At 61.4% G+C, this 108,514-nt stretch carries 123 protein-coding genes, 1 tRNA gene, 1 other RNA gene and 2 pseudogenes (1 of these 127 cut by a window edge); 84 read left to right on the top strand and 43 right to left on the bottom strand.

Annotated features, from left to right (window positions below; all coding sequences use genetic code 11):
* A protein-coding gene (locus JJJ17_RS07340; protein ID WP_200685043.1) for an SRPBCC family protein crosses the window boundary here: on the top strand, positions 1–10 show its final stretch. It extends 956 nt beyond the left edge of the window; only the last 10 of its 966 coding nucleotides appear in the window; its start codon lies beyond the left edge, outside the window; it ends in the stop codon at positions 8–10.
* Positions 11–271: 261 nt separating this feature from the next.
* Here JJJ17_RS07340 and JJJ17_RS07335 read toward each other — a convergent pair whose 3' ends face one another.
* A complete protein-coding gene (locus JJJ17_RS07335) occupies positions 272–958 on the bottom strand; it encodes an alpha/beta hydrolase (RefSeq protein ID WP_200685042.1) in 687 nt (228 codons plus the stop codon).
* Here JJJ17_RS07335 and JJJ17_RS07330 point away from each other — a divergent pair.
* Positions 863–1,936, top strand: coding sequence for an AraC family transcriptional regulator (locus JJJ17_RS07330; RefSeq protein ID WP_325168783.1), 1,074 nt, complete (start codon positions 863–865; stop codon positions 1,934–1,936). The genes JJJ17_RS07335 and JJJ17_RS07330 overlap by 96 nt on opposite strands.
* A gap of 173 nt (positions 1,937–2,109) precedes the next feature.
* On the opposite strand, the gene JJJ17_RS07325 is transcribed toward JJJ17_RS07330, so the two are convergent.
* Positions 2,110–3,066, bottom strand: coding sequence for an L-malyl-CoA/beta-methylmalyl-CoA lyase (locus tag JJJ17_RS07325; protein ID WP_200685040.1), 957 nt, complete (start codon positions 3,064–3,066; stop codon positions 2,110–2,112).
* A 166-nt stretch (positions 3,067–3,232) separates the two neighbouring features.
* Here JJJ17_RS07325 and JJJ17_RS07320 point away from each other — a divergent pair, with 166 nt between their 5' ends.
* The gene (locus JJJ17_RS07320; protein WP_200685039.1) at positions 3,233–4,093 is read left to right on the top strand and encodes a D-amino-acid transaminase; all 861 of its coding nucleotides are present in this window, start codon (positions 3,233–3,235) and stop codon (positions 4,091–4,093) included.
* A gap of 331 nt (positions 4,094–4,424) precedes the next feature.
* Here JJJ17_RS07320 and JJJ17_RS07315 read toward each other — a convergent pair whose 3' ends face one another.
* Together JJJ17_RS07315 and JJJ17_RS07310 are read right to left on the bottom strand one after the other, a co-directional pair.
* Positions 4,425–5,045 (bottom strand): RNA ligase family protein, encoded by a 621-nt coding sequence (locus tag JJJ17_RS07315; RefSeq protein WP_200685038.1) that lies wholly within the window; start codon positions 5,043–5,045, stop codon positions 4,425–4,427.
* Between the two features lie 355 nt (positions 5,046–5,400).
* Positions 5,401–6,141 (bottom strand): N-formylglutamate amidohydrolase, encoded by a 741-nt coding sequence (locus JJJ17_RS07310; RefSeq protein WP_200685037.1) that lies wholly within the window; start codon positions 6,139–6,141, stop codon positions 5,401–5,403.
* A gap of 114 nt (positions 6,142–6,255) precedes the next feature.
* Here JJJ17_RS07310 and pyk point away from each other — a divergent pair, with 114 nt between their 5' ends.
* The 8 genes from pyk (at position 6,256) to JJJ17_RS07270 (ending at position 13,160) form a co-directional block, all read left to right on the top strand.
* Complete coding sequence (pyk, locus tag JJJ17_RS07305) at positions 6,256–7,701, top strand: pyruvate kinase (protein ID WP_200685036.1); 1,446 nt, start codon at positions 6,256–6,258, stop codon at positions 7,699–7,701.
* Between the two features lie 30 nt (positions 7,702–7,731).
* Positions 7,732–8,007: a hypothetical protein gene (locus JJJ17_RS07300; protein WP_200685034.1), complete on the top strand. Its 276-nt coding sequence runs from the start codon at positions 7,732–7,734 to the stop codon at positions 8,005–8,007.
* Positions 8,008–8,117: 110 nt separating this feature from the next.
* Positions 8,118–8,318: a 50S ribosomal protein L35 gene (gene rpmI, locus JJJ17_RS07295; RefSeq protein WP_187793478.1), complete on the top strand. Its 201-nt coding sequence runs from the start codon at positions 8,118–8,120 to the stop codon at positions 8,316–8,318.
* A gap of 17 nt (positions 8,319–8,335) precedes the next feature.
* Positions 8,336–8,695, top strand: a complete 360-nt coding sequence (gene rplT, locus JJJ17_RS07290; protein WP_200685032.1) for a 50S ribosomal protein L20 — start codon at positions 8,336–8,338, stop codon at positions 8,693–8,695.
* Between the two features lie 117 nt (positions 8,696–8,812).
* Complete coding sequence (locus JJJ17_RS07285) at positions 8,813–9,814, top strand: acyltransferase family protein (RefSeq protein ID WP_200685030.1); 1,002 nt, start codon at positions 8,813–8,815, stop codon at positions 9,812–9,814.
* A 59-nt stretch (positions 9,815–9,873) separates the two neighbouring features.
* A complete protein-coding gene (locus JJJ17_RS07280) occupies positions 9,874–11,229 on the top strand; it encodes a cytochrome P450 (RefSeq protein WP_200685028.1) in 1,356 nt (451 codons plus the stop codon).
* A 128-nt stretch (positions 11,230–11,357) separates the two neighbouring features.
* Positions 11,358–12,437, top strand: coding sequence for a phenylalanine--tRNA ligase subunit alpha (gene pheS, locus JJJ17_RS07275; RefSeq protein ID WP_200685022.1), 1,080 nt, complete (start codon positions 11,358–11,360; stop codon positions 12,435–12,437).
* A 153-nt stretch (positions 12,438–12,590) separates the two neighbouring features.
* Entirely contained in the window at positions 12,591–13,160 is a 570-nt protein-coding gene (locus JJJ17_RS07270; protein WP_200685021.1) for a DUF4760 domain-containing protein, read from the top strand.
* Between the two features lie 106 nt (positions 13,161–13,266).
* On the opposite strand, the gene JJJ17_RS07265 is transcribed toward JJJ17_RS07270, so the two are convergent.
* The 5 genes from JJJ17_RS07265 to radA all read right to left on the bottom strand — a co-directional run bounded on the left by JJJ17_RS07265 (position 13,267) and on the right by radA (position 17,839).
* Positions 13,267–13,779 carry an AmiS/UreI family transporter gene (locus JJJ17_RS07265; RefSeq protein WP_200685020.1) on the bottom strand — a complete coding sequence of 171 codons (513 nt, stop codon included), beginning with the start codon at positions 13,777–13,779 and terminating at the stop codon, positions 13,267–13,269.
* 126 nt (positions 13,780–13,905) lie between these two features.
* The gene (locus JJJ17_RS07260; protein WP_200685019.1) at positions 13,906–14,163 is read right to left on the bottom strand and encodes a hypothetical protein; all 258 of its coding nucleotides are present in this window, start codon (positions 14,161–14,163) and stop codon (positions 13,906–13,908) included.
* 18 nt (positions 14,164–14,181) lie between these two features.
* Entirely contained in the window at positions 14,182–15,672 is a 1,491-nt protein-coding gene (gene purF, locus JJJ17_RS07255) for an amidophosphoribosyltransferase (protein WP_200685018.1), read from the bottom strand.
* Between the two features lie 132 nt (positions 15,673–15,804).
* Positions 15,805–16,434: a CvpA family protein gene (locus JJJ17_RS07250; protein ID WP_200685017.1), complete on the bottom strand. Its 630-nt coding sequence runs from the start codon at positions 16,432–16,434 to the stop codon at positions 15,805–15,807.
* 40 nt (positions 16,435–16,474) lie between these two features.
* On the bottom strand, positions 16,475–17,839 hold the full coding sequence (gene radA, locus JJJ17_RS07245; RefSeq protein WP_200685015.1) for a DNA repair protein RadA: 1,365 nt from the start codon (positions 17,837–17,839) through the stop codon (positions 16,475–16,477).
* A 133-nt stretch (positions 17,840–17,972) separates the two neighbouring features.
* Here radA and JJJ17_RS07240 point away from each other — a divergent pair, with 133 nt between their 5' ends.
* The 8 genes and pseudogenes from JJJ17_RS07240 (at position 17,973) to JJJ17_RS07210 (ending at position 24,357) form a co-directional block, all read left to right on the top strand.
* A complete protein-coding gene (locus tag JJJ17_RS07240) occupies positions 17,973–19,274 on the top strand; it encodes a lipoprotein-releasing ABC transporter permease subunit (RefSeq protein ID WP_200685750.1) in 1,302 nt (433 codons plus the stop codon).
* A complete protein-coding gene (locus JJJ17_RS07235) occupies positions 19,267–19,932 on the top strand; it encodes an ABC transporter ATP-binding protein (protein WP_200685013.1) in 666 nt (221 codons plus the stop codon). The genes JJJ17_RS07240 and JJJ17_RS07235 overlap by 8 nt, the downstream gene beginning before the upstream one ends.
* A gap of 131 nt (positions 19,933–20,063) precedes the next feature.
* Entirely contained in the window at positions 20,064–20,567 is a 504-nt protein-coding gene (locus tag JJJ17_RS07230) for a phosphatase PAP2 family protein (protein WP_200685011.1), read from the top strand.
* 353 nt (positions 20,568–20,920) lie between these two features.
* Positions 20,921–21,166: pseudogene (locus JJJ17_RS20345) on the top strand (Arm DNA-binding domain-containing protein); the annotation flags it as partial.
* 52 nt (positions 21,167–21,218) lie between these two features.
* Complete coding sequence (locus tag JJJ17_RS20340; RefSeq protein WP_234463972.1) at positions 21,219–21,314, top strand: hypothetical protein; 96 nt, start codon at positions 21,219–21,221, stop codon at positions 21,312–21,314.
* Positions 21,315–21,637: 323 nt separating this feature from the next.
* The gene (locus JJJ17_RS07220; protein ID WP_200685007.1) at positions 21,638–22,084 is read left to right on the top strand and encodes a hypothetical protein; all 447 of its coding nucleotides are present in this window, start codon (positions 21,638–21,640) and stop codon (positions 22,082–22,084) included.
* A complete protein-coding gene (locus JJJ17_RS07215) occupies positions 22,085–22,249 on the top strand; it encodes a hypothetical protein (RefSeq protein ID WP_200685006.1) in 165 nt (54 codons plus the stop codon).
* A 122-nt stretch (positions 22,250–22,371) separates the two neighbouring features.
* A complete protein-coding gene (locus JJJ17_RS07210) occupies positions 22,372–24,357 on the top strand; it encodes a calcium-binding protein (protein WP_200685004.1) in 1,986 nt (661 codons plus the stop codon).
* Positions 24,358–24,571: 214 nt separating this feature from the next.
* Here JJJ17_RS07210 and JJJ17_RS07205 read toward each other — a convergent pair whose 3' ends face one another.
* A complete protein-coding gene (locus JJJ17_RS07205) occupies positions 24,572–24,730 on the bottom strand; it encodes a hypothetical protein (RefSeq protein ID WP_200685002.1) in 159 nt (52 codons plus the stop codon).
* Positions 24,731–25,044: 314 nt separating this feature from the next.
* A complete protein-coding gene (locus JJJ17_RS07200) occupies positions 25,045–25,251 on the bottom strand; it encodes a cold-shock protein (protein WP_200685000.1) in 207 nt (68 codons plus the stop codon).
* Positions 25,252–25,510: 259 nt separating this feature from the next.
* On the opposite strand from JJJ17_RS07200, the gene JJJ17_RS07195 reads away from it, so the two are divergent.
* On the top strand, positions 25,511–25,732 hold the full coding sequence (locus JJJ17_RS07195; RefSeq protein ID WP_200684998.1) for a hypothetical protein: 222 nt from the start codon (positions 25,511–25,513) through the stop codon (positions 25,730–25,732).
* 9 nt (positions 25,733–25,741) lie between these two features.
* Complete coding sequence (locus tag JJJ17_RS07190; RefSeq protein ID WP_200684996.1) at positions 25,742–25,954, top strand: hypothetical protein; 213 nt, start codon at positions 25,742–25,744, stop codon at positions 25,952–25,954.
* 68 nt (positions 25,955–26,022) lie between these two features.
* On the opposite strand, the gene JJJ17_RS07185 is transcribed toward JJJ17_RS07190, so the two are convergent.
* From JJJ17_RS07185 to JJJ17_RS20335, 3 genes are all read right to left on the bottom strand, one after another.
* Entirely contained in the window at positions 26,023–26,220 is a 198-nt protein-coding gene (locus tag JJJ17_RS07185; protein ID WP_200684994.1) for a hypothetical protein, read from the bottom strand.
* 237 nt (positions 26,221–26,457) lie between these two features.
* On the bottom strand, positions 26,458–26,673 hold the full coding sequence (locus JJJ17_RS07180) for a hypothetical protein (RefSeq protein WP_200684992.1): 216 nt from the start codon (positions 26,671–26,673) through the stop codon (positions 26,458–26,460).
* Positions 26,670–26,816, bottom strand: a complete 147-nt coding sequence (locus JJJ17_RS20335) for a putative hemolysin (RefSeq protein ID WP_234463998.1) — start codon at positions 26,814–26,816, stop codon at positions 26,670–26,672. Before JJJ17_RS20335 ends, JJJ17_RS07180 begins: the two co-directional genes overlap by 4 nt.
* 732 nt (positions 26,817–27,548) lie before the next feature.
* Between JJJ17_RS20335 and JJJ17_RS07170 the strand changes: the two genes are divergently transcribed.
* From JJJ17_RS07170 to JJJ17_RS07150, 5 genes are read left to right on the top strand one after another with little or no spacing between them, the layout of a single operon-like run.
* Positions 27,549–27,761 (top strand): hypothetical protein, encoded by a 213-nt coding sequence (locus JJJ17_RS07170; RefSeq protein ID WP_200684988.1) that lies wholly within the window; start codon positions 27,549–27,551, stop codon positions 27,759–27,761.
* On the top strand, positions 27,758–27,994 hold the full coding sequence (locus JJJ17_RS07165) for a hypothetical protein (protein ID WP_200684986.1): 237 nt from the start codon (positions 27,758–27,760) through the stop codon (positions 27,992–27,994). The genes JJJ17_RS07170 and JJJ17_RS07165 overlap by 4 nt, the downstream gene beginning before the upstream one ends.
* On the top strand, positions 27,991–28,206 hold the full coding sequence (locus JJJ17_RS07160) for a hypothetical protein (protein ID WP_200684984.1): 216 nt from the start codon (positions 27,991–27,993) through the stop codon (positions 28,204–28,206). Before JJJ17_RS07165 ends, JJJ17_RS07160 begins: the two co-directional genes overlap by 4 nt.
* A complete protein-coding gene (locus JJJ17_RS07155; protein WP_200684982.1) occupies positions 28,203–28,745 on the top strand; it encodes a hypothetical protein in 543 nt (180 codons plus the stop codon). The genes JJJ17_RS07160 and JJJ17_RS07155 overlap by 4 nt, the downstream gene beginning before the upstream one ends.
* Before the next feature lie 50 nt (positions 28,746–28,795).
* On the top strand, positions 28,796–29,104 hold the full coding sequence (locus tag JJJ17_RS07150; protein WP_200684981.1) for a hypothetical protein: 309 nt from the start codon (positions 28,796–28,798) through the stop codon (positions 29,102–29,104).
* Positions 29,105–29,171: 67 nt separating this feature from the next.
* Here the strand turns inward: JJJ17_RS07150 and JJJ17_RS07145 are convergent.
* Positions 29,172–29,261: transfer RNA gene (locus tag JJJ17_RS07145), tRNA-Ser, on the bottom strand.
* 130 nt (positions 29,262–29,391) lie between these two features.
* Between JJJ17_RS07145 and JJJ17_RS07140 the strand changes: the two genes are divergently transcribed.
* From JJJ17_RS07140 to JJJ17_RS07100, 9 genes are all read left to right on the top strand, one after another.
* A complete protein-coding gene (locus tag JJJ17_RS07140; RefSeq protein ID WP_200684980.1) occupies positions 29,392–30,231 on the top strand; it encodes a DUF2059 domain-containing protein in 840 nt (279 codons plus the stop codon).
* Entirely contained in the window at positions 30,231–31,313 is a 1,083-nt protein-coding gene (locus tag JJJ17_RS07135; protein WP_200684979.1) for an NUDIX domain-containing protein, read from the top strand. The genes JJJ17_RS07140 and JJJ17_RS07135 overlap by 1 nt, the downstream gene beginning before the upstream one ends.
* Before the next feature lie 244 nt (positions 31,314–31,557).
* Complete coding sequence (rpsA, locus tag JJJ17_RS07130; protein ID WP_200684978.1) at positions 31,558–33,237, top strand: 30S ribosomal protein S1; 1,680 nt, start codon at positions 31,558–31,560, stop codon at positions 33,235–33,237.
* A gap of 217 nt (positions 33,238–33,454) precedes the next feature.
* Complete coding sequence (ihfB, locus tag JJJ17_RS07125; protein WP_200684977.1) at positions 33,455–33,739, top strand: integration host factor subunit beta; 285 nt, start codon at positions 33,455–33,457, stop codon at positions 33,737–33,739.
* 63 nt (positions 33,740–33,802) lie between these two features.
* Positions 33,803–34,222 (top strand): lipopolysaccharide assembly protein LapA domain-containing protein, encoded by a 420-nt coding sequence (locus tag JJJ17_RS07120; RefSeq protein ID WP_200684976.1) that lies wholly within the window; start codon positions 33,803–33,805, stop codon positions 34,220–34,222.
* Positions 34,222–34,857: a phosphoribosylanthranilate isomerase gene (locus tag JJJ17_RS07115; protein ID WP_200684974.1), complete on the top strand. Its 636-nt coding sequence runs from the start codon at positions 34,222–34,224 to the stop codon at positions 34,855–34,857. The genes JJJ17_RS07120 and JJJ17_RS07115 overlap by 1 nt, the downstream gene beginning before the upstream one ends.
* On the top strand, positions 34,850–35,299 hold the full coding sequence (locus JJJ17_RS07110) for a GNAT family N-acetyltransferase (protein ID WP_200684972.1): 450 nt from the start codon (positions 34,850–34,852) through the stop codon (positions 35,297–35,299). Before JJJ17_RS07115 ends, JJJ17_RS07110 begins: the two co-directional genes overlap by 8 nt.
* A 46-nt stretch (positions 35,300–35,345) precedes the next feature.
* Complete coding sequence (gene trpB / locus JJJ17_RS07105; RefSeq protein ID WP_200684970.1) at positions 35,346–36,572, top strand: tryptophan synthase subunit beta; 1,227 nt, start codon at positions 35,346–35,348, stop codon at positions 36,570–36,572.
* 106 nt (positions 36,573–36,678) lie between these two features.
* Positions 36,679–37,434 (top strand): hypothetical protein, encoded by a 756-nt coding sequence (locus JJJ17_RS07100; protein ID WP_200684968.1) that lies wholly within the window; start codon positions 36,679–36,681, stop codon positions 37,432–37,434.
* A gap of 67 nt (positions 37,435–37,501) precedes the next feature.
* Here JJJ17_RS07100 and JJJ17_RS07095 read toward each other — a convergent pair whose 3' ends face one another.
* Genes JJJ17_RS07095 through pth form a run of 4 tightly spaced genes read right to left on the bottom strand, consistent with a single transcriptional unit; the run spans position 37,502 to position 40,276 of the window.
* Positions 37,502–38,095 carry a DUF4893 domain-containing protein gene (locus JJJ17_RS07095; protein ID WP_200684966.1) on the bottom strand — a complete coding sequence of 198 codons (594 nt, stop codon included), beginning with the start codon at positions 38,093–38,095 and terminating at the stop codon, positions 37,502–37,504.
* Positions 38,082–38,456, bottom strand: a complete 375-nt coding sequence (locus JJJ17_RS07090; protein ID WP_200684964.1) for a DUF2237 family protein — start codon at positions 38,454–38,456, stop codon at positions 38,082–38,084. Before JJJ17_RS07090 ends, JJJ17_RS07095 begins: the two co-directional genes overlap by 14 nt.
* A gap of 24 nt (positions 38,457–38,480) precedes the next feature.
* Positions 38,481–39,563, bottom strand: a complete 1,083-nt coding sequence (locus tag JJJ17_RS07085) for a DUF2332 domain-containing protein (RefSeq protein WP_200684961.1) — start codon at positions 39,561–39,563, stop codon at positions 38,481–38,483.
* Positions 39,560–40,276: an aminoacyl-tRNA hydrolase gene (pth, locus tag JJJ17_RS07080; protein WP_200684960.1), complete on the bottom strand. Its 717-nt coding sequence runs from the start codon at positions 40,274–40,276 to the stop codon at positions 39,560–39,562. The genes JJJ17_RS07085 and pth overlap by 4 nt, the downstream gene beginning before the upstream one ends.
* Before the next feature lie 189 nt (positions 40,277–40,465).
* Here pth and JJJ17_RS07075 point away from each other — a divergent pair, with 189 nt between their 5' ends.
* The 5 genes from JJJ17_RS07075 (at position 40,466) to JJJ17_RS07055 (ending at position 43,977) form a co-directional block, all read left to right on the top strand.
* Positions 40,466–41,098: an ATP-dependent Clp protease proteolytic subunit gene (locus tag JJJ17_RS07075; protein ID WP_200684958.1), complete on the top strand. Its 633-nt coding sequence runs from the start codon at positions 40,466–40,468 to the stop codon at positions 41,096–41,098.
* A gap of 156 nt (positions 41,099–41,254) precedes the next feature.
* The gene (gene clpX / locus JJJ17_RS07070) at positions 41,255–42,520 is read left to right on the top strand and encodes an ATP-dependent Clp protease ATP-binding subunit ClpX (protein WP_200684956.1); all 1,266 of its coding nucleotides are present in this window, start codon (positions 41,255–41,257) and stop codon (positions 42,518–42,520) included.
* Between the two features lie 168 nt (positions 42,521–42,688).
* Complete coding sequence (locus JJJ17_RS07065; RefSeq protein ID WP_200685748.1) at positions 42,689–43,066, top strand: NADH:ubiquinone oxidoreductase subunit NDUFA12; 378 nt, start codon at positions 42,689–42,691, stop codon at positions 43,064–43,066.
* Complete coding sequence (mlaD, locus tag JJJ17_RS07060; protein ID WP_200684954.1) at positions 43,067–43,549, top strand: outer membrane lipid asymmetry maintenance protein MlaD; 483 nt, start codon at positions 43,067–43,069, stop codon at positions 43,547–43,549.
* Positions 43,546–43,977, top strand: a complete 432-nt coding sequence (locus JJJ17_RS07055) for a DUF2155 domain-containing protein (protein WP_200684952.1) — start codon at positions 43,546–43,548, stop codon at positions 43,975–43,977. The genes mlaD and JJJ17_RS07055 overlap by 4 nt, the downstream gene beginning before the upstream one ends.
* On the opposite strand, the gene aat is transcribed toward JJJ17_RS07055, so the two are convergent.
* The 7 genes from aat to JJJ17_RS07020 all read right to left on the bottom strand — a co-directional run bounded on the left by aat (position 43,944) and on the right by JJJ17_RS07020 (position 49,337).
* A complete protein-coding gene (gene aat / locus JJJ17_RS07050; RefSeq protein ID WP_200685816.1) occupies positions 43,944–44,573 on the bottom strand; it encodes a leucyl/phenylalanyl-tRNA--protein transferase in 630 nt (209 codons plus the stop codon). The genes JJJ17_RS07055 and aat overlap by 34 nt on opposite strands.
* Positions 44,574–44,580: 7 nt before the next feature.
* Positions 44,581–45,936, bottom strand: coding sequence for an acetyl-CoA carboxylase biotin carboxylase subunit (gene accC / locus JJJ17_RS07045; RefSeq protein ID WP_200684950.1), 1,356 nt, complete (start codon positions 45,934–45,936; stop codon positions 44,581–44,583).
* A 7-nt stretch (positions 45,937–45,943) separates the two neighbouring features.
* Entirely contained in the window at positions 45,944–46,456 is a 513-nt protein-coding gene (gene accB, locus JJJ17_RS07040) for an acetyl-CoA carboxylase biotin carboxyl carrier protein (protein ID WP_200684948.1), read from the bottom strand.
* A 93-nt stretch (positions 46,457–46,549) separates the two neighbouring features.
* Positions 46,550–47,452, bottom strand: a complete 903-nt coding sequence (locus tag JJJ17_RS07035) for an ADP-ribosylglycohydrolase family protein (RefSeq protein WP_267911109.1) — start codon at positions 47,450–47,452, stop codon at positions 46,550–46,552.
* A 28-nt stretch (positions 47,453–47,480) separates the two neighbouring features.
* Positions 47,481–47,795, bottom strand: coding sequence for a phosphoribosyl-ATP diphosphatase (locus JJJ17_RS07030; protein WP_200684944.1), 315 nt, complete (start codon positions 47,793–47,795; stop codon positions 47,481–47,483).
* 279 nt (positions 47,796–48,074) lie between these two features.
* On the bottom strand, positions 48,075–48,836 hold the full coding sequence (hisF, locus tag JJJ17_RS07025; RefSeq protein ID WP_200684942.1) for an imidazole glycerol phosphate synthase subunit HisF: 762 nt from the start codon (positions 48,834–48,836) through the stop codon (positions 48,075–48,077).
* Positions 48,837–49,016: 180 nt separating this feature from the next.
* Positions 49,017–49,337 (bottom strand): DUF1476 domain-containing protein, encoded by a 321-nt coding sequence (locus tag JJJ17_RS07020; RefSeq protein WP_200684940.1) that lies wholly within the window; start codon positions 49,335–49,337, stop codon positions 49,017–49,019.
* Between the two features lie 135 nt (positions 49,338–49,472).
* Here JJJ17_RS07020 and purC point away from each other — a divergent pair, with 135 nt between their 5' ends.
* The 10 genes from purC (at position 49,473) to JJJ17_RS06970 (ending at position 57,760) form a co-directional block, all read left to right on the top strand.
* Positions 49,473–50,234, top strand: coding sequence for a phosphoribosylaminoimidazolesuccinocarboxamide synthase (gene purC, locus JJJ17_RS07015; protein ID WP_200684938.1), 762 nt, complete (start codon positions 49,473–49,475; stop codon positions 50,232–50,234).
* A 10-nt stretch (positions 50,235–50,244) separates the two neighbouring features.
* Positions 50,245–50,484, top strand: coding sequence for a phosphoribosylformylglycinamidine synthase subunit PurS (gene purS / locus JJJ17_RS07010; protein WP_200684936.1), 240 nt, complete (start codon positions 50,245–50,247; stop codon positions 50,482–50,484).
* Between the two features lie 83 nt (positions 50,485–50,567).
* Entirely contained in the window at positions 50,568–51,362 is a 795-nt protein-coding gene (locus tag JJJ17_RS07005; protein WP_200684934.1) for an ABC transporter ATP-binding protein, read from the top strand.
* Between the two features lie 61 nt (positions 51,363–51,423).
* Positions 51,424–52,155: a transporter substrate-binding domain-containing protein gene (locus tag JJJ17_RS07000; RefSeq protein ID WP_200684933.1), complete on the top strand. Its 732-nt coding sequence runs from the start codon at positions 51,424–51,426 to the stop codon at positions 52,153–52,155.
* A 105-nt stretch (positions 52,156–52,260) separates the two neighbouring features.
* The gene (locus JJJ17_RS06995) at positions 52,261–52,986 is read left to right on the top strand and encodes a transporter substrate-binding domain-containing protein (protein WP_200684932.1); all 726 of its coding nucleotides are present in this window, start codon (positions 52,261–52,263) and stop codon (positions 52,984–52,986) included.
* A gap of 49 nt (positions 52,987–53,035) precedes the next feature.
* Positions 53,036–53,917: an ABC transporter permease gene (locus tag JJJ17_RS06990; protein WP_200684931.1), complete on the top strand. Its 882-nt coding sequence runs from the start codon at positions 53,036–53,038 to the stop codon at positions 53,915–53,917.
* Positions 53,914–54,738, top strand: a complete 825-nt coding sequence (locus JJJ17_RS06985; protein ID WP_200684930.1) for an ABC transporter permease — start codon at positions 53,914–53,916, stop codon at positions 54,736–54,738. Before JJJ17_RS06990 ends, JJJ17_RS06985 begins: the two co-directional genes overlap by 4 nt.
* Positions 54,739–54,741: 3 nt before the next feature.
* Positions 54,742–56,073, top strand: coding sequence for a glutamine synthetase family protein (locus JJJ17_RS06980; protein ID WP_200684929.1), 1,332 nt, complete (start codon positions 54,742–54,744; stop codon positions 56,071–56,073).
* A 44-nt stretch (positions 56,074–56,117) separates the two neighbouring features.
* Complete coding sequence (locus tag JJJ17_RS06975; RefSeq protein ID WP_200684928.1) at positions 56,118–57,107, top strand: Dyp-type peroxidase; 990 nt, start codon at positions 56,118–56,120, stop codon at positions 57,105–57,107.
* Positions 57,108–57,244: 137 nt separating this feature from the next.
* Positions 57,245–57,760 (top strand): L,D-transpeptidase family protein, encoded by a 516-nt coding sequence (locus JJJ17_RS06970; RefSeq protein ID WP_200684925.1) that lies wholly within the window; start codon positions 57,245–57,247, stop codon positions 57,758–57,760.
* Positions 57,761–57,789: 29 nt separating this feature from the next.
* On the opposite strand, the gene ffs is transcribed toward JJJ17_RS06970, so the two are convergent.
* An RNA gene (gene ffs, locus JJJ17_RS06965) (signal recognition particle sRNA small type) lies at positions 57,790–57,886 on the bottom strand.
* Between the two features lie 57 nt (positions 57,887–57,943).
* Positions 57,944–59,812: a bifunctional 2',3'-cyclic-nucleotide 2'-phosphodiesterase/3'-nucleotidase gene (locus tag JJJ17_RS06960; RefSeq protein WP_325168782.1), complete on the bottom strand. Its 1,869-nt coding sequence runs from the start codon at positions 59,810–59,812 to the stop codon at positions 57,944–57,946.
* A 360-nt stretch (positions 59,813–60,172) separates the two neighbouring features.
* On the opposite strand from JJJ17_RS06960, the gene JJJ17_RS06955 reads away from it, so the two are divergent.
* Positions 60,173–60,625, top strand: coding sequence for a hypothetical protein (locus JJJ17_RS06955; RefSeq protein ID WP_200684921.1), 453 nt, complete (start codon positions 60,173–60,175; stop codon positions 60,623–60,625).
* Between the two features lie 18 nt (positions 60,626–60,643).
* On the opposite strand, the gene JJJ17_RS06950 is transcribed toward JJJ17_RS06955, so the two are convergent.
* Complete coding sequence (locus JJJ17_RS06950) at positions 60,644–61,492, bottom strand: prephenate dehydratase (RefSeq protein WP_200684919.1); 849 nt, start codon at positions 61,490–61,492, stop codon at positions 60,644–60,646.
* Positions 61,493–61,614: 122 nt separating this feature from the next.
* On the opposite strand from JJJ17_RS06950, the gene JJJ17_RS06945 reads away from it, so the two are divergent.
* The 11 genes from JJJ17_RS06945 (at position 61,615) to JJJ17_RS06895 (ending at position 74,890) form a co-directional block, all read left to right on the top strand.
* A complete protein-coding gene (locus JJJ17_RS06945) occupies positions 61,615–62,151 on the top strand; it encodes a c-type cytochrome (RefSeq protein WP_200684917.1) in 537 nt (178 codons plus the stop codon).
* A 171-nt stretch (positions 62,152–62,322) separates the two neighbouring features.
* Entirely contained in the window at positions 62,323–64,179 is a 1,857-nt protein-coding gene (locus JJJ17_RS06940; RefSeq protein WP_200684915.1) for an extracellular solute-binding protein, read from the top strand.
* Between the two features lie 106 nt (positions 64,180–64,285).
* Positions 64,286–65,425: a microcin C ABC transporter permease YejB gene (locus JJJ17_RS06935; protein ID WP_200684913.1), complete on the top strand. Its 1,140-nt coding sequence runs from the start codon at positions 64,286–64,288 to the stop codon at positions 65,423–65,425.
* The gene (locus JJJ17_RS06930; protein ID WP_200684911.1) at positions 65,425–66,528 is read left to right on the top strand and encodes an ABC transporter permease; all 1,104 of its coding nucleotides are present in this window, start codon (positions 65,425–65,427) and stop codon (positions 66,526–66,528) included. Before JJJ17_RS06935 ends, JJJ17_RS06930 begins: the two co-directional genes overlap by 1 nt.
* Positions 66,529–66,605: 77 nt before the next feature.
* Entirely contained in the window at positions 66,606–68,246 is a 1,641-nt protein-coding gene (locus tag JJJ17_RS06925) for an ABC transporter ATP-binding protein (RefSeq protein ID WP_200685746.1), read from the top strand.
* Entirely contained in the window at positions 68,243–69,463 is a 1,221-nt protein-coding gene (locus JJJ17_RS06920) for a glycosyltransferase (protein WP_200684910.1), read from the top strand. Before JJJ17_RS06925 ends, JJJ17_RS06920 begins: the two co-directional genes overlap by 4 nt.
* A 169-nt stretch (positions 69,464–69,632) precedes the next feature.
* Entirely contained in the window at positions 69,633–71,051 is a 1,419-nt protein-coding gene (gene cysS, locus JJJ17_RS06915) for a cysteine--tRNA ligase (RefSeq protein ID WP_200684909.1), read from the top strand.
* Positions 71,048–71,818 (top strand): squalene/phytoene synthase family protein, encoded by a 771-nt coding sequence (locus JJJ17_RS06910; RefSeq protein ID WP_200684908.1) that lies wholly within the window; start codon positions 71,048–71,050, stop codon positions 71,816–71,818. Before cysS ends, JJJ17_RS06910 begins: the two co-directional genes overlap by 4 nt.
* A 278-nt stretch (positions 71,819–72,096) precedes the next feature.
* Positions 72,097–72,972, top strand: coding sequence for an ABC transporter permease (locus JJJ17_RS06905; RefSeq protein WP_200684907.1), 876 nt, complete (start codon positions 72,097–72,099; stop codon positions 72,970–72,972).
* Positions 72,969–73,778, top strand: a complete 810-nt coding sequence (locus JJJ17_RS06900) for an ABC transporter permease (RefSeq protein ID WP_200684906.1) — start codon at positions 72,969–72,971, stop codon at positions 73,776–73,778. Before JJJ17_RS06905 ends, JJJ17_RS06900 begins: the two co-directional genes overlap by 4 nt.
* Positions 73,775–74,890 (top strand): ABC transporter ATP-binding protein, encoded by a 1,116-nt coding sequence (locus JJJ17_RS06895; protein WP_200684905.1) that lies wholly within the window; start codon positions 73,775–73,777, stop codon positions 74,888–74,890. The genes JJJ17_RS06900 and JJJ17_RS06895 overlap by 4 nt, the downstream gene beginning before the upstream one ends.
* A gap of 45 nt (positions 74,891–74,935) precedes the next feature.
* Here JJJ17_RS06895 and JJJ17_RS06890 read toward each other — a convergent pair whose 3' ends face one another.
* The 4 genes from JJJ17_RS06890 to JJJ17_RS06875 all read right to left on the bottom strand — a co-directional run bounded on the left by JJJ17_RS06890 (position 74,936) and on the right by JJJ17_RS06875 (position 79,157).
* Positions 74,936–76,348, bottom strand: coding sequence for an amidase (locus JJJ17_RS06890; protein WP_200684904.1), 1,413 nt, complete (start codon positions 76,346–76,348; stop codon positions 74,936–74,938).
* A 61-nt stretch (positions 76,349–76,409) separates the two neighbouring features.
* The gene (locus JJJ17_RS06885; protein ID WP_200684903.1) at positions 76,410–77,375 is read right to left on the bottom strand and encodes a site-specific tyrosine recombinase XerD; all 966 of its coding nucleotides are present in this window, start codon (positions 77,373–77,375) and stop codon (positions 76,410–76,412) included.
* Positions 77,375–78,868, bottom strand: a complete 1,494-nt coding sequence (locus JJJ17_RS06880) for a hypothetical protein (RefSeq protein ID WP_200684901.1) — start codon at positions 78,866–78,868, stop codon at positions 77,375–77,377. Before JJJ17_RS06880 ends, JJJ17_RS06885 begins: the two co-directional genes overlap by 1 nt.
* The gene (locus JJJ17_RS06875) at positions 78,861–79,157 is read right to left on the bottom strand and encodes a hypothetical protein (RefSeq protein WP_200684899.1); all 297 of its coding nucleotides are present in this window, start codon (positions 79,155–79,157) and stop codon (positions 78,861–78,863) included. Before JJJ17_RS06875 ends, JJJ17_RS06880 begins: the two co-directional genes overlap by 8 nt.
* A 104-nt stretch (positions 79,158–79,261) precedes the next feature.
* On the opposite strand from JJJ17_RS06875, the gene JJJ17_RS06870 reads away from it, so the two are divergent.
* The 4 genes from JJJ17_RS06870 (at position 79,262) to fdhA (ending at position 83,259) form a co-directional block, all read left to right on the top strand.
* Positions 79,262–79,810 (top strand): shikimate kinase, encoded by a 549-nt coding sequence (locus tag JJJ17_RS06870; RefSeq protein ID WP_200684898.1) that lies wholly within the window; start codon positions 79,262–79,264, stop codon positions 79,808–79,810.
* The gene (gene aroB, locus JJJ17_RS06865; RefSeq protein ID WP_200685744.1) at positions 79,807–80,916 is read left to right on the top strand and encodes a 3-dehydroquinate synthase; all 1,110 of its coding nucleotides are present in this window, start codon (positions 79,807–79,809) and stop codon (positions 80,914–80,916) included. Before JJJ17_RS06870 ends, aroB begins: the two co-directional genes overlap by 4 nt.
* Before the next feature lie 70 nt (positions 80,917–80,986).
* Complete coding sequence (locus tag JJJ17_RS06860; RefSeq protein ID WP_200684897.1) at positions 80,987–81,625, top strand: TerC family protein; 639 nt, start codon at positions 80,987–80,989, stop codon at positions 81,623–81,625.
* Positions 81,626–82,074: 449 nt separating this feature from the next.
* Complete coding sequence (gene fdhA, locus JJJ17_RS06855) at positions 82,075–83,259, top strand: formaldehyde dehydrogenase, glutathione-independent (RefSeq protein ID WP_200684896.1); 1,185 nt, start codon at positions 82,075–82,077, stop codon at positions 83,257–83,259.
* Positions 83,260–83,325: 66 nt separating this feature from the next.
* On the opposite strand, the gene JJJ17_RS06850 is transcribed toward fdhA, so the two are convergent.
* From JJJ17_RS06850 to JJJ17_RS06830, 5 genes are all read right to left on the bottom strand, one after another.
* Positions 83,326–84,423 (bottom strand): type 2 periplasmic-binding domain-containing protein, encoded by a 1,098-nt coding sequence (locus JJJ17_RS06850; RefSeq protein WP_200684895.1) that lies wholly within the window; start codon positions 84,421–84,423, stop codon positions 83,326–83,328.
* Positions 84,424–84,425: 2 nt separating this feature from the next.
* The gene (locus JJJ17_RS06845) at positions 84,426–85,232 is read right to left on the bottom strand and encodes a hypothetical protein (protein ID WP_200684894.1); all 807 of its coding nucleotides are present in this window, start codon (positions 85,230–85,232) and stop codon (positions 84,426–84,428) included.
* Complete coding sequence (locus JJJ17_RS06840; protein ID WP_200684893.1) at positions 85,192–86,601, bottom strand: hypothetical protein; 1,410 nt, start codon at positions 86,599–86,601, stop codon at positions 85,192–85,194. Before JJJ17_RS06840 ends, JJJ17_RS06845 begins: the two co-directional genes overlap by 41 nt.
* Positions 86,602–86,965: 364 nt before the next feature.
* Complete coding sequence (gene metH / locus JJJ17_RS06835; protein WP_200684891.1) at positions 86,966–89,686, bottom strand: methionine synthase; 2,721 nt, start codon at positions 89,684–89,686, stop codon at positions 86,966–86,968.
* Positions 89,679–90,719, bottom strand: a complete 1,041-nt coding sequence (locus tag JJJ17_RS06830; protein ID WP_200684889.1) for a homocysteine S-methyltransferase family protein — start codon at positions 90,717–90,719, stop codon at positions 89,679–89,681. Before JJJ17_RS06830 ends, metH begins: the two co-directional genes overlap by 8 nt.
* Positions 90,720–91,025: 306 nt before the next feature.
* On the opposite strand from JJJ17_RS06830, the gene JJJ17_RS06825 reads away from it, so the two are divergent.
* The 3 genes from JJJ17_RS06825 to JJJ17_RS06815 are packed head-to-tail and all read left to right on the top strand — an operon-like array spanning position 91,026 to position 93,524.
* Positions 91,026–92,102, top strand: a complete 1,077-nt coding sequence (locus JJJ17_RS06825) for a PhoH family protein (protein WP_200684887.1) — start codon at positions 91,026–91,028, stop codon at positions 92,100–92,102.
* Positions 92,095–92,589 carry an rRNA maturation RNase YbeY gene (gene ybeY / locus JJJ17_RS06820; RefSeq protein WP_200684885.1) on the top strand — a complete coding sequence of 165 codons (495 nt, stop codon included), beginning with the start codon at positions 92,095–92,097 and terminating at the stop codon, positions 92,587–92,589. Before JJJ17_RS06825 ends, ybeY begins: the two co-directional genes overlap by 8 nt.
* Positions 92,589–93,524: a hemolysin family protein gene (locus JJJ17_RS06815; RefSeq protein WP_200684883.1), complete on the top strand. Its 936-nt coding sequence runs from the start codon at positions 92,589–92,591 to the stop codon at positions 93,522–93,524. Before ybeY ends, JJJ17_RS06815 begins: the two co-directional genes overlap by 1 nt.
* A 31-nt stretch (positions 93,525–93,555) precedes the next feature.
* On the opposite strand, the gene JJJ17_RS06810 is transcribed toward JJJ17_RS06815, so the two are convergent.
* Positions 93,556–94,116: an alpha/beta hydrolase gene (locus JJJ17_RS06810; protein ID WP_200684881.1), complete on the bottom strand. Its 561-nt coding sequence runs from the start codon at positions 94,114–94,116 to the stop codon at positions 93,556–93,558.
* A 75-nt stretch (positions 94,117–94,191) separates the two neighbouring features.
* Here JJJ17_RS06810 and JJJ17_RS06805 point away from each other — a divergent pair, with 75 nt between their 5' ends.
* Positions 94,192–94,674, top strand: coding sequence for a winged helix-turn-helix transcriptional regulator (locus tag JJJ17_RS06805; RefSeq protein WP_200684880.1), 483 nt, complete (start codon positions 94,192–94,194; stop codon positions 94,672–94,674).
* A 6-nt stretch (positions 94,675–94,680) separates the two neighbouring features.
* Here JJJ17_RS06805 and JJJ17_RS06800 read toward each other — a convergent pair whose 3' ends face one another.
* From JJJ17_RS06800 to JJJ17_RS06790, 3 genes are all read right to left on the bottom strand, one after another.
* Entirely contained in the window at positions 94,681–95,067 is a 387-nt protein-coding gene (locus tag JJJ17_RS06800) for a hypothetical protein (RefSeq protein ID WP_200684879.1), read from the bottom strand.
* 111 nt (positions 95,068–95,178) lie between these two features.
* Positions 95,179–96,120, bottom strand: coding sequence for an alpha/beta fold hydrolase (locus JJJ17_RS06795; protein ID WP_200684878.1), 942 nt, complete (start codon positions 96,118–96,120; stop codon positions 95,179–95,181).
* 20 nt (positions 96,121–96,140) lie between these two features.
* On the bottom strand, positions 96,141–96,425 hold the full coding sequence (locus tag JJJ17_RS06790; RefSeq protein ID WP_200684877.1) for an SCP2 sterol-binding domain-containing protein: 285 nt from the start codon (positions 96,423–96,425) through the stop codon (positions 96,141–96,143).
* A 195-nt stretch (positions 96,426–96,620) separates the two neighbouring features.
* On the opposite strand from JJJ17_RS06790, the gene JJJ17_RS06785 reads away from it, so the two are divergent.
* From JJJ17_RS06785 to JJJ17_RS06725, 13 genes are all read left to right on the top strand, one after another.
* On the top strand, positions 96,621–97,088 hold the full coding sequence (locus JJJ17_RS06785; protein WP_200684876.1) for a tetratricopeptide repeat protein: 468 nt from the start codon (positions 96,621–96,623) through the stop codon (positions 97,086–97,088).
* A 4-nt stretch (positions 97,089–97,092) separates the two neighbouring features.
* Positions 97,093–100,053 carry a helicase-related protein gene (locus tag JJJ17_RS06780; RefSeq protein WP_234463970.1) on the top strand — a complete coding sequence of 987 codons (2,961 nt, stop codon included), beginning with the start codon at positions 97,093–97,095 and terminating at the stop codon, positions 100,051–100,053.
* A gap of 55 nt (positions 100,054–100,108) precedes the next feature.
* Positions 100,109–100,528, top strand: a complete 420-nt coding sequence (locus JJJ17_RS06775) for an NUDIX hydrolase (RefSeq protein WP_200684875.1) — start codon at positions 100,109–100,111, stop codon at positions 100,526–100,528.
* Positions 100,525–100,809: an RNA-binding S4 domain-containing protein gene (locus JJJ17_RS06770; RefSeq protein WP_200684873.1), complete on the top strand. Its 285-nt coding sequence runs from the start codon at positions 100,525–100,527 to the stop codon at positions 100,807–100,809. The genes JJJ17_RS06775 and JJJ17_RS06770 overlap by 4 nt, the downstream gene beginning before the upstream one ends.
* Positions 100,810–101,060: 251 nt before the next feature.
* Positions 101,061–101,399: a ferredoxin FdxA gene (fdxA, locus tag JJJ17_RS06765; protein ID WP_200684871.1), complete on the top strand. Its 339-nt coding sequence runs from the start codon at positions 101,061–101,063 to the stop codon at positions 101,397–101,399.
* A 373-nt stretch (positions 101,400–101,772) separates the two neighbouring features.
* Entirely contained in the window at positions 101,773–102,282 is a 510-nt protein-coding gene (locus JJJ17_RS06760; protein WP_200684870.1) for a CarD family transcriptional regulator, read from the top strand.
* 174 nt (positions 102,283–102,456) lie between these two features.
* Positions 102,457–103,095, top strand: coding sequence for a VOC family protein (locus JJJ17_RS06755; RefSeq protein WP_200684869.1), 639 nt, complete (start codon positions 102,457–102,459; stop codon positions 103,093–103,095).
* A 235-nt stretch (positions 103,096–103,330) separates the two neighbouring features.
* On the top strand, positions 103,331–103,843 hold the full coding sequence (locus JJJ17_RS06750; RefSeq protein ID WP_200684868.1) for a DUF2478 domain-containing protein: 513 nt from the start codon (positions 103,331–103,333) through the stop codon (positions 103,841–103,843).
* Positions 103,844–103,856: 13 nt separating this feature from the next.
* The gene (locus JJJ17_RS06745; RefSeq protein ID WP_200684867.1) at positions 103,857–104,066 is read left to right on the top strand and encodes a TOBE domain-containing protein; all 210 of its coding nucleotides are present in this window, start codon (positions 103,857–103,859) and stop codon (positions 104,064–104,066) included.
* Positions 104,059–104,520, top strand: a complete 462-nt coding sequence (gene tsaA, locus JJJ17_RS06740) for a tRNA (N6-threonylcarbamoyladenosine(37)-N6)-methyltransferase TrmO (protein ID WP_200684866.1) — start codon at positions 104,059–104,061, stop codon at positions 104,518–104,520. The genes JJJ17_RS06745 and tsaA overlap by 8 nt, the downstream gene beginning before the upstream one ends.
* On the top strand, positions 104,517–105,545 hold the full coding sequence (locus JJJ17_RS06735; protein ID WP_200684865.1) for an iron ABC transporter substrate-binding protein: 1,029 nt from the start codon (positions 104,517–104,519) through the stop codon (positions 105,543–105,545). Before tsaA ends, JJJ17_RS06735 begins: the two co-directional genes overlap by 4 nt.
* On the top strand, positions 105,538–106,530 hold the full coding sequence (locus JJJ17_RS06730) for a FecCD family ABC transporter permease (RefSeq protein ID WP_325168781.1): 993 nt from the start codon (positions 105,538–105,540) through the stop codon (positions 106,528–106,530). Before JJJ17_RS06735 ends, JJJ17_RS06730 begins: the two co-directional genes overlap by 8 nt.
* Positions 106,527–107,291 (top strand): ABC transporter ATP-binding protein, encoded by a 765-nt coding sequence (locus JJJ17_RS06725; RefSeq protein ID WP_234463969.1) that lies wholly within the window; start codon positions 106,527–106,529, stop codon positions 107,289–107,291. The genes JJJ17_RS06730 and JJJ17_RS06725 overlap by 4 nt, the downstream gene beginning before the upstream one ends.
* A gap of 763 nt (positions 107,292–108,054) precedes the next feature.
* Here the strand turns inward: JJJ17_RS06725 and JJJ17_RS06720 are convergent.
* The gene (locus JJJ17_RS06720) at positions 108,055–108,264 is read right to left on the bottom strand and encodes a helix-turn-helix domain-containing protein (protein ID WP_325168780.1); all 210 of its coding nucleotides are present in this window, start codon (positions 108,262–108,264) and stop codon (positions 108,055–108,057) included.
* Positions 108,265–108,392: 128 nt separating this feature from the next.
* On the opposite strand from JJJ17_RS06720, the pseudogene JJJ17_RS06715 reads away from it, so the two are divergent.
* Positions 108,393–108,514, top strand: a pseudogene (locus JJJ17_RS06715) (IS5/IS1182 family transposase); the annotation flags it as partial.

The following is a 108,514-nucleotide window of genomic DNA, read 5'->3' as shown; positions in this document are numbered from 1 at the left end:
GGCGTCCTAGGGGCTTGTTCGGCCTGCCGCGATTTGATCTTCGAGCGGAAGATGCACGATCCTGAAGATGTTGTGATACCCAGTTGGTAGTGTTTGCGGCACGATCAGATGCCATCGACCAAAGTTTGCGGCTTCTTGAGACGAACTGCATCAATGCGGCGGGTTTCTATGCGGCCGATCTGAATAAACTGGCGGTGGCGATAGACGCGATGGCCTGACGCGGTTGAGCAAGGTGGCGACCCTGTCGGGCCACCACCCTCTCGCGACTTGGTCAGGCTTTTGCAGCTTCGAGGATCAGCGCCGTGACCTCGGCAGGTTGCGATGCAAGCGAGGCATGACCCGCATCCAGCGTGATGGTTTTTTGCGGGGCCATCCTTTCGGCCATGCGTCTTTGGTTCTCGGGGTTGATCATCCGGTCGGCGCTGGAGATCTGATACCAACTGGGTTTCTTCCGCCATGCCGGTGCGGTGATGTTGTCGCCGAAGGTCGAGCCTAAAGGCGCCTTCTGCGTGACCGACATGATCCACGCCTCTTCCGCGTCCAGATCCTGACAGAAGCTTTCGTGGTATTTCTCGTAGTCGATCCAAAGATAGCCATCGCTGTCGGGAACGACGCTGGCAATCGCTTCCGGCGGATTCTGCTCGGTGATCGCGCCGGGGCTTTCGCCTGCATCGGGTGCAAAGGCCGCGATATAGACAAGCCCGGTCACATTCGGCAGATCGCCCGCCTCGGTGATCACCGCGCCGCCATAGGAGTGACCGACAAGCACCACATTGCCAGCCTGCTGGGCCACCATTTTGCGCAGTCGTCCGGCATCATCGGCAAGCGAAGTCAGCGGCAGTTCGACCGCGCGGACATTGCGATGCCCTTGCCGGTCAAGTTCGGCGATGACCTTGCTCCAATGTGCGGCACCACCCCAGAAACCGTGAACGAGAATGATGGTCGTATCTTCAGTCATAAACTACCTCCATGGGAACGCGTGAATTGCAGTGGAAGAATAGAGAAGATAGAACGAGAAACTATGACGGTTACTCGCGAAAACATTGCACAAACACCTGATTTGCCCGATGCATTGTCAGATGTTCTGACATCGATACGCTTCATCGGTGGCAATATGGAAGCATATTCGTCTGATTTGTCTGCTATGACTGTTTTCGACAGCGCCGAGCGGTCATTGCTGATCGTCAGAAGCGGATCGGTGCTTCTTCATTGCGACGCATTCGGGCAGCAGCCCGCCAAGCTGGAACGGGGCGATGTCGCGCTTCTGGCCTCGGGTTCGGCTTTCGCGGTGTCTTATCCGCCCCTGTCGCCTGAAGCGGGGACCTCGAAGGCGAAACCCGCATTCGGCGACTGCGTATGGTTGCGCGGGACATTCCATATCGATGAGCGGCTGTCTTACCGTTTGTTGGCCTGCCTGCCCAAGGTCATCATCCTGCGCCAGATCACCGACGGCGCGATGGATTGGCTGGAGACCGCCTCGCGCTTTGCCTTGCAAGAGATCGAGACGCGCGAACCGGGTGGCGCGATCATGATTTCGCGGATCGTCGAGCTGTTGCTGATCAGGGTGTTGCGGTTGTGGGCGCAAGAGCCTGACGCACGGGCAAGCTGGCTTTCCGGTGCCTCCGATCCCGCGATCAGCCGCGCACTGAGCGCGATGCATGCCCAGCCCGCACGCGCATGGACGGTCTCTGAACTGGCGCGGGCTGCAGGGATGTCACGCTCGGTCTTTGCGGGTCGATTTGCGACGCTGGTGGGCGAGCCGCCGCTGCGCTATCTGATCGGCCTGCGTCTGGATAAGGCGGCCGAGATGTTGCAGCGGACAACGCGACGGATCAGCGAAGTCGCGGAAGCCGCCGGTTATAACTCGGAAGCGGCGTTCAGCCGGGCGTTCAAGCTGAGATACGGGACCAGCCCTTCCCAATGGCGGCGGCAATAGGGGCACTTTGCCCGCAATGCGTTCCGACATGCCGATGAAGGTTTGCCGCTGGTTCAGCGTGCTGCCCACCAAGCTCATCTTCAAAATGCAACGGGCCCCGCATCTTTCAGCGAGGCCCGTCTCCCCCCACATTCGGCTTGGACCCCTCCACTGATCCTCGCCGGTGGTAGCTCTTATCCCGCGATCAGTTCCGCCTGACGGACGATCACCTCGGCCTGCTTGATCGAGGCGATATCAACCAGACGACCTTTGTAAACTGTGGCTCCCGCGCCGGAACGCTTGGCCTCATCCATTGCTGCCAGAATCTCGCGCGCTTCGCCGATGGCGGCTTCGCTGGGCGAAAAGACTTCGTTGGCCAGCGCTACCTGACTGGGATGGATCGCCCATTTGCCGACCATGCCCAACGTGGCCGAGCGGCGGGCCTGCGCGACGAAACCGTCGGTATCACTGAAATCGCCGAAGGGGCCATCGACCGGCAGCAGCCCATGCGTGCGGCAGGCGGCGACGATTGCGGTCTGCGCCCAGTGCCACGGATCGGGCCAGTATTTCTGCCCTTCCCTGATCATGTAGTAATTCTCTTGCGTGCCGCCAATTCCGGTCGTGGCCATGCCCATCGAGGCCGCGAAATCCGCCGCACCCAGACTGACCGCCTCCATCCGTGGCGACGAGGCGGCGATTTCCTCGACATGGCAGATACCGGCGGCGCTTTCGATGATAACCTCGAAGCGGATCGGTTTGCTGCGGCCCTTGGCGCGCTCTACCGCGGTGACCAGCGCATCGACGGCATAGATATCGGCGGCGTTCCCGACTTTCGGGATCATGATCTGGTCCAGCCGTTCGCCCGCCTGTTCCAGAAGATCGACGACATCGCGATACCAGAAGGGCGTGTCCAGCCCGTTGATCCTGACCGACAGGGTTTTCTGCCCCCAGTCGATGTCGCCGATTGCCTGAATGATGTTCTTGCGCGCCTGTTCCTTGTCATCCGGCGCGACCGAATCCTCAAGGTCCAGATTGATCACATCGGCATCGGATTTCGCCATCTTTTCAAACAGGCTCACGCGCGAACCCGGCCCAAAAAGCTGACACCTGTTCAGGCGTGCCGGGGGCAGGGGCTGCGTGCGGAAACTCATTATCGGATCCTGTTTGAAAACATTCGACGCGAATCCAGCAATAATGTTTCGCACTGGATGATGCAACAGGGGAAAGATCATTTCCTGCGCGGTTGGTCCGGGATGGGTTGACGGCGGCGGGCATTTGGGCGCACGACCGTGCCGCGTGCCGCTACGGAGGATCTCGATGACACGGACAGTCTATGTGAACGGTGAATATCTGCCCGAGGACCGGGCGACGGTCTCGATCTTCGACCGTGGCTTCCTGATGGCCGATGGCGTCTATGAAGTGGTCAGCGTGCTGGACGGCAAGCTGTTGGACTTCGACGGCCATATCGAGCGGCTGAAGCGGTCGCTGTCCGAGCTTTCCATGGGCAACCCGCTGACGGATGAGGAATATCTAAACGTCCAGCGCACGTTGATCGAGAATAACGGCATCACCGACGGGATGATCTATTTGCAGGTGACGCGCGGCAATCCGGGCGATCGCGACTTCGCCTATCCGCCCGAAGATACCGTGCCGACCGTGGTGATGTTCACGCAGGCAAAGCCGGGCCTCGCCGACAATCCGGCGGCCAAGACCGGCTGGAAGGTGATCAGTGTCGAGGATCTGCGCTGGTCGCGGCGCGACATCAAGACGGTGCAGCTGCTTTACCCGTCGATGGCCAAGATGGAGGCCAAGGCGCGCGGCGTCGATGATGCATGGCTGGTCGAGGATGGCCAAGTGACCGAGGGCACTTCGAACAACGCCTATATCGTCAAGGGCAACACGATCATCACCCGCGCGCTGTCGCATGACATTCTGCACGGGATCACCCGCGCGGCCGTGTTGCGCTTTGCCAGCGAGGCGCAGATGAAGGTGGAAGAGCGCAGCTTTACCATCGCCGAGGCGCAGGCGGCGGATGAGGCTTTCATTACCTCGGCCTCGGCCTTCGTGATGCCGGTGGTCGAGATCGACGGCGCGGCTGTCGGCGCAGGGCAGGTGGGTCCGGTCGCGACACGTCTGCGCGAGATCTATCTGGAAGAGATGCGCAAGGCTGCGGTCTGAAGCCGTTCGACTGTGAAGCGCCCGCCCGGAATCAAGTCGCCCTCGGGCGACGCCGGGCAGCGCACAGCCGTCCCGCGGCTGGGCACTTTGGCGAGGCTGCGCGCCACGGGAATGTTCGACGGGGCGGCACCATAAAGTGTCAGGCACAAGTGTTGCAGGTGCCCATCCCCGGCTGTGCCCCGCTGTCTGATTCCACAGATATTTGACTCACAGGGCGATGAATTCATGTGCTTGTCGGCTGGTCCCGTCAGGCACTTCCACCCCAACCGTCAAGCAAAGCTGACCCACTTCACCGGATCCACGGCGTCTGCTATGCGGACAAAGCTGCCGGTCAGTCAGCAAGCTTGTTGGGTATGAGTTCGGCCTTCATCCAATGTATCTCTGACTGGACGTGCCCTTCCCGCACATACTTGCCTACGCGTTCTGGCATCGCACTTTCCATGAACCCCTCTGCCGTGCGCACCACGAAACCCTCCTGCCTCGTCAAATCGAGGGACTTTGCAAGGCGATCAAAAATGCCATTCTGATAGGGGCCGCGATAGAGCGTTGGCACCGCTTGAACGCGTAACTCCTCAAACCGCGCCAAGGTCAGATCCCACGGCTGCACCTCCTCATGCACGATCCAGGCGAAACCCAGGAAATATGAAGGCAGCGCATCATATGCTACAGAATGGCGTGCGTAGAGGTTCTCACCAACGATGCGCTCACCTTCCATCAGATAGGGCGAAATACCTGCGGCAAACGCTTTGAGCCAATCGCGGGAGGGGTGGTAGCGGCTGTCCGGGCTGCGCGCGTGGGAGCCGCCTGAATGAATGGTCGTATTCTCGCCATCCATTTTTTCTGTGACAACGAGGTCTTCGACTTTAAGCCCATCCAGTGACGACATGATCTTGTCGTCGCTGGTGGCGCCGGGTGAAATTGGCAGGTGAAATGTGCGGCCGTATTTTTTCATGGACAGGTGTTAGCACAAAGTGCTGATCGGCAGCTATGGGCTCTTAACGTCGATTGCCTGATCCCGGATTGGAGGCCTCTTGGGTCAGAAATTTGACTGAAAGACAGAAATATCTGACAGACGACACCAGCCCTCAGCTCTTCAACGATGGCGGTGTGGCTCAAGCGCTCGCCCGGAATCAAGGTGCCGCAGGCACCGCCGGGCCGTGCCCGACCGCCCCCACCGGGTGGGCACTTTGGTGATGTCTCGCGCAAGGTGAGGTCCGACCGGGCGGCACCATAAAGTGTCCGGCACAAGCGTTGCCGTGCCCACCCGACGGTCGGGCACGGCCCTCAGCTCTCAGTCGGCACGGGAGCTAAAGCCCGCTCTCTTCAAGAACGCGGGCGATCACCGGGGCGAGGCGAACCGCCCATTCGGCTTGTCCGTCAGGCGTGGCGATCAGATCGTTCCTGATCTCGATCAGCATGTTCGGGCGGCCATGGCGCAGCGCGTGCCGGTCAATGGAATCACCTTGCAGATGTCCGTCATAGGGCTGGTTCTCGCCCGTCACCCAACCCTCTTCCCGGCAGGCGCGCACCATGGCCGCGCCCAGTCGCGAATCCTCGTGCGAATAGAGGATGCCGACATGCCACGGGCGTGGCGGGCGGCCTCGCAGTTGCGGGGTGAAGCTGTGGATCGCACAGATGCAGCGTTGGGCATGGCGTGCGGCCAGAGCCTCCAGCGCGGCATGATAGGGGCGGTGCAGCAGGTTCAGCCGCCGTTCACGCTCGGCCAGATCGGCGGTTTTGTTCGCCGGGATCACCGTGCCGTCGTAAAGCCGCATCAGCAGCGTCGGGTCATCCTCGCCCCGGTTCGGATCGATCACGAGGCGCGAGAAATCGGTCAGGATCGCCGGCGCATCCATCCGCTCGGCCAGTGCAAGCGTCAGTCCCGCCGCGCCAACGTCATAGGCGATATGGCGGGCCATATCCTCGGGCGCGATGCCCAGAGAGCCGCCGTTGAGCCAGTCCGGCACCCGGTTCGTTGCGTGGTCACAAGTGATCAGCCAGCGGGAAGGGCGATCCTCGCCGACGGTCCGGAAGGCATGTTCTGTCATTGGCTTGTCGTCTTTCATGGTGAACCATGTCTATGTCGGACGAAGGCCAGACGCCAGTTGCCGTGAGGTCCGCTTTACGGCATAGATAGCGCTAAACGTGGAAGGGCGGGACGTATGAGAAGACATCGCAACGTAAAGATCGTAGCTACTTTGGGACCGGCGTCATCTACCAAGGAGATGATCAGGGCACTGTTTGACGCCGGAGCAGACGTATTCCGCCTGAACATGAGCCACGGCAACCATGAGGACCACCGCGAACGCTACAATGCGATCCGCGCGGTCGAGACCGAAACCGGGCGTCCGATTGCCATTCTGGCCGATCTTCAGGGGCCGAAGCTGCGCGTTGGTCAGTTTGCCGCCGGTCCGCATGAACTGGGCGTTGGCGACCGCTTTCGCTTCGATCTAAACTCTGCGCCCGGCGATGCGACGCGGGTGCAGCTGCCGCATCCCGAGATTTTTCAGGCGCTGGTGCCGAATAGCGAACTGCTGGTCAATGACGGCAAGATCCGCCTCAGCGTGAACGAATGCGGCCCGGATTTCGCCGAATGCACGGTGACGGTCGCGGGCACGATTTCGGACCGCAAGGGCGTGAACGTGCCCGATGTGGTGCTGCCGCTGGCGGCGCTGTCCGACAAGGACCGGGCCGATCTGGAATTTGCCTGCGAACTGGGCGTGGACTGGCTGGCTTTGTCCTTCGTGCAACGCGCACAGGACGTGCTGGAGGCGAAGGAACTGGCGCGCGGTCGCGCCGCCGTCATTTCCAAGATCGAAAAACCTGCTGCGGTAAATGCGTTCGAAGAGATTCTGACCGCTTCGGACGGGATCATGGTGGCGCGGGGCGATCTGGGCGTCGAACTGCCGGTGCATTCGGTGCCGCCGATCCAGAAGCGGCTGGTCCGCAAGTGCCGCGCGGCGGCGAAGCCGGTGATCGTCGCCACGCAGATGTTGGAATCGATGATCGAAAGCCCGGTGCCGACGCGGGCCGAGGTCAGCGATGTCGCCAACGCAATCTATGAAGGCACCGATGCCGTCATGCTGTCCGCCGAAAGCGCCGCCGGTTCCTTCCCGATCCAGGCCGTGCAGACGATGGACAACGTCGCCCGCTCGGTCGAGGCCGATCCGAACTATCGCAATATCATCGAAGCCGCCCGTCAGGCCGAGCTGCACAGCGTCGCCGACGCCATCGTCACCGCCTCGCGCGAGATTGCCGAGACGACCGACGTGGCCGCGATCTGCGCCTTCAGCCAATCGGGCAAGACCCTGCGGCTGATCGCCCGTGAACGCCCGCGCGTCCCGATCATCGCGCTGAGCCCGATCGAGACGGTGCTGCGTCAGATGACCCTTCTCTGGGGCACCCATTGCGTGATGACGCCGCGCCTTTACCGCTTCAAGGAAGCGGTGGTGAACGCCACCCGCGCCGCCCGCGACTTCGGTTTCGCCGATGAGACGCGTCAGGTGGTGGTGATCGCCGGTGTGCCCTTCAACGTGCCCGGCACCACCAATATCGTGCGGATCGCCCCCTGTGATGAGCGCTTGATCTACGCCTCGGACCCAGAGTAATCGACGGACCGACCCAAAGAAGGCGAGCCTATGTCTGACTATCTTCTTCTGGCCGGGGTGGCGCTTTGTGCGATCTCGGTCATTGCCGCTGTGGTGCAGCTTTTGCAGACGCAACCGCCGCGCGCCGCCGCGATCATGCTGATCCTTGGCATCGTGGCGATCTTCGCCGCGGCCTATACCAGCGATGAGCCGTTGCAGCCCGAATCCGTGTTTGCGGCATGGGACCGGCTGACCGGGGGCGAGGGCGCAGCGGCACCCGTTGCCGAAGAACCCGTCGCGGAACCCGAGGGTGCGGTAACGAACTGACCCTCTTGCCAAATCCGCGGGGCGCGCTTATACGGCGCGCTTCCTACCCGTGCGTCCGGCCAATATGGCATTGCCGAGTCGCGCGTTCACTCTGATCCAAGGAGATGAAAATGCCGAAGATGAAGACCAAATCTGCCGCCAAGAAGCGGTTCTCGTTCACGGCTTCGGGCAAGGTGAAATCCGCCCAGGCTGGTAAGCGCCACGGCATGATCAAGCGTACCACGAAATTCATTCGTGACGCGCGCGGCACCACCGTCCTGTCGGACGCGGATGCCAAGATCGTCAAGAAATACATGCCCTATAACCGCTGATCGAGGGGAACTGAACAATGGCACGAGTTAAATCCGGCAAGGTTACCCACGCCCGTCACAAGAAGGTTCTTGATGCGGCCAAAGGGTATTATGGCGCCCGTTCGCGCAACTTCCGCACCGCCACGCAAGCCGTGGACAAGGCAAACCAATACGCGACCCGCGACCGCAAGAACCGCAAGCGCAACTTCCGCGCGCTGTGGATTCAGCGGATCAATGCTGCCGTCCGTCTGGTCGATGCCGAAATGACCTATTCGCGTTTCATCAACCTGCTGGCGAAAGCCGGGATCGAGGTTGACCGCAAGGTTCTGGCCGATCTGGCCATCAACGAGCCCGAAGCATTCGGCGCTATCGTTGAAAAGGCGAAAGCCGCAGCCTGATCGCAGAGGGTTGAGCGGTGACCTGCCGGTCGCGCTTGACTTGGACCTGATCGCAAGTTCTGAAACCATGCCGGACGCAATTCCGGCATGGTTTCTTTTTGGTCAGAGCCTATTGTGATGCAGCGCGTTCCCGACCCCCAAGTGCTGAAGGTCCGCCCAAGGCTGGACTGGATCGATCAGGCGCGCGGGATCGGCATCATTCTGGTGGTGGTGGGCCACGCGCTGCGCGGGCTGGTCGATGCCGACATCCTGCCCGCGACCCCGCTGGTCATGGCGATTGATCGTGGCATCTATGCCTTCCACATGCCGCTGTTCTTCGTGCTGGCGGGGCTGATTTTTCTTCCCGCTGCTCGCCGAAAGCCGCTTCCGGTCTTCATCGCCGGCCGGGCTGAGCGGTTGATCTGGCCACTTTTCCTGTGGACATGGATTTTCTTCGCCCTGCGGCTGTTTGCCGGGGCCTATGCCAATTCGCCGCTGGGCTGGTCCGAATTTCCGTTCCTGCCGCTGCCGCCACGCGCGCATTTCTGGTTTCTCTGGGCGCTGTTCCTGATCCTTGTGATCGGCGCGGTCGGCATCCGGCGGCCCGTCTTGGCAACCCTGCTGCTCATCGGCCTTTTTGCCGCGAACGCCAATCTGCAGGCGAGCGTCTGGACCGAGCAGGCGCTGCGGCATCTTCCCTATTTCATCGCGGGTATCGCCATTGCCCGGCTTTCGCTGATCCAGCGCGCACGGCGTCTTGGGCCGTTTCCCGCGATTATGGGGTGCGTGGCGTTCCTGCTGTCCGTCGGTATCGCCGCGATGTCGGCTTCACCGCAGGGCTATCCGTTCTCATTGGCGATTGGGCTGGCGGCGGTGTCGGGCCTGTTGCTGATGATTTCTTATCAGCCGCTGCGGGGCAGTATGGGCGCCCTGCTGCGCCGTTGCGGGGTCGCCTCGATGGCGATCTTTCTGGCGCATACGATTTTCTCGGGCGGGATCAGAGCGGCGCTGGAGGTGGCCGGGATCACCGGAATCGCCATTCATGTCCTGCTGGGGGGAAGCCTCGGCGTGATCGGTCCGCTGCTGCTGGATCGGCTTGCCGGGCGGATCGGATGGCGCAGGATTCTGGGCTTCTCGTAACGCAGGATCAAAAGACGGCGCGATTGAACGCGACGCCCTGCCATGTCTATGTTGTCCCCATGGAAGCGACAGCGAACGCCACCCGCGAACCCGTCAAGGTCCGGCTTAACCGGCAGATCCTTGGCGTCGTCGGCACCGCGATGACCGCCCGGCGCAATGTGCTGGAGCTGATCCCGGATATCGCCACCCGTCAACCGATCCTGTCGGGCAAGACCGGCATTCGCTTTCACATGGTGATGGACCCCGAAAGCCTGCGCGTGATCCTGAAAGAGCGGGTGGACGACTATCCGAAATCCGTCACCACCAAGCTGCTGTTGAACCCGGCCATCGGCGACAGTCTTTTCGTGGCCGAGGGCGCGCATTGGCGCTGGCAGCGCCGCGCCGTCGCCCCGGCATTCGCCCATCGCCACGTCACCGCGCTTGCCCCGGTGATGACCGCCGCCGCCGAAGCCGCTTGCCGCAGGCTGGAGACCGCAAAAGGCCCGGTCGATATCTTTGCCGAAACCATCGCCGCCACGTTCGAGGTGATCTCAGACGTTACACTGTCCGGCGATTCCGACTTTGACCGGGATGCCGTGCATCACGCAATCGAAGGCTATCTGTCGCAGGCTGCAAAGCTGTCGGTGCTGGACATCCTTGGCGTGCCCGGTTGGGTGCCGCGTCCGGGGCGGCTTTTTTCACGCGGCAGTCTGGGGCAGATGAAGCGTATCGCCGACAAGGCCATCGCCGACCGCGCCAAGGTGGCGGCCAAGGATGGTCCGCCCGATCTTCTGGATTTGCTGCTGGACGCCTCGGACCCCGAAACCGACCGCGCCATGACCCGCGATGAGCTTCGCGACAATCTGCTGACCTTCATCGTCGCCGGGCATGAAACGACCGCGCTGACCCTTGCCTGGGCGCTGTATCTCTGCGCCTTCGATCCCAAGGTGCAAGAGGCCGCGGCGACCGAGGCCCGCGCCTTGGACGGCCCCGCCACCGCCGATGATCTGGGCCGTCTGCCGCTCATCACCCGCATCGTGAATGAAACCTTGCGTCTTTATCCGCCCGCCGCGCTGATCTCGCGCACGGCACAAAAGCCCGACCGGCTGTGCGGGCGCGAGATCCTGCCCGGCGATACGGTGATGCTGCCGATCTATGCGCTGCATCGCCACCATCTGTTGTGGGATCAGCCTGACAGCTTCGATCCCGACCGTTTCCTGACCACGCCGGACCGCTATGCCTTTCTGCCCTTCGGCTCTGGCCCGCGCATCTGCGTTGGCGCAAGTTTTGCCTTGCAGGAAGCGGTAATCATCCTCGCCACGCTACTGGCCCGGTTCCGCTTCACCGCTATTCCGCGTCGCAACCCCGAGCCGCGCATGATCCTGACGCTGCGCCCGCATGGCGGGGTGTGGCTGAAGGTCGAGGCCCGGCCTTAGCAGGAAGGTTAAGTGGCCGCCCAGCCGCGGTTCTCTGCTTTCCAGAGGACAGGTCCGGCCCGCAAAGCCTTCCCCATCCCGGCCACAAATGCTAACGCCTGTCGCAACACCGACGCGAAGGCATGACGATGGACGACCTGACCCCCCTCCGCCAGCAATGGCTTGACCGTATCAAGGACGCAGCCGATCCCACCGCCATCGAGGATGTGCGCCTTGCCGCACTTGGCAAGAAGGGTGAGATCAGCCTGAAGATGCGCGAACTGGGCCGGATGACGCCCGAGGAACGCCAGACCACCGGCCGGGTGCTGAACGAAATCCGCGATGAGATTGATGCCGCCCTGCGCGCCCGCAAAGCCTCGCTTGACGATGCCGCGCTTGAGGCGCGATTGGCGGGTGAATGGCTGGATGTAACCTTGCCGGGCCGTCCGCGCCCGCAGGGTACCATCCACCCGATCAGCCAGGTCACCGAAGAAATCACCGCGATCTTTGCCGATATGGGCTTCGCCGTCGCCGAAGGGCCGCAGGTCGAAACCGACTGGTATAATTTCGATGCACTGAACATCGCGCCCGAACATCCTGCGCGGCAGGAACATGACACATTCTTCATGCACCGTGCGCCGGGCGACAACCGCCCGCCACATGTGTTGCGCACCCATACCTCTCCGGTGCAGATCCGGGCGATGCAGGCACAGGGCGCACCGATCCGCGTGATCGCGCCGGGCCGGGTTTACCGCATGGACATGGACCAGACCCACACCCCGATGTTCCACCAGATCGAGGGTCTGGCCATCGACCGCGACATCTCGATGGCGCAGTTGAAATGGGTGCTGGAAGAGTTCTTCTCGGCCTTCTTCGGCACCCGCGTCAAAACCCGCTTCCGCGCCTCGCATTTCCCCTTCACCGAGCCGTCGGCTGAGGTGGATATCCAATGCTCGTGGGAAAACGGCCGTCTGGTCGTGGGCGAGGGCGATAGCTGGCTGGAGGTTCTGGGCTCGGGGATGGTCCATCCGAACGTGCTGCGCGCGGGCGGGATCGATCCGGCGGAATGGCAGGGCTTTGCCTTCGGCATGGGCATCGACCGGATGGCGATGCTGAAATACGGCATCCCCGATCTGCGTGCCTTCTTCGAAAGCGATCTGCGTTGGCTGAAGCATTATGGCTTTGTGCCGGGTGATGTGCCCAGCGTCAGCGGCGGGTTGAACAGATGAGTTGCGGCGTACTCGCAGATTGCTGCGGGTGGCGCCTTGACACTTCTTTAATTTGACTCGGTTATGAGGAAGCCCCATATTGGGGATAAGTTCGTTAGCAGGAGGCTGGCCATATGATTAAAAAAACCGTGAACATGCCCCGCGAAGGGTGGGGTGGCGCGCCTGAGTGCTGATCGCGTTTATTATGTGATTTCGAGTTCGCAGTCGTGGATATCGGCTTATGCGCCCCTCATTTCCATGGGGGGCGTTCTTGTTTCTGCACTCGTTGCTTGGCTGGTTGCGCATCTTCATATCAAGAATGCCCGCCGTATTGCCGAACAAAATGTGGCTGAACAGCGGCGTATCGCGCGAAGAAGAACCACCTTGGAATTTATCTCTAAACGCGAATGGGACAGTGACTATCTGCACAACAGGATGGAATTCAACCGCCTCAAGAACGACGTTGAAACAGGGCTGGAGTTCTGGGTTCGGGACAACCAGAAGAACTCGCCGCAACTCAATGTAATCAGAACTATTCTCAACGACTACGAGTTGGTTGCAATCGGTGTACTTGAAGAGGATTTGGATGATGACTTGTATCGCAGTTGGTATAAAAGCACTTTGATCAACGACTTTGATAAATGTCGAAATGCAATCGAGACACTGCGAGCCAGACTACAAAATGAACAAATTTTCTGTCGTTTTGAGGCATTGGCAGCACGGTGGAAACAACATTCGGACTGACGTCTGTCTGACCTTGCTTGATCTAATACCAAATTCTTGCTGATCCATTCCGCTTCGCAAAACCGTGCGGAGCGGGCGAGATACGCAGAATTCCGTTACCTCTACTCTACAGCACCCCTTCGATCATCAGAAATCCCGGCACCCAGCCTGTGGTGATGCCGGTGATCAGCGTGACCCACGCCACCTGCCGCTTGATTGGCAACTGCGCCGCCAGCAGCAGGAAATACGAGAACCATAGCACCGCCCAGAACAGCCAGTTCGCCGCCATCCAATGTTCGGCCACGCTTCCGGCCTGCCAGAAACCGCGCGCCGCGACGGGCAGGGCGGTGATTGCCACGAACAGGCTGAACCAGCCGAGACCGCGCCCATCGACCTTGATCAGCCGGTTATACGCCACCCAAAGATAGGTGGTGCAGAACAGCAGCGACAGCGTGGCATTGCGGATCGAGGTGGCATCCGCGCCGCTCCCGAAAGCGTCATGGATCACCACCGCGCCCGACACGCAGGCGGTGACAAGGTTGATGACGACGATCTCGCGATCCTCGATCCGGCCCAGCATCCATAGCCCGTTCAGCACCAGAACGGCCCCGACATAGAACAGCACGAACCCTGTCAGCATGAGGCCCCCTTTGACGATGCCCAGCGCGGGCAAGCGATAAGAGGTGCCTATCTTTTCAGCAGGGCGGGGAACAGAAAGGCGCGCGGTGCAACTGTATCTTCGTTTCGTTGAAGATCTGCGGGTGGGTCACAGCCACCACGGCCAGCGGCGCGATGACACCAGCAAAAGCCAGAGGAAAAGCAGCAGCATCACCGTGGCTGCGCCCATGATGATCACATAGAGCCCGCCAAGAATGACGCTCATCGCAAGGCCGATCAGCCAAAGGATAAGGATGATTGCCCGTGCCTGAAATGAGTGGCGGGCAAGATACCAAAGCCAGATTGCGGTGCCGCACAGCAATGCAACGCCTATGACGACCAGAAACGCCTGACTGTCATAGGGCATATGTCAGGCCCTGCCGGATTATTCGGCAGCTTCCTTCATCGCTGTTTCCGACCCCGGCTGCATGCGGAAACCCCGTTCAAGCTGATCGAACGGCGCCACCGGATAATCACCCGAGAAGCAGGCATCGCAATATTGCGGGCAGGCATTGTTGCGGCCCTTGGCTTCGCCAACTGCGCGGTAAAGGCCGTCCAGCGTCACGAAGGCCAGTGAATCGACGCCGATCCATTCGCGCATCTCTTCAGTGGACATATTCGCGGCCAGCAGCTTGCCCCGGTCGGGCGTATCGACGCCGTAGAAGCAGGGCCAGGCGGTCGGCGGCGAGGCGATGCGGAAATGCACCTCGGCCGCGCCCGCATCAAGGATCATGTCCTTGATCTTGCGGCTGGTGGTGCCGCGCACCACGGAATCGTCAACCAGCACCACCCGCTTGCCCGCGATCAGCGAACGGTTCACGTTCAGCTTCAGCCGGACGCCCATATTACGGATCTGCTCGGTCGGTTCGATGAAGGTCCGGCCCATATACTGGTTGCGGATGATCCCCATCCCATAAGGAATACCCGATTCCTGTGCATAGCCGATGGCCGCCGGGGTGCCGCTGTCGGGGACGGGGCAGACCAGATCAGCCTCGATCGGGGCTTCGCGGGCCAGTTCCACGCCGATCTGACGGCGAGTTTCATAGACCGAACGCCCGCCGATGATCGAATCGGGGCGCGAGAAGTAAACATGCTCGAAGATGCAGAAACGGCCGGTCGAGGGGCCGAAGGGGCGCGAGCTTTCAACCTCGCCGCGCGAGATGACGACCATCTCGCCCGGTTCGATCTCACGCAAGAAATCGGCGCCGATGATGTCCAGCGCGCAGGTTTCCGAGGCCAGAACGAAGCCGTCATCGCCAACCTTGCCCAGAACCAGCGGGCGCACGCCCAAGGGGTCGCGGACACCGATCAGCTTGGTGCGGGTCATGGCGATGACGCTGAACGCACCCTCGACGCGACGCAGGGCGTCCTTCATCCGCTCGGGGATGTTGCGCTGGATCGAGCGGGCCATCAGGTGAATGATGCATTCGCTGTCCGACGAGGACTGGAAGATCGAGCCACGCTCGATCAGCTCGCGGCGCAGGGCGGCGGCGTTGGTGATATTGCCGTTATGGGCGACGGCGCAGCCGCCCATGTGAAATTCGCCGAAGAAGGGCTGCACGTCGCGGATCGCGGTGGCGGCCTTGGTGCCGGCGGTGGAATAGCGCACATGGCCGATGGCCAGCGGCCCCGGCAGGGTCGCCATCACGTCGGCCTTCGTGAAATTGTCACGGACATAGCCGAAACGGTGGGCGCTGTTGAAACCCTGTTCAGGGTCGTGGGAGATGATCCCCCCGGCCTCCTGACCGCGATGCTGCAAGGCATGCAGTCCAAGGGCGACGAAATTGGAGGCGTCGACCACGCCGATCGCCCCGAATATGCCGCATTCTTCGTGCAGGCGGTCCGAATCGAAAGGGTGGGCCAGGAATGGTTGCATCTCAGCATCCTGAATGGCTTTGGGCTGCCCGCTATGTAGTGTGGGTAGCACAGAAAGTCACGCCCTCGCAGTGATGCGAGGGAAGTTTTTCGTCATGAAATCGACATGAGGTACGATTTCACCCTGATCGGCTCAGTTCGCGGGGGCGGATTCCGGGGTGGTTTCCGGCGTCGCGGCGGGCGGCGTGTCGTTCAGATCGATGGTTTCGGTGGCGGTGCAGCCACGGACCATCTGCTCGTAACGGCTGACGATCCAGCCCGGCGCATCATCGGGGATCTGCTCGTCCATCTGGCCGCGAAGCCGCTCGAACACCTGCGCAGAGCGCGAGTTTTCGACCATCGGCACCGGCTGGCTGGTCGCGACGCGGTCATAGACGATGAAGGCGATGGCGACCAGAAGGATTCCGCGCGCCACCCCGAACAGGAAGCCCATGCCCTGATCGATCCCGCCAAGGGCCGAGCGCTGGACCACCGATGAGAACAGCGGCGTGATGATCGAGAAGATGACCAGCGCCAGCGCAAAGACCACGGCGAAGGCCGCAATCGTCGCCAATTCGCAACTATCGCCAAGGAAACGGTCCAGAACCGGGATTTGCGCAATCATCGGGCGCACGGTTCCGGCGAAGATGAAGGCCAGAACGGCTGCGCCGATCCAGCCAAGGATCGCCAGCGATTCGCGCACGAACCCCCGTGACCATGCCAGAATGGCCGAGAGGATGATGACCACTGCCACCACTGCGTCGATGATCGTGAAGCCGTCCATTTGAATGCCCCGTGCCGGTTATCATTTCATTTCAGGTGGTTCAGCCGGCGCCGAATACATCACCCACAAAGCCCGTCAGATCGGCGATGCGCCTGATGCCCATGCCGCCCGCGCCCTCGACCTTTTGGGCCTCGGGCAAAATCGCTTGTGAAAAACCAAGTTTCTGCGCTTCTTTCAACCTGTTTTCCGCCTGAGCGACAGGGCGAAGCGCACCAGAGAGGCTGATTTCGCCAAAAAGCACCGCTTCCGGCGGTAATGCGCTGTCCTCTCGCGCAGAAAGCAGCGCACCGGCGATGGCCAGATCGGCGGCAGGTTCATTGACACGCATGCCGCCTGCGACGTTCAGGAACACGTCCAGCCCGGCAAAGGGGATGCCGCAGCGCGCCTCCAACACCGCCAGAATGGTCGAGACGCGACCGGAATCGAGACCGACAACCGTGCGGCGCGGCGAAGCCAGCGTCGAGGGCGCCACAAGTGCCTGAATTTCGGTCAGGACCGGGCGGGTGCCCTCGATCCCGGCAAAGACGGCGCTGCCCGCGATGGGCTGGCCGCGTTCGCTGAGAAACAGTGCCGAAGGATTGGGAACTTCGGCCAGACCGGCGCCGGTCATCTCGAACACGCCGATCTCATCTGCGGGGCCGAAACGGTTCTTGACGCTGCGCAGGATGCGGAACTGGTGGCCGCGTTCTCCCTCGAAATACAAGACGGTATCGACCATATGCTCGACAACGCGGGGACCTGCGATCTGGCCGTCTTTGGTGACATGGCCGACAATGACGATGGCCACGCCGCGCCGTTTGGCGAAGGTCACCAGCTCATGCGCGGCGGCACGGACCTGCGCCACGCTGCCCGGCGCCGCCTCGACCTGATCGGACCAGAGCGTCTGGACCGAGTCGATGATCGCAAGATCGGGGCGTTCGGTATCCAGTGTGGTCAGGATGTCGCGCAGGTTCGTTTCGGCCCCAAGGCGGACGGGTGCATCCGCAAGGCCCAGTCGCTGCGCGCGCATGCGAACCTGCGCGCTGGCCTCTTCACCGCTGATATAGACGGCATCCAGCCCGATACGGGCGAAGGCGGCGGCTCCTTGCAGCAGCAGCGTTGATTTGCCGATGCCGGGATCGCCGCCGACCAGAATGGCCGAACCCGGCACCAATCCGCCGCCCAGCACCCGGTCAAGCTCGGCCATGCCAGATTGACGGCGTGGGGGCGGGGGCTCGTTGGTCTCCAGCCCGGTCAGCGCGACCGTCCGGCCCTTGGCGGCACCAAGACCGCGACCGGGGCCTTGGGACAGCGGGGCTTCCTCGACGATGGTGTTCCATGCACCACAGGCCTCGCAGCGCCCGGCCCATTTCTTGTGGGCAGCGCCGCAGGCTGTGCAGGTGAAGGCGGTAACGGATTTTGCCATGCCACATCTTGTGGCATTGCGCGGCCAGCATCGCAATATCGGTATTTCGGCAACGAAGATGCTTCACGCCATTGTCGGGTTGATCTTTGGGCATGGCGCGGTAAGTGTCAGCGCAAAATCAGAGGCTTCACGCATGGCCAGCCCCGCGCCCTTTTCCCGTTATGAATTCCTGATCGCCTGGCGCTATCTGCGCGCCCGCCGTGCCGAAGGCGGGGTCAGCGTCATGACCTGGATCAGCATGATCGGGATTGCGCTTGGGGTGATGGCGCTGATCGCGACGCTTGCCGTCAGGACCGGGTTCCGCACCGAACTGGTTGATGCGACGCTGGGCGCGAATGCCCATACGACCGTCTATACCGGCCCGCAATTCATCGAGAACGACCTGACGGGCGAGACCTATGTGGTCCAGAACGGCATCAAAGATTACCTCGAGATGGCCGAACGTCTGGCGGCGGTGCAGGGTGTCACTCATGTCACGCCAGTCGTCAGCGGGCAGGGGATGTTGTCGGCGAATGACAATTCCAATGTCGCGCAGATCTTTGGAATCACACTGGAAGATCTGAAGGCGATGCCGCGGATCGTGGACCCGCAGAACGCCGTGGGCGATGTCGAAAACCTGGGGAACGGGATCGCCATCGGCTCGGGGATCGCACGCGATCTGGCGCTTGGGGTTGGGGATACCGTGCAACTGATGGCCGCGAAGGGCGCGCAGACCGCATTCGGCACCGCGCCGCGCGTGAAATCCTATGAGGTAGTCTTCATCTTCCAAAGCGGGCGTCCCGACGTGGACCGCGCCCGTGCCTATCTGCCGATGGAAGAGGCGCAAAGCTATTTCAACCGCGAAGGCGCTGCCGACGAGATACAGGTCTATGTGGACGACCCGGAACGCGTCGCCGACTGGACCCTGCCGCTGATGCAGGCGGCGGGCGAGGGCGCGCAGGTCTGGAGCTGGCTTGACGCTTCGGGCGGGTATCTGCAGGCGCTGGACATGGAGGATGACGTGATGTTCGTCATCATGTCGGTGCTGGTGCTGATCGCCTCGATGAACATCACCTCGGGGCTGATCATGCTGGTCAAGAACAAGGGCCGCGATATCGGCATTCTGCGCACGATGGGTCTGACGGAAGGCGCTGTTTTGCGGGTGTTTTTCCTCTGCGGCGCCTTTACCGGGATCATCGGGACGATTGTGGGCGTGGTGCTTGGGGTGCTGCTGGCGCTGAACGTGGACAGCATCATGGCGGCGATCAACTTCATCACGGATGGCGGGGCGTGGCAGCCCGAAGTGCGCGGCATCTACCGTCTGCCAGCCGAGTTGCGGCTTTACGACATCCTGCGCGCCGTCGGCCTGTCGCTGACCCTGTCCTTCATCGTCACCATCTTCCCCGCGCGCCGCGCCGCGCGCATGAACCCGGTCGAGGCCCTGCGTTATGAGTGAAGTTCTGCATCTTCAGGGCGTTACCAAGACCTATGGCAAGGACACGACCAGCCCGGTCCCGGTTCTGCGCGGCATCGATCTTGCCGTTGGCAGGGGCGAAGTGGTGGCGCTGGTCGCGCCATCGGGGGCGGGAAAATCGACGCTGTTGCATATCGCGGGACTGCTGGATACGCCCGATGCCGGGCAGGTGGTCCTGAACGGTCGCGACATGACCGGCTTGTCCGACAAGGTGCGGACAGAAGCGCGCCGGGCCGAGCTTGGATTTGTCTATCAATTCCACCACTTGCTGCCGGAATTTAGTGCCGCGGAGAATATCGTCCTGCCGCAGCTTGCCACTGGCGTCTCGCAGCGCGAAGCTGCCGAACGTGCCGCCGATCTCTTGGGCCGGGTCGGTCTGTCGCATCGCGCCGATCACCGCCCGGCAGAGCTTTCGGGCGGCGAACAGCAACGGGTGGCGTTCTGCCGCGCGCTGGCCAATTCTCCGGCATTGCTGTTGGCGGATGAGCCGACGGGAAACCTTGACCCCGCGACCTCGGATCGGGTGTTCGACGTGTTGATGAGCCTTGTCCGCGAAACGGGGCTTGCCGCGCTGATCGCCACGCATAATCTGGAACTGGCTGAACGGATGGACCGGGTGATCCGGTTAAGCGTCGATTAACGGGGCGGATGCCGTTTCACGCTGTCTTGGTGATTTATGTCAGCAAATGCTGGGATTTTGCCTGTGATCCGCGTACACAGATCAGGCACGGGGCATACACAGCCCGTACACCGACAACGCACGGTCGCTTCATGATTGATAAACTTTCGGCCTTTCTTCTGGTGGCCTCGATAGCTGCCCCCGCCAGCGCCGATCCCTTCGAGAGTTTCGGCACGGCGATGAAATACGGCCTGCCGCTTGCCGCCGCCGTCTGTGCCGAGCGTGACGGCAGGCTCGAAGATTTCGCCGTCCGCGGGATTCTACAGGCGGCGGTGGTCTGGGGGATGAAGGAATATTTCGACGGCAGCCCGATTTCTGCGCGCCCTTCCGGCGAGGGGAAAGGCTTCCCGTCGGGTCACACGGCAGCTGCGTTCTTTGGCGCTTCCGATCTGGCGGGCAAATGCTTCGCCGATGACCGCGCAGCCGGTGCCGCCCTTTATGGCGCTGCGGGCGCGACCGGCTGGAGCAGGGTCCATGCCGGCGAGCATACGGTGCCGCAGGTGATGACCGGCGCGCTGATCGGCTTCAGCTTCGGCGCAGCAAGCTTTGGCATCGGCAGCGAAGAGGTCAGCTTCAGCGTCGGCATGCGATTTTAGGGCGCCATGCATCTATGGGAGGTGGATCGAACCTTAAAGGGCGGGCTTGGCAGATTCGACCATGCACCAAATGTAGCTAAAATTCGCCATTAAGCAGCGCAACTTAGGATATACTGTAAGATGTACTGAATGGCTGATTGGACGTGAATCTGGCACCAAAAACAGCGATATAACCGTCTCAATCGGTTAACCGGTGTGGATTTGAAGAAAATGGCGGAGAGGGTGGCAGCCTTCGCCAATTCCACCATGTTCTTGTAAGTGCTCGATAGCCCTTATTTTGCTGGTGATTTTTAACTTGCGTGATTCCTGCGTGTTCCGCTATTGTTCCTGTGGTTCCCGTTCCGTCTGGGGGAATGTTTGGCGGAAAGAAAGGTTTATATCCCTTGCGCAAACCAGCAAAGGCTCTGACAGCCCGTATGGTGCAGACAGTCACCGAACCGGGCAAGTATTTTGACGGCCACGGTCTTTTCCTTCGAGTGGATAAGACGGGCGGTCGGTTCTGGGTCCAGCGCATCGTGATAAACGGAAAGCGCACTGAACTGGGGCTTGGAAGTCCCGATTTCGTGACGCTGGCTGAAGCACGCGCCGTCGCCTTCGATAATCGCAAGCTTGGCCGGAACTGGCGCCGGGAAGACGCTGACATCAGCGCACTTGCTACGAGAGGCCGACCGCAAGGGCAGCTATGCGCTGTTCATCGTGGACCGCGTGGCATTGGTGGATCAGACCAGCGCGGTGTTCGACGAATAGCCGTCGATGACATCTGCATCTTGAGCCTGTGCGAAAACAGGCGCGCCAACGCACATCATCGAAAGAACAACGGATAAACTCAATAGTTTCATATCGCTACCTCCTGCATTCGTTTTATCAGGATGGGTCAAAGCGAACACCGGGCGTTTGACCGGTCGGCAAATATGCGCTGGCCGGGGCGCTCAGGCGGGCAGGGGCGGTTTGACCCCCGCCGACAATTTCGAACCACCCTCGGCTTTGAACCGGGGGCGGGCCACTGAAGGTAATCTTTGAAGGACTGGCGTTCCTAAGGGGACAACATTAGAAACTCTGCGGAAATGCGCATGGCTTCTAAATTTCCCTTCGCGACTGGAGCGACGATGACGAGAAACCTCACCGGGTCGAACCTAACACGATTTGCCGCTCTCGGCCTTCTCATCGTGACGAACACGCCGGTTTTAGCGGAAACCTCGATAATTCGCACGCCACCGGTCGCAGCGCTCGCTCCAATTTCGACCGAGGCAACGTTACATGAACTCGTGCTGGCTAATCTCGTAGCGACCAATTGTAAGCTTTCGGATGTGACACACGGTGATGCCGCGCTTATCGCAGGAACTGCCCAAACTGTGGCTGAGCAACTGGGGGTCAGCACGGAAATTTATTTTTCCATGTACGTGAATCCAGCAATGTTAGAGATTGCCGGTCCAGAAGGCTGTGCTCAACACGCGGGTGCCGCCCGTGCTATGGTCGGGCATCTCAAGGAACTCGGAGGGGAAGTTCTTGAGGAGTGAGTGACTGAAAATGGCTCGAAGCCATTCCTGCGAACCGCCAGTGCGTTGCCGACCAACAAGATCGTCGTTGCCGCGCCGGTGCAGGCGCTGATCACGACAGCTTGGACCGGGGTGATATCCGGAGCTCAGAGCGGCCCAGCGGTGGATGCGCTGGCCGGTCTTTAAACCCGATCACGCCGTAGCGTTGATTAGGCTAGCGGATCAACGCCGTCGGAAAACTCCATAATTGCCAAATTTGCCGATCTCGGCCCTAATAGCGCGTCGCCTGTCGAACGAGAGAATTACCGATGCCAAGCTATATCCTGTCCGCCAATCGTAAAAGTGCCCAGTGGGATCCGTACATTTTTACTATGAGGGATGGGAATATTCTTGGCCTTTGGGAGGATCTTTATCCCGATCCCGGCGCTTCAGGCACCTTCGGTGTCTATGGCCGTGTCTGGGCGAGCGATCTCAGCGGTGCGTCGGATACCGACTCGCGTATTCCCAACCTGACGGATGATGTGCAGAGTTCTCCCGCAGGGACTACGTTTTCTAACGGGAACTTTGCAGTGATCTTCCAGAGCAAAGGTCCGTCTGCAATCGATGGCACCGACGATGGAAACTACGACAGCTACATCAAATTTTTCAGGGCCAATGGCACGGAAATCGGACCGGCCAAGCAGTTGACGCCGAACACGACGAATGATCACCACACAGTTGATATCGTCACCCTGAAGAATGGACAGTCGATCACGCTGGTTGCGCGCTATGAAAGCCCTGGTGATTATGATATCCTCGCCTATCGCCACAACGCCAATGGCGAGCAGATCGGGAGGGCGGTTCGGCTGGTCGATGATGCAGAGGTCGGTATCAGCCCGCTAACTGGCCCCGGATTTATTTCCCCTTCAATCGCGGCTTCTGCCGGTGGTGGCTATGCGGTCAGTTGGCACCAGAAAACGAAGCAGGGTGATCTGCAAGGCTATGCGGTTTGGACGCAGGCCTTCACCGCAGACGGTCGCGCTGTTGGCGCTGCAAAGGCGGTGGCACCACTGATCCGCGATGCAGATTCGCGTTTCGGGCTTGAACAAAGCGGCAGCGAAATTGCCGGTCGCTCAATCGGCGGCTATGCGTTGGCGTGGAACCGGGAAGAGGAAGACACCGGCAGTAATACCGATGTCTATTTCCGCCTGCTTGACCGGACCGGATCGGGCGCAACCTCGGCCGTGATGGTGAATTCTGACCGCCGCAGTGGCGAACAGCACTTACAAGATGTAGTCGATCTTGGCGCGGGCCGGACGTTGGTAACCTATTTTCACCAGATTCCCGATGCGATTGATGACAGATACGACGGTGGGGTTCTTTATGGCCGGGTATTCGGAACCAACGGGCGGGCGCTGACCGGATCGTTCAAGATCAGCGAGGGCGACCCCTATGAAAGCATGGGATCGGGCAACACGCTGATCAACCATCAGGGCCGGATCGTCTCCACGTTTCAGGCCGAACTGGCCTATGCGCACGATGATGATGTCGTTATCACTTCTCGCGCACTGATGCTGCCCGTCTTTGAAGGCAGCGCGGCTGGCAACGCAATCAAGGGAACTTATGTCGATGATCGCATAAAGGGTAATGGCGGCAACGATACCATTTTTGGCGATAGAGGAGATGATCGCCTATGGGGCGGGAATGGGCATGACGTTGTGTCCGGCGGCGATGGCAATGACCTGATCGGGGGCGACAATGGACATGACAGCCTGCGCGGCGGCGCAGGAGATGACACTATCTATGGCGGTGCAGGTGATGACAGGATCGTAGGCGGCACCGGCAACGATCGTTTGGAAGGAGGGGTAGGCAGAGACTACCTTGCCGGTGACGCTGGCCGCGACCACATTCGCGGTGACGCTGGTAATGACACACTTTATGGCGGATCAGGCAACGACTCTCTCTCAGGTGGAGCGGGGCATGATCGTTTGTTCGGAGACGCGGGACATGATCGGCTCTTTGGCAATCAGGGCAACGACATGCTTCGTGGCGGCACCGGCAATGATACGCTTTCTGGCGGTGGCGGTGCGGATACATTTGTCTTCACCAAGGGTTTTGATCGCGACGTGATCACCGATTTTGAAGACAACGTTGATACGATCGCACTCTCCAACGGCATTCGTAATTTTGGGCAAGCGCGGACCCACGCGGAACAGGTCGGCAAGGATGTCGTGTTTGATTTCGGCGGCGGCGACATCCTGACAGTCAAGAATATCACGATTGCGGCCTTGGCCGATGATATGACGTTTGGCTGACGAGGGTATGTTGAAGTACATTAAGCACCCATGCGGCGTCATCTAGCCGTTCGGATCAATGGCTTAAGGGCTGCTCGGCGGTTTGCAACTGCGCGATGCGCCATTTCCTGTGCCTTGGTCATCTCGACGCCCATTGCCGAGCAGTTATCGAGAATTGTGAGGTAGACTTCCTCATCCGATAAAGCCCGCGCTTTCGTCATATCTCTCGGCGCTTTCATCGTCTTCCGCGCGCTTGCAGGATCTCGAGAGTTCGCACCGCTATGGTGATCGCACCTGGCTCATCTATGCCAAGCTCTTTGCTGGCTTCGATGATCGCCTCGTAAATCGTCCCGTAGGCTTTACGAGCTTCGAGATCGATGATTTCAACCATCATGCTGTCTCCCAATTGACGATGAGGCAAGATTACCCAAGGAATCGGAAAGCTGACGCCAATTTATTTTTTCTTCTTAGTCACTGCAGGGGCGATGACAGACTGAGCGGCCCGAAGTTCACGCAATCGGCGGACATTTGCGTCGCGAAGGCTCACCTCGTCGGAGATAATCTGTCTCGCAGTGTCATTCGTCCGGTCCCAAGGAGTATCCGGTTTGGTCGTTTTAAATAGCGCTTCGGCAGCTGCTTTTGATACCAAGATCTTGCTCCTTCAGTTACAGTCCGACCCAGACAGGGCCGGACCCGTGGCGCCAAATTCTAGGCAAACGCCAGATTAATCGCCGACTCTCTGCCATCGCGTCCGCGCTCGACTTCGAACGAGACCGCCTGACCATCAGAAATTTGTTGAATTCCAGCGCGATCAAGAGCTGAGACGTGCAGGAAGACGTCCTTTGATCCGCTTTCTGGTGCGATAAAACCAAAACCTTTTGTTGCGTTGAACCATTTCACGGTGCCATTGGCCATCGTGAGGTCTCCTTAAGTTAGGGCCGCTCGCAGGATGCAGCGGTTCGGCAGGTCAGTTCGAGTAGCAAACTGAAGCCAAGATCAAGGAGACAGGGTGCGGTTGGAAACAACGTAGCCGAACTTATATGGGGACGATTTCTGAATTTTCAACCTGACCGACGTGGGATAGAACCTAAGCTCTCGAACCCGTCCGATAGCGATTGCCCCGATGCTTCGATGTGCCTACCGTAGCCGCTTCCACTGATACGGGAGACGGCGCGTGGCTTTCATGATTCTTCATCTCAATGAACCCGGTCGCGAGCCGAGCCGAATAGCCTTGGCGGTCGAGCACATCGTGTCGGTTCGCGAGGTGGCTGATGATGCAGGTACCGAAATCAAACTTTCCGACGGCACAATCGTCAACGTGACCGAGCCATACATGGTTATCGTCAATGACCTCGGTCATCTCGGCGTCAGGTTCGCTTCCCCCAACCCCACATAAGGACGATATATGTTCATCGAACTCACCCGGCTGACGTTCAATATGCCAGGCCAAAAAGTCACCGTCAGCGTCGAGCATATCATCTACCTAGAGCAAAAAGGCGAAGGGGCGGAGATACTGCTAGATAACCCGTATCAGCACGGCACGCATTTACTGGCCGTCACCGAGAGTTACATTGAAGTTCAGCAACGGATCGGGGCATCCGGTGCAAAGTTTGGATAGCGTTCAGAGGTGCGGGTTGCTCAACCCTTTACTGTCACGAACTCCCGTCGCACCACTAGTCGGCTTGGTTAGACTTTCAGGTCGTGCAATATTTCTCGCGCGATCTGCGCGGCTGCCTCGTCCATGTCAGGAAGCAACTCTTCCAAAAAGGCGATGATCCTCGAACGCTCAGCCGGGTTTCGCGAAACGTACTCCGATACGAGGAAAAGAACGGTCCGCTGCCTGATCTGAAGCTCTTGCTCTAGGCGGGAAACGGCATCTGGCATCGCAATTCCTAGCTTGGCTATCCGTCCCACGCCTTGGCCGGATATCTCATACTAAAACTTTCGGAAGTCGTAGCCGGAGTCAACATGCTGTTCTCGCTCAAAAACTAACGCGGTTGCTGGTGAGCGATACGCTGCCGCTCCAAAAAAAGCCCCGCCGAAGATGAGGCGGGGCGAGCAAGATATGCGTAGATGCCTTTTATAGAGGTTGGGGCATTAAAGCGTGTCAAGCATGAAGCGTCAGTCCGGCTGGGGAAGATCGTTATCTCTCACCCGCCGTGCCGCTTGTTTAAGCAAATCCGCCACCGCGGGATGGGACTTAGCTGCCTTCGCCTCATACCCGGCGGCGATTTCCTCCCGGTCTGCCGCGGTCCGCATGAAGTCGCTGGGCACGTCTAGCAACAAATCGAGATAGGCGCGCTCAACTGCTGTGATACTTCGCGACTTCCGGGTCATTTTGCTCCCGTCCGAAACAACTCCCATTCCTCGACCACGTTGCCATCCGGCAGATGGCAGTATCCGGTCTGGCCGCCTGCGCTGTTACGGATTTCGAGGCGGCCGCCGATCCTTTCACAGTTGACCGACGCGGGGTTGGCCATGCTAGCAGACGCGGACTGCTGTGACGAAGGTTCGCATGCCGCTACGGCGAGCGCTGATAAGATGAGGAAAGGGCGATACATAGGTATTCCTTTGGTTTTCTGGCAACGTACTGCATTAGGCATGCCCAGACTGGTGAAGATTTAACCATTGGTGCAACCTCACTTTGTTTCTGGAATCTTCTTCGCCGAGCGCTTTGATGGAGGGCGGCTCCAGTCTACGAAGTCAACCGGGTTAAATGCGCTTTCAGGCTCTCCAAAAACAATCGTAATCCTATCGCCCTCGATCTCGGCAGATCGCACCGAAAACCCAGCCTCACGACTGGCCTGAAGTAGGGATTTTAGTCGAGCTGTGATTCTGGACACCGCGCAGCCCCCGATTGAGATGCCGATGATTGCGCCATGGGCATCACAAAGCAAGCATTCGCCCCGAAGGGAAGTGCTTGATCTAGTAGGCCTGATGAGTGTAGCGTGGTCCGTGGGCTTAGCAACCCGGACCGTGATAGCCGCAACACCTTTGGCGAGGTTCCTTCCTTTGGCGAGGAAGGGCGGCGAAATGATGAACGCGCTTGGCGGCGCGGTTCATAACCCTGCCTATATAGGCCGGGGGAGAACGTGCTGTCCAGAGGGAAACCTTAAAAGCGTTCTGCTCGTCTCACGGCGAGTTGCTAACCCCCGGCTGCCGGGCCGAACCCGGCGTGGGCCTTAGCAAGCCATCAACCGTGAGAAGACAAAATGACTCATATTGCACAGACGCAAACGGCTCTGGCGGCATTTCTGCCGTGTGTCGTTGCACAGGCACGCCTTGCCGACATCCACGACAGCCTGACACTAGCGCTGGATGCGACCGAGAACCGGCATGGCTATACCCAAACCGAACGGGAAGCCCGGTCCTATATCCGCAGCGCGATCCGCCAGACCCAACGCTTGATGGGGGATGAGGCATGATCACCAGAGATAAACTAGAGGCGATCTATCTTCAGCTAGGCATGGCCGATAACCTCATCGCCGCCTTGGCCATTTGCGTTGACCATGCAGATGGATGCACGGAGCAGATGCGCCGCAAGAGCTTTGATGCACTCATTGGATGCGCCGATGCGCTGGAAGCCCAGATGAAAGCCGCACATGCGTCGGTTGATGACGTGTGGAATCGTCTCGTTGAAGCGGAGGGCGAGGCATGAGCAAGGCACCCCTAGAGCAATACCTGCAAACCTGCCAGAACGATGCCGCTGCATTGCAAAGGCTGGCCGATACCCTCTGCCACTTCGTTGAACGCCCGGCAGATTGGGAACGTGCGCTGGTGATCGAACTGGCGCAGGCCGCGTTCATGCTCGCATCCGGCCTGAACGAGGCGCTGGACAGCATCAATCTGCCGGAGGGGGTGTTGAAATGACCTATCCCCTGACGATGGACAAACTGATGCGGACAGATCGTCCGAAGGATTGGGCCTTTGAGTGCATCAGCACCGCGAACGGCCTGATCAAGACGGCGCATCTCGCGCTGGAGAACATGAACGCGGGCCGGTTCGATCACGAGGACGCCCGACACGCTGTCACCTATTCTCTTGAAGCCGCACTAGGGCTGATGGCTGTGGCCGAGGAAGGCGTCCAGTTGCTTCAAGTCGAAGCTGGCACGGGGGAATGGCCGGTCAGCGAAAGCCCGATCACGCGGATGCACAAAGAAATCACCCGCCTGAACAAGGACGCCGATGCTTTCTACAGGGCGGATGACACCGGCTCTGGTGATACGGCGCAGGAAGCGGCGGCTGCGCTCATGAGCAGGATACTGGAACTGCCTGCCACGACCGCACACGACGCCTTGCGCAAGCTGATGGGTGCAACGCTGAACGGCGTTCATGAGATCAGCGACGGCCCGCCAGAGGGCAAGGTCATTTGGGACGAGATCAAGGCCATCCTCGGTGTTGACGAATGATAACCGCGCCCCCGGCTTCGGTCGGGGGCCGCAACCCGAGAGGAAGCGAAATGAGCCAGCCGTTGATGTTGATAGCCGTGGAGGCGGAAAAGCTTGATCGACTACTTGCCGAGGTTTCAGAGCTTCGGGCGGAAATCCGCGCCGTCCGCTTGTCTCCGCGCCCGGAGTGGGTGACGGCCCACGAATACGCCGAACAGATCGGCAGGACCACCAAGACAGTCAGCAATCTGGTCAAGGCCGGGAAGCTGGAAAGCAAGCGTCAAGGCCGAACTCTTCTGATCCGGAGCACTCGAGGGGATCAGATTATTTCACAATCGTCCGCGAAGTTCCCCCGAGTTCCAAACCCGGGTGGGGGATAAAATGGAGGAATTCGCCTGCCTCTGTGCCGAAAAACCACATAATTATCAACCAGTTAGCTGAAATTATTGGCGGAGAGGGTGGGATTCGAACCCACGGAACCCGTGAAGGCTCAACGGTTTTCGAGACCGCCCCGTTCGACCACTCCGGCACCTCTCCGCGCTTTTGGGTGGTGAGGCGGGGATTTAGAGGGGCGGGGGTTGAAGTGCAAGAGGGTTTCGCCGAAAAAACGGACTAATCCGAAAATGGGTCGCATCGGGCGCCCGATATCGCCAGCGCGGGGCCTGACATGTTGCGAAATTTCTGCCTTTGCGTGGCTCTGTTGATCGCGACCCCCATCTCGGCCCAGCCCGTTTCATCCGAAGATCTCGCCGCTCGGGTCTGGCAGGTGATGGAGATGGAGCAGATGATGCCGGTTCTGCGCGATGAGGCGCTGGACGAGGCGGATGATATGGCCGAAATGCTGTTCCAGCGTGGTGGAACCGGGGCTTGGCTTGATCAGGTTGGGGCGATTCATGATCCGGCGCGGATGCAGGATCTGTTTGTGACCGGGATGCAGGAGGCGATTCCGACTATGGACGCGGCCCTGATCGGCGAGGCGCTGGATTTCTATGAGACCGCGCTTGGCAAGCGGATCATGGCGCTGGAAGTTTCCGCCCGGATTGCCTTCATGGATGAGGCGGTCGAGGCGGATGCGCGCGCGACCTATCAGCTTGCCGCGACGGTGGATGCGCCGCGCGTGGCACAGATCGACCGGCTGATCGACGGGGCCGATCTGATCGACCCGAATGTTGCGGGCGGGCTGAATGCCGCGATTGCCTTTTCGAATGGCTTCAACGATGGCGGCGGATATCCGATGCCGATGACGGAAGATCAGATCCTGTCGGATGCCTGGGCGCAGGAAGCTCAGGTAAGACAGGATACGATCGACTGGCTGAACAGCTATCTGCTGATGACCTATGCGCCGTTAAGCGATGCCGAGCTTGATGAATTCGTGAGTTTCGCCGAGACCGGGGCGTCTCAGGCTTTGGCCGGGCTGTTGTTTGCCGGTTTCGATCATGCTTACCGACAGACATCTTATGAACTTGGCCTTGCCGCGGCGGGGCAGCTTGGCGGACGGGATTTGTAATGCAGGATATCTATCTGGTCGGGCTGCTGGCGCAGCGTCTGATGCTGGCGGCCTTTGGACTGACGGGCGCGCAGGTTGAGGTGAAGGGCCGGTTGCTTGGCGGCGAGCGGGCAGGGATCGAGCGTGACGGTTGGCCGGTGCTGAAGGACGAAGACGGCGCGATCAATGCCGTGCGAGTGCAGTCGAATGATGCGCTTCAACGCTATATCGCCGTGATGGGGCTGCAGCCGCTGTCGCGACCCGAGGGGCCGGTGTTTGGGGCGGTCGGTCAGGGTGAGGCCGTGCGGCCGTGGCATCCCGTGCTGACCGATCTGGCGGCGGAAATCGCTACGCTGATCGTCGAAGCGCCTGCCGATCAGGATGTGAAGCTGTTGTCGCGGCGCCTGCCGATGCTTGGCGTCTTGGCCGCCAGCCGGTTGCGGGGCAGGGCCAGTGCGCCCTCGGGCGGGGAGGTGGTCGCGCCGCATGGTTCCGAGGATCTGCGGGTTGTCGCGAAACGACAGCCTTATGCGGGCTTCTTCGCGGTCGAGGCCTGGGATCTGGCGCATAGAAAGCATGATGGTGGTTTCACGCCGGTGATTACGCGGGAAGCGCTGGTCTCGGGCGATGCGGTGATCGTGCTGCCGTGGGATCCGGTCCGTGACCGGGTCATGGTGATCGAGCAGTTCCGGCTGATCCCCGCTTTGCGCCACGATCCGCAACCATGGCTGCTGGAGCCGATTGCCGGGCGTGTCGATGCCGGGGAAAGCGTCGAGGATGCGATCCGTCGCGAGGCGCTGGAAGAGGCCGATCTGAACTTGGGCAGGCTCTATCCGGCGGTGAACTATTACCCCAGTCCGGGCACGCTGGGCGAGTTTCTTTATACCTTTGCGGCAATTGCCGATCTGCCTGACGGGATTACCGGCGTGCATGGGCTGGATGGCGAGGCCGAGGATATTCGCGGCCATGTCCTGCCGCGCGAGACATTGGTGCGGATGGTGACCGGGGGGCAGGTGACCAATGGCCCGCTGGCGATGATCGTGCTGTGGCTGGAGACGCAGAAAGACCGGATCAGGGCGGAACTGGCGCAAGCATCGGGCTGAGTGCCGGGTCGATCCCCCGATTTCCGCCGTTTTCGGTGCCAAATGGCACGTTTTGCGTTGAATCCCCCGTCTTCCCTGCGTATATCCCCCACAGTCTTAATGGGCGACATGGTCACAACAGACCACTGAATTACGGGTCGGGCGACAAGCCGCGACCCTTTGTCGTTCCTGAAGGGCAGCCATAAAGACCGGCGGAGCCAACCGTCAGGCCAGTGAAATCGACCATAAAGGAAACCGATTATATATGTGCGCTAAAGCCACGATGGAGGAATTCGAAGCCCTCCTGAACGAAAGCTTCGAAATCGACACCCCGGACGAAGGTTCGGTTGTCAAAGGCCGCGTCATCGCCATCGAGGCGGGTCAGGCCATCATCGATGTCGGCTACAAGATGGAAGGCCGCGTCGATCTGAAAGAATTCGCAAATCCCGGTGAAGAAGCCAAGCTGGCAGTCGGCGACGAAGTCGAGGTCTATCTGGACCGCGTCGAAAACGCCCGCGGCGAAGCCTCGATCTCGCGCGAGAAAGCTCGCCGCGAAGAAGCCTGGGATCGTCTGGAAAAAGCCTATGCCGATGAAGAGCGCGTCGATGGCGCCATCTTCGGTCGCGTCAAAGGCGGCTTCACCGTTGATCTGGGCGGCGCTGTTGCGTTCCTGCCCGGCAGCCAAGTCGACGTTCGCCCGGTTCGCGACGCCGGCCCGCTGATGGGTCTGAAGCAACCGTTCCAGATCCTGAAAATGGACCGCCGCCGTGGCAACATCGTCGTGTCGCGCCGCGCCATTTTGGAAGAAAGCCGCGCCGAGCAGCGCGCCGAGGTCATCGCCAACCTGACCGAAGGCCAGACCGTGAACGGTGTCGTCAAGAACATCACCGAATACGGCGCCTTCGTCGATCTGGGCGGTGTTGACGGCCTGCTGCACGTCACCGACATGGCATGGCGCCGGGTCAACCACCCGTCGGAAATCCTGTCGATCGGCGAGACCGTCAAGGTTCAGGTCATCAAGATCAACAAAGACAGCCACCGCATCAGCCTGGGCATGAAGCAGCTTCAGGCCGATCCATGGGATACCGTCGGCGACAAGTTCCCGATCGGCTCGGTCCATCAGGGCCGCGTGACCAACATCACCGATTACGGCGCCTTCGTGGAGCTGGAAGCCGGTGTCGAAGGTCTGGTCCATGTCAGCGAAATGAGCTGGACCAAGAAGAACGTTCATCCGGGCAAGATCGTCTCGACCTCGCAAGAGGTTGACGTGATGGTTCTGGAAATCGACGAAGCCAAACGCCGCGTTTCGCTGGGCCTGAAACAGACCCAACGCAACCCGTGGGAAGTCTTTGCCGAAACCCATCCGTCGGGCACCGTCATCGAAGGCGAAGTCAAGAACATCACCGAATTCGGTCTGTTCATCGGCCTCGACGGCGATATCGACGGCATGGTCCACCTGTCGGACATCTCGTGGGATGCCCGTGGCGAAGACGCCATTCAGGACTTCCGCAAGGGCGACGTGGTCAAAGCCGTTGTTCAGGACGTGGATGTCGAGAAAGAGCGTATCTCGCTGTCGATCAAGGCTCTGGAAAACGAGCACATGGCTGAAGCCGTTGACGGCGTGAAGCGTGGCACGATCGTCACCGTCGAAGTGACCGCGATCGAAGAAGGCGGGATCGAAGTGGAATATAACGGCGTCAAGTCGTTCATCCGCCGCAGCGATCTGGCCCGCGACCGTCAGGACCAGCGCCCCGAGCGTTTCGGCGTTGGCGACAAGGTCGATGCCCGCGTGACCAACGTGGACACCAAGACCCGCCGTCTGGGTCTGTCGATCAAGGCACGCGAGATCGCCGAAGAGAAAGAAGCGATCGACCAGTATGGCAGCTCGGATTCGGGCGCATCGCTGGGCGACATCCTTGGCGCGGCTCTGAACCGCAACAACTGATCCAAGATCAGGCAGAGAAGTTAATATCCCGCCCGGCAGACCCTGCCGGGCGGGTTTTTTTATGCCTATGACAGGGGTTGGCCCAAGGACGGACCTTGCGCGACAGGGCCAAACCTGCAACCCTATGCAACCATAGCCGCCCGAAGGCGTTGCATTGGGAACCTTTGGTGGCATGTGTCGTAAGTGTTCAATGCCATCTCGCAGTCTTGGGGAAGCCATGATCCGGTCAGAACTGATCCAGAAAATTTCCGACGAAAACCCGCATCTGTTCCGCCGCGATGTCGAGCGAATCGTGAATACGGTTTTTGAAGAGGTCATCGACGCCATGGCGCGCGGTGACCGGGTCGAGTTGCGCGGCTTTGGCGCCTTCTCGGTCAAGAAGCGCGACTCGCGCACCGGGCGCAATCCGCGCACGGGCGATGCCGTCGATGTCGATGAAAAGCACGTGCCGTTCTTCAAGACCGGCAAATTGCTGCGCGATCGGTTGAACGGAGAGGCCTGACCGGCGTAGAAGGTCGGTCAATACCGGCGGTCACTCCTTGGCCGCCGCAACCGGGGAATATCGATGCGAGCCATTCGTCTGCTGTTCGTCGTGCTTCTGGCACTGTTTCTGATCGCCTTGGCGCTTGCCAACAGGGAAATCGTCACCCTGTCGGCCTTCCCGGCGAATTTCGGGCAGTTCCTTGGCGGGCAATGGACGGTCAATCTGCCGCTGTTTCTTGTGATCTTCGTGGCCTTTGCCGGTGGCATGCTGGCGGGTCTTGTCTGGGAGTGGCTGCGCGAGGCGCATATCCGTCGCGAGGCGCGCGCCCATCGCGACCGCGCCGCTCGTCTGGAAAGCGAAGTCGGCCAGTTGCGTCAGGACCATGCCGCCCCGCAGGACGAAGTTCTGGCGATTCTGGAACGCCCGAAAACCACGCCTGCACCGACGCCCATTCCCTCGCCCGAACCCGCTCCGGGGACGACGCTGCCCGCTTCCCGCTGATGGCTCAGGTCAAAATCTGCGGATTGCGCGAGGCGGTCCATGTCGATGCGGCCGTCAAGGCGGGCGCGCAATATCTGGGATTCGTCTTCTTCCCAAAATCGCCTCGTGCGGTGACGCCGGAACAGGCGCGGGCGCTGATGGCCGAGATACCGCTTGGCATCGCCAAGACCGGGCTGTTCGTCGATCCCACGGACGATCTTCTGCGCGATACGCTGGCCCACGCGCCCTTGGACATGATCCAGCTTCACGGCAAGGAAAGCCCCGACCGCGTGGCCGAGGTGAAGGCGCTGACCGGCCTGCCGGTAATGAAGGCGGTGGGTATCGCCGAGCCTGCCGATCTTGCCGCGCTGATCGATTACGGGCTGGTTGCCGACATGCTTCTGGTCGATGCCAAAGCCCCGAAGGGATCGCCGATTCCCGGTGGCAACGGTCTGGCCTTTGACTGGCGGCTGCTGGTCGGTCGCAAATGGCTGCGCCCATGGTTGCTGGCAGGCGGCCTGACCCCCGCGAATGTGGCCGAGGCGATCCGCCTGACCGGCGCGCGCGGTGTCGATGTGTCTTCGGGTGTCGAGACCGAGCCGGGCCAGAAAGACGCCGCCCTGATCCGCGCGTTCATCGAGGCTGCTAATGTCTGACATCACATTTCGTCCCGCCCGCCGTGACGAGGTGGCGGAGATCGTCGCCATGCTGGCCGACGACTTTCTTGGCCGCGACCGTGAACAGGGCGATCTTGTGGATTACGAAGCGGCGTTTGACGAAATCGCCGCCTCGGCCGCCAACGAATTGATCGTCGGCGAACGCGAAGGCAGCATCGCCGCCTGCTATCAGATGACCTATATTCCCGGCCTCTCGCTTTCTGCTGCACGGCGCGCGCTGATCGAGGGGGTGCGGGTGCATGCCGACCATCGCGGCCATGGCATCGGCGCGCAGATGATGGCGGATGCCGAGGACCGGGCGCGTCGCGCGGGTTGCACGGTGTTGCAGTTCACCACCAACAAATCCCGCACCGATGCGCATCGTTTCTATGACCGGCTGGGCTTCACCCCAAGCCATATCGGCTATAAGAAGACGCTCTAGGCTTCTTCCTTGCCTCAATACCCATTCCAACCGTGAAGGCGCAGCCATGGCCGATGATCTGGTAAACAGCTACAAGACCGGCCCCGACGAGCAGGGCCGTTTCGGCATCTTCGGCGGTCGCTTTGTCAGCGAAACGCTGATGCCGCTGATCCTTGATCTTGAGGCCGAATATGAGCGGGCCAAGACCGATCCCGAATTCTGGGCGCAGATGGATGATCTGTGGACCCATTACGTCGGCCGCCCGTCGCCGCTTTATTTCGCCGAACGCCTGACCGAGCGTCTGGGCGGCGCGAAAATCTATATGAAGCGGGATGAGCTGAACCACACCGGCGCGCATAAGATCAACAATGTGCTGGGCCAGATCCTACTGGCGATGCGGATGGGCAAGACCCGGATCATCGCCGAGACCGGGGCAGGCCAGCATGGCGTGGCAACCGCCACCGTCTGCGCGCGCTTTGGCCTGAAATGCGTGGTCTATATGGGCGCCCACGATGTCGAGCGTCAGGCGCCGAACGTGTTCCGCATGCGGCTTCTGGGGGCGGATGTGATCCCGGTGACCAGCGGTCGCGGCACGCTGAAGGACGCGATGAACGACGCACTGCGCGATTGGGTCACCAATGTCCGCGACACCTTCTACTGCATCGGCACCGTCGCCGGTCCGCATCCCTATCCGGCGATGGTCCGCGATTTCCAGTCGATCATCGGCAAGGAAGTCCGCGAACAGATCATGCCGCGCGAAGGCCGCCTTCCCGACACGATCATTGCCGCAATCGGCGGCGGCTCGAACGCGATGGGCCTGTTCTACCCGTTCCTTGACGACACATCCGTCCGCATCATTGGGGTCGAGGCCGGCGGCAAGGGCGTCGATGACCGGATGGAGCATTGCGCCAGCCTGTCGGGCGGGCGTCCGGGCGTGCTGCACGGCAACCGCACCTATCTGTTGCAGGACGATGATGGCCAGATCCTTGAAGGCCATTCGATCAGCGCCGGTCTGGACTATCCCGGCATCGGGCCAGAGCATGCCTGGCTGAACGATATCGGTCGCGCCGAATATGTCAGCGTCACCGATAAAGAGGCGCTGGCGGCGTTTCAGCTTTGCTGTGAAACCGAAGGCATCATCCCGGCACTGGAGCCCAGCCACGCGCTGGCCCATGTCATCAAGATCGCGCCCGATCTGCCTGCGGATCATATCATCGTGATGAATATGTGCGGTCGTGGTGACAAGGATATCTTCACTGTTGCCAAGCACTTGGGCGTAGATATTAAAGCCTGATCGAACTTTTCCCTCGCGCCCGATGACGCAATTGCGACAGGGCGCGAGGAAACCTCTGACTGTCTCGCCGGGTTGTCTGCCCGATGAGCATGAAGGAGGAAATGTCATGCTGAAACGGACAATGACGACCGCCATGATCGGCGGCAAGGTTCTGGCGCTTGGCGCGCTGATGATGGGTTCGACGGCGCTGGCGCAGACCGGCGAAGTGGTCGAAGGCAATACCACCGTGGTCGAAACCCCGGACGGCAACACCGCCGTGGTTCCGGGCGTCGCGGCAGACCCTGGCGCACCGGTCGGTGCGGTCACCCCGCCCGATTATCCGTTGCTGGAACAGCTCGACAATGACGAGGCGATTGCCGAGTCGCTGATCGGACAGGGTTTCACCGATGTGCATATCCTGCGCGAAGGCCCGATCCTGACCGTCAACGCACAGCGAGCCGGTCAGCCGACCGAACTGGTCTATAGCATTGCCAATGGCAGCCTGATCTCGGTTGACGGAGTGGAACTGCGCGAGGCGCCCGAGCGGTCCAGCGGGCAGGACAACGACACCATGTCGGCACCGGATGACGGGACCGATGATGGTGATACGGGCACAGATGATGGCACCGATGACGGCAGCGGCGACGGGACTGACGATGGTGGCGATACTGGCACCGACGACGGTTCGGATGACGGCGGTGATCCGGGTGGCGATGACGGAGCCGATGGCTCTGACGGGTCCGATGGTTCGGACGGATCTGATGGCTCTGACGGTTCGGACGGCGGCGACGGCTCCGACGGCGGGTCTGATGGCTCGGATGGTTCCGACGGCGGGTCTGACGGTGGCGGCGAAGGTGGCGACGGCGGCGAGAATAACGGCTGACGCCAACCCACCAAGACAGAACCGGGGGCAATCTTGCGCCCGGTTTTTTTTTCGTGGCGTTTATGATCTAGCGGCTGAGGATCAGGATATTCAGCCGCGATTCCACATGCGGGGCAGGGAACAGGATACGACCGCTATCGGGGCCGGTCAGCTCGATCACACCGATCTCGGGGAAGCGTTGCGGGCTGGCGGTGGCGTCGATGTCCTCTGGCAGATCGGCATAGCCCGGCGGTGTATCCCCGGCGATGAAGCCGGTGCCAAGATAAAGCAGCCTTTCGCCATCCGCCTGCGCCGACCCGATCGTCCGCTGCGATCCGGTCAGTTTTTCGAAGGTGCCGTCCTTGCGGAAGACGCAGCGGAAGGGCTGATAGATCACCACCGGCAGCAGCCCGCCCAGCTTTGCCATCCGGCAGGACCATTCGCCCGGCATCAACTCCAGCGCCACCCCGGCGGGCAGCGCCTCGCCGGTCAGGGCGCGGGCAATGGTCTGCGCCTCTTCCGCCGTCGCCCCGGCAAAGGCCTGACGCAAGGCCTCGCCCGTGGTGGCATCAAGCTGTGCCAGACGTTCGGCATCGTCGGTGCGGATCGGGATATCCTCGGCCAGCGCCGGAAGCGCCAGCAGCGACAGGGCTATTGCGGTCAGCAGTTTATTCATGGGCATCGACGGCATGTGCTTGCAGAAGCTCCAATGGAATGATGTCCAGCGCGCGAACATGGGTTGCCTCCAGCACCACATTCGGCGCGGCAAATTCATGCGCGGCCTGTAGGAAACGCGCGGCGCAAAGGCACCAGCGGTCGCCGGGCTTCAATCCTTCGAAACGATATTCCGGGCGCGGCGTGGACAGATCGTTGCCCAGATATTTCGACATGGCCAGAAATTCCGCTGTGACGATCACGCAGACCGTATGGCTGCCCGCATCGCCCGGCCCGGTATCGCAGCAGCCATTCCGGTAATAGCCGGTCAGCGGTTGCATCGAGCAGGGTTCCAGATCGGTGCCCAAGACGTTCAGCGACGGTTCCATCGGCGGTCCTCCCATCGGCTCAGGCTACATCCTGCGGCCGAACAGTCCAAGACCCGCATTTTGCACCTCATCCGGGGTAAGCGGAACCGGAGCCCAGCGAATCCAGCGGCCATGAAAATCGGCGCGACCCAGATACCAGCCACGCTGCTGCCCATCCCACAGGCGCAGTGTCAGTCGCGCCCCGTCCGCGCCGCCATCAGATTCCATGCTGAAATGCGCCACCGGCATCTGCGGCGTGGCGGCCCGGCCTGCGGCGTCCATCGCGGCCTCGCAAGCGGCAAGGGTTTCGGCGGGGAAATATTGTGCGGCGATCGTATGTGTCACCAGTGTCAGCCTGCCGGGCGCCTTTTCGGCCAACCGTGTTGCCAGCCACCCCGCCGCATCGCCTGCCGTGACCTGCGGCGGATGCCGCTGCGCCAGCGCCAGTGCCGCGTTTAGCCGCGACAGACGGGCGACCTGATCGGCCCAGCAATAGGCCCGCAATCGCAAAGCATCGGCCACCGGATCGAGCGGGTTCAGGTCAACGCCCTCTGCGCTGTCCACCACCGGATCGCCTTCGGGCAGGTCTCCCTGCCATTCCGGGCGCAGAACGACGCTCTCTGATTCTAAAAATTCCGTATTTGGTGCAAGCTCATAGCGATGAAAGTTCAGGTTGAGTCCAGCCGAAGCACCAAGCTCCAGCACCCGCAGCGGTAGCGGGTTGAGCCCGTGCAGATACCGCGCCGCCGCCAGAATGGCCGCAGAGCGCGCGACCTCATTCGTCTGCGGTGGGCTGTCCATCCAGCGCAGCACCGTCGCCTCGTGATCCTTCAGCGCGGCAAGAAGCAGCCCCGGATCGACGCGCCGCGCGGCATAGGCGCGGGCCAGTTCCGGCGCGGCGTCGGTCAGCACCAGCGCATGCAGCGCCCCGCACAGCCTCAGCGGCACGGAATCGGCGCTGCTGCGCGGATCGCCGGGCCAGTTCAGCACGCGGGCGGCAACCGCCCCCTGATCCGGCTGCAACAGATCGGCAAGCGCCTCGCACAAAGCGGCCGTATAATCCGATCCCAGCATCCGGCAGGACCGCGCCTGATCGCGAAATGCATCCCTGACGGCCTGTTCGCTCATTTGAACCTCTCGGTCAGATTGCGCAGTTTTTCGACAAAACTCTGCGGCGCGTCACTTGGCGGCGCGTCCGGTTTTACCTCGGGTTTGGTGGGTTTCGGTTCGGGCGGCAGGCGTTTTTCAGGGGCCTCGGTCCCGCTATTGCGCGCCGGGGTCACCCGCGCCGCCACCGCATTCTGGAACCGCCCGCCATCGCCACCGGCCAGCGAGACCGCCCCGTCGGACACCCCCCGCAACAGATCGTCCAGCCAGTCCTGATCCGCCTTGGCGAAATCCGACAGCACATAGGGCGCGACCCGATCCTTGTGGCCCGGATGGCCGATGCCCAGCCGCACCCGTTCATATTCCGCGCCGATATGCTGGTGGATCGAGCGCAGCCCGTTATGCCCCGCATGGCCGCCACCACGCTTTACCCGGCACTTTCCGGGGGCCAGATCCAACTCGTCATGCAGCACGATCACATCCTCGGGCGTCAGCTTCAGATAGCGCATCGCCTCGCCCACGGATTGCCCCGACAGGTTCATGAAGGTCGTGGGCTTCAGCAGCGCCACCCGTTCGCTGCCCAGCCGCCCTTCGGCGATTTCGCCCTGAAAACGCGCCTTCCACGGGCCGAAACCATGCTCCGAGGCGATGCGATCCACGGCCATGAAACCGATATTATGCCGGTTTCCCGCATATTTCGCGCCGGGATTGCCCAGACCAACAATCAGTTTCATCGACCTCTCCTGTCCTGCCATTCGATAGGGTTTTAGGTGAAAAGCACCTGTTGCGGCAGGCGAAATGTGCTGCATCCCTTGCGGCGGACCTTGCCGGTTACTAAGACTCTGTCAACCTTTCGCGGCTATGAGATGGGGATTACCCGGTCGAATCGCGACGAGCTAGGGACTAACAGGCAAGGACTGATGATGAGCGATCCGGCAGAATTCTACATGAACACACTGGTCCCGATGGTGGTCGAACAGACCTCTCGCGGGGAACGGGCCTATGACATCTTTTCGCGCCTGCTGAAGGAACGGATCATCTTCGTCTCGGGCCCGGTCCATGACGGGATGTCCACCCTGATCTGTGCGCAATTGCTGTTTCTTGAGGCGGAGAACCCGTCCAAGGATATCAGCATGTATATCAACAGCCCGGGCGGCGTGGTGACCTCGGGCCTGTCGATCTATGACACGATGCAATATATCCGCCCGCGTGTGTCCACGCTGGTCGTGGGGCAGGCGGCCTCGATGGGATCGCTGCTGCTGGCGGCGGGCGAAAAGGGTCTGCGCTATTCGCTGCCCAACAGCCGGGTGATGGTCCACCAGCCCTCGGGCGGGTTCCAGGGGCAGGCGACCGACATCCTGATCCACGCGCGCGAGACCGAAAAGCTGAAGCGGCGGCTGAACGAGATTTACGTTCAGCATACCGGCCGCACGCTGGAAGAGGTTGAGCAGGCGTTGGAGCGTGACCGCTTCATGTCGCCGGAAGAGGCGAAGGATTGGGGCCTGATCGATGAGGTGCTGGAGCCACGCGGCAAGGCCGAGCCAGAGAAGAAATAACGGTTGGGGATTGTGACGGCTGCGCGTCATCCTTAACATAGGGATCATAGCCGCGACGGGTAAAAGCGTCGCGGAGGATTACGGAAGCGGCGCAGGCAAACCCTGTTGCCGCCCGTCGTTCGGATAAAAGGGCGGCGGTAACGAAGGAAATGGACGATGGCTAACCAGTCCGGCGGCGACAGCAAGAACACGCTCTATTGCAGTTTTTGCGGCAAGAGCCAGCATGAGGTGCGCAAGCTGATTGCGGGCCCGACCGTATTCATCTGCGATGAATGCGTCGAATTGTGCATGGACATCATCCGCGAAGAAACCAAATCATCCGGGTTGAAATCGGGCGACGGGGTGCCGACGCCGAAGGAAATCTGCGGCGTGCTGGACGATTATGTGATCGGTCAGGAACGGGCCAAGCGGGTTCTGGCGGTGGCGGTGCATAACCACTACAAGCGGCTGAACCACGGCTCGAAATCCGATATCGAGCTGGCCAAGTCGAACATCCTGCTGATCGGCCCGACCGGCACCGGCAAGACGCTGCTGGCGCAGACGCTGGCACGGATCCTTGACGTGCCGTTCACCATGGCCGACGCGACCACGCTGACCGAGGCGGGTTATGTCGGCGAGGATGTCGAAAACATCATCCTGAAGCTGTTGCAGGCGTCGGAATATAACGTCGAACGCGCGCAGCGCGGCATCGTCTATATCGATGAGGTCGACAAGATCACCCGCAAGTCTGACAACCCCTCGATCACCCGCGACGTTTCGGGCGAGGGCGTTCAGCAGGCTTTGCTGAAGATCATGGAAGGCACCGTGGCCAGCGTGCCGCCGCAGGGCGGGCGCAAACATCCGCAGCAGGAATTCCTACAGGTGGACACGACCAACATCCTGTTCATCTGCGGCGGCGCCTTTGCCGGGCTGGAGCGGATCATCGCGCAGCGCAACAAGGGCACGGCGATGGGCTTTGGCGCCTCGGTCAAGGAAAACGACGACCGTGGCGTCGGCGAGCTGTTCATGGATCTGGAGCCGGAAGACCTGCTGAAATTCGGTCTGATCCCGGAATTCGTCGGTCGTCTTCCGGTCATCGCGACGCTGACCGATCTGGACGAAGAAGCGCTGATCATCATCCTGACCAAGCCGAAAAACGCGCTGGTCAAGCAATATCAGCGTCTGTTCGATCTGGAAGGCGTGCAACTGACCTTCACCGATGATGCGCTGAAGGCGATCGCCAAGCGCGCCATCCTGCGCAAAACCGGCGCACGCGGCCTGCGCTCGATCATGGAAGACATCCTGCTGGACACGATGTTCGATCTGCCGGGCATGGACAGCGTCGTCGAAGTGGTGGTGAATGAGGATGCGGTGGACAATGCTGCGGTGAAACCGCTGCTGATCCACACCGACGCAAAGAAAGAAAGCGCCTCGGCCGGCTGAACCGGCGGAATGCGATGGCTGACAGGGCCGGTTCTGCCAATGTTGCGGGACCGGCCCTTCGCTTTGGCAAAAGCCCGTGATTGATTGCCGGTATGACCGGGAAGGCTGGACCTTGGGCGAAACTTGCGCCATATCTCAAAGCAATCTTGAAGGATGGGGTCCGTGTCCATGAAGTCGTTTCTGCTGCGCGTTTTGACCTGGTGGAACAGCCAGACGATCAACACTCAGGTCTGGACCTGGCTTTACGGCGAAGAAGTCGGCAAGGACGATCAGGGCAACATTTTCTATCAGTCCAAGGACGGCAAGCGCCGTTGGGTGATCTATAACGGCGTGTCCGAAGCCAGCCGCGTTTCGCCGGAATGGCATGGCTGGCTGCACCACACCTGGGCCGAGCCGCCGACCAAGGCGCCGCTGCCCACGCGCCCCTGGGAAAAGCCGCATTTGCCGAACCTGACCGGCACGCCCGAGGCCTATCATCCGCAAGGCTCGCTCTACCGGGCCGAGCCGGTGGCGCGGCGCGATTACGAAGCGTGGCAGCCTGAATAAATGGTGACCGGGGCCGAGCATCGGGCCGAGCAGCGCGTCGAAACCATCACCGGCGCGGTGGTTCTGATCGTGGCCGCCGGTTTTCTGGCATGGGGTTTTGGCGGCGATCTCTGGCAGCGCCAGAAGGGTTATGAGGTGACGGCCTCTTTCCCCGATGTGGACGGCGTCGAGGTCGGGACCGAGGTTCGGCTTGCGGGCGTCAAGGTCGGCAAGGTGACTTCGGTGGCGCTGAACCCGCAAACCTATATGGCCGATGCGCGCCTCAGCATTCCCGAAAGCGTGGTCCTGCCCACCGACAGCGCCGCGCTGATTCAGTCTGACGGGCTGTTGGGCGGTGCCTATATCCAGATCCAGCCCGGCGGCAGCCCCGACAATCTCGCCCCCGGCGATGAGATCGAGGATGTGCAGGGCGCGGTCAGCCTGCTGCAACTGATGATGAAATTCGTTGACAGCCAGTCCAGCGATGACGAGGCGACGCAATGATGATCCGATCCCTTCCCGCGCTGGCGTTGTCAGCCATGCTGGCCTTCCCGGCGATGGCGCAACAGACCTTGCCAAGCCTTGGCGAGCCCGAGACGACGACGCAGCAAGAGCCGGTTCGTCAGCCGCCGCAGCAGGTTGCGCAGGCGGGCGGGGCGTTTCTGCGCGGGCTTGATAAACTTTCGGGTCGGACGACCGATTTTCATCTGACCGTCGGTGATGCAGCGGATTACGGGCGGCTGCAAATCCGGCTGGGCCAGTGCCGCTATCCGGCGGGCGATCCAAGCTCTGACGCCTTCGCGCAACTGACCATCGCCGATACCAGCCAGAATGTGACGCTGTTCAGCGGCTGGATGGTCGCATCTTCCCCCGCTTTATCGGCGCTGGACGATGCGCGCTATGATGTCTGGGTGATTTCCTGCGAAAGCTGATCGGCGTCTGGCAGGGGCAGGGCGCCGAAACTGACATCGCTGCGCAGCGCTGCGGCCAGCCGTTTCCGGTAATCCTCGCGCGTGATCTCGGACCCGCCCATTCGCTTCAGGTGCGGCGTCAGATATTGGGTATCGAACAACGTGAACCCGCTTCGCGCCAGATGCGACGAGGTCCACAGCAACGCCATCTTCGACCCGTTGGTCTGCGCCGAAACCATTGATTCGCCAAAGAAAGCCCCGCCCAGCGTTACACCGAAAATGCCCCCGGCAAAGCGGTCATTTCGCCGAACCTCGATGGCATGGGCATGGCCTAACTGATGAAGCTGGCGGTAAAGCTGTGATAGCGGCGCGTTGATCCATGTGTCTTCGCGATCGGCACAGGCCGCAACGACCGCATCGAAATCATGGTTCAGCAGCGCCGACCAGTCCCCCCGCCGCAGATCGCGCAGAAGCGAGCGCGAGGCATGGACCCCGCCCACCGGCAGCACCCCGCGATAGGGCGGATCATACCAGTAAAGGCGCGGATCCCCGGCGCTGTCGGCCATCGGAAAGACGCCACGCGCATAGCCTTTCAGCAATTGCGCGGGCGACAGCACGACAAGATCAGCCCGCGTTGGCGTAACGCTGTTCCAGCCAGCGTTCCAGCCAATGGATCGAGTAATTGCCGGACTGGATATCCGGTTCCTGCAACAGATCGCGGAACAATTGCGTCGTCGTCTCGACGCCATCGACGATCAATTCGCCCAATGCCCGGTCCAGACGCGCCAGCGCCTCGGGGCGGTCGCGGCCATGCACGATCAGCTTGCCGATCAGGCTGTCGTAATAGGGCGGGATCGAATAGCCGTCGTAAAGCGCGGAATCGACGCGGACGCCAAGGCCGCCCGGCGAATGATATTGGGTGATCTTGCCGGGACTTGGCGCGAAATTCGGCAGCTTTTCGGCATTGATCCGAACCTCGATCGCGTGGCCGCGGATCGTCAGATCATCCTGCGAGAACTCCATCTCCTGACCGGCAGCGACCAGAATCTGCTGACGGACCAGATCGACGCCGAAGATTGCCTCGGTCACCGGATGTTCGACCTGAAGGCGGGTGTTCATCTCGATGAAATAGAACTCGCCGTCTTCATACAGAAATTCGATGGTACCCGCGCCCGCATAACCGATCTTGGCGACCGCGTCCGAACAGACCTTGCCGATCCGCGCACGTTCTTCCGGGGTGATGATCGGGCCGGGGGCTTCTTCCAGCACCTTCTGGTGGCGGCGCTGCAAGGAGCAATCGCGTTCGCCCAGATGGACCGCGCGACCCTTGCCGTCGCCAAAGACCTGCACCTCAATATGGCGCGGTTTCTGCAGGTATTTTTCGATATAAACGTCGGGATTGCCAAAGGCGGCCTTCGCTTCGGCTCGCGCGGTGCGGAAGGCGACTTCCAGGCCTTTTTCGTCCTGTGCCACCTTCATCCCGCGACCGCCGCCGCCGGCGGTTGCCTTGATGATGACCGGATAGCCGATCTCTGCCGCGACCTTCACCGCCTCATCGACATCGTTGACGCCGCCTTCGCTGCCCGGCACGCAGGGCACGCCAAGCGCCTTCATCGTGTCCTTGGCGGTGATCTTGTCGCCCATGATGCGGATATGTTCGGCGCGCGGGCCGATGAAGGTGATGTCGTGATCTTCCAGCATCTGCACGAAGCCGGCATTTTCCGACAGGAAACCATAGCCCGGATGCACCGCCTGCGCGCCGGTGATTTCACAGGCCGAGATGATGGCGGGCATCGACAGATAGCTTTGACCCGAGGGCGGCGGGCCGATGCAGACGGATTCGTCGGCCATCAGCACATGCATCGCATCGGCATCGGCGGTGGAATGGACCGCGACCGAGGCGATGCCCATTTCCCGGCATGCGCGAATCACGCGCAGCGCAATCTCGCCCCGGTTGGCGATCAGGATCTTGTCGAACATCCGCGCCTCACTCGACGACCATCAGGGGCGCGCCGTATTCGACCGGGCTGCCGTCATCGACAAGAATGCGCTTCACCGTGCCTGCGCGCGGGGCGGGGATGTGGTTCATCGTCTTCATCGCCTCGACGATCAGCAGCGTATCGCCTTCGGCGACGGTCTGGCCGATCTGGACGAAGGCTGCGGCGCCCGGCTCTGCCGCCAGATAGACGGTGCCGACCATGGGCGAGGTGACGATGCCCGGCAGGCTGGCCGGGTCGTCATTCGCGGCGGCGGCAGGCGCTGCGCTGGCGGCGGGGGCCGCTGCGGGTGCGGCGACCGGGGCAGGGGCCAGCGCCGGAGCGGCTGCATAGGCGACCTGCTTGCCATATTTCGACAGGCTGACGGTCAGCCGGTCATGTTCGTCATATTCCCGCTTGACCGACAATTCGGCCAGTTCGCTTGCGTTCAGCAGCTCGGCCAGCGACTTGATGAAGGCCACGTCGCCATCGTGGAATTTGTCGTTCTTGGGTTCGTTGCTCATGCGGTCCTCTGCCGTGGTCTGATGCCGCTCTGATTTCTTGCGGCGTTTTGCACGCTTATAGCCTTGGAAGCGGGCCAAGGGGAAGGGTTTCGCTCAATCCTGTTGATGATCGTCGAAATTTTCCGCTTCGATCAGGTTGTTAACCAGTTTGGTCATATCGTCTCGCCATGCGAGACGTTCCAGCCATTCGCGTGGGAAAGCATCCACGCCCCAGATCGCGCCGGCGAATTGCCCGGTGACCGCAGCGACCGTATCGGCATCGTCACCGAGATTGGCGGCCAGCAGGATGGCCTCGGCCGGGGTGCCCGCATGGTGAATCGACCATAGGGCGGCCTCCAGAGTGTGAAGAACATACCCGGTCGAGCGAATCTCGTCGCGAGTCTTTCGCAGGAAATCGCCGCTGCGCAATTCGCCCACCTTGGTGCCGAAAGGCGCAGGTGCGACGGTCAGCGCATCCTGCAAAGTCCTGTTTCCGGCCAGCGCGATAAGTGCAGACGCCATCAGTTGACAGGCATCCAAACATTCGGCAGCGGCGTGGGTGGTCCGGCTTTGAAGTTCCGCCGCATGGCAGGCCGCAGCAGGATCACCCGCCCAGCGGATCGCCACCGGAGCCAGCCGCATGATAGAGCCGTTGCCCGCAGTGTTCTCCGCCTCGCTTCCCGAAAGCGGCTCGCCGCTTCGCTCGAAACGGCTGATGGCTTGCCGGGTGGTGACGCCGATATCGAAGCAAGCACCGGTCACGCTCTTATGACCATGGTGCCACCAGTTAGAGAACCGGCGCATCAGTTGTGCTGCATCGAAATGTCCGCCAGGCTTACCGCTTTCGATCAGCGTCTCGGCAAGGCACAGGGCCATTGATGTGTCATCGGTCCATTCGCCTGGCTTCAGCCCGAAAGGCCCGCCGCCGATCATGTCGGTCAGTGCAGGCTGGCTGTCGCGGCGAGTGAATTCCAACGTCGTTCCTACGGCGTCTCCGATCGCCAGACCGACAAGCATGCCTTCGAGGCGCGATCGGTGCGAGGGCTCAGTCACCGACACGCCCCGCCTTTTCTTTGATCCCCGAGACGCCCTCGCGACGGGCCAGTTCGACTTCGACATCCGCCAAAGACACATCGCGCGCGGCCAGCATCACCAGCAGGTGAAACAGCACATCTGCGGCTTCCGAGGTCAGGCGGGCGCGGTCGCCCTTCACGGCCTCAATGATGGCTTCGACGGCTTCTTCGCCGAATTTCTCGGCGCATTTTTCGGGGCCTTTGGACAGCAGTTTGGCGGTCCAGCTTGTGTCGGGATCGGCGCCCTTACGGCTTTCGATGGTGGCGGCGAGGCGGTGAATCGACACTCAGGCGTTCCTTTCGGTGAAGATGCAGACCCGGCCCGGAATCGAGGTGCCTGAAAGGCACCGCCGGGCAGTGCCCATCCGCCCCCCCGGATGGGCACTTCGGTGATGTTATGCGATACGGATATGGCGGGAGGGATTGCACCATAAAGCGCGAATTACCAGCGTTGCAGGTGCCCTTCCGCGGATGGTCACCGCCCTCATCTCTGGATTGCTTCATCGCTTCGAAAATGATGTGTCCGCCCGCAGCATCGGACGGGCACAGCCCTTCGTTCTGGACCATCATGCCAGCCTCATCGGGATACCTGCGGCGGCCATATGCGCTTTGGCCTCGGCAATCGTGAAGGTGCCGAAATGGAAGATCGAGGCGGCAAGGACGGCGCTGGCATGGCCTTCGGTCACGCCCTCGACCAGATGGTCCAGCGTGCCAACCCCGCCCGAGGCGATGACCGGGATGCCCACCGCATCGGCAATCGCACGGGTCAGCGGCAGGTTGAAGCCCGCGCGGGTGCCGTCGCGGTCCATCGAGGTCAGAAGGATTTCGCCCGCGCCCTTCGCCTCGACCGTGCGGGCGAATTCGACGGCGTCGATGCCGGTCGATTTGCGGCCGCCATGGGTGAAGATTTCCCACTTGCCGGGGCTGACGGTCTTGGCGTCGATGGCGACGACGATGCATTGGCTGCCGAAGCGGTCGGCGGCCTCGGCCACCACGTCGGGGTCGGCCACTGCGGCAGAGTTGAAGCTGACCTTGTCCGCCCCCGCCAGCAACAGCGCGCGCACGTCATGATGCGAACGGACGCCGCCGCCCACGGTCAGCGGCACGAAACATTGCTCGGCGGTGCGGGTGACCAGATCGAACATGGTGCCGCGATTTTCATGGGTGGCGTGGATGTCGAGGAAGCAAATTTCGTCGGCGCCTGCGGCATCATAGGCGCGCGCAGCCTCGACCGGATCACCGGCATCGATCAGATCGACGAAATTCACGCCTTTGACCACGCGGCCATCGGCCACGTCGAGGCAGGGAATGATGCGGGTCTTCAGCATCGGGGCGCCTTTCCTTGGGTCGCCTGCGGGACGCGACCCTTTGTTTCGTCGCCTAAATAGGAAGGATCGGCGCTCAGGTCCATGGATCTGTTGCGACAGTTGTGTTGCGGATTGCCAAAGCGGCCTGAAACGCAGAACGGGGACCGAAGCCCCCGTTCAATACCACCTGTGCGGACAGACCTATTTAGGGTCTTCGAGAATCTGCTTGCGCGCCACTTCAAGCAGCTCGCCCATCTTGGTGCGGATTTCCGATTCACCGGCCTTGTCCTGAAGGTCGGCCAGCAGCTTGCGGTAAACGTCTTCTTCACCCGGCTCGTCGAAATCGGCGTTCACCACGCTCATCGCGTAGCTTTTCGCATCGTCGCCGGTCTTGCCCAGAAGACCTGCGGCCCATTCCCCCAGAAGCCGGTTGCGGCGCACTTCGGCCTTGAAGCGCAAATCGGCGTCCTGGGCGAACTTGGCCTCATAGGCGCGCTCGCGGTCGTCGAAACTCGTGGCCATGGAACAATCTCCTGTTTCCGGTCATCGACCGAATTTGAGCATTGCTCTGTGCTTGCCGCAAGCCTCGTATTGCAGCCAGACGGAATTGTGAGATAAGGCGCATAGACTAAGGGACATGCGAAAGGACGGCATCCCATGGCACCGCGGCGGAAGAAAATCTACGAAGGCAAGGCGAAGATCCTTTACGAAGGCACCGAGCCGGGCACATTGGTCCAGTATTTCAAGGATGACGCGACCGCCTTCAACGCCCAGAAAAAGGCGGTGATCGAGGGCAAGGGCGTGTTGAACAACCGCCTGTCGGAATTCTTCATGCAGGGGCTGACCAATATCGGCGTGCCGACGCATTTCATCCGCCGCATCAATATGCGCGAGCAGTTGATCCGTCAGGTCGAAATCGTGCCGCTGGAAGTGATCGTCCGCAACTTCGCCGCAGGCTCGCTGTCGAAGCGCCTTGGGATCGAGGAAGGCACGCTGCTGCCGCGCCCGATCGTCGAATACAGCTTCAAGAATGATGAACTTGGCGATCCGATGGTCTCCGAGGAATACATCATCGCCTTCGGCTGGGCCACGCAGCAGGATCTGGATGACATCGTGTCGCTGGCCTTGCGCGTCAACGACTTCCTGTCGGGCGTGTTCTTCGGTGTCGGCATCAAGCTGATCGACTTCAAGATCGAGATCGGCCGGGTCTGGGATAACGACTTCATGCGCCTGATCGTGGCGGATGAGATCAGCCCGGATAGCTGCCGTCTCTGGGACATGAAGACCGGGCAAAAGCTGGACAAGGACGTGTTCCGCCGCGACCTTGGCAACCTGACCGACGCCTATACCGAGGTCGCCCGCCGTCTTGGCCTGATGCCCGCCAACACGACCAATATCAAACCGACCGCGATCAACTGAAGGAAAGCCTATGAAAGCCCGCGTCACCATCATGCTGAAAGACGGCGTTCTGGACCCGCAGGGCGAGGCGATCCGCCACGCACTTGGCGGCCTTGGCCATCACGGCGTCTCTGGCGTCCGTCAGGGCAAGCTGATCGAGCTTGACCTGGACGCCACCGATGCCGAAGCCGCCAAGGCCGAGGTTGCACGCATGTGCGAAGGTCTTCTGGCGAACACTGTGATCGAAAAATACTCGATCGAGATTGCCTGACGTTGCGGCGCTTTCGTTAATTCAGCCTTGGGCGCAAACAGACCGTTGCAAATCGCACGGGATTGTCGCCCAATGCGGCCATGATGAACACGATACCCGCATCGTCCGAAGTCGCGCCTGTCATTGAAATCCGTGGCCTGCACAAGGCCTATGGCCCGTTGGAGGTGCTGAAAGGCGTCTCCATGGCTGCCCCGCGCGGCCATGTCGTCAGCCTGATCGGATCGTCGGGTTCCGGCAAATCCACGCTTCTGCGCTGCTGTAATTTGCTGGAAAACAGCCAGCAGGGCGACATCCTGTTTGAAGGCGACGCCGTGCGCTGGAAAGGGCAGGGCGCTGCCCGCACGCCCGCCGACCGCGATCAGGTTCGGTTGATGCGCACCAACCTGTCGATGGTGTTTCAGCAGTTCAATCTGTGGTCGCATATGTCGATCCTGCAGAACGTGATGGAAGCGCCGCTGACCGTGCTTGGTCAGGACAAGGCCGAGGTCGAAACCCGCGCCCGCGCTTTGCTGACCAAGGTTGGCATCGGCGACAAGGCCGACGCATGGCCCGCCCAGCTTTCCGGCGGCCAGCAACAGCGCGCCGCCATTGCCCGCGCCTTGTGCATGCAGCCCAAGGCGCTGCTGTTCGATGAACCGACCAGCGCGCTTGACCCCGAATTGCAGCAAGAGGTGGTCCGCGTCATCAAGGATCTGGCCGCCGAGCATCGCACGATGATCATCGTCACCCATGACATGCGCCTTGCCGCCGATGTCAGCGACCATGTCGTGTTCCTGCATCAGGGCCTGATCTGCGAGGAAGGCCCGCCCGCACAGCTCTTCGGTGCGCCGCAGACGGACCGGCTGCGCCAGTTCCTCAGCGCCACCATGGCCGAGTGACCAGACGACCAAGACCAAAACAAAAAGACCACATAAAAGACGACCAACGGGAGCTAACAGAATGAAAACACTGACCATCGTTGCGACGATGCTGGCCCTGACGGCCGGTGCGGCTGCGGCGCAGACGGTCAGGATGGGGACCGAGGGTGCCTATCCTCCGTATAATTTCATCAATGATGCGGGCGAGATCACCGGCTTCGAGCGCGAACTTGGCGATGAGTTGTGCAAGCGGGCCAAGCTGGATTGCACATGGGTCAAGAACGACTGGGATTCGATCATCCCGAACCTCGTTTCCTCGAACTATGACACGATCATGGCCGGGATGAACATCAACGAGGAACGCAAGCAGGCGATCGATTTTACCCAGCCGTACACGCCCGCCATGCCCTCGGCCTATGTCGCGCTGAGCGGTGATGTGGATGTTGAAGGCGATGTCGTGGTTGCCGCGCAGACCAACACGATTCAGGCCAGCCATGTCGCCGAAACCGATGCGACCCTGCTGGAATACCCGACGCCCGACGAAACCCTTGCCGCCGTCCGCAATGGCGAGGCCGAGGCGGTCTTTGCCGACAAGGACTTTCTTGCCCCCTTCGTCGAGGAATCGAATGGCGAACTGGTCTGGGTGACCGGGTTCGAGACCGTCGTTCTGGGCGAGGGGATCGGCATGGGCGTCCGCAAATCGGATGCCGAATTGAAGGGTAAATTCGACGCCGCGATCACGTCGATGAAGGATGATGGCAGCCTCAACGAGCTTCTGAAGAAGTGGTTCGGTGAAAAAGCCCTGCAATTCTGATGCATGACCAAGGACGGCGCCAAGCCGTCTTTCCATAACCTGCCGACCGTTCCTTGCATTCGCGTCATGCGGTCGGCGCAAGAAAAGACTACGGGAGAAACAAAAATGAAAACACTGACCCTTGCTGCGACGGCAATCCTGCTGACCGCCGGTTTCGCCTCGGCGCAAACCGTTCGCATCGGAACCGAGGGCGCTTACCCTCCCTACAACATGATCAACGACGCGGGCGAGGTTGACGGCTACGAGCGCGAGCTTGGCGACGAGCTGTGCAAGCGGGCTGAACTGGACTGCACCTGGGTCAAGAATGACTGGGATTCGATCATCCCGAACCTTGTCTCGGGCAACTATGACGCGATCATGGCCGGCATGGCGATCAACGAGGAACGCCAGAAGGTGATCCAGTTCACCCAGAACTATGTGCCGCCGCAGGCCTCGGCCTATGCGGCGATGTCGGCGGATGCCGATGTCGAGGGCGGCGTGGTAGCCGCCCAGACCGGCACCATTCAGGCCAGCCATGTGGCCGAAACCGGCGCGACGCTGGTGGAATTCGCGACGCCTGACGAAACCCTTGCCGCCGTCCGCAATGGCGAGGCGGATGCCGTCTTTGCCGACAAGGAATATCTGGTCCCGCATGTCGAGGAATCGAATGGCGAACTGGTCTGGATAGGTGAGGATATCGCACTGGACGAAGGTATCGGGGTTGGCCTGCGTCAGTCGGATACCGAGCTGAAGGACAAATTCGACGCCGCCATCGCCTCGATGAAGGAAGATGGCTCGTTGAATGAAATGATCGGCAAGTGGTTCGGCGAAGGCGCGCCGCTGTTTGAATGATCTCACCGCCCGTCGCTGATCTGTCAGCGGCGGGCAACCGGATGCGATGATGTTTGAATTCTGTGCCGATCCCGCCTCGTTAGAGGGTATGCAGTGGACAATGTGCTACCTGACCACAGGAACGCACATGCTGTTCTATGCCAGCTTCGGAACCGTCCTGCTGCTTCTGGCGATCACCGCGCCGGTGGCGTTGTTGTTCGGCTTTGGCGGCGCGATGGCATCGCGGTCGGGCTTTCTGCCGCTGCGCTGGTTCGGCAAGATCTATACTTCGATGGTCCGGGGCATCCCCGACATCATCTTCTTCCTCTTCGTGCCGCTGGCGCTGGATCAGGCGTTTGAATGGACCCGGCATCAGTTCCTGTGCGACAGCGATGCGCCGGTCCGGCAGGGCAACGATTTCATCGTCTGCGCCGCGGCCAAGCTGCCTTTGTCGAACAGTGCCGCATGGGTTCATGATGTCTATGGCATCTTCCTTGCGATCATCGCCTTCTCGATCGTGTTCGGCGCATTCGCGGCCAATGTCCTTTACGGTGCCATGCAGGCGGTCCCCCGTGCCCAGCTTGAAACGGCCGAGGCTTACGGGATGAGCCAGCGTCAGGTGACCCGCCGGATCCTGATCCCGCAGATGTGGACCTATGCGCTGCCCGGCCTGTCGAATCTGTGGATGATCCTCTTGAAGGCAACGCCCTTGCTGTTCCTGCTGGGGGTTGAGGATATCGTCTATTGGGCGCGAGAGCTTGGCAGTTCCAAGACCAGCGCCTTCGCCTATCCGCATCCAGACTGGCGGCTTTATTACTTCCTTGGGATTCTGGTGTTCTACCTGCTGATGACATGGCTGTCCGAACGTGTCCTTGGCCGCGTCACCCGCCGCCTGTCGGCAGGGCAGGCCACCATGGCCGGTGAACGTCAGCGCAAGGCAGGTGTGGCATGAGTTGCGCGGAAACGATCACCAACTATGCCCTGCGCTCGCTTGGCCATGGCGAACGGCTGCTGCCGCGATCCGATTTCAACCTGTGCCAGCAATTCACGCTGATCGGATCGGGCCTGATCTGGAACCTCTATTTCGCCTTCTTCGCGCTGCTGATCGGCTTCTTCTTCGCCAATGCGCTGGCTTTGGCGAAAGCCAGCGAGAACCGCTGGCTGCGCGGCGCGGCCAATGGCTTCATCTTCGTCTTCCGGGGTAGCCCGCTGTTCATCCAGTTCTTCATCGCCTATCAGGCGCTGGTGCTGCTGCCGCGCGGCGGCATCGACATTTTCGGCGTCAATATCGCGACAAGCTGGCTGACGCGGGCATGGGCCGGGGCGCTGATCGTGCTGACGCTGAATACGGCGGCCTATTCGGCGCAGATCTTCTATGGCGCGCTGCAATCGGTGCCGAAGGGCGATCTTGAGGCGGCGGATGCCTATGGTCTTTCGGGCTGGAAGAAGTTCCGCCGGGTGGTCTGGCCCACGATGATGCGGCTGGCATGGCCCAGCTATACCAACGAGGCGATCTTCCTGTTCCACGCCACCACGCTTGTCTATTTCGCGGGCTTTCCGGCGTTTCAGCAGATGGGCGACAGCCTCTACTACGCCAGCTACTTTGCCGACCGGACCTTTAACCCCTTCGTGGCCTATCCGATCGTCGCATTCTATTTTATCCTCTGCACGCTGGCTCTGATCGGTCTGTTCGGGATTATGAACCGTCGCCTGAACCGTCACCTTCCCGGTGCGACGAAGCGGCTGAAATACCGCCCGCAGATCATCAGGTGACGCATGGACTGGCTGAGAGAACACCCCGAGGTCAAGACATTCCGCGTGGCCGCAGCCGACCTGAACGGCGTGGCCCGCGGCAAACGCATCCCCGCCCGCTTTGCCCAGAAGGTCGTGGATGAGGGCACCAAGTTTCCCTATTCGGTAATGAATCTCGACATCTGGGGCGAGGATGTCGAAGACAGCCCGCTGGTCTTTCAGTCGGGCGATCCCGACGGTCTGCTGCTGCCGACCGAACGTGGCTTCCTGCCGATGCCATGGCTGGATGCGCCGACGGCGCTGTTGCCTTTATGGATGTTTCACCCCGATGGCAGCCCCTATGCGGGCGATCCGCGTCAGGCGCTGGCCCGCGTGGTTGAACGTTACAACGCGGCGGGGCTGGTGCCGGTCGTCGCGACCGAGCTGGAATTTTTCCTGATCGACGATTCGGGCCGTCAGTTGCGCGTCCCGCCCAGCCCGCGCTCCGGCAAGCGGCGCACCGGCGGAGAGGTGCTAAGCCTGCGCGCGCTGGACGCCTTTGATCAGTTCTTCACCTCGCTTTATGACGCCTGCGAGATGATGGACATTCCCGCCGATACCGCGATCTCCGAAGCCGGGCCGGGTCAGTTTGAAATCAACCTGATGCATCAGGCCGATCCGATGAAGGCGGCGGATGATACCTGGCTGTTCAAGATGCTGGTCAAGGGCGTCGCCCGCCAATACGGCTTTGCCGCCAGCTTCATGGCCAAGCCCTATGATGCGTGGTCGGGCAACGGGATGCACATGCATTTCTCGATCCTCGACGCGAAGGGCCGGAACATCTTCGACAATGGCGGCGAAGAAGGGACCGAGGCGCTGCGCCACGCGGTTGCGGGCTGCCTGCGCGCCATGCCCGGATCGACCCTGCTGTTTGCGCCGCATGAGAACAGCTATGACCGGCTGGTCCCGAACGCCCATGCCCCGACCGGCATCGGCTGGGCCTATGAGAACCGGACGGCTGCGATCCGCATTCCCTCATCCGGCCCGAAGGCCCGCCGGATCGAGCATCGGGTGGCAGGGGGCGACGTGAACCCCTATCTGACGGTCGCTGCGATCCTTGGTGCGGCGCTGAACGGGATCGAGGACAGGCTGGAACCGCCCGCGCCGTTCAAGGGCAATGCCTATGACCAGAACCTTGAACAGCTTCCCGGCGATTGGGGAGCGGCGATTGAGGCATTCGACAAATGCCCCGAAATCCGCCGCATCTTCCCCGAACATCTGGTCGAAAACTACCTGATGACCAAAAGGCAGGAACTGCATTACATGGCAGAACTGTCGGACGAGGAGACGGTCGAGCTGTATCTCGACACGGTGTAACAGCGCCCAAGCGCCGAGGATGACAAAGCAAGCAGGAGGACAGGATGCCCCCCGTCACCAGCCAGCCGGTCGAAAATGGCCTGACCCGCGCTGCGATCTTTCTGGTCGTCACGCTGAAGGACAGCCCAGAGGTGGTGCCGACGCTGCAATCGCTTCTCGCCGATCTGGCAGGGATCGTGCGCGGTGTCGGCTTTCGCATCTCGGATGGTGAACTGTCCTGCGTTGCCGGGATAGGCTCGGACGCTTGGGGCAGGCTGTTTCCCGGTCCGCGCCCGCGCGACCTGCACCCGTTCGCGGAAATCGACGGGGTGCATCGCGCCGTCTCGACCCCCGGCGATGTGCTGTTTCATATCCGGGCCTCGCGGATGGACCTGTGCTTCGAGCTTGCCACTCACCTGATGGCCCGGATCGGTGCGGTGGTGACGGTCGAAGATGAAACCCACGGCTTCAAATATTTCGACGACCGCGACCTGATCGGCTTCGTCGATGGAACCGAGAACCCGACCGGCGACGACCGGGTGCAGGCCACGCTGATCGGCGACGAGGATCCCGGCTTTCGCGGCGGCAGCTATGTAATCGTGCAGAAATACCTGCACGATCTTGCCGCATGGGAGAAAATCCCGGTCGAGCAGCAAGAGCGGATCATCGGTCGCAAAAAGCTGTCCGATATCGAGCTGTTGGACGCCGACAAGCCGCCCTATGCCCATAACGTGCTGACCTCGATCACAGATGAGGACGGCAATGCGCTGGACATTCTGCGCGACAACATGCCCTTCGGGCGACCGGGGGCGGGCGAATATGGCACCTATTTCATCGGCTATGCCAAAACCCCCGCAGTGACCGAGCGGATGCTGCACAATATGTTCGTCGGCAATCCGCCCGGCACCTATGATCGCCTGCTGGATGTCAGCCGCGCGGTGACGGGAACGCTGTTCTTCGTGCCGCCAGCTTCGATGCTGGAAGATGCGGGAAGCGATGCCGCAGTTGCCAAGGTTCCGGCGCGTGGTGAGGACGGGCGCGCGAAGCCTGATTAGGGGCAGGGGCGTTTCCGCCTGCTCACCCATGATGACAGGCAGTTGATTAACAATTGCCGTTGCTTCGCGCTATATCTGGCCTGTCAGCCGCCTTTGCGGCCAAAACGATAACAAGCCGTTGATACGGGGCAGAGACGATGTTTCATCCAGACCGGCGCCATTTTTCGCTGATGATGCTGGCCGCGCTTGCGGCCTGCGGATCGCAAGGCCCAGAGTTCAAACGTTATTCCGGCCCGCCGGTCACGCAGGTCGTCGTCAACAAGGGCCAGCGCCGGATGTATCTGCTCAGCGGGACATCGGTGCTGAAAGCCTATGATTTCGGCCTTGGCAATCAACCCATCGGCCACAAGCAGTTCGAGGGCGACGGCAAGACGCCCGAAGGGATGTATTACGTGGACCGCTTCAATCCCCGCAGCCGCTATCACCTGTCGGTCGGGATTTCCTATCCGAACCCCTATGACGTGGCCTATGCGGCCCAGTTCGGGCGCAGCGCGGGCGGCGATATCATGTTCCACGGGCGCGGCCCCGAAGGAAACAAGCTGGTGCGCGAGAAGCGCGACTGGACCGCAGGCTGCATCACCGTCTCGGATGAAGAGATGGAAGACATCTATGCCATGCTGACGCCCGGCGTGCCGGTGATGATCTATCCCTGACGGGATCGCACCATATCTGAAGGGGAGAAGGTGAGAGGCTGGACAACGACCCAAGCGGGTCTCGTTACGGCTGCTTCCTTCCGGACCTGACCGGGTTGGCGAGGCGCTCACCCGCGCCAACCTCTCGCGGGGAGAGATAATCGCTTGGCGGCGGGGATGCAACCCTGACCAGCAAGCCTGCGATCACAGATGCAGGCGCAGACGGGCGAAGCCGTCGTCGCTGTGACCGGCAAGTTCCAGTCGGCTCTGCAAGCCCTCGACATCCGCCAGATGGGTCAGACCGCGCGGCCCGGTCTCAAATCGCACGCTGGTTCCCGGCATCGGGCGAAAGCTCCACAAAGCTGCGCCGCTGACGGCGATGCGGCGGCGGATGCGGACATAGTGGCGCAGGATATCGCGGGTCAGTCGGCCTTCCGCCAGGGCGACCTGATTGCCGCTGACAAGCGGGCTAAACAGCCCACAGGTCGAGAGGCGGAACGAATTGGTGGCCAGCAGAAAGGCATCCTCGTCCCCGACCGGCAACCCGCGCCAGCGCAGCCCGACGATCCGCTGCGAATCGGGATGGGCCAGATCGCCATCGGCGGTGAAGCGGGCAGGGCGCGACAGGTCGATCTGCCAGGTCACGCCGTCGATCACGTCGAAATTGTAGCAGGGGAAATCCGGGTCCAGCAGCGGTGCATCCTTGCTGCCAGGCTGGACCGGCAGGAACAGGCTGGCCGAGCGCTCCAGCCAGCCGCGCAGTTGCGCGCCGCTGATGCGGACGGCGCAGATCCGGTTCGGGAAGGTGTAGAGATCGGCCAGATTGCGCAGGCTCAGCCGCCCGGCCGAGACATCGGTGTAATAATCCGGCCCACCCCGGCCTCCCGCCCGGAACGGCGCCGCCGCCGACAGTAGCGGCAGCCCTTCCCATTCGGTCCCGCGCAGACGGCTGCGCACATGCCAGCGCTGCGCCATGTTCACCAGTTGCAGGCCCGGATCATGCCCGATCAGTGAAAAATAGCTGTTCAGCGGCGATTCGATCCGCCCCACGCGGCGGCGCAGATGGCGCAACGTCGCGCGATGCGTCGTCAGGACCGGACGGGCAATCTCGGGGCTGGCGGGCATGTTCGCGGGCACCGCCTCGCTGCGCACGGTGAAGGCGGCGACCCGCCAGCCACCGTCACGCGGCATAAGCGTCAGATCGATCACCCCCAGATGCGAGCCGCCGAATCCCGCCATGACCGCAGGCTTACCTAACAGCGTCCCGCGCACCGGATCGATCCCGGCAGAGGCCGCGAAGGTCTGCGAAGGAAAGACCTCATGCGTATGGCCCGCCACGATGGCATCAATCCCCTCGACCCCGGCAAGGGCGGCGGCGGCATTCTCCATCCGCGGCGAAGGCCGTGTGCTGCCGATACCGCTATGGGCCAGTGCCACGATGATCTGCGCCCCGTTCATCCGCATCTCGGGGATGATCTTCCGGGCGCTGGCAAGGATGTCGTCGCAGGCCAGTTCCGCCGAAAGATCGCAGTCCCAGTCCACCGTCTGCGGCGGCAGAAAGCCGACGATGCCGATGTTCAGCGGCACCTGTTGCCCGCGCCCGTCAGTGACCATTCGTCGCAGGATCACGTAACCCGCGAAGCCTTTCCCGCGCAGCACCTCTAGATTCGCGGCAAGGAAGGGAAACCGCGCCTGTGCCGTCACCTGACGCAGATAAGCCAGCCCAAAGGTGAAATCGTGATTCCCAAGCGAGGCGGCGTCGTAATTCAGCGCATTCATCGCCGCGATCGCCGGATGCGGATCGCGATTGTGCGATGCAGCCTCGGCCTTCTGTGCGACATAATCGCCCATCGGCGTGCCCTGCAGGAAATCGCCGTTATCCAGCAACAAACAGTTCCGCACCTCCGCCCGCCGTGCCTCGATCAGCGAGGCGGTGCGCGCCAGTCCGAGACGGTCGCTGGCCTGAGCGGTCAGATAGTTGAACGGCAGCACGTTCATATGCATGTCGGTGGTCGCAAGAATACGCAGAGGAACCGCCAGCCCCGATCCGGATATGCGGGGTGGATCCGGCACCGGGTCGTCCGTCGTTCTGCCATCCGGACCCCGAACCACGGACATCGCTACTCCACTGCTGGCCATGCCCTGAAAACAAGCGTGGCTTGGCGTATTCTTAACCCTTTCACGTTACCGTGAGAATTGCGCGCAAACAACCACAGATTGCCGGAACGTGCGATTTGTCGAATTTTTCTGCGCTGGCCTGACCAGAAGGACAGGGGACGGTTGTATTCGGCGCGTGATAGGTTGGGTCTGCATTCTGAGGTATTTTTGCAAATGTTAGCCACTTGGTTGAATAGCGCCCGACATCTGGACTATCACGATCATCGTTCGGATATTGATATTGCCGGTTCGAAACCGGGTCTTGGGCGAGGTTGCATGAAATTCTCCACGCGGATTGATACCGACGATTCTGCGACAGAGTTGTTCGACCTGATCGGTGACTTCAACCGGCTGGAGCGGTTGATGGTGCGCCGGGGTGCCTCGGTCTCGCGCATCGATCCGGCGCAGGATCCGGGGACCGCCTTGGGGTGGAATCTGGGCTTCGACTGGCGGGGGCAGCCGCGCAAACTGCGCCTTCAGGTCACCCGATTCGACCGCCCGGACCGGATCTCGCTTGCCGGAACCGCAGATGCCTTTGATGTCGGGGTCGAGATGACCTTCGTTGCGCTGAGCCGTTCACGCTCGCGCCTGATCTTCGAGACAGAGTTGCGCCCGCGCAACATGCGTGCCCGGTTGCTGGTGCAGACTGCGAAACTGGCCAAGCCACAATTGGACAAGAAATTCGCGCGCCGAATCAACGATTTCCTGTCGCAACTTCGGGTGGTCTGACGACGCTGCCGGGCAGGGTCAGCCCTGCCGTTGCGCCTCGCGCAGCGGATCGGCGGGATAGACGCCCAGCAGATCCAGCGACGAGGTGAAATAGCGCAGCTCTTCCAGCGCCAGTTTGACCGCCGGATCTTCGGGATGACCCTCGATATCGGCATAGAACTGGGTCGCGGTGAAAACTCCGTCCACCATGTAGCTTTCCAGCTTGGTCATGTTGACGCCGTTCGTCGCAAAGCCGCCCATCGCCTTGTAAAGCGCCGCCGGAATGTTGCGGACGCGGAACACGAAGCTGGTCAGCATCTGATCGCCCCGGCGGCTGAAATCGGGCTGGCGCGACATGATCAGGAATCGGGTCGTATTGTTCTGACGGTCCTCGATCTGGTCGGCCAGACGGTTCAGCCCGTAAATCTCGCCCGCAAGTGGCGCGGCCAATGCGGCCAGCGACGTATCGCCGCGGCTGGCGACCTCTTTGGCCGATCCGGCAGTGTCGGCGCCGGTCACCGCGCGGATGTCATGCTTGCGCATGAAGCCCCGGCATTGGCCCAGAAGAACGGTATGGCTCATCGCCTGCCGCACATCGGCCAGCGTCGCGCCGGGCACGGCGAGCAGGCTGATATGGACGCGGACAAAGGCCTCATCGATGATGTGCAACCCGGATTCGGGCAGCAAGTGATGGATATCGGCGACCCGGCCATAGGTCGAATTTTCGACCGGCAGCATCGCCAGATCGGCCTTTTCGCTGCGCACCGCCTCGATCACATCCTCAAAGGTCGCGCAGGGCAGGGGCTCCATCTCGGGGCGCGCATTGCGGCACGCCTCGTGGCTGTAGGCGCCCGATTCGCCCTGAAATGCGATGCGGTTGGTGGTCATGCTCTTGGCCCGCTATCATAAATTTTGACTGTCGCATGGGTAACTATACCTTGATCCCAGAAAGCGAAAGCGGATAGATACACGGCGAATTGACGAGCTTACCAAGACGGGGATCGCACGCGATGTTCAACACCATGACAGTGACCAAGGCGGCGGGCGCGCTGATCGGCGCGCTGCTGTTTCTGATGCTGGCCGGCTGGGCCGCCAGCTCGATCTATCACGTCGGTTCCGCCGGACATGGCGGCGAGGGTGAGGAACATGCGCAAGCCTATTCGATCCCGGTCGAGGAATCCGAGGCCGATGCAGGCGCCGAAGAAGAACAGATCGACTTCGCCGCGCTGATGGCACAGGCCGATGTTGCCAAGGGCGAGTCGGAATTCGGTAAATGCCGCGCCTGCCACAAACTTGACGGCAGCGACGGCGTCGGCCCGCACCTGAACGGTGTCGTCGGTCGTGCCGTGGCCAGTATTGGCGGCTTCGGCTACTCGCCCGCCATGACCGATCACGTCGCGGATGCGCCGGACTGGACCCCGGAAGCGCTGCAAGAGTTCCTGACCAACCCGAAACAAGTCGTCAGCGGCACCAAGATGGCCTTCGCCGGTCTGAAAGACCCGCAGGCCCGCGCCAACCTGATCGCCTATCTCGAAACACAGCCCTGAGTTGTATCGAACTATCCAAGCAAAGGGCGTGGCATTGGCCGCGCCCTTTTTCTTTGCCTGGACGACCTGCATTCGATGGTGATTTGCTGCCGAGATCACGAAATCGCGGCTTGAACGACTTGCCCGCGCCGTCCTAGCCTGCGCTCGGAATATGTCAGCAGGAGTTTCCCGATGCGCCACTTCGCCCTGATCGCCGGATTGTCCCTAGCGGTGGGAATATCGCCCGCCATGGGACAGGAAGAACAGGGCGAAACGATCAAGGCGCACGGGATCGGGGTTTTTGAAGAGCTGAAACTTCCGCCCGATTTCGAACATCTGGCCTATGTGAACCCGGATGCTCCGAAGGGCGGTGAGATAGCGCAGTCGATCCCGAATGCGATGGGCTTCGACAATTTCAATCCCTTCACCTTCCGCGGGCGCGCGGCTGCCTTGTCTTCGATCATGTTCGAGAACATTCTTCAGGGCACCGCCGATGAGGTCGGCGCGGCGTATTGTCTGTTGTGCGAAACGCTTGAATATCCCGAAAGCAGGGATTGGGTGATCTTCCATCTCCGGCCCGAGGTGAAGTTCAGCGATGGCACACCGCTGACCGCCGATGATGTGCTGTTCAGCTATGAGACGTTGCGCGACAAGGGGCTGTCATCCTTTCGCGTCGTGATCGCGCAGGTGATCGAAAAGGCCGAAGTCATTGACGATCACACGATAAAATTCAGCTTCACGCCCGATTATCCGCGTCGCGATGTGATCCAGATGGCCGGTGGCCTGCCGGTGATGAGCCGCAAGGATTTCGAAGAGAACAACCGCGACCTTGAGCAGCCGATGAGCAAGGCGTTCATCGGTTCGGGCCCCTACATGTTCGACAGCGCCGACATCAACCGCCGGGTGGTCTATCGCCGCAACCCCGATTACTGGGGTGCGGATCTGCCGATCAACAAGGGCAGGAACAATTTCGATCGCCTGCGCTATGAATATTTCGCCGATTACGATGCCGCGTTCGAGGCGTTCAAGGCCGGTGAATACACCTTCCGCCACGAAGTCAGCAGCATCATCTGGGCTACGCGCTACAATTTTCCCGGTCTGACGAACGGCTCGGTGAAACAAGAGACGCTGGCCAACGGCAATGTTGCCTCGGGGCAGGCATGGGTGTTCAACCTGCGCCGCGAGAAGTGGCAGGATGTTCGCGTGCGCAAGGCCATCGGGCTGGCCTTCAACTTTGAATGGTCGAACGATGCGCTGTTCTACGGGCTCTATCACCGCGTCAACAGCATCTGGGACAACAGCGAGATGGCGGCGACAGGCGTGCCCAGCGACGCTGAAAAGGCGCTGCTGGAACCCGTCGCGGCGGACCTGCCCGAAGGTATCCTGACCGATGAAGCCGTGATGGTGCCGGTCGGTGGTCAGCGTCAGCTTGACCGCGGCAATCTGCGTCAGGCCGGAGCGCTGCTGGACGAGGCGGGATGGACCGTCGGCGACGACGGCATGCGGCGAAATGCTCAGGGGCAGGTTCTGTCGCTGGAATTCCTGAACGACAGTCAGACCTTTGACCGGGTGATCAATCCCTATGTCGAAAACCTGCGCGCGCTTGGCATCGATGCGCGGAACATGCGCGTGGACAATGCCGAAGCCGAAGAACGCACACGCAGCCACGATTTCGACATCGTCAGCACGCATCTGGGCCAGTCCGAGATCAGCGGCGCCGGGTTGCAGCAATATTTCGGCTCCGCCGGTGCCAATGATGTCTTCAACACGATGGGTCTTGCCAATCCCGCAATCGACAAGCTGATCCCGTATGTCGAAGCCGCGAATTCAATGGACGAGTTGAAGACCGCGACCCATGCACTTGACCGGGCATTGCGCAGCCTCAGCTTCTGGGTGCCGCAATGGTATAATCCAAGCTATCTCGTCGCCTATTACGACCAGTATGGCCATCCCGATCCGCTGCCGCCCTATGCCTTGGGCGAGATGGATTTCTGGTGGTATGATCAGGCCAAGGCGGACGCGCTGCGACAGTCGGGCGCTTTGCGCTAGGGGCAAATGGCTTGATTTCCGTGCGGCGATTGCCCACAAGACGCGACAATGAAACGGGGCCGCAAAGGTCCGGCGCGCCTTGCGGGGCAGGCAGAAGGGCAGATTGATGGGCGCCTATATCCTGCGGCGTTTGCTGCTGATCATCCCGACATTGATCGGCATCATGTTGGTCAACTTTACCTTGACCCAATTCGTCCCCGGTGGCCCGATCGAACAGATCGCCGCCCAGCTTCAGGGCGAGGGCGATGCGCTGCGCAATATCTCGGGCGGCGGCGGTGAGGCGGGAAGCGGCGCGGATGAGGCGATGTATGGCGGCGCGCGGGGCCTGCCGCCGGAATTCATCGCCCAGCTTGAAAAGGAATTCGGCTTCGACAAGCCGCCGGTGCAGCGTTTCCTGTTGATGATGGGGAACTACCTGACCTTCGATTTCGGGATAAGCTGGTTCCACTCGACCAGCGTCATCGATCTGGTCAAGGACAAGCTGCCGGTCTCGATCACCCTTGGGCTGTGGTCAACGCTGCTTGCCTATCTGATCTCGATCCCGCTGGGCATCCGCAAGGCGGTGCGCGACGGCACCCGCTTCGATACCTGGACCTCGGGCGTCATTATCGTGGCCTATGCGATCCCGGCCTTTCTGTTCGCGGTCCTGCTGTTGGTGCTGTTTGCGGGCGGCAGTTACTGCATCGATTTCGGCTATGATTTCTTGCGCGGCCTTGTCGGGCTGCCTGAAAAGAACGCCTGTATCCGATTCCCGCTGCGTGGCCTGACCAGCGAAAACTTTGCCGACCTGTCGCTTTGGGGCAAGGTCAAGGATTATGCATGGCACGTCGCCCTGCCGGTCCTGTCCACCACCCTTGCCAGCTTCGCCACGCTGACGCTTTTGACCAAAAACAGCTTTCTGGACGAGATCGGCAAGCAATATGTGATGACCGCCCGCGCCAAGGGTCTGGCCGAAAACCGGGTGCTTTACGGCCATGTCTTCCGCAACGCGATGCTGATCGTGATCGCAGGCTTTCCGGCAACCTTCCTTGGCGTCTTCTTCGGCGCCTCGATCCTGATCGAGACGATCTTCTCGCTGGACGGGCTAGGACGGCTTGGCTTCGAGGCGGCGGTCCAGCGCAACTATCCGGTGATCTTCGGCACGCTTTACGTCTTTGGGCTGCTTAGCCTCGTGGTCGGGATCCTGTCCGATCTCATGTATGTCTTCGTCGATCCGCGCATCGATTTCGAATCGAGGGCCGGCTGATGGCATTGTCCGAACTGAACCGCCGCCGCTGGCGGAACTTTCGCCGCAATGGCCGGGCCTTCTGGTCGCTGGTGATCTTCTCGGTCCTGTTCCTCGTCGCGCTGGCGGCGGATTTCGTCGCCAATGACAAGCCGATCGTGGTCAGCTATCGGGGCGATCTGTATTTCCCGATCCAGAACTTCTACCCGGAAACCACCTTCGGCGGCGATCTGCGGACCAGCGCGATCTATTCCGATATCGCGATCCAGTGCATGATCAAGACCGGCGGGCGCGAGGAATGCTGGGACGAGCCCGAAGACCTGATCGCCGCCGTCGATAACGGCACCAGCGACGTTCCGAAGGAGGAACAGGGCTGGATGATCTGGCCGCTGGTTCCCTATCATTACACCACCGTCAACGACGTGAAGCCCGCCGCCAGTCCGCCAAGTGCGGCGCATTGGCTGGGCACCGACAATACCGCGCGCGACGTGCTGGCGCGGGTGATCTATGGCTTCCGCACCTCGATCATGTTCGCGCTGATCGTGACCGTCGCCGCTTCGATCATCGGCATCGCGGCGGGGGCGATACAGGGCTATTTCGGCGGCAAGACCGATCTGGTCTTTCAGCGTATCCTTGAAATCTGGGCCTCTACGCCGTCGCTTTATGTGATCATCATCCTTTTCGCGATCCTTGGGCGAAGTTTCTGGCTGCTGGTCTTTATCACCATTCTGTTCGGCTGGCCCGCGCTTGTCGGCGTGGTCCGGGCCGAGTTTCTGCGCGCCCGCAACTTCGAATATGTGCGCGCCGCCCGCGCGCTTGGGGTCAGCGACCGCAAGATCATGTTCCGCCATATCCTGCCCAACGCCATGGTCGCGACGCTGACCATGCTGCCCTTTGTCGTGACCGGCGCGATTTCGGGCCTCGCCGGGCTGGATTATCTGGGCTACGGCCTGCCCGCACGTTCAGCCTCGCTGGGCGAACTGGCATTGCAGGCCAAGCAGAACCTTCAGGCGCCGTGGCTGGCCTTCACCGCCTTTTTCACCTTCGCCATCATGCTGTCGCTTCTGGTCTTCATCTTCGAAGGCATCCGTGACGCCTTCGATCCCCGGAAGACCTTCAGATGAGCCGCCCCGAAGATACCACGCCCACAAGCCCGGCCCCCGGCGCACCCGCCGCCGTGGCCGAGGCGCATGGCACCCCGATGCCGGGCAGCGCCGGTCCCGGCATCGCGGTTCCATCGCCTACCAGCGATGCGGTTCTGGCGGTCCATAACCTGAAAATCGGCTTCTCGAATGAGGGGCAGGTCCATCATGCGGTGAAGGGCGTCAGCTTTCACATCAACCGGGGCGAGACGGTCGCGCTGGTTGGCGAATCCGGTTCGGGCAAGTCGATCACGGCCTTGTCCACGGTGCGACTGCTGGGCGCCTCGGCCAAGGTCGAGGGTTCCGTGAAGTACGAGGGGCGCGAACTGGTCGGCGCGCCCGAAAAGCTGCTGCGCGAGATTCGCGGCAACGATATCAGCTTCATCTTTCAAGAGCCGATGACCTCGCTGAATCCGTTGCACACGCTGGAGAAGCAGTTGGGCGAAAGCCTTGCGCTGCATCAGGGGATCACCGGCGCGAAGGCAAAGGCGCGCATCGTCGAGTTGCTGACCCGTGTGGGCATCCGCGATCCCGAAAGCCGCCTCCCGGATTATCCGCACCAGTTGTCGGGCGGGCAGCGGCAGCGGGTGATGATCGCCATGGCCTTGGCGAACAATCCCGACCTGTTGATCGCCGATGAGCCGACCACCGCTCTGGACGTGACCATTCAGGCGCAGATCCTTGAATTGCTGGCCGAGTTGAAGGCGGAAACCGGCCTCTCGATGCTGTTCATCAGCCACGACCTTGGCATCGTCCGCCGCATCGCCGACCGCGTCTGCGTGATGAAGGACGGCGAGATCGTCGAACAGGGCCCGGTCGAGCAGATTTTTTCCGATCCGCAGCACGACTATACCCGCAAGCTGCTGGCGGCAGAGCCGAAAGGGCTTGCCGATCCGGTTCCCGCCGATGCCGAAGTGTTGGTCCAGACCCGCGATCTGAAAGTCTGGTTCCCGATTCAACGCGGGCTGTTGCGGCGCACCGTCGGTCATGTGAAGGCCGTCAACGGCGCGACGCTGGATGTCCGCGCGGGCGAAACCCTGGGAATCGTCGGCGAATCCGGCAGTGGCAAGACCACTTTGGCCTTGGCGATCATGCGGCTGATTGCCAGCGACGGGCCGGTGATCTTCATGGGGCAGGACATCTCGGGCTGGAAATCGAAGCGGCTGCGTTCGCTGCGCCGTGACATGCAGATCGTCTTTCAGGACCCCTATGGCAGCCTCTCGCCGCGGATGACGGTGGAGCAGATCATCGCCGAAGGGCTGGGCGTTCACGGGGTCGAGAAAGGCCGCGACCGCCGCCAGATGGTCGCCGAGATCATGACCGAGGTTGGCCTCAACCCCGATATGATGCACCGCTATCCGCATGAATTTTCGGGCGGGCAGCGTCAGCGGATCGCCATCGCCCGCGCCATGATCCTGCGCCCGAAAGTGGTGGTGCTGGACGAGCCGACCTCGGCCCTGGACATGACCGTGCAGGTGCAGATCGTCGAATTGCTGCGCGGCCTGCAGCAGAAATACGGGCTGGCCTTCCTGTTCATCAGCCACGACCTGCGCGTGGTCCGGGCGATGTCGCACAAGATCATGGTCATGCGCGCCGGCGAAGTGATCGAGCAGGGCAGCACCGCCCAGATCTTCGACGCTCCGCAACAGGAATACACCCGCAAATTGCTGGCCGCCGCCTTCGGAGAAGTCGCCGAATGAAGATCCTGCTGGTTCACCAGAATTTCCCCGGCCAGTTTCCGCATCTGTCGCAGGCACTGGTTCAGCGCGGCCATCAGGTGCTGGCGCTCACCGATGAGAAGAACCAGCGCGAAAGCCCGGTCGAGGTTGTTCGCTACAAATCGCCCGAGCCGGTCCAAAGCAACGGCGCCCTTGGCCGCACCTATTCGAACTATGCCGAGCGGGCCTATCTGACCGCCCGGGGCGCGCGGGCGCTGCGCGACCGTTACGGCTTTCAGCCCGATGTGATCCTTGGCCATTCCGGCTGGGGCGAGACGCTGTTTCTGCAGGAAATCTGGCCTCAGGCGAAGCTGCTGATCTATGCCGAACTGCTTTACCGGACGCGCGGGCAGGATGTCGGTTTCGATCTTGAGGTGCAGCAGGACAGCGACGAAAGCCGGTTCATGACCGTCGCCCGCTCGGCCCATTTGATCCAGGGGATCGTACAGGCCCATGCCGCCATCGCGCCGACCCGCTATCAGGCCGACAGCTTCCCGCCAGAGCTTCGCAGCAAGATCACCGTCATCCATGACGGCATCGAAACCAACCGCGTCGCCCCCAATCCCGAAGCGCAACTGACCCTGCCGAACGGGCGGGTGCTGCGCGCGGGCGATGAGGTGCTAAGCTATGTCTCCCGCTCGTTGGAACCCTATCGCGGCTTTCACATCTTCATGCGCGCCTTGCCCGAAGTGCTGGCCGCGCGACCGGATGCACAGGTGGTGCTCGTCGGCGCCGAGGGGGTCAGCTATGGCGGTGCGCCTTCGGAAGGGGAAAGCTGGAAGGCGAAGATTCTGGCGGAACTGAACGGTAAGCTGGATCTGGACCGCGTGCATTTCATGGGCCGCGTGGCCTATCCCGATTACCTGTCGCTGATCCAGTTGGCGCGGGTGCATTGCTACCTGACCTATCCGTTCGTGCTTAGCTGGTCGCTGACCGAAACCATGTCGGCGGGCGGCTATATCGTGGCGTCCGACACGCAGCCGGTGCGCGAACTGATCAGGGATGGTGAGAACGGACGGCTGGTGCCGTTCTTCGATGTGCCTGCCTTGTCATCGGCCCTGATCCGGGGGCTGGAAGGCGATCCCGACGCGCCGCGCCTGCGCGAAGCGGCACGCCAGACGATCCTTGACGGCTATGACCTGCAACGCCACAGCCTGCCACGTCAGATCGCATGGATCGAGGCGCAGGCGGCAGGGTAGGTTCGCCCTTCAAAGCAGAGGGCATTGCCCGACCGCGGGTGGGCACTGCCCGGCGTCGCCCAAGGGCGACTTGATTCCGGGCGGGCGCTTCATCTTGCCACTTCCACCCCGTCTCGACATATAACCCGATCCGTCCTACACCCCCCGGACCCGCAACAAGAGGCCCATCATGGTCGCGATCCGACTGACGAACACCCGCACCCGCCAGAAAGAGGCCTTCCAGCCTCTCGATACGCAAAATGTGCGGTTGTATCTCTGTGGACCGACCGTTTACGAACGCGCCCATCTGGGCAATGCGCGCCCGGTTCTGGTCTTCGACGTGCTGGTCCGCCTGCTGCATCACGTCTATGGCGATGCCCACGTCACCTATGTCCGCAACTTCACCGACGTGGACGACAAGATCAACGCCCGCGCCGCCGAGACCGGCCGCCCGATCCGCGACATCACCGATGAAACCATCGGCTGGTATCACGACGACATGGACGCATTGGGCGCGCTTCGCCCCGATCACGAGCCCCGCGCGACCGACTATATCGCGCAGATGATCACCATGATCGAACAGTTGATCCGCCGCGGGAATGCCTATGATGTCGAAGGCCATGTCCTGTTCGATGTCCGGTCCTTCCCGCAATATGGCCGCCTGTCGGGCCGCTCGGTCGATGACATGATCGCGGGCGCCCGGGTCGAGGTTGCGCCCTATAAACGCGACCCGATGGATTTCGTCCTCTGGAAACCCTCGGACGACACCACCCCCGGCTGGGACAGCCCCTGGGGCTATGGCCGCCCTGGCTGGCATATCGAATGCTCGGCCATGTCCGAGGCGCTGCTGGGCGCGTCCTTCGACATCCATGGCGGCGGCATCGACCTGCAATTCCCGCATCACGAGAATGAGGTCGCGCAAAGCTGCTGCGCCCATCCCGAAGGCTCTTTCGCGAATGTCTGGCTGCATAACGAAATGCTGCAGGTCGAGGGCAAGAAGATGTCGAAATCGCTCGGCAACTTCTTCACCGTTCGCGACCTGCTGGATCGCGGCGTCGCGGGCGAGGTGATCCGCTTCGTCATGCTGTCCACCCATTACCGCAAGCCGATGGACTGGACCGAAGCCAAGGCGAACGAGGCCCGCGATACGATGTGGCAATGGCGCCTGCTGGTGAAGGACGTGGAGCCCGCGCCCGCGCCGTCGCCCGAGGTGGTCGAGGCCGTCGCCAACGATCTCAACACCCCCGGCGCGATTGCGGTCCTGCACAAGCTGAAGGACGATCCGGCGCTGCTTCTGGCCTCGGCCCGGTTCATCGGCCTGTTGCTGGACGGCGATGACGGCTGGATGCGGCAGGATTTCGAGGTGCTGGACGAACGCGCCGATTATCAGGGCTTCGATGAGGTTCTGGCCCGGCTGCAATCCCGCCTGACCGAGATCCGTCTGCAGGCGATGGCGTCGAAAGACTTCGCCGAACTCGACCGGCTCAAATCCGCATTGACCGAGGCCGGGCTGGAAGTCCGCATGTCCAAGGCCGGGATCGAATTGTTCGAAGGCCCGGCAACGCTGCAAAAGCGCGTGGTGGAACTGGCCGGGGATATCGGGGCGTGACGCTTGAGGCCGCAACCGAAACCGTCCGGGAGCAAGACCCGGATCGGTTCGGCGCGGTCCTTGCCGCCGCGCCCGATCAGCGCCCGGCGCTGGTCACGCTTTATGCGTTAAACCTTGAACTCGCCCGCGCGCCATTCCAGTCGGCTGAACCGATGCTGGCCGAGATGCGCCTGCAATGGTGGGTCGATCGGCTGGCCGAAATGGGGCAGGGGACCGAACCGCCGCTGCACGACGTGCTGACCCCTCTCTGGGAAAGCTGGGGCACCTCGGCGGGGGCATTCGCCGATCTGGCCGAGGCCCGGCGGCGGGATTGCGCGCGCGAACCTTTCACCGGGCCGGATGAGGTGATCGACTATATCGACGCCACGTCGGGGCGCCTGATGTGGTTCGCGGCACAGCGTCTGGGCGCCAATACCGCCTCGCAGCCGGTCGTGGCCGATCACGCCCGGGGCGTCGGTCTTGCCGCATGGCTGCGCGCGCTGCATCAGTTGCAACCGCTTGGCCTCGGGTTTCAGCACGAGACGCCGGAGCATGCGGTGGAACTGGCAAAGGCCGCACAGGAATCGCTGCGCCTTGCCTCGCGCCGTCACAAGCTGGTGGCGAAGCAAGCGGCGGCAGCGCTTTATCCCGGCCCCCGCATCCCGCGCCTTCTGGCGGAAATCGCCTCTGGCCGTCTCGACCCCTACAAAGACGCGTCCGAGATCACCCCGTTTCAGCGCCGCGCCTCTCTGGCCCGTCTGGCGCTGACCGGGCGCTGGTGGCGCTAGGCCGCGCAACACCCACCGTTCGCAAGCTGTGTACATCCTGTGCACATGCGGTGCAGACTTTGTGCACGCCCTGTGCAGGGAAAAACCCAGCATTTCCGGGCCTTTCCCACATCCGCATTTCTCCGTTGCTCAAATACCGATTGCAACGCCCGCAACTGTTGCGACGGGGCTGATGCGATCAGGCATTCACCGCACAAACCCTCTTCCCCTGACCTCGATCCTGTGGAAGGAATGGAAGAAGAACCGGCAGAATAGCCGGAGCGACAGGGTAGGTGGCCATGGCCTTTCTGAAAATCGATAGAGAGGCCCGACAGGGTTACAGCCTGATCGCGCCGCCGTTCCTCTATTCGGTGCTGGTCCTCGCCGCGCCGCTGATCACCATCCTGATCTACTCGTTTTTCTTTTATAAAACAGGCTATTCCAGCCTGGAGCCGGGCTTCACCCTGCAGAACTATCAAGAGCTGTGGGCCGACCCGATCTTCCGCGCGATCATGCAGCGTTCGCTGTGGGTGTCCGGGCTGGTGACGGTGGTGACGGTCGCGCTGGCTTTCCCCGTCGCCTATTACGTCAGCTTCGTCGTCGCCCCTGAACGCAAGGCGCTGTGGCTGTTTCTGATCACCATCCCGTTCTGGACCAGCTACCTGATCCGCGTCTTCCTGTGGAAGGTCATTATGGAGCAGAACGGCGTCATCAACTCCGTCCTCGTCGGCACCGGCATCGTCGAAAATCCGGTCACCATGCTCCGCTCGGTCGGCGCCATCGTGATGACGCTGGCCCATGCCTATGCGCCCTTCGCGATCCTGCCGATCTTCGTGGCGCTTGAGAAAATCGACCGCTCGTTGCTGGAAGCCGGGCGGGATTTGGGCGAATCGCGGCTGATGACCTTCTGGCGGGTGACGCTGCCGCTGGCCATGCCGGGCGTCATCGCGGCGGTGCTGATCGTCTTCATCCCGACCGTCGGCGACTATGTCACGCCCGAACTGATCGGTGGCGGACGTATCCCGATGGTCGCGAACTTCATCCAGACGCAGATGCTGGGGCTGGACAACCGGCCGCTGGGCTCGGCCATGTCGGTCAGCGCGATGCTGGCCGTCGCCGTGGTCAGCGCGATCTTCCTGATCCTCAACCGGAAATTCCTGAAGGTGCGGCAATGAAGGGTGGCGGTCTCCTGCGCAGCTATGCGGTGCTTTATCTGCTGTTTCTCTATGCGCCGATCATCCTGCTGCCGCTCTTCGCCTTCAATTCCGGCACGATTATCGCCTTCCCGCTTCGCGGCTTCACCACCGACTGGTTCGCGCAGATGTGGGGCAATGCCACGCTGCGCCGGGCCCTGTTCAATTCGCTGACCATTGCCGTCTCGGCCTCGGTTCTGGCGACCTGCCTTGGCATTTTCGCCGCCCGCGCCTCGACCCGGTTCAACTTTCCCGGCAAGGGCGGCATGATGGGCTTCATCATGCTGCCGATGGTCCTGCCTGAAATCATCGTGGCCATGTCGCTGCTGGTGGTGTTGCTGGGCGCGGGGATCAAGCTGTCGATCCTGACCGTCATCGTCGGCCATACGCTGATGTGCATGCCCTATGCCATCGCGGTTCTGTCCACCGCCTTCTCCAGCCTCGACAAATCGCTGGAAGAGGCGGCCTATGACCTTGGCGAAACGAAATGGAGCGCTTTCCGCCTGATCACGCTGCCGCTGGTCATGCCGGGGATCGTCTCGTCGCTTTTGATTTCGTTCACCATCAGCCTCGACGAATTCATCATCGCCTTCTTCCTTGCGGGGAACGAGCCGACGCTTCCCACCTATATCTTCAGCCAGCTTCGTTTCCCCAAGCAGATCCCGATGATCATGGCGCTTGGAACGGTGCTGGTCGCCTTGTCGATCGTCCTTCTGGCGATGGGCGAATATTTCCGCCGCCGGGGTAACGCCCGGATGGGCAGTTCAGCTTCCGGGGGCCTTCTGTGACCGAACCTGCCAAACCGATGATCGAGTGCAAGGATGTTCACAAATATTACGGCGATTACCACGCTTTGCGCGGGATCGACCTGACGATCAATGCGGGCGAGTTCTTCTCGCTTCTCGGGCCCTCAGGCTGTGGCAAGACCACGCTTCTGAGGACCATCGCGGGCTTCGAGGATATCAGCAGCGGCGCGGTGCTGATCGACGCCAAGCATATGGAGAACGTGCCGGCGAACCAGCGCCCGACGAATATGGTGTTTCAGTCCTATGCGATCTTCCCGCATCTGACCGTCGCCCAGAACGTCGCCTTCGGCCTGCGCCGCGATCCGCGCAGCAAAGAGGAAAAGGCCAAACTGGTCGATGAGGCGCTGACCATGGTTGGCCTCAAGGGCTATGGCGCCCGCGCCGCCCATGCGCTTTCGGGCGGTCAGCGGCAGCGGGTGGCGCTGGCCCGGGCGCTGATCCTGAAGCCTAAGGTGCTGCTGCTGGACGAGCCTCTCTCGGCGCTGGACCGCAAGATGCGCGAACAGATGCAGGTCGAACTGATCAAGCTGCAACGTCAGGTCGGCATCACCTTCGTTCTGGTCACCCATGATCAGGAAGAGGCGCTGGTCATGTCCGACCGCATCGCCGTGATGTTCGACGGCCAGATCGCCCAGCTTGACGGCCCCGAGGCGCTATATGCCCGCCCGGCGACCCGGCGCGTGGCGGATTTCATCGGCGTGATGAACTTCCTGCCCGCAACCATCCTGTCCGAGGCGGGCGGCATCGTCACCGCCGAGGTGCCGGGTCTTGGCACGGTCGAACTGCCCGAGCGGCAGATCAGCCGCGCCAATCCCGACGACACCGCCCCGACGATCGGTTTCCGCCCCGAAACGATGACGCTGGTGATCGGCGGCCAGACCCACAACCAGCCGCGAGAGACCGAGGCGACCATCGACGAGGTCGTCTATTACGGCGACATGACCTATTACGATTTGCGTCTGGACGACGGCGCAGGCGGCAAGACCAAGCCCGTCCGCATCTCGATGCGCAACGTCTTCGGTCGGGACGTGCAAGAGGTCGGAACGCGGGCCAAACTGGCATGGTCGCCGGGCTCGCTGGTGCTGTTCCGCTGAGGCGAAATCGACCGTCGGCATTCAGGTCGCCGTTGTCCGCTGGGCCTATAGCGCAGGTGGTCGCTGACCCGGCCAATCGGTCATTCCGTGCCAGGCATGTCCCAGACGCAGCACCGCCGCGTCGGCGCCGACCGGACCGGCGAGTTGCATTCCCATCGGCAGACCATTCGCGCCAAACCCCACCGGCACCGACAGGCAGGGCAAACCGGCAAGGCTGACCGGGACCACGATCTCCATCCAGCGGTGATAGGTATCGGCGGGTTTGCCTCCGACCGTTTCTGGCCAGCGCCATTCTGCCGGGAAGGGCCAGAACTGCGCAGTCGGCAAGGCGATCACATCGACGGTGCGGAACAACCGCGCCAAGGCCCGATACCAGTCGCTGCGGATGCTGCTGGCCTGATAAACCGCGTCTGCGGCAAGGGTCAGGCCCTGCTCGATCTCCCATTGCGCCTCTGGTTTCAGCAGCGCCCGCTTGGCCGGGTTCTGGTAAAGCGCCCGTTTCGCGCCCGCATTCAGAAAGGCCCGCAGGGTGGTCCATGCCTGCCACAGCTTTCGCGCCGGAAAGGGGGCGGGCAGCGGCACGATCTGACAGCCGAGGCTTTCGAATTGCCGCAAAGCCGCCTCGCAGATCGGCAGGATACCGTCCTCACAGGGATAATCGCCGTCCCAATCGGCCAGCCAGCCGATGCGCGTCCCCGCGACCGGGCCGTCGAGTTGCGGCAGGTAATCCTCGGCCATGCGTCCGAAGGGCAGGGCGGGATCGGGGCCAGCCATGATCTGCAAAAGACGGGCGATGTCTTCGGGGCTGCGACCCATCGGGCCAAGCGTGGACAGGGTCGCCATGAAATTGTCGCCGACCGGATCGCCCGGCACCAGCCCCCAGCTTGGCCGGAAACCATAGACATTGCAGAACGCGGCAGGGTTGCGCAGGCTGCCCATCATGTCCGAGCCATCGGCGACCGGCACCAACCGCGCCGCCAGTGCCGCCGCCGCACCACCTGATGAGCCGCCCGCCGTCCGCGAGGTGTCATAGGGATTGCGGGTGGTTCCGAAAACCTCGTTGAAGGAATGCGAGCCAAGTCCCCATTCCGGGGTGTTCGTCTTGCCGATGAAGATCGCCCCCGCCGCGCGCATCCGGGCGACGACGATGTCATCCTCGACCGGGATATGGTCGGCGAAGATGGGCGATCCCCATGTGGTTCGGATGCCCTTCACCGCCGCCAGATCCTTGACTGCAATCGGCATGCCGTGCAGCCAGCCCTTGCGCGGCTGCCGGTCGGCCTCGCGCGCCTGGGCCAGCAATTCCTCGCGCGGGCGCAGGCTGATGATGGCGTTGATCGCGGGGTTCACGGCCTCGATGCGGTCGAGGAAAGCGGTCATCACCTCCTCGGCGCGAAGACGGCCCTCGGCCATGGCGGTGGCAAGCCCGGTCGCGCTGATCGTGGTTATGTCCTGCATCTGATCCCCTCCGGCGAAGCGTGACCAGAGTGACGATCCGCGCGGGGATGTCCAGCCGAGGTTAATCGTCCTTCGCCTGCGATCCAGCGGAACGGGGACGCGCCAGCGGGTGATGGTTCAGCACCAGTTCCCGCATCCGTTCGTCCAGCACATGCGTATAAATCTCGGTCGTGCCCAGATCGGCATGGCCCAGTAATGTCTGGATCGACCGCAGATCCGCGCCGCCTTCCAGCAGATGCGTGGCGAAGGCGTGGCGGATCACATGCGGCGTGACCCGCGAAGGATCGACGCCCGCCGCTACCGCCATGTCGTTCAGCAGCCGCCCGAAACTCTGGCGCGGCATGTGACCGGCGGCACCGGGCGCGGGGAACAGGTAGCGCGCGCCCTTGTTCGCGACCAGTCGGCCCAACGGGCTGTCCTTGGGCGCGTTATCCCTGATCCGCAGCCACTCCGCCAAGGCAGTCCGCGCCGGGCCGGTCAGCGGCACCATGCGTTCCTTGCTGCCCTTGCCCCGGATCAGCAGCACGGCGGGATCGCCGCGGCACCCCGCCACCGGCAGTTCGACCAGTTCGCTGACCCGCATGCCGGTTGCGTAAAGCAGTTCGATCATCAGGCGGTTGCGAACCTTGTCGGCCTCGGTCCGGCCCAGCGTCGGGGCGGCGGTCAGCATCGCGTCGATCTCGGCCCGGTCCAGCGTCTTTGGCAACCGCTTGGCGCGACCCGGACCGGCGATGCGGATGGCGGGGTCATCGTCGCGCCAACCCTCTTCCAGCGCGAAACGGCTGAATTGCCGGATCGAGGACAGACGCCGCGCCCGCGTCGCGCGCGAAAAGCCCTGCGCGTCGCAATGGGTCAGATAATCCTCGACCAGTTCGCGGGTGAGACCTGACAGCGCCTCGCCGCGCCCGGCAAGCCATTCCGACAGATCCTGCAAATCGCGACCATAGGCCAGCAAGGTGTTCCGCGCCGCCCCGGCCTCGGCCGCCTGCGCGTCCAGAAAGGCCGAGATGGCGCGACCGTCGGACATTACTGACCCTCTGCACCCATCTGCGGCAGCAGCGAAATCTGGGCCGCCGCCAGATCGGCATCGGCCACCAGCCCAAGGGCCCGCAACATCGCCAGACCGCGAGCGGCGCGGCCCATATCGCCATCGACCGCCGCGTCGATATCGGCAATCGCGCCCAGCAAAGCCTCGCCCCGGCGGGTGTCGGGGGCGATCACCGGCTCTGCCTCGGGGTCAAGCGCCAGCGCGTCAGCGACCGGAACCGGCGTCGGCACCGGCAGGCCCTGCCATTGGCGCAGCCAGTTCGCAATCTCGGCGCTGTGGCCGGTGCCATCCTCGGGCAGATCATCGGCCACCATCGCGGCCAGCGTGCCGGCCATATCGGCGCGACGAAACTCGGTGAAGGCATGGGACAAAGCCGGGCCGGGATTGCCGCCGGCAATCGCCGCCTCAAGCGTCCGCATCGCGCCCGCACGCTCCCACACACCGCCCGAGGCGGCGGGGCGTTGTTCGCCATAGATGTCGCGCAACTGCCGGGCCGGGATCGCCCCTGCGCGGGCCAGACGTTCGGCCGCTTCCAGCCGCGCTTTCCAGCCATTGTTCATCCGCAGATCGGATTGCGCGAAGGCCAGAGGCAGCGACACCGTCGGCATCGGCTGACCGATCGCCTCGTGAATGCGGAATTCCAGCGGCGAGACACGTTCGCCCGGCGCCAGCGTCTCGCCGCTGTCCACGAAAGCGTCGTCAAGGAAATGGGTCAGCAACAGCGCCTCTTGCGCGTCGATCAGGCCAAGCGCCTCGGCTCCGTGCAGGCTGATCGCGGCGGCGGCCCAGTCGCCGGTCTGGGCAAGGCAGAAGATGCGTGCGGCAAAGCTGGGAGCGATGCCGGGAGTGGTGTTCATGATCTCGCAGGCGCGGCCTTCGTCGCCTTCCAGAAGGGCGATGTCGAAAAGGCGGCGGAAGATTTCCGGGTCGGTATGACCAGCAGCGGCCAACAAAGCCTGTGCCCGGTCCAGCGCGCCCATATCCAGAAGCCGGTCGGCGCGGGCCAGAAACAACCGCCCGCGTTGCGAGGCATCGACCGTTTCCGGCGGGGTCAGTTGCGCGGTCAGCAGCCGGTCCAGCAAAGCGGTCATCGCAGGCAGGCGGGCAGGGGTGCGCAACACCTGATCGGCCAGCGCCGCAGGATCGCTGCCCTGCCACAGATCGGCGGAAAGACCGGCCTTGCGCGGCGGGGTGATCCCTGCTGCGTCGGGATTGCCGCCGTCAAGCCGCGTCACCTCGATTGCGCCCACCGCACCGCTTTCGGCGACGGGCTTCGGTCCGGGGGCGAAAGGGCTGCCGGGGGGCGGCTGATCGCCCGGACGCCAGGCCGAGCTTTCGCGTTCCGGCCCGCGCACACTGCCCGACAGCCAATCGCTGGCTGACAACGGCTGCTGCGCCATGGCCGGAAGCGCAAGGCATGCCAGACAGGCCGCGACGGCCAGCCGGGCAGAATATCGGCGGGGATCAGTCAAGGGATTGGTCGCTTGCCGGGCTGTCTGTTGCAGGGGCTTCCATCGCCTCGCCAACGGCGGAATCGATGGCCGACGGCTCGGCTGCGGGTTCCGCAGCGGCCTCGGTCGGGGCGGGGGCGGTCGCCGTGACAGGATTGACGACAACCGGGTGGCGCACCTCGGTTCGGGTCGGTTCCATATCGCCGAAATAGGCATATCCGGCCAGCGCGATCACGCCCACCAGAATCAGCACCGCCAGAACCTTCAGAAGCCGCATCGAATTGCCTCGCTCGCCCTTGTTTTCATACATTTTGCCCGGTCTTCTGCCGGATGACCCCGAATATATATGGCAATTTCCGAAAGATCACGCCATTCAGTCACACGACTTGCGGTGCCGGGAATGGCGGGGGACGGATGAAGCAGAGGCTCAGGCGGCATATCGTGCTGATCGGCATGATGGGGGCGGGAAAGACCGCCGTTGGGACCGAGCTTGCCCGCCGTCTGCATGTCTCGTTCACCGATTCGGACGCGGCCATCGAATCGGCCGCCGCGATGAGCATCTCTGAAATCTTCGCCCGCGACGGCGAGACCTTCTTCCGCGACCGCGAGGCAGAGGTGATCGCCCGTCTGCTGGAACGCCCGCCCGGCGTGATTTCGACCGGCGGCGGGGCGTGGATGCAGGAACGCAACCGCGAGGCCATCCGCGATCATGCGCTGTCGGTCTGGCTGAACTGCGATCTTGAGACGCTGTGGCATCGGGTCCGCATGCGCAGCACCCGCCCGCTTTTGCAGACCGCCGATCCGAAAGGCACGCTGCAACGTCTGCTGGAAGAGCGGAACCCGGTCTATGCGACCGCCGATCTGGATTTTCCCGCCCGTCCCGGCAGCGTCGAAAAGACAACCGCCCGCCTGATCGAGGTGCTGCGCGAGAAGGAAGAACTGTGGCTGAACAGATCGAAATGACGAAACCCGTCACCGTCCATGTCCCCCTGGGCGACCGCGCCTATGACGTCCGTATCGGTGCAGGCCTGATCGCCGAGGCAGGCGCGCTGATCGCGCCACTCCTGCGCCGTCCTCGGGTGGCGATTGTCACGGACGAGACCGTGGCCGGGTTGCATCTGCTGCCCTTGCAAGAGGCGCTGAAGGCTGCGGGGATTGCCTCCGAAGCGCTGGTTCTGCCTGCGGGAGAGGCCACGAAAAGCTGGCCGCATCTGACCCGCACCGTCGAATGGCTTTTGGAGCAGAAGGTCGAGCGGGCCGATATCGTCGTGGCGCTTGGCGGCGGTGTGATCGGTGATCTGGTCGGCTTTGCGGCGGCCATCCTGCGGCGGGGGGTGCGCTTCGTGCAGATCCCGACCACGCTTCTGGCGCAGGTGGACAGCAGTGTTGGCGGCAAGACCGGCATCAACAGCCCGCATGGCAAGAACCTGATCGGCGCCTTTCATCAGCCGACACTGGTGCTGGCCGATATCGCCGTGCTGGACACGCTGAGCCCGCGCGACTTTCTGGCCGGGTACGGCGAAGTCGCGAAATACGGGCTTCTGGGCGATGCGGATTTCTTCGGCTGGCTGGAAGAAAACGGCCCGAAGTTGCGGGACGATCTGGCGCTTCGTCAGCATGCCGTGGCCCATTCGGTCGCGATGAAGGCCGGGATCGTGGTCCGGGACGAGACCGAGCAGGGCGAACGGGCGCTTTTGAACCTTGGTCATACCTTCGGGCATGCACTTGAATCGGCGACCGGCTATTCCGACCGGCTGCTGCATGGCGAGGGTGTGGCTATCGGCTGCGCGCTGGCCTTTGATCTGTCGGCACGAATGGGGCTTTGCAGTCAGGAAGCGCCATCCCGCGTTCTGGCGCATCTGCGGCAGATGGGCATGCCCGCGCGTTTGTCCGACATTCCCGGACTGTTGCCGGATGACGACGATCTCATCGCCCGGATGGGACAAGACAAGAAGGTTGTGGACGGCAGGTTGCGTTTCGTGCTGGCACGTGGAATTGGTGAATCGTTCGTCAGCGACGACGTGACGCCCGACCTTCTTCACGCGGTCCTTCGGGACGCACGCATCTAGGCCCCGCATCTCGCCGCCACCCGGACGGACGCACTTGATACGTGAAGTGTAAGAGACAGGGCGGTAAAATATGGAAATCTTTACAGCAAGCGGGTTTCAGGCCCTCTTGGAGGTCATCGGCATCGATCTGGTGCTGGCGGGCGACAATGCGGTCGTGATCGGTCTGGCAGCGGCGGGGCTTCCGGCGCATCTTCGCGCAAGGGCGGTGCTGATCGGGATCATCGCGGCCACGGTTCTGCGGATCTCGCTGGCGTTGATCGCCACATGGGTGATGGGCATTCCGGGGGTTATCCTTGTCGGCGGTCTGCTGCTTTGCTGGGTTTGCTGGAAGATGTGGACCGAGTTGCGCTCGGGCGAGTCGCATGATCTTGCCGATGGCGACGGATCGGTCGATAGCAAGAAAACGCTTGGTCAGGCGGTGTTCCAGATCATCATCGCCGATGTCTCGATGTCGCTGGACAATGTGCTGGCCGTCGCTGGTGCTGCGCGCGAACATCCGACGGTTCTGGTCATCGGGCTGGTCCTGTCCATCGCCATGATGGGCCTTGCCGCGCAATTCATCGCCAACCTGCTGAACCGCCACCGCTGGATCGCTTATGTCGGGCTTGCGATCATCGTCTATGTCGCCGCCGAAATGCTGTGGGAAGGCGGACACCAGTTCTGGCCGACGCTTCAGGCATGGATGGGCACGGGGCCGAGTGCGGGCTGAAATTATCAACACCTAAGGTGAAGCGCGTGCGCGGAATCAAGTCGCGCTTGCGCGATGCCGGGCATTGTCCGACCGCCCCGACGGTCGGGCAATTCGGTGAGGTCTCGCGCAACAGATAGCGACGACGGTGTGGAACCATAAAGCGTTCAGTACGACCGTTGCATTGCCCACCCGCGGTCGGGCAATACCCTTCGCTCTGATTGGCAAGCGTGAAAACCAAGCACCCGCCCGAATTCGAGGTGCCGAAGGCGCTGCCTTCTGTTTGGACCATCGGCAACACCCCGAAATCCGCCCGCCGATGTCCCTTTCGGAAAGCCGGAAGTCGCAAACGGGCAACAGCGGGGCATTTCCCCCTCTAGGCTGGTGACAGGTTCTGCCTGTCGCAGGACGTGATGGCAGGCTGCCGCAGAGGAGCGGCGGTCAGCCCCTTGAATCATGGAGGAGGTCGCATGAGCGGTAACAGAGGCGTGGTCTATATCGGGCCGGGCAAGGTCGAGGTTCAGAATATCGCCGATCCGAAGCTGGAAGCTCCGAATGGGCGCAAGATCGAACATGCGGTGATCCTCAAGGTCGTCTCGACCAATATCTGCGGCTCTGACCAGCACATGGTCCGCGGGCGCACCACCGCTGAACCGGGTCTGGTCCTTGGCCACGAGATCACCGGCGAAGTGGTCGAGAAGGGCGTCGATGTCGAGATGCTGGAGATCGGCGATATCGTCTCGGTGCCGTTCAACGTGGCTTGCGGTCGCTGCCGCTGCTGTCTCTCGGGCGATACCGGGGTCTGCCTGACGGTGAACCCGGCGCGGGCCGGCGGCGCTTACGGCTATGTCGATATGGGCGGCTGGATCGGCGGGCAGGCGCGCTATGTCATGGTGCCCTATGCCGATTTCAACCTGCTGAAATTCCCCGACCGTGATCGCGCGATGTCGAAGATCCGCGACCTGACCATGCTGTCGGACATTCTGCCGACTGGCTTCCACGGCGCGGTCAAGGCAGGCGTTGGCGTCGGCTCCATCGTCTATGTGGCGGGGGCCGGTCCTGTTGGTCTGGCAGCCGCCGCTTCGGCCCGGATTCTGGGTGCTGCGGTGGTCATGGTCGGCGATTTCAACAAGGAACGTCTGGATCACGCCGCGAAAGTCGGCTTCGAGCCGGTCGATCTGTCGAAATCCGACCGTCTGGGCGACATGATCGAGCAGATCACCGGCACGCCCGAGGTGGACAGCGCCATCGACGCCGTTGGCTTCGAGGCGCGTGGCCATTCGGGCGGTGAACAGCCCGCCATCGTGCTGAACCAGATGATGGAGATCACCCGCGCCGCCGGTCAGATCGGCATCCCCGGCCTTTACGTGACCGAGGATCCGGGTGCGGTGGACAGCGCCGCCAAACAGGGCAGCCTGTCGCTGCGCTTCGGGCTTGGTTGGGCCAAGGCGCAAAGCTTCCATACCGGGCAGACGCCGGTGCTGAAGTATAACCGCCAGTTGATGCAGGCGATCCTGCATGACCGGCTGCCGATTGCGGATATCGTCAATGCGACGATCATCCCGCTGGATCAGGCGGTTCAGGGCTATGAAAGCTTTGATCAGGGCGTGGCCAAGAAATACGTGCTGGACCCGCATGGCGGTCTGGCCGCCTGAGGCGATCACTCACGGTAAACAAAGAACGGGCGGCCTTCGGGTCGCCCGTTCAGCTTTTGGGTTTCGCTAACGGGCACCACGCATGCTCCAATAAAACAACTCTAGAATCTGGCTGCGCGGAGCTCCGTGAAAGGTTGCGTCATAAGCGTGATCGAGCAGTGAATCTGAAGCGATCACACCGCGATTCAGAAGCTCGTAAAAGCGGGCGATGCGGATGGCTTTCCAGTTTTCTCCCCTGTCATAATTCATCCGCGCGAAGATAGCGTATCGATCCGTAGTAAAGCGCTGCGCGCCGCTTGTAACCCTGCATCCCGGAAAACGTTCAACGCTGGCCTGAATGATCTCCAGATCCCCGACATAGTAGGTGACCTCGCCTTTGCAGAAGGCTTCTGCGAGCTCCATATGTGACGTTGCCCGCCAAATGGCGCCCTGGTGACCGGCATCAGGACAGCTTGTGGGCCTATTGCCTCCGGTATTGCGCATTGCAGCGATAATGACGTCTCGCTTTCTTGCCCAAGCGCCGCTGTTTAGAATTGCTTCGATACCATACTGGAAGGCGTTAGTTCGTCCAACTACGCCAATCAGGGCTTTTCGTACTCCACAGATGCTTTGTGGCTCGACATCGCCTTCACGCATCAGATAACTGATCCCAGTCAGGAACAACGGCGGCGATACTGCATATTCACGCAATCGCTCGCGGTTGATGCTGGCGGGGTCGCAGAGAATGTCTATCTCCCCCCCGTCCAGTAATTCGATCCGGTCGTCAAGGAATGTACCCCGCATCAGCTCATCAACATTGACGACTTTAAACTCTCCTTCCTTCAGTGTTGGAGCATTGCCATCCACGATCATCATCTGCTTAAGGACCTCGTCACAGATATAGATCATATAGCCATCATACCCCGCTGCACGCAGCGGCCCCGACTTAACGGTCAAGTTTGCATTGCTCCTATCCGGTTGCACTGGGCCTTCCGAAAAGGGCGGCGCATCTTCACGCACGCCAATTATAAGTATCTTTTCGGAACTATTGGTTGTCGTGCTATCTTCCCCACGTTTCACCATAATCTGATCAGCGCGGATATGTAGCGGCAGTGCCATCAGCAATAGGAACAAAAGCAGCTTCAGCAGTAATTTTTCGGTACTTGCAGAGTGTAAAAGCGACATAATCAATTTTCTTTCTTCTTGGGTGTGATATCTTCGGTGATTTCTAGCCAGATCGCATAAAATATCAAAAAAAAGAACGACAAGCTGCCATAAATCAGGGTCTCCCGCGTCTTAAAATCTATTGCAACCCCAGCAGGTCTAGGTCGCAAAAAGCTATCTGGGTAACTTATGACCACGACTATATAATAGCTTGCAAGTGTCACCACCGCGAACAGGAGGCCGAGTAGAATCATTACCGGTAAGGAATGCTCTTTGTGTTGATCGCTTAGTGATAAAACGGCAACAGATATAATGAATCCGATTGGTAAATTCAAAAGGTAAAATACCCATTTAGAATCGAAGTGGAACGCGACTTCATTCTGAGTCAATCTGAATCCTGATGAAGCCCAGAACAGCAAAAAATCGGCGGCAACGAGGCCTAGCACCATCTGCATCGCGGGGATTAGCGACATAGTAACCAGATGCACAAAGGGAGGACGACGTAAGGACCATATCGGCCATGAGCTGTCTTCGCGCCGTACATCAAGACCAAAAATTGCAGTTAATGCGCTTAGCGCAATACCAAAAGCAATAGGTAGCGGCGCAAGTATTCCGAGGCGCATAAATTGCGGAATTTTCTCATTTCTCACCTGTTCCTTGACTAATTCCCATATTTTTACGCATGCGTTCTTGCTCGATTCTAGTACAGGTTCATCGCTTACGTTTGTTGAGCCGGAGTCATTCGACTGCAGATCTTTCGAATTAGGATCGTCGCCTATAATTTCTAAATCATCGAAGAGCTGTTTTTGACAGCTTTGTTCTATAATCATTTTTTTTTGCTTCGCCTAGCGATACTTTTGAATTTGTGAGGCGTATCTTGAGGTCGTCGATGCGTTTTAAAATTGTTGCCTTGTCAGGCGATTTTTCAGATGAATTGGCTTCAATTTCTTTATCGGAGTTCAACACGATCGGGGCTGATGTCTCCGCAATCTCGATGCCGACGGAACCAGATGGATCCGAAGTGGAAGTGATTTCGGTTCCTATTTTTCCTTGATAAGTTCTAATCTCTGCCTCAATATCTCTAATATTTGTTTCAGATCGTGTAATTTTCTGGTTGGTCGCTGCGTTCTGGGCATTAATCGCGACCTCAATACGTTCTTTAAGGGCGGCCGGCTTTACGTCGTACCAGTCGTAATAAAGATAAGTTGCCGTAGCCATTGCACAGAAAAGTGCCATAATAAGACTCATCACAAACGAATTAACTTCTATTTGGTAGCCCTGCTTCAATTTAGTGTCGACGTGATCAATTGCTGTTCCTTTTCGAGTGTTCTTTATTGCGCGGTTGTTGCGAAGAAAATGAACCGAAAATACTGCGATTGTATCATTTGCCACGGACATTACATTTTCAAATAGGTCTTTTCGGGCGTCGTCGTTCTTTAGCAGTGGTTGTGACAACTTTTTCCGCAACTCTTCTATCAAGTCCTCGAGTTTGTCAGACATCGTTGCCATCGCATCTAGTTGCGAGTAAGGAAAATGCTGGATACGCTGTTTTCCAGTAATTCCAGGTGACAAAAAATCTATTGTATGAAGTGAGTTTTTGATGATCGGGATCTGATCTTTATAAAAGCTATCGGAGAATGATTCCTCGGAATTTTTTTCGAACATTGCTGTCAGAGGCTTCGGATCTTCGAAATGTTCTTTTTCAAAATTAATGTCGTGCAGTTTTTCTATGATCCCGTAAACGCCCCGCGGTATTCCGGCTAGTCGATGTGAAAGTGTCCGCATCGTGCTTTCGACCGGCTTCAATACACCGATCGAGAAAATCGCAATGATTGCAGCCGAAATAAAGACCGGCTTGCCGTATTCTCCCTGTAACAGACTGGCAAGATCATCCTCTTCGCCCGCGAGCGTGGAGACCGGACCTATTTGCAATCCCGCCTCGTGCTGTCTGACGATCAACTCGTAAATTTCGGTAGAGCTGAGAATGATCGCATAGGTTACCAAATAGAGCAGAGAGTAAAAAAGGAAACCCGCCATCTTTTCCCTGGGCGTGCATAACTGCTCGACCCGCATATTTCGAAGGATCGGATGTTCCTTGAATGGGATAGTGGTCAGCGACGAGTTGTAATTACGGTAAGCCTCGATCAGCAAGGTCATCGCACCCGCAGCCACCACGCCCGCGTAAACGAACGTGTTCATTGTCGCCTCACCTGCAAACTGTTAGGTCAGGGACATTCACTGACAGAAGGGTTGCAGGGGCCCGCATAGACGGTTGCGGCAGCGCTGTCGGTTCCAGGATGGGAACTGTTCAGCGCAAGCAGAGTCAAAACTGTGAATATGTAGCTCATTTACCAAACTCCAATTACCAAAGAAAATTCTCTCACGGTTTGGTGATTCAGGCAATTTATATTAATTTTTCCGATTTCACAGGTGAACGCACCAAAATAGCGGATGCGAGGAAACAACAGAATCTTGAGATCCAATTAATTTAATTGAACTAAATTTTCGAAAGTGGAGCCGCGCCCCTCGCCGAACTAGGCAACATATCGTGCTTGATAAAGTCTCATGCGGCGTCCGAGGCCGGTTCCTTGCGGGTGTAGTTCAGGATCGGGGCCAGCCAGCGCTCGGTTTCCTCAAGCGACATACCCTTGCGGGCGGCATAGTCGCGGGCCTGATCTTCCTCGACCTTGGCGACGCCGAAATAATAGGCGTCGGGATGGCCGATATAGATGCCCGAGACCGATGAGCCGGGCCACATCGCCATGCTTTCGGTCAGCGTCACGCCAGTCGTGGCCTCTGCATCAAGCAGCTTGAACAAGGTCAGCTTTTCCGTGTGATCCGGTTGCGCCGGATAGCCGGGGGCAGGGCGGATGCCGCGATATGGCTCGCCGATCAGTTCCTGCGGTTCGAAGGTCTCGTCGGCACCGTAGCCCCACAGATCCTTGCGGACCCGTTCGTGCAGCATCTCGGCCATGGCCTCGGCGATGCGGTCGGCCAGAGCCTTGACCATGATCGAGGAATAATCGTCATTCGCACGCTCGAACCGGGCGGAGATTTCGTTTTCCTCGGGACCAGCGGTCACGACGAAGCCGCCGACATAATCCGGGGTGACGCCCTCGGGGGCCACGAAATCCGACAGGCAGACATTCGGGCGGTCGCCGCGTTTCGTCACCTGTTGGCGCAGCATGTGGAAGGTCGCCAGATGCTCGGCCCGGTCCTCGCCGGTATAAAGCCGCACATCGTCGCCCACCGTATTCGCGGGCCAGAAGCCCACCACGGCGCGCGGGCGGAACCATTTGCCCTCGATGATCCGGGCCAGCATTTCCTGGGCTTCGTTGAACAACGACCGGGCGGCCTCGCCCTGTTTTTCATCGTCAAGGATGCGGGGATAGACGCCCTTCAGCTCCCATGTCTGGAAGAACGGGGTCCAGTCGATATATCGGGCGATCTCGGCCAGATCCCAGTCCTCGATCACGCGGCTGCCAAGGAATTGCGGCGCATTCACCCGGTAGCCGGTCCAGTCAACCTTAAGCGCATTGGCCCGCGCCGCAGCCAGCGGCAGGCGTTGCTTGGCGGCCTCGGCGCGTTCGTGCTTTTCGGCGACATCGACATATTCGGCGCGGATATTGTCGATATAGGCCGCCTGCTGCGTCGGGCTGAGCAGCGACGAGACCACGCCGACCGCGCGGCTGGCATCGGTCACATAGACCGCCTGACCCTGATGATAACGCGGCGCGATCTTGACCGCGGTATGGATGCGAGAGGTGGTGGCGCCGCCGATCAGCAGCGGCAGGTGGAAGCCTTCCCGCTCCATCTCGGTTGCGACATGGACCATTTCGTCCAGCGACGGGGTGATCAGGCCCGAAAGGCCGATCACATCGACCTTTTCCTCACGCGCGACTTCGAGGATCTTCTGCGCGGGCACCATCACCCCCAGATCGATCACCTCGTAATTGTTGCAGGCCAGCACGACGCCAACGATGTTCTTGCCGATGTCGTGAACGTCGCCCTTGACCGTCGCCATCAGGATTTTCCCGGCGCTTTGCCGGTCCGAGCCGCCATTCGCGGCCTTTTCCTCTTCCATATAGGGCAGCAGCACCGCCACGGCCTGTTTCATCACCCGGGCAGATTTCACCACCTGCGGCAGGAACATCTTGCCCGCGCCGAACAGATCGCCGACCACGTTCATCCCGGCCATCAGCGGGCCTTCGATCACATGCAGCGGACGTTCGGCCTGAAGCCGTGCTTCCTCGGTATCGGCCTCGATATATTCGGTGATGCCGTTGACCAGCGCATGTTCCAGCCGCTTCGCGACGGTCCATTCCCGCCAGCTCAGATCCTTCTCGCGCGCCTTGGTGCCGCCATCGCCCTTGAAGCGTTCGGCGATCTCCAGCAACCGCTCGGTCGCGTCTTCACGGCGGTTCAGGACCACATCTTCGCAGGCTTCGCGCAGATCCGGGTCGATCTGGTCATAGACGGCCAACTGCCCGGCATTGACGATGCCCATATCCATCCCCGCCTGAATGGCGTGGTAAAGGAAGACGGCATGCATCGCCTCGCGCACGGGTTCATTGCCGCGAAAGCTGAACGACAGGTTCGAGACCCCGCCCGAGATATGGCAATAGGGCAGGTTCTGACGGATCCAGCGGGTCGCCTCGATGAAATCGACGCCGTAATTGTTGTGTTCCTCGATCCCGGTTGCCACGGCGAAGATGTTGGGGTCGAAGATGATATCCTCGGGCGGGAAGCCGACTTCCTCGGTCAGGATCTTGTAGGCGCGGGTGCAAATCTCGATCTTGCGGGCGCAGGTATCGGCCTGACCCTGTTCGTCGAAGGCCATGACCACGACCGCCGCGCCATAGGCCAGACACAGCTCGGCATGATGGCGGAACTGTTCCTCGCCCTCTTTCATGCTGATCGAGTTGACGACCGGCTTGCCCTGAACGCATTGCAGCCCGGCCTCGATCACCTCCCATTTAGAGCTGTCGATCATCACCGGAACGCGGGCGATATCGGGTTCGGCGGCGACGAGATTCAGGAACTCGACCATCGCGGCCTTTGAATCGATCAGCCCCTCATCCATGTTGATGTCGATGATCTGCGCGCCGTTTTCGACCTGATCGCGGGCGACCTCGAGGGCGGCGGCATAGTCGCGATTGGTGACCAGCTTGCGAAACCGGGCAGAGCCGGTCACGTTCGTCCGTTCGCCGACATTCACGAAAGGAATGTCGGGGGTCAGGATAAAAGGCTCTAGCCCGGACAGGCGAAGCTGGCGTTCAGGCATATTCAGGCACCTTTCGCGGGCTGTATTTGGCCACCGCATCGGCGATGGCGCGGATATGATCGGGCGTGGTGCCGCAGCAGCCGCCGACGACATTGACCAGCCCCTCGCGGGCGAATTCCTCGACCTGAACGGCGGTGTCGTTCGGGCCTTCGTCATATTGGCCGAAGGCATTCGGCAGGCCGGCATTCGGATAGGCGCAGATCAGCGTCTCGGACACGCCCGAAAGCTCGGCCAGATGCGGACGCATGGCCGAGGCACCAAGCGCGCAGTTCAGCCCGATGGTAAAGGGTTTTGCATGGCGAACCGAATGCCAGAAGGCGGTGGGCGTCTGCCCCGACAGCGTCCGCCCAGAGGCATCGGTGATCGTGCCGGAAATCATCAGCGGCAGTTCCCGGCCATGTGCCTTCATCGCCTGAATACAGGCAAAGATCGCGGCCTTGGCGTTCAGCGTGTCAAAGATCGTCTCGATCAGCAGGATATCCGCGCCACCCTCGATCAAGCCGGTCGCCTGTTGCAGATAGGCTTTGCGCAGATCGTCAAAGGTGACCGCGCGGTAGCCGGGATCGTTCACATCAGGGCTGATCGAGGCGGTCCGGTTGGTCGGCCCAATCGCCCCCGCCACGAAACGCGGCCTGCCATCTTCGGCTGTGGCACGGTCCAGCGCCCGGCGCACGACGCGCGCGCCCTCGACATTCAGATCATAGACGGCCTGCTGAAGCCCGTAATCGGCCTGCGCGATTGTCGTGGCCGAGAAGGTGTTGGTCTCGACAATATCCGCGCCAGCCTTGGCATAGTTATAGTGGATCTGCTCGATCGCCTCGGGCTGCGTCAGGATCAGCAGGTCGTTGTTGCCCTGCTGCGGATGGTCCGAATGGTGACGGCAGACATGGCCTGATCCGTGGCCGGTATAATCATCCTCGCCCAGTCCCAGACCCTGAATCTGCGTGCCCATCGCCCCGTCGAGGATCAGAATCCGTTCACGGGCAGCGCGTTCCAGCGCGGCGAATACGGGTGATTTGGGCAGTCCGGTCATGTGCAGGCTCCTCGGGGGGCGAGCACGATACATACGCTTTACCTGCCCGCGCCGCAAATTCATAGTTTTCCAGAAGATTATGCGCCGGATCGATAATCCCGAAATGCATCCTCGCCTGCGCGCATGGCCCGGCTTCTTCGTTGTCCAAATACCGATGACGACGTGGCAGACCGTGACCGGGGCGGCATTGGATCATCCGACCGCCGCTGCGGCATTTTTGCCACGCTTTCCTTGCGTCCCGCCCCTTGTGCGAATCCGCTCGGGCGGCCACCATTAAGAAACGGATGCCTGAAGCTGGAGAAGAATTTGGGCCTGACGCCTACGACCCCCGTTGCGACGCCTTCCAACGAAACCCTGCTGGAATTTCCCGACAACAGGCTGCTGATCGACCTGTGCGGTGCGAATGACCGGCACCTTGCGCGGATCGAAGAGGCGCTGAGCGTCCATATCCTGAGACGGGGCAACCAGCTTGCCGTGGTCGGCACCCCCGAGGCGCAGGCCGAGGCCGCGTTGATCCTGCGCGGGCTTTACGCCCGGCTGGAACAAGGCCGCCCGGTCAGCATGGCCGAGGTCGAGGCCGCTCTGCGCATGGGCGTCGATCAGGGGACCGAGATCAGCCCCTCGGAACAGATCGAGATGTTCGCGGCGGGCAATTACGAACTTCGCACCCGCAAGAAATCCGTCGAACCGCGCACCGACGCGCAGAAAGCCTATGTGCGGTCGCTGTTCGAACATGAACTGGCCTTCGGCATCGGCCCGGCAGGCACCGGCAAAACCTATCTGGCGGTGGCGGTGGGCGTGACGATGCTGATCGGCGGTCATGTGGACAAGATCATCCTGTCGCGCCCGGCGGTCGAGGCGGGTGAGCGGCTGGGCTTCCTTCCCGGCGACATGAAGGAAAAGGTCGATCCCTATATGCAGCCGCTTTACGACGCGCTGAACGACTTTCTTCCGGGCAAGCAGATGCAAAAGCTGATGGAGGAAAAGCGCATCGAGATCGCGCCGCTGGCCTTCATGCGCGGGCGGACGCTGGCCAACAGCTTTGTCGTTCTGGACGAGGCGCAGAACGCCACCACCATGCAGATGAAGATGTTCCTGACCCGTCTGGGCGAGGGGTCTCGGATGGTGATTACCGGCGACCGCACCCAGATCGACCTGCCGCGCGGGATCCATTCCGGGCTGGTCGATGCCGAGCGTATCCTTGACGGGGTCAAGGGAATCAGCTTCAGCTACTTCACCGCCAAGGATGTCGTGCGACATCCGCTTGTGGCCCGCATCATCGAGGCTTATGACACCGAAGATGCTGCGGCCTTGGCGCGTGGTGAAACAGAGGGACCGCGCGGACAATACGCACCCCGCCGGGCAATGCGAGGCGATGCCTGACGACATATCCACCGATTGCGTCATCGAGGATGACCGATGGGAGACAGCCGGGCTTGAAGCGCTGGCGGGTCGCGCCGTGACGGCTGCGCTGCGCTGGCACGATATCGGCGGCGAGGTCGTGGTCATGGGCTGCGACGACGCCCGCATCGCCGCGCTGAACGCCGATTTTCGGGGCAAGCCACGGGCGACGAATGTGCTGTCATGGCCCTCGGTCGAACATCTGCCGCATGAACCGGGCGCGCGCCCCGAGCTTCCCGATGAGGAAGAGCTTGGCGATATCGCCATCGCCTATGAGACCTGCGAGGCCGAGGCCCGCGCGCAGGACAAGCCTTTTGACGATCATGTCACGCATTTGCTGGTCCATGCGACGCTGCACCTGCTGGGCTATGATCACCTGAACGACGCCGACGCGGAAACCATGGAGAGCGCCGAGCGTTCGATCCTGTCCGCGTTGAACATTCCCGATCCTTATCAAGAGAAAGTGTGATGAACTCCGAGTCTCGATTACCCGACCAACCCCTTGGTGACGATGCCGCCTCTGCGGCAGATGGCGTCGGGGGGGAAGGCCGGGACGTTCCCAGTTCGCGTGGTTTTCTTGGTCGTTTCATCGATGCGCTGACCGGCGCGGATAACGAGGAAGAGGCACGGGCGAAAAGCGCCGAAGCCGCGCCGGGCCTTTTGAACCTGCGCCGGATGCGGATCGACGATGTCGCGGTGCCCAAGGCAGAGATGATCGCCGCTCCGGTGACGATGCCTCTGGAAAATCTGGTCGGGCTGTTTCGCGAACACGGTTTCTCGCGCCTGCCGGTCTATGAGGATTCGCTGGACGGTCCCCTTGGCATGGTTCACCTGAAAGATCTGACGCTGAAGCACGGCTTTGGCGGCGATGGTGATGGCGATTTCGATCTGCGGTCGATGCTGCGGCCGGTTCTGTATGTGCCGCCCTCGATGCCGATCGGGGTGCTGTTGCAGCAGATGCAGGCGAAACGCACCCATATGGCGCTGGTCATCGACGAATATGGCGGGGTCGATGGTCTGGTCACCATCGAGGATTTGATCGAACAGGTCATCGGCGAGATCGAGGACGAACATGACGAAGCCGAAGCGGCCATCGTCACGACCGAGAAGCCGGGACAATGGCTGGTTCAGGCCCGCGCCGATCTTTCGGTTGTCGAGGCCGTGACCGGGCTGCGGCTGCTGGATCGCGATGTCAGCGATGATGTGGACACGCTGGGCGGTCTGGTCTTCATGCTGGCGGGCCGTATTCCGCCGCGCGGCGAGATCATCGCCGATCAGCAGGGCGTCGAATACGAAGTCGTGTCGGCCGACAGCCACCGGATCAACTCGGTCCGGCTGCGTGCGCCAAAACCAGCCTCGAACAGGGGTGGCGTGGATCAATCGAAAGAGGTTGGCGAGGGCTGAGGGGCAACCCTCGGCCCCCTGCTTCCGGGGCTTATTCGGCGATGGCCCGCGCCAGATCGGCGGTGACTTCGGGCGGCAGGTCGGGGCCGAACTGATGGCCGCAGCCATCGACCGCCACGGTCACCGCTGCGGGGATTTTCTCGGCCCATTTCTGCAAATGCTCGAAAGGCACGAAGTCGTCGTCGCGGCTGTGATACATGCGGATCGGGCCGGCTTGGGGCAGGCGTGTGGCGAAATCCGTGGCAAAACCGAAATCGTCGCCGCCCCATTCGTGATCGGCCAGTTTGTAAGGCACGGCCAGCAGGAACAGCGCCGCAATGCCGTGATCCTGCCCGCTTTCGGACAAGAGCTTCAGCACCGCCGCCCCGCCCAGCGAATGCGCCACGACAATCCCGCCCGTGGGCAGCGCCTTTAGCGCCGCTTCAAGCGCGGGCGCTGTGCTGGCCCAATCAACCGCCTCAAGCCCTTCGATCTTCGGGAAGGCCACATTGACGCCCGGCAGCGCCGATTGCAGAGCGGCGGCGATGGCGGCATCTTCGTCATGGGCACCTTCTCCGGCGCCCTGAATGAAAAGGATCGTCGTGGCAGTCATGGTAATCTCCCTGATTTGTGATATATTTTATATACCAGTATCTAAATGGTATTGGTTTGTCAAGGGAGATGCGCGATGACGGCGAACAGGTCCGGTTGTCCTATAAATATGTCGCTGGAACTGATCGGCGACCGTTGGAGCCTGATCGTGCTTCGCGACATCATTTTCGGCGACAAGAGACATTTCACCGATCTGCTGCGGCGGTCAGAGGAAAAGATCACCCCGAAGATCCTGACCGACCGTCTGGAGCGGCTGGAGCGCGAGGGCATCCTGACCCGCAGCCCCGACCCGACGCACAAACAACGCAGCATCATCAGCCTGACTGCGAAGGGGATTGATCTGCTGCCGGTGCTGATCGCGCTGTCGAACTGGGGCACCGCGCATCTGGATGTCGCGCCGCGTTTTGCCGAACGGGCGCGGGCTATCGAGGCGGGGGGTGACGGATTTCTGCGGGCGCTGATGGCAGAGCTGCGGCGCGAGCATCTGGGCGAAGGGGGCGATGCCCCCGAAGGCAGCGCGCGGACGCGGTTGCGACAGGTGGCGCCGCCAGCGGGTTAATTAAGGTTAGACCAGCACGATCAGCGCAGAAATCAGCGCTACACCGAATGTGAAGATATCGAAGAACAGCGTTCGGCTGACCGAGCCAAAGTAATAGGGCGCGACACCAAGCGTGACTGTTGCCGGAAAGCGCTGGCGGTCGGTGGCGAGCCTGCGAACTCTTGTTCCGGTATAGACCCAAGCCAGCCCGGATAAACCTGCGAACACAATCCAGACTGTCGTTCCCGCCATGAGACAAAGGGCAATCAGGAACGGCGTCACTAGGTCAATAATTTTCTTGTCAGCTGACTCGCGCCAGCGGGGATGGAAATAGCGGAATACACCATAAAGCTGCGCACATAAGATCAAATAGATTATGCCGAAAGAAAGGATGTAAACTGCCAGTGCCGACAAGAACCGTCCCCTTGCAACATGCCGCATTCATCGGCGTAAGCATGTCATGAAACACCCGCAAATCCAGACGCCCGTAACAGTATTTTCCGCGTTAGGCTGGTCTGAGCACGCTCACGCGTGATCTTCGAAATGCATCAATGCCGCATCGATGAAACGGGCGCGGTTTTCTGGAGTACACATCATCACCTCGTGCCGCACACCTGCCATTTCCAGCAACTCCGCCTCGGGCCAGCGGGTCAGGCGGTCGCGGATGGCGGCAGTCGAGACGATCCGCTCTTCATCGCCCAGTGTGACCAGCGTCGGGATGTTGGGTGAGGGCAGCCGGGACAGGCGGACGCATTCATTCAATGCCTTGCCGACCCAATTATAACTTGCGCCGCCGATGGTCATATGCGGCCAGGCGGATGCCTCGCGCAGCATGATCGCCCATTGATCGGCGTCATGGGTTAAAAGGTTGGCACTGAAAGCCTCGTCCAGCAGATAGGTGCCCGCCGAGCCGCTGCCCGGTGCGGCGTTGCCGCCACGTCCCAGCCGGCCCGCCAGATAGGCCATCCCGACCGCCACGCCCTGTGGCATCTGGCGCAGGTTGATGCCCCACATCGGGGCCGAAAACACGGCGCTCTGAACCGGCAGATCGGCATGCAGTCCCGCAAGTGCGATACAGCCGCCCATAGAATGCGACAGCAAATGCCATGGCCGGGGCAGGTCAAGTTCGGTCGCGGCGACGATCATCTCCAGCAGATCAAGCTGATAATCGGCGAATTCCCGGACATGGCCGGGGCGCGGATTGTCCTGCAAACGCGCCGACATGCCCTGTCCGCGCCAGTCGATCGACAGCACATCATAGCCCGCATCGGTCAGCGTCCGGGCAATCCTTGCATATTTTTCGACATATTCGGTGCGACCGGGCAGCAGCAGGACGCTGCCGCGCGGTTCGGTTTGGCTACGCCAATGGGCGATGCGCAACCGGACCCCGTCCTCGGCGGTCAGCCACCACGCATCTGCCGGGCGAAGCGGATCGCCGGGAAGCTGGTGGAAAGGAGCGGGTTCCATGTCGCGCTGGCCCGGTCCGGTCAGGACAGCGCCTGACCCAGTTGCATCGCCACGCCCATCGAGCCGTCGATGCTGAGTTTGCCGGTCATGAACGCTGTGGCGGGATTCACGTCGCCGCTGAGAATGCCCTCAAAGGTTTCGCGGCTGGCGGTCAGCGTCACCTCGGCCTCTTCGTCACCGGCGCGCACGCCGTTTTCGTCGATCATGATCGCGCCTTCGCCCTCGATCACGAATTTGGCGGTCGAGCCGAAGCTGTCGATCTTCTGGCTCAGTTTCTCGACGGCGGCGTTCACAACATCGCTCATTTCAATCCTCTCATCGCGCTTTGACTGGCGCCCGTCCTGCGGGCTGGTTACATTCCGCATATGCGCGTCCTTGCTGCAATATTCCACAATGTCGTCACGGAACTCCATGCCGGAATTCTGACGATTTTGTGCGTTCTGACCGTCTTGGCGGGGCTGTTTACGCTTCCCGCGCCAGCAAATGCGCAGGCGACCGACATGGATGCGCTTTTCGAGCGGCTGCAACAGCCCGAGGGAGAGGGGTGGCGGTTGGCCGAATCGGATATCCTGCGGGAATGGTCGAAATCGGGTTCGGCCTCGATGGACCTGCTGTTGCAGCGTGGCGAACAGGCGCTGGATGAGGGCAATTCCGAAGCTGCCATCGGCCATCTGACGGCGCTGGTCGATCACGCGCCCGAATTTGCGGCAGGCTGGCAGGCGCGCGCCGCCGCCTATGCCTCGATGGGACAATTCGGCCCGGCGCTTGCCGATCTGGCCGAGGCGTTAAGGCTGGAACCGCGACAGTTCGCGGCGCTGACGCAACTGGGTTTCATGCTGGAGGAAGCGGGCAATGACACCCGCGCGCTGGCCGCCTATCGCGAAAGCCTGAAAATCCATCCGCACCAGCCCGAGGCGATTGATGGCGTCGCCCGTCTGGAAAAACTGCTCTCCGGCACCGAAATCTGATCGCATGACACTTCAGGAACGGGGCCGGGTCACGGCCATCCTTGGGCCGACTAATACCGGCAAAACCCATTACGCGATCGAGCGGATGCTGGGTCATCGCACCGGCGTCATCGGATTGCCGCTGCGCCTGCTTGCGCGCGAGGTCTATGACCGGATCGTCAAGGCGCGCGGTCCCTCGGTCGTGGCCTTGGTCACCGGCGAGGAACGGATTGTCCCCGAACGGGTGCAATATTGGGTCGCCACCACCGAAGCCATGCCGGAAATCGGCGCGGATTTCGTGGCCATCGACGAAATCCAGCTTTGCGCCGACCCCGAACGTGGGCATGTCTTCACCGACCGCCTGCTGAACATGCGCGGGCTGCACGAGACGCTGTTTCTGGGCAGCGACACCATGCGCCCGGCGATTGCCGCGTTGGTCCCCGGCGTGCAGTTCCAGCGGAGAGAGCGGTTTTCGGCGCTTTCATGGTCCGGCTCGAAAAAGCTCAGCCGGATGCCCGCGCGCTCGGCCATCGTCGGCTTCAGCGTCGATGATGTCTATGCCATGGCCGAGCTGATCCGCCGCCAGAAGGGTGGTTGCGCCGTGGTCATGGGCGCGCTCAGCCCGCGCACGCGGAACGCGCAGGTCGAGATGTATCAGGCAGGCGAGGTTGATTATCTGGTCGCCACCGATGCCATCGGCATGGGGCTGAACCTCGACATCCGCCATGTGGCCTTCAGCGCCACCCATAAATTCGACGGCCGCCGGGTGCGCCCGCTGTTTCCGCATGAGATGGGCCAGATCGCGGGCCGGGCAGGGCGGCACACTGAATCCGGCACCTTCGGGGTCACGGGTGAGGCCGCGCCGTTGGACGAGGGCCTGATCGACGCCATCGAAAACCACCGCTTCGCGCCGATCCAGCGGCTGACATGGCGCAATACCAGACTTGAATTCGGCACGACCGAGCGGCTGGTGGAAAGCCTTGAGGCGCCATCGGGGCACGAATTGCTGGGCCGTGGCCGCGAGGCCGATGATTTGCAGGTGCTGAAATCGCTGCGCGACATTCCCGAAATTCGCGACCGGGTGCAGGGCGGCAAGGATGTGCGGCTTTTATGGGATGTCTGCCGCGTTCCCGACTTTCGCGGGATTTCACCCGCGGAACACAGCAGTTTGCTGGCGCGAATCTTCGGTTTCTTGCAGGATGGGGCGATTCCCTCGGACTGGCTGGCGCGTGCGGTCAACCGGATCGACCGGACGCAGGGCGATATTGACGCGCTGTCGAAACGGCTGGCCTATATCCGCACCTGGACCTATGTGGCGCAACGCAATGGCTGGGTTCAGGACGAAAGTCATTGGCGTGGCGAAACCCGCGCTGTAGAAGACCGTTTGTCAGACGCATTGCATGCGGCGCTGACGCAAAGATTTGTGGACCGGCGCACATCGGTATTGTTGCGCCGGCTCAAACAGAAGGAGAGCCTTGTGGCTGAAGTGAATGACAAGGGCGAAGTGACGGTCGAGGGCGAATTCGCCGGCCGTCTTGAAGGGTTCCGTTTCCGCCCCGACCAGACCGCCACAGCGGATGAGGCGAAGATGCTGAACCGCGCCAGCTACGAGGCGCTGCGCCCGGAATTCAGCCTGCGGGCCGACCGGTTCTACAACTCGCCCGATACAGAGCTTGATTTCACCGAACAGGGAGGCCTGATGTGGGGCACCGCTGCGGTGGGCAAGCTGGTCAAGGGCGCGGATGCGCTGCATCCCGGCGTCGAGGTTTTCGTGGACGAGGAAGCCGGTCCCGAGATCTCGGAAAAGGTGAAGCGCCGCTTGCAGCATTTCATCGACCGCAAGGTCGCGGCTTTGTTCGAGCCGCTGATCACCTTGCAGAAGGATGAGGCGCTGACCGGGCTGGCGCGCGGTTTCGCCTTCCGTCTGGTCGAATCGCTTGGCGTTCTGTCGCGCGACACCGTCGCCAATGAGGTGAAAGAGCTGGATCAGGACGCCCGTGGCGCGCTGCGCAAGCATGGCGTCCGCTTTGGCCAGTTCACCATCTTCATGCCCGCGCTGCTGAAACCCGCGCCGACCCGGCTGCGGCTGGTGCTGTGGTCCTTGGCCGAGGGTCTGGACGAATTCCCCGAAAGCCCGCCCCCCGGTCTGGTGACGATCCCGCATATCCCGGAAGTGCCGGACGGGTATTATACGCTGTCGGGCTATCGCCCCGCAGGCGACCGCGCGATCCGCATCGACATGCTGGAGCGTCTGGCCGATCTGCTGCGCGCGCAGGACACCCGCAGCGGTTTCGAGGCCAACCCTGACATGCTGTCGATCACCGGCATGACGCTGGAGCAATTCTCTGGGCTGATGCAGGGTCTGGGCTATGCCGCCGAAAAGGGCGAGCGTCCGAAGGTCAAAGCGGCAGAGACCCCGGTGGTCGAGCCTGTGGCCGAGGGCGAAGGCTCTGACGCGCCGATGACCGAAGAGGAAAGCGTTCTGGCGGCCGAGACCCGCGCCAAGTGGGAAGCCGAACAGGCCGAAAAGCGCCGTGCGGAACGCGAAGCTGCGGAAGCAGCGGGCGAAGTCGTGGAAGAGACCGAGGTTGCGGCGGAGGACGCAGCCCCGGTCGAGCAGGAGATGGAAGTCTTCTACACCTTCCGCTGGGCACCGAAGCCGCGTGGCAACCGTCGTCCGCAGGGCGAAGGGCAGGGCCGTCGTGGCGGTGGAAACCAGCAGCGGCGCGAAGGCGGTGCGCGCGAGGGTGGTTCCCGTGAAGGTGCACCCCGCGAGGCTCGTGCCGATGGCGAACGTCCGCAGGGCAATCGCGAAAAGCGCGAGGGTGGCTTTGGCGGTGGCAAGCCGCGCGGTAAGGGTGGCCCGAAAAAGGGCGGCAAGCCGCAGCAGTCGCACAGCCCGAAAACCTTCTCGTCGCGTCCCGAAAAGAAGGCCGATCCCGACAGCCCCTTCGCGATCCTTGCGACGCTGAAGGACCGCAAATAGTGGCTTTAGCCAAGCATTGCGCCGGGGGGCGATCCCCGGCGCTGACCGTTCCGGCATGAGCGCCGAAATCCGCATCGCCGCCGCCGCAATCCTTGACCGGCAGGGGCGGCGCATGCTCATGGTCCGCAAACGCGGCACAGCCTTTTTCATGCAGCCGGGCGGCAAGATCGATGCCGGCGAAACCCCGATTGAGGCGCTGATCCGCGAATTGCGTGAAGAACTGGCGCTGGAGCTTGCACCGGATCTGTTGCGTCACCGGGGCATCTTCTCGGACCATGCCGCGAATGAGGACGGGATGATCGTGACCGCCGATCTGTTCACCGCCTTCGCCGATCCCCAGATCACCCCGCAAGCCGAGATCGAAGAGGCATTGTGGCATCCGGTCGGACAGGCCCCCACCTTTCCTTGCGCGCCGCTGAGCCTGAACCATGTCCTGCCCCTTGTCCGCAGGTTGACGCACGAGGTTTCCGCATGAGTGACGACACGCTGCGTCTAGACAAATGGCTGTTTCACGCGCGCCTGTTCAAGTCTCGCGGGCTTGCCTCGGAGCGAATCGAAGGCGGCGGCGTGCGTCTGAATGGACAGCCCTGCCGTAAGCCCGGTCATGTGGTGCGGGCAGGGGATGAACTGGTGATTTCGGCCCATGGGCGCGTGCGGGCGCTGCGGGTTCTGGAACTTGGGACACGGCGCGGACCCGCACCGGAAGCCCAAGGTCTTTATCAGGATCTGAACGAGGACGAACCCGAGCAGGGCTGAGCGTTTTATCGGGCCAGGGTTGCCCGGCCTCGTTCCCTTGCTGCCGCGCGGTTCGGGTTGTGAAAAATCCGCCGCACATCTGCTGCCCGGACCCTGAACAAGCGGATTGAAATTCGCTTCGATCCGCCTGCCGACGAACAACATCTTCTCCGGCTTCACTTGCCCGAAATTGCCGTCTTTTCCGTCACACTGGCCTTGAATGATTGTTAGACCGGGCGTAACTGTCGCCGCGGAAGGAACTGGAGCCCGGAATGACCTACGTCGTCACTGATAATTGCATCATGTGCAAATACACCGATTGCGTCGAGGTCTGCCCCGTCGATTGTTTCTACGAGGGTGAAAACACGCTGGTCATCCATCCTGACGAATGCATCGATTGCGGCGTCTGCGAACCGGAATGCCCCGCCGATGCGATCCGCCCGGATACCGAGCCGAACATGGAAGACTGGGTTGAATTCAACCGGAAATATTCCGAACTCTGGCCGGTCATTACCCAGAAGAAAGATCCGATGCCAACCGCCGCCGAACTGGACGGCACCGAAGGCAAGCTGGAGAAATACTTCTCGGAAGCGCCGGGCGAGGGCGATTGATCCGCCCCGGACGAGGCGGGTTGATTGTCGCAAGAAAATAGGGGCGATTCGCGGGATTGTTTTTCGGATTGCCTTGAGGAAATTTTCTTAACGTGTTGATTTAAAACAATATAACTTGAAATTTCGCCCAAATTGACGCTCGCGTCGCCGACCTTTTTTTGAGGTCGTTTTTATGCTATATATTCGACACATTCGCATTCGGACCGTGGTCTGCTGAAAAACGGACCATTTTCGAATGCGTTGCTGCTGCCGAATACCCCATCTCCTCTGCAGGAACTGGGCAATAAAACATGATTAACACGAACCGGGGCGGCTTTCGCCGCTAGCGGTTTTTTGTGTCCTTAAGCCAAGGACGCCACCTAGAGGAAGCCCGATGTCGAAAACCAAAAAGAACGAGTTTCGCCCCGATGATTTCGTCGTCTATCCGGCCCACGGTGTTGGCCGGATCGTGTCGATTGAAGAGCAGGAAGTCGCGGGGCTGCGTCTGGAAATGTTCGTCATCTCGTTCGAAAAGGACAAGATGACCCTTCGTGTTCCCACTGCCCGCGCCTCGGAAATCGGCATGCGCGGCCTGTCCACCCCGGACCTGATCGAACGCGCGCTTGAGACGCTGAAGGGCAAGGCCCGCGTCAAGCGTGCGATGTGGTCGCGCCGGGCGCAGGAATATGACCAGAAGATCAATTCGGGCGATCTGATGTCGATCGCCGAAGTGGTGCGCGACCTGCACCGCAATGACGACCAGCGCGAGCAGTCCTATTCCGAGCGTCAGCTTTATGAAGCTGCGCTGGACCGTCTGACCCGCGAAGTCGCCGCCGTGAAAGGCCTTGACGAAGGCGCCGCGCAGAAGCGCGTGGAAGAGGTGCTGACCTCGCGCGCCGCCTGAACCTCAGGTATTGGCCGACAGCAAAAGACGCCCCTTTGCGGGCGTCTTTTTCGTTTCCGCGCCGTTGACAGCATCATGTGCTGCGATGCAATATCGCGGCGTTCTCTCGGGGTACATCGGCATTCGGCCGGAAGGGCAAGGCCCGCCCGCTGACTTTCAGCATGTGGAGAGATCATGCCCACTATCCAGACCCATCAGAAACGCGCCAAGCTGCTGTGCCGCTGGCATCGCGATGGCAATACCTCGATCGGCGAAAAGGTCCGGCTGCTGCCGCGCTTTCGCGACCTGACCGATCAGGAAATCCTGAACGCGCCGCTGACGCTGATGCAGGCGCAAGAGATCGTCGCGATCGAGGCCGGTTTCCGCAACTGGGCCGATCTGAAGGCCCACGCCGATCCTGTCCCGGCCAATCCGCAGGATACCGACGCTACCGCGCACCTGTCGCCCGCGATCCCCATCCTTTTCGTCAGCGACGTCCCGCGTGCCGCGCAGTATTACAGCGACGCCTTGGGGTTCGAGATCGATTTCCTTTACGGCGAGCCTGCCTATTACGGCTCTGTCAGCCGCGACAGCGCCTGTCTGCATCTGCGCTTCGTCGGTCAACCCAATTTCGCCGAACTGGCGGCGCGTGAGTTGTCGCTGATCGTGGCAACCATCGAAGTTTCTGATGTGAAGGCGATATTCCAGGACCTGACGGAACGCGGGGCCGAGATCGCGCAAAAGCTGACGATCCAGCCGTGGGCTGGCACCGATTTCCATGTCCGCGATCCCGATGGCAATGTCATTTCTTTCGTTGAGTTTCGGGTGAACTGACCCTTCGGTCGCGTTCTGTGTCGGGTGCGGAATCCATTCATTCCAAAGAAAGGCTTCCGCACCATCAACTGTGGGGTGAAAGATGCTAAACTATCGAAACGGGACCGGATTCAAATAGCGCGCAATCATTGAAAGTCTTTTTGCCGATCCGGGCGAGAATGCCGATTGCGGCGCTTGCCAGTGCTGCACGATGTGTTCCACAATCCATATCGACCGCAGATCGCAGGAGGCGCTGATGGATATCCGCTATGTCTGCTCTGACGAAGAGCATAAAACCGATGCCGTGCTGAGTGCGGTGGCGGCAAGGGCAGGGGCCTTGGGCATCGCCCTTGCCGGGACGGTGCAGCCGGTGGATGCCGACAGCCCGCCCGAAAAGTGCAACATCATCCTTGGCCTGCTGCCGGATTTCGAGCGGCGCAGCATCAGTTTCGATCTGCAACCGGGCATGACCGGCTGTCGGCTGAATGCCGAGGCGCTAGAGGCGGCGGTGATGGTCGTCCATCAGCGCCTGCCTGCCGCGCAAGCGCTGGTGGTCAACAAATTCGGCAAGCAAGAGGCTGCCGGGCGCGGTCTGGTGAATGCGATTGGCGAGGCCTGCGAACGCGGTCTGCCGGTGCTGGTCGGCGTGTCGCCCGAATGGCGTCAGGCGTTTCTGACCTTCGCCGGCGGTAAGGCCGAAGCGATGCCCGCCGATGAGGATGCGATACTGGAATGGCTGCGCGCGGCCTTGGCCGACGCGGCGGCGTAAGAGGAGAACACCGATGAAACTCAGCGCAAGAAATGTCCTGCCCGGCACCGTGGTCGAGATCGTCACGGGCGCCGTGACCAGCCATGTCCGCATCGATCTGGGCGGCAGCATCGTCACCGCCGCGATCACCAATGACGCGGTGAAAGAGCTTGGTCTGGCGGTGGGCAGCCGCGCCTCGGCCGTCATCAAGGCGTCGGACGTGATGGTGGGCGTGGATGAATGACGCCGCTGCGGATGCTCTGCGTCCGCATGAACTGGCCGTGCAGACCCCTCAGCGTTTCGACGCGCAATTGTGGTTCATTGGGCGTATCCGCACGCCCTGGACGCAGCGCAAAGATTGCCCGCATCGCGGCGACGCCGAGAACGGCCCGGATTGCCGGATCGAGCTTTTCGAGCCGTGGGCGCCTGGCCTGACCGGGGTTGAGGCACGAGAGCGGTTGCAGATCCTCTACTGGATGGATCGGGCGCGGCGCGATCTGGTGTTGCAGAACCCGAAATTCGGCGACAGCGCCACGGGCACCTTTTCGCTGCGTTCACCGGTGCGTCCCAATCCTATCGCCTCATCGGTGGTGCGGCTGCTGGCGGTCGATGGTCCGGTGCTGACGGTGCGCGGGCTGGACTGTCTGGACGGCACCCCGCTTCTTGACATCAAGGCAGAATTCGGAGCGCTTCCATGATGCAATTTCCCCGCTACATCTTTGCCGGTCTAGCCCTTGCAATAGCGGCGATCCCCGCGCTGGCCTTCGATGGCAAGACCATCACCGACGCCACCGGCCGCGAGGTGCAGGTGCCCGCGAACCCGGCCAAGGTCTTTGCCGCCGGTCCCCCCGCCGCCACCCTGCTTTATACGCTGAAACCCGAGGCGATGGTCGGCTGGGTTCGTCCGGTGAAGCCTGCCGACCGCCCCTATCTGCTGCCCGAGACGCACGATCTTCCCGAACTGGGTCGCCTGACCGGGCGTGGAGATACGGTGAACCTTGAGGTTCTGCTGTCCACCGGCCCCGATCTGATCGTCGATTACGGCACCATCAATGCCACCTATATCGACCTTGCAGGGCGGATACAGGAACAGGCGGGCGTGCCCTATGTCCTGATCGACGGCAGTTTCGCAGCGATGCCGCAATCGATCCGGCAGATGGCCGATGTGCTGAACGTGCCCGAGCGTGGCGAGGCGCTGGCAAGTTACGCTGAAAAGACGCTGGCCGATCTTGATATGCTGCTGGCAGATATCCCTAAGGATGCGCGGCCAAAGGTCTATCTTGCCCGCGGGCCAGAGGGGATCGAGACTGCTGGCCCGTCCTCGATCAATGCCGAGGTCATTACCCGGGTCGGCGCGGTAAATGTGGTGACATCGGATAGCGATGGGCTAGCCAATGTCTCGCCCGAACAGGTGCAGGCATGGGCGCCTGACGTGATCGTCACCATCGACCGGGACTTTGCCGCCAATGTCGGCGCGATGCCGGAATGGCAGGGCATTCCGGCGGTCGCGAATGGCCGGGTCTATCTGGCGCCATCGACGCCTTTCGGCTTCATCGACGCGCCGCCCTCGGTCAACCGGCTGACGGGCGTGATCTGGCTGACCCACACACTTTACCCGGATGCGGCCAGTGGTGACATGCGGACCGAAATCGCGGATTTCTATGAGCTTTTCTACGGCCTTCGCCCCGATGATGCCGCGCTGACGGCGCTGTTGGGTGACTGAGCGCAGGCTGTCATGGCTGCTTGCACTGGCCCTGATCGCCACGCTGATGATCGGGGCGATGATCGGGCCTTATGCGCTGACGCCGTCGCAGATCGTCGCGGTTCTGGGCGGTGACCGCTCGGACCCGCAGGCGGTGACGGTGCTGTGGAATATCCGGCTGCCACGGGTGCTGGCGGCGGCGGTGGTCGGCGCAGCACTGGCGGCGGCAGGGGCGGCCTATCAGACGGTGTTTCGCAATCCGCTGGTCTCGCCCGATATTCTGGGCGTCTCGGCGGGGGCGGGATTCGGTGCGGTTCTGGGTATCCTGCTTGGCCTGCCGGTGATGGCGATCCAGATACTGGGCTTCGTGACCGGGTTGACGACGGTGGCGATCGTCCTTGGCCTGACGCTGGCGCTGCGAGGGACCGGGCAGGTGCTGGTGATGGTCCTCTGCGGGATTGCCATCGGTGCGCTGGCAGGGGCGGGGATATCGCTGGTGAAGCTGCTGGCCGATCCCGACCAGCAATTGCCCGCGATCACCTTTTGGCTGATGGGCAGCCTTGCCGGGATCAAGCGCCCCGATATCGGCGCGGCCTTGCCCGCCTTGCTGATCGGGCTTGCGCCGCTGATCGCGCTGCGCTGGCGGATCGGGCTGTTGGCGATGGGCGATGACGAGGCGCGCGCCATGGGCATCGATGCCACCCGGCTGCGGCTGCTGGTCATCGCCTGTGCCACGCTGATGACGGCGGCGGCGGTGTCGATGGCGGGGGTGATCGGCTGGATCGGACTGATGGTCCCGCATATGGCGCGGCTGTTGACCGGCCCGCGCTTTGACCGGCTGCTGCCCGCCTCGATCCTGATCGGCGCGGGTTTCATGGTGCTGGTCGATACCAGCGCCCGCAGCATCGCCACGATAGAGGTGCCGCTGGGCATCCTGACCGCCGTTCTGGGCGCGCCGATCTTCGTCTTTCTGCTGGCGAGAGGGGCGAAATCATGGAGCGAATGACCCCACTGCTATCTGCATCCGACCTTGCCATCGGCCATGGCGGCAAAGCGCTGTTCCAAGGCATCGACCTGCGGCTAGAGCCGGGCAGGGTGCTTTGCCTCCTCGGCCCCAATGGCGCGGGCAAGACGACGCTGTTTCGCACATTGCTGGGCCTGATCCCCCCGATAAGCGGCAGGATCATGCTGGGCGATGACCCGTTGTCACGGCTGTCGCGTGTCCAGATCGCCACTCGCCTTGCCCATGTGCCGCAATCGCTGACGACCCCTTTCGCCTTTACGGCTTTGGATATCGTGCTGATGGGGGCCGCGGCTCTGCTTGGCCCATTCTCACGCCCCGGCCCGGTCGAGCATCAGCAAGCGATGATCGCGCTGTCGCGGCTCGGCATCGCCGATCTCGCACAGACCGAGATTACCCGGCTTTCGGGCGGTCAACGGCAGCTTGTCCTGATCGCGCGGGCCTTGGCACAAGAGGCGGGCGTTCTGATCATGGACGAACCGACCGCCAGCCTCGATTTTGCCAACCGCGTTCAGGTGGCCAACGCGATCCGGCAGCTTGCTGTGGCGGGCACCGCGATCATCCTCTCCAGCCACGACCCCGATCAGGCCGCAGCGCTGGCCGATGATGCCTTGTTGCTCAACCGCTCGGGCGTGATTGCGTCGGGAAGTGCCCAAGAGATCCTGACGGCGGAAAACCTGTCGCGGCTCTACGGCATCCCGGTGCGGCGAGAGCGCAGCACGGACGGGCGGCTGCATTTTTCCTAACATTTATGCAGCATAATTATTTTATATCAATGAACTAAACAAGTAATCTAACAAAATAGATAAGGGTCGTGGAATCGAAATTTCAATCGGAAACTATGTAAAATCGCGGAGCCTCTGCCTGCGACCTCACGCATTTTGTCGGGCAACGCTTAGGCGAGATCCATCATGTCCACGCTTGCAGAGGTAGACCCATAGCGGTGCGGACGAGAGACGGTATGCGTTCCCGGTCAGCGAATCTCGACCAGCAGACCGCAGATGGGTTTCGGACGATAATTAGACAATTCATCATCTTACCATCCCGTCGTCGACGGGTGCAGAACTTAGGATGATTGGCAAAAAGAAAAGGCGTCGCATTGAAACGCCTTAGCTCAAGAAGTTTTACAAAGTTCGGCTCGTTCCGACCTAGAACGGTAGTATGGAATATTTTTTTGTAAAAATTCTATAACATATTGAAAATAAAAACAAATGTATGGAGTTCTGGCGATTGATTGCCTCGCATTTATAAACATTTTAAGGGAAAAGGCAAGTTCCTCTAGCATAATTTACACTTTGCTGCGCAAAGAACTGGCTTGTCGCCGCCTGCTATTTGGGAGCCGCAGCGACAAGCCAGTTCTGCATCTCGTCAGCGTTGTGAGCGAATTTGCTGCATCTATTTTTTTTGGGGGGCCGGGGGGCGGCAACATCGCTAAGATCGACCGTTCTGCAAGATTACTTTGCCATTTCTTCAACGAAGAGCTCAGGAAGGGGGGCGAGAGGTCTATGGTCAGCGCTCCGATGATGCTTCCTCGGCCATCACCTCGGTCAGAAGATCCGGGAGACCAACGCCAAGGCAGTTGGCCAACTCTGCCAGGACGGTGAGCGTGCGCTGGCGATTTGATGTTTCCAGAAGGGAAATGTAACTCGGGGACAGCTCGGTGCGGAAAGCCAGCTCTTCCTGCGACAGACCGGCCTCACGCCGCTTGGGTTTCAGCACCTTCCCGAAGGCTCTGATCAGTCTGGCATTTGTCCGCTCCATCCCCAAGCTAATGGAGAAGACGTGCAGATGTATATATTAACTATAGTCATAGTTTTGCGGTTTCTTGGGAGGGGTTGCTGGCACGGCTGGCGGGACTGTGGGAGGATATCCTGGATGCGCTGAACCACGCTGGGATCGCCCCAGACAAGCTGCAGATGGCCGACAGCACAGTGATCCGCGCCCATCATCATGCGGCGGGCGCAAAAGG

The sequence above is a fragment of the Paracoccus caeni genome (assembly GCF_016629665.1).
Taxonomy (GTDB): domain Bacteria; phylum Pseudomonadota; class Alphaproteobacteria; order Rhodobacterales; family Rhodobacteraceae; genus Paracoccus; species Paracoccus caeni.
This window is presented reverse-complemented; position numbering and strand designations above follow the sequence as displayed.

Excerpts from the sequence above, each read along its gene's own strand:
- JJJ17_RS07330 (WP_325168783.1), top strand. The coding sequence starts at position 863 with ATGCCCTTGCCGGTCAAGTTCGGCGATGACCTTGCTCCAATGTGCGGC.
- JJJ17_RS07335 (WP_200685042.1), bottom strand. The coding sequence starts at position 958 with ATGACTGAAGATACGACCATCATTCTCGTTCACGGTTTCTGGGGTGGT.
- JJJ17_RS07325 (WP_200685040.1), bottom strand. The coding sequence starts at position 3,066 with ATGAGTTTCCGCACGCAGCCCCTGCCCCCGGCACGCCTGAACAGGTGT.
- JJJ17_RS07320 (WP_200685039.1), top strand. The coding sequence starts at position 3,233 with ATGACACGGACAGTCTATGTGAACGGTGAATATCTGCCCGAGGACCGG.
- JJJ17_RS07315 (WP_200685038.1), bottom strand. The coding sequence starts at position 5,045 with ATGAAAAAATACGGCCGCACATTTCACCTGCCAATTTCACCCGGCGCC.
- JJJ17_RS07310 (WP_200685037.1), bottom strand. The coding sequence starts at position 6,141 with ATGACAGAACATGCCTTCCGGACCGTCGGCGAGGATCGCCCTTCCCGC.
- pyk (WP_200685036.1), top strand. The coding sequence starts at position 6,256 with ATGAGAAGACATCGCAACGTAAAGATCGTAGCTACTTTGGGACCGGCG.
- JJJ17_RS07300 (WP_200685034.1), top strand. The coding sequence starts at position 7,732 with ATGTCTGACTATCTTCTTCTGGCCGGGGTGGCGCTTTGTGCGATCTCG.
- rpmI (WP_187793478.1), top strand. The coding sequence starts at position 8,118 with ATGCCGAAGATGAAGACCAAATCTGCCGCCAAGAAGCGGTTCTCGTTC.
- rplT (WP_200685032.1), top strand. The coding sequence starts at position 8,336 with ATGGCACGAGTTAAATCCGGCAAGGTTACCCACGCCCGTCACAAGAAG.
- JJJ17_RS07285 (WP_200685030.1), top strand. The coding sequence starts at position 8,813 with ATGCAGCGCGTTCCCGACCCCCAAGTGCTGAAGGTCCGCCCAAGGCTG.
- JJJ17_RS07280 (WP_200685028.1), top strand. The coding sequence starts at position 9,874 with ATGGAAGCGACAGCGAACGCCACCCGCGAACCCGTCAAGGTCCGGCTT.
- pheS (WP_200685022.1), top strand. The coding sequence starts at position 11,358 with ATGGACGACCTGACCCCCCTCCGCCAGCAATGGCTTGACCGTATCAAG.
- JJJ17_RS07265 (WP_200685020.1), bottom strand. The coding sequence starts at position 13,779 with ATGCTGACAGGGTTCGTGCTGTTCTATGTCGGGGCCGTTCTGGTGCTG.
- JJJ17_RS07260 (WP_200685019.1), bottom strand. The coding sequence starts at position 14,163 with ATGCCCTATGACAGTCAGGCGTTTCTGGTCGTCATAGGCGTTGCATTG.
- purF (WP_200685018.1), bottom strand. The coding sequence starts at position 15,672 with ATGCAACCATTCCTGGCCCACCCTTTCGATTCGGACCGCCTGCACGAA.
- JJJ17_RS07250 (WP_200685017.1), bottom strand. The coding sequence starts at position 16,434 with ATGGACGGCTTCACGATCATCGACGCAGTGGTGGCAGTGGTCATCATC.
- radA (WP_200685015.1), bottom strand. The coding sequence starts at position 17,839 with ATGGCAAAATCCGTTACCGCCTTCACCTGCACAGCCTGCGGCGCTGCC.
- JJJ17_RS07240 (WP_200685750.1), top strand. The coding sequence starts at position 17,973 with ATGGCCAGCCCCGCGCCCTTTTCCCGTTATGAATTCCTGATCGCCTGG.
- JJJ17_RS07235 (WP_200685013.1), top strand. The coding sequence starts at position 19,267 with ATGAGTGAAGTTCTGCATCTTCAGGGCGTTACCAAGACCTATGGCAAG.
- JJJ17_RS07230 (WP_200685011.1), top strand. The coding sequence starts at position 20,064 with ATGATTGATAAACTTTCGGCCTTTCTTCTGGTGGCCTCGATAGCTGCC.
- JJJ17_RS07220 (WP_200685007.1), top strand. The coding sequence starts at position 21,638 with ATGGCTTCTAAATTTCCCTTCGCGACTGGAGCGACGATGACGAGAAAC.
- JJJ17_RS07210 (WP_200685004.1), top strand. The coding sequence starts at position 22,372 with ATGCCAAGCTATATCCTGTCCGCCAATCGTAAAAGTGCCCAGTGGGAT.
- JJJ17_RS07205 (WP_200685002.1), bottom strand. The coding sequence starts at position 24,730 with ATGATGGTTGAAATCATCGATCTCGAAGCTCGTAAAGCCTACGGGACG.
- JJJ17_RS07200 (WP_200685000.1), bottom strand. The coding sequence starts at position 25,251 with ATGGCCAATGGCACCGTGAAATGGTTCAACGCAACAAAAGGTTTTGGT.
- JJJ17_RS07190 (WP_200684996.1), top strand. The coding sequence starts at position 25,742 with ATGTTCATCGAACTCACCCGGCTGACGTTCAATATGCCAGGCCAAAAA.
- JJJ17_RS07185 (WP_200684994.1), bottom strand. The coding sequence starts at position 26,220 with ATGCCAGATGCCGTTTCCCGCCTAGAGCAAGAGCTTCAGATCAGGCAG.
- JJJ17_RS07180 (WP_200684992.1), bottom strand. The coding sequence starts at position 26,673 with ATGACCCGGAAGTCGCGAAGTATCACAGCAGTTGAGCGCGCCTATCTC.
- JJJ17_RS20335 (WP_234463998.1), bottom strand. The coding sequence starts at position 26,816 with ATGGCCAACCCCGCGTCGGTCAACTGTGAAAGGATCGGCGGCCGCCTC.
- JJJ17_RS07170 (WP_200684988.1), top strand. The coding sequence starts at position 27,549 with ATGACTCATATTGCACAGACGCAAACGGCTCTGGCGGCATTTCTGCCG.
- JJJ17_RS07165 (WP_200684986.1), top strand. The coding sequence starts at position 27,758 with ATGATCACCAGAGATAAACTAGAGGCGATCTATCTTCAGCTAGGCATG.
- JJJ17_RS07160 (WP_200684984.1), top strand. The coding sequence starts at position 27,991 with ATGAGCAAGGCACCCCTAGAGCAATACCTGCAAACCTGCCAGAACGAT.
- JJJ17_RS07155 (WP_200684982.1), top strand. The coding sequence starts at position 28,203 with ATGACCTATCCCCTGACGATGGACAAACTGATGCGGACAGATCGTCCG.
- JJJ17_RS07150 (WP_200684981.1), top strand. The coding sequence starts at position 28,796 with ATGAGCCAGCCGTTGATGTTGATAGCCGTGGAGGCGGAAAAGCTTGAT.
- JJJ17_RS07140 (WP_200684980.1), top strand. The coding sequence starts at position 29,392 with ATGTTGCGAAATTTCTGCCTTTGCGTGGCTCTGTTGATCGCGACCCCC.
- JJJ17_RS07135 (WP_200684979.1), top strand. The coding sequence starts at position 30,231 with ATGCAGGATATCTATCTGGTCGGGCTGCTGGCGCAGCGTCTGATGCTG.
- rpsA (WP_200684978.1), top strand. The coding sequence starts at position 31,558 with ATGTGCGCTAAAGCCACGATGGAGGAATTCGAAGCCCTCCTGAACGAA.
- ihfB (WP_200684977.1), top strand. The coding sequence starts at position 33,455 with ATGATCCGGTCAGAACTGATCCAGAAAATTTCCGACGAAAACCCGCAT.
- JJJ17_RS07120 (WP_200684976.1), top strand. The coding sequence starts at position 33,803 with ATGCGAGCCATTCGTCTGCTGTTCGTCGTGCTTCTGGCACTGTTTCTG.
- JJJ17_RS07115 (WP_200684974.1), top strand. The coding sequence starts at position 34,222 with ATGGCTCAGGTCAAAATCTGCGGATTGCGCGAGGCGGTCCATGTCGAT.
- JJJ17_RS07110 (WP_200684972.1), top strand. The coding sequence starts at position 34,850 with ATGTCTGACATCACATTTCGTCCCGCCCGCCGTGACGAGGTGGCGGAG.
- trpB (WP_200684970.1), top strand. The coding sequence starts at position 35,346 with ATGGCCGATGATCTGGTAAACAGCTACAAGACCGGCCCCGACGAGCAG.
- JJJ17_RS07100 (WP_200684968.1), top strand. The coding sequence starts at position 36,679 with ATGCTGAAACGGACAATGACGACCGCCATGATCGGCGGCAAGGTTCTG.
- JJJ17_RS07095 (WP_200684966.1), bottom strand. The coding sequence starts at position 38,095 with ATGCCCATGAATAAACTGCTGACCGCAATAGCCCTGTCGCTGCTGGCG.
- JJJ17_RS07090 (WP_200684964.1), bottom strand. The coding sequence starts at position 38,456 with ATGGAACCGTCGCTGAACGTCTTGGGCACCGATCTGGAACCCTGCTCG.
- JJJ17_RS07085 (WP_200684961.1), bottom strand. The coding sequence starts at position 39,563 with ATGAGCGAACAGGCCGTCAGGGATGCATTTCGCGATCAGGCGCGGTCC.
- pth (WP_200684960.1), bottom strand. The coding sequence starts at position 40,276 with ATGAAACTGATTGTTGGTCTGGGCAATCCCGGCGCGAAATATGCGGGA.
- JJJ17_RS07075 (WP_200684958.1), top strand. The coding sequence starts at position 40,466 with ATGAGCGATCCGGCAGAATTCTACATGAACACACTGGTCCCGATGGTG.
- clpX (WP_200684956.1), top strand. The coding sequence starts at position 41,255 with ATGGCTAACCAGTCCGGCGGCGACAGCAAGAACACGCTCTATTGCAGT.
- JJJ17_RS07065 (WP_200685748.1), top strand. The coding sequence starts at position 42,689 with ATGAAGTCGTTTCTGCTGCGCGTTTTGACCTGGTGGAACAGCCAGACG.
- mlaD (WP_200684954.1), top strand. The coding sequence starts at position 43,067 with ATGGTGACCGGGGCCGAGCATCGGGCCGAGCAGCGCGTCGAAACCATC.
- JJJ17_RS07055 (WP_200684952.1), top strand. The coding sequence starts at position 43,546 with ATGATGATCCGATCCCTTCCCGCGCTGGCGTTGTCAGCCATGCTGGCC.
- accC (WP_200684950.1), bottom strand. The coding sequence starts at position 45,936 with ATGTTCGACAAGATCCTGATCGCCAACCGGGGCGAGATTGCGCTGCGC.
- accB (WP_200684948.1), bottom strand. The coding sequence starts at position 46,456 with ATGAGCAACGAACCCAAGAACGACAAATTCCACGATGGCGACGTGGCC.
- JJJ17_RS07035 (WP_267911109.1), bottom strand. The coding sequence starts at position 47,452 with ATGCTTGTCGGTCTGGCGATCGGAGACGCCGTAGGAACGACGTTGGAA.
- hisF (WP_200684942.1), bottom strand. The coding sequence starts at position 48,836 with ATGCTGAAGACCCGCATCATTCCCTGCCTCGACGTGGCCGATGGCCGC.
- JJJ17_RS07020 (WP_200684940.1), bottom strand. The coding sequence starts at position 49,337 with ATGGCCACGAGTTTCGACGACCGCGAGCGCGCCTATGAGGCCAAGTTC.
- purC (WP_200684938.1), top strand. The coding sequence starts at position 49,473 with ATGGCACCGCGGCGGAAGAAAATCTACGAAGGCAAGGCGAAGATCCTT.
- purS (WP_200684936.1), top strand. The coding sequence starts at position 50,245 with ATGAAAGCCCGCGTCACCATCATGCTGAAAGACGGCGTTCTGGACCCG.
- JJJ17_RS07005 (WP_200684934.1), top strand. The coding sequence starts at position 50,568 with ATGAACACGATACCCGCATCGTCCGAAGTCGCGCCTGTCATTGAAATC.
- JJJ17_RS07000 (WP_200684933.1), top strand. The coding sequence starts at position 51,424 with ATGAAAACACTGACCATCGTTGCGACGATGCTGGCCCTGACGGCCGGT.
- JJJ17_RS06995 (WP_200684932.1), top strand. The coding sequence starts at position 52,261 with ATGAAAACACTGACCCTTGCTGCGACGGCAATCCTGCTGACCGCCGGT.
- JJJ17_RS06990 (WP_200684931.1), top strand. The coding sequence starts at position 53,036 with ATGTTTGAATTCTGTGCCGATCCCGCCTCGTTAGAGGGTATGCAGTGG.
- JJJ17_RS06985 (WP_200684930.1), top strand. The coding sequence starts at position 53,914 with ATGAGTTGCGCGGAAACGATCACCAACTATGCCCTGCGCTCGCTTGGC.
- JJJ17_RS06980 (WP_200684929.1), top strand. The coding sequence starts at position 54,742 with ATGGACTGGCTGAGAGAACACCCCGAGGTCAAGACATTCCGCGTGGCC.
- JJJ17_RS06975 (WP_200684928.1), top strand. The coding sequence starts at position 56,118 with ATGCCCCCCGTCACCAGCCAGCCGGTCGAAAATGGCCTGACCCGCGCT.
- JJJ17_RS06970 (WP_200684925.1), top strand. The coding sequence starts at position 57,245 with ATGTTTCATCCAGACCGGCGCCATTTTTCGCTGATGATGCTGGCCGCG.
- JJJ17_RS06955 (WP_200684921.1), top strand. The coding sequence starts at position 60,173 with ATGAAATTCTCCACGCGGATTGATACCGACGATTCTGCGACAGAGTTG.
- JJJ17_RS06950 (WP_200684919.1), bottom strand. The coding sequence starts at position 61,492 with ATGACCACCAACCGCATCGCATTTCAGGGCGAATCGGGCGCCTACAGC.
- JJJ17_RS06945 (WP_200684917.1), top strand. The coding sequence starts at position 61,615 with ATGTTCAACACCATGACAGTGACCAAGGCGGCGGGCGCGCTGATCGGC.
- JJJ17_RS06940 (WP_200684915.1), top strand. The coding sequence starts at position 62,323 with ATGCGCCACTTCGCCCTGATCGCCGGATTGTCCCTAGCGGTGGGAATA.
- JJJ17_RS06935 (WP_200684913.1), top strand. The coding sequence starts at position 64,286 with ATGGGCGCCTATATCCTGCGGCGTTTGCTGCTGATCATCCCGACATTG.
- JJJ17_RS06930 (WP_200684911.1), top strand. The coding sequence starts at position 65,425 with ATGGCATTGTCCGAACTGAACCGCCGCCGCTGGCGGAACTTTCGCCGC.
- JJJ17_RS06925 (WP_200685746.1), top strand. The coding sequence starts at position 66,606 with ATGCCGGGCAGCGCCGGTCCCGGCATCGCGGTTCCATCGCCTACCAGC.
- JJJ17_RS06920 (WP_200684910.1), top strand. The coding sequence starts at position 68,243 with ATGAAGATCCTGCTGGTTCACCAGAATTTCCCCGGCCAGTTTCCGCAT.
- cysS (WP_200684909.1), top strand. The coding sequence starts at position 69,633 with ATGGTCGCGATCCGACTGACGAACACCCGCACCCGCCAGAAAGAGGCC.
- JJJ17_RS06905 (WP_200684907.1), top strand. The coding sequence starts at position 72,097 with ATGGCCTTTCTGAAAATCGATAGAGAGGCCCGACAGGGTTACAGCCTG.
- JJJ17_RS06900 (WP_200684906.1), top strand. The coding sequence starts at position 72,969 with ATGAAGGGTGGCGGTCTCCTGCGCAGCTATGCGGTGCTTTATCTGCTG.
- JJJ17_RS06890 (WP_200684904.1), bottom strand. The coding sequence starts at position 76,348 with ATGCAGGACATAACCACGATCAGCGCGACCGGGCTTGCCACCGCCATG.
- JJJ17_RS06885 (WP_200684903.1), bottom strand. The coding sequence starts at position 77,375 with ATGTCCGACGGTCGCGCCATCTCGGCCTTTCTGGACGCGCAGGCGGCC.
- JJJ17_RS06875 (WP_200684899.1), bottom strand. The coding sequence starts at position 79,157 with ATGTATGAAAACAAGGGCGAGCGAGGCAATTCGATGCGGCTTCTGAAG.
- JJJ17_RS06870 (WP_200684898.1), top strand. The coding sequence starts at position 79,262 with ATGAAGCAGAGGCTCAGGCGGCATATCGTGCTGATCGGCATGATGGGG.
- aroB (WP_200685744.1), top strand. The coding sequence starts at position 79,807 with ATGACGAAACCCGTCACCGTCCATGTCCCCCTGGGCGACCGCGCCTAT.
- JJJ17_RS06860 (WP_200684897.1), top strand. The coding sequence starts at position 80,987 with ATGGAAATCTTTACAGCAAGCGGGTTTCAGGCCCTCTTGGAGGTCATC.
- fdhA (WP_200684896.1), top strand. The coding sequence starts at position 82,075 with ATGAGCGGTAACAGAGGCGTGGTCTATATCGGGCCGGGCAAGGTCGAG.
- JJJ17_RS06850 (WP_200684895.1), bottom strand. The coding sequence starts at position 84,423 with ATGTCGCTTTTACACTCTGCAAGTACCGAAAAATTACTGCTGAAGCTG.
- JJJ17_RS06845 (WP_200684894.1), bottom strand. The coding sequence starts at position 85,232 with ATGATTATAGAACAAAGCTGTCAAAAACAGCTCTTCGATGATTTAGAA.
- JJJ17_RS06840 (WP_200684893.1), bottom strand. The coding sequence starts at position 86,601 with ATGAACACGTTCGTTTACGCGGGCGTGGTGGCTGCGGGTGCGATGACC.
- metH (WP_200684891.1), bottom strand. The coding sequence starts at position 89,686 with ATGCCTGAACGCCAGCTTCGCCTGTCCGGGCTAGAGCCTTTTATCCTG.
- JJJ17_RS06830 (WP_200684889.1), bottom strand. The coding sequence starts at position 90,719 with ATGACCGGACTGCCCAAATCACCCGTATTCGCCGCGCTGGAACGCGCT.
- ybeY (WP_200684885.1), top strand. The coding sequence starts at position 92,095 with ATGCCTGACGACATATCCACCGATTGCGTCATCGAGGATGACCGATGG.
- JJJ17_RS06815 (WP_200684883.1), top strand. The coding sequence starts at position 92,589 with ATGAACTCCGAGTCTCGATTACCCGACCAACCCCTTGGTGACGATGCC.
- JJJ17_RS06810 (WP_200684881.1), bottom strand. The coding sequence starts at position 94,116 with ATGACTGCCACGACGATCCTTTTCATTCAGGGCGCCGGAGAAGGTGCC.
- JJJ17_RS06805 (WP_200684880.1), top strand. The coding sequence starts at position 94,192 with ATGACGGCGAACAGGTCCGGTTGTCCTATAAATATGTCGCTGGAACTG.
- JJJ17_RS06795 (WP_200684878.1), bottom strand. The coding sequence starts at position 96,120 with ATGGAACCCGCTCCTTTCCACCAGCTTCCCGGCGATCCGCTTCGCCCG.
- JJJ17_RS06790 (WP_200684877.1), bottom strand. The coding sequence starts at position 96,425 with ATGAGCGATGTTGTGAACGCCGCCGTCGAGAAACTGAGCCAGAAGATC.
- JJJ17_RS06785 (WP_200684876.1), top strand. The coding sequence starts at position 96,621 with ATGGATGCGCTTTTCGAGCGGCTGCAACAGCCCGAGGGAGAGGGGTGG.
- JJJ17_RS06780 (WP_234463970.1), top strand. The coding sequence starts at position 97,093 with ATGACACTTCAGGAACGGGGCCGGGTCACGGCCATCCTTGGGCCGACT.
- JJJ17_RS06775 (WP_200684875.1), top strand. The coding sequence starts at position 100,109 with ATGAGCGCCGAAATCCGCATCGCCGCCGCCGCAATCCTTGACCGGCAG.
- JJJ17_RS06770 (WP_200684873.1), top strand. The coding sequence starts at position 100,525 with ATGAGTGACGACACGCTGCGTCTAGACAAATGGCTGTTTCACGCGCGC.
- fdxA (WP_200684871.1), top strand. The coding sequence starts at position 101,061 with ATGACCTACGTCGTCACTGATAATTGCATCATGTGCAAATACACCGAT.
- JJJ17_RS06760 (WP_200684870.1), top strand. The coding sequence starts at position 101,773 with ATGTCGAAAACCAAAAAGAACGAGTTTCGCCCCGATGATTTCGTCGTC.
- JJJ17_RS06755 (WP_200684869.1), top strand. The coding sequence starts at position 102,457 with ATGCCCACTATCCAGACCCATCAGAAACGCGCCAAGCTGCTGTGCCGC.
- JJJ17_RS06750 (WP_200684868.1), top strand. The coding sequence starts at position 103,331 with ATGGATATCCGCTATGTCTGCTCTGACGAAGAGCATAAAACCGATGCC.
- JJJ17_RS06745 (WP_200684867.1), top strand. The coding sequence starts at position 103,857 with ATGAAACTCAGCGCAAGAAATGTCCTGCCCGGCACCGTGGTCGAGATC.
- tsaA (WP_200684866.1), top strand. The coding sequence starts at position 104,059 with ATGAATGACGCCGCTGCGGATGCTCTGCGTCCGCATGAACTGGCCGTG.
- JJJ17_RS06735 (WP_200684865.1), top strand. The coding sequence starts at position 104,517 with ATGATGCAATTTCCCCGCTACATCTTTGCCGGTCTAGCCCTTGCAATA.
- JJJ17_RS06725 (WP_234463969.1), top strand. The coding sequence starts at position 106,527 with ATGACCCCACTGCTATCTGCATCCGACCTTGCCATCGGCCATGGCGGC.